The 115,343-nt window shown below is 36.4% G+C and carries 95 protein-coding genes and 2 tRNA genes (1 of these 97 running past the window's edge); 60 read left to right on the top strand and 37 right to left on the bottom strand.

Going from position 1 to position 115,343, the window contains the following annotated elements; genetic code table 11:
* The 6 genes from EDF66_RS09915 to EDF66_RS09890 form a co-directional block, all read left to right on the top strand.
* A protein-coding gene (locus EDF66_RS09915; RefSeq protein WP_132842332.1) for a DUF2809 domain-containing protein crosses the window boundary here: on the top strand, window positions 1–72 show its final stretch. The gene continues 333 nt to the left of window position 1, outside the view; the window shows 72 of its 405 coding nt (coding positions 334–405); its start codon lies off the left edge, out of view; the stop codon is at window positions 70–72.
* 52 nt (window positions 73–124) lie between these two features.
* Window positions 125–580, top strand: a complete 456-nt coding sequence (locus tag EDF66_RS09910) for a VOC family protein (RefSeq protein WP_132842330.1) — start codon at window positions 125–127, stop codon at window positions 578–580.
* Window positions 581–635: 55 nt separating this feature from the next.
* Window positions 636–1,127, top strand: coding sequence for a GNAT family N-acetyltransferase (locus EDF66_RS09905; protein ID WP_132842328.1), 492 nt, complete (start codon window positions 636–638; stop codon window positions 1,125–1,127).
* A 192-nt stretch (window positions 1,128–1,319) separates the two neighbouring features.
* Window positions 1,320–1,682 carry a hypothetical protein gene (locus tag EDF66_RS09900; protein ID WP_132842326.1) on the top strand — a complete coding sequence of 121 codons (363 nt, stop codon included), beginning with the start codon at window positions 1,320–1,322 and terminating at the stop codon, window positions 1,680–1,682.
* A 79-nt stretch (window positions 1,683–1,761) separates the two neighbouring features.
* On the top strand, window positions 1,762–6,075 hold the full coding sequence (locus EDF66_RS09895) for a CusA/CzcA family heavy metal efflux RND transporter (protein WP_132842324.1): 4,314 nt from the start codon (window positions 1,762–1,764) through the stop codon (window positions 6,073–6,075).
* A gap of 8 nt (window positions 6,076–6,083) precedes the next feature.
* Window positions 6,084–7,244: an efflux RND transporter periplasmic adaptor subunit gene (locus EDF66_RS09890; RefSeq protein ID WP_021189116.1), complete on the top strand. Its 1,161-nt coding sequence runs from the start codon at window positions 6,084–6,086 to the stop codon at window positions 7,242–7,244.
* Between the two features lie 169 nt (window positions 7,245–7,413).
* Here EDF66_RS09890 and EDF66_RS09885 read toward each other — a convergent pair whose 3' ends face one another.
* The 4 genes from EDF66_RS09885 to EDF66_RS09870 are packed head-to-tail and all read right to left on the bottom strand — an operon-like array spanning window position 7,414 to window position 13,993.
* Window positions 7,414–8,847: a c-type cytochrome domain-containing protein gene (locus tag EDF66_RS09885; RefSeq protein WP_243656026.1), complete on the bottom strand. Its 1,434-nt coding sequence runs from the start codon at window positions 8,845–8,847 to the stop codon at window positions 7,414–7,416.
* Window positions 8,844–9,725: a sugar phosphate isomerase/epimerase family protein gene (locus tag EDF66_RS09880; protein ID WP_132842322.1), complete on the bottom strand. Its 882-nt coding sequence runs from the start codon at window positions 9,723–9,725 to the stop codon at window positions 8,844–8,846. Before EDF66_RS09880 ends, EDF66_RS09885 begins: the two co-directional genes overlap by 4 nt.
* 12 nt (window positions 9,726–9,737) lie before the next feature.
* On the bottom strand, window positions 9,738–11,231 hold the full coding sequence (locus EDF66_RS09875) for a DUF1501 domain-containing protein (RefSeq protein WP_132773005.1): 1,494 nt from the start codon (window positions 11,229–11,231) through the stop codon (window positions 9,738–9,740).
* Between the two features lie 5 nt (window positions 11,232–11,236).
* On the bottom strand, window positions 11,237–13,993 hold the full coding sequence (locus tag EDF66_RS09870; protein WP_132842320.1) for a DUF1553 domain-containing protein: 2,757 nt from the start codon (window positions 13,991–13,993) through the stop codon (window positions 11,237–11,239).
* Window positions 13,994–14,558: 565 nt separating this feature from the next.
* Here EDF66_RS09870 and EDF66_RS09865 point away from each other — a divergent pair.
* Window positions 14,559–15,467 (top strand): AraC family transcriptional regulator, encoded by a 909-nt coding sequence (locus EDF66_RS09865; RefSeq protein ID WP_021189121.1) that lies wholly within the window; start codon window positions 14,559–14,561, stop codon window positions 15,465–15,467.
* Window positions 15,468–15,632: 165 nt separating this feature from the next.
* On the top strand, window positions 15,633–17,453 hold the full coding sequence (locus EDF66_RS09860; protein WP_132842318.1) for an alpha-L-fucosidase: 1,821 nt from the start codon (window positions 15,633–15,635) through the stop codon (window positions 17,451–17,453).
* A gap of 137 nt (window positions 17,454–17,590) precedes the next feature.
* Here the strand turns inward: EDF66_RS09860 and EDF66_RS09855 are convergent, their stop codons facing one another.
* From EDF66_RS09855 to EDF66_RS09845, 3 genes are all read right to left on the bottom strand, one after another.
* The gene (locus EDF66_RS09855) at window positions 17,591–18,511 is read right to left on the bottom strand and encodes a dihydrodipicolinate synthase family protein (RefSeq protein WP_132842317.1); all 921 of its coding nucleotides are present in this window, start codon (window positions 18,509–18,511) and stop codon (window positions 17,591–17,593) included.
* A 68-nt stretch (window positions 18,512–18,579) separates the two neighbouring features.
* Window positions 18,580–20,145: a RagB/SusD family nutrient uptake outer membrane protein gene (locus tag EDF66_RS09850; protein WP_132842315.1), complete on the bottom strand. Its 1,566-nt coding sequence runs from the start codon at window positions 20,143–20,145 to the stop codon at window positions 18,580–18,582.
* A 9-nt stretch (window positions 20,146–20,154) separates the two neighbouring features.
* Window positions 20,155–23,400 carry a SusC/RagA family TonB-linked outer membrane protein gene (locus tag EDF66_RS09845; protein ID WP_132842660.1) on the bottom strand — a complete coding sequence of 1,082 codons (3,246 nt, stop codon included), beginning with the start codon at window positions 23,398–23,400 and terminating at the stop codon, window positions 20,155–20,157.
* Window positions 23,401–23,580: 180 nt separating this feature from the next.
* Here EDF66_RS09845 and EDF66_RS09840 point away from each other — a divergent pair, with 180 nt between their 5' ends.
* Together EDF66_RS09840 and EDF66_RS09835 are read left to right on the top strand one after the other, a co-directional pair.
* Window positions 23,581–24,312: a FadR/GntR family transcriptional regulator gene (locus EDF66_RS09840; RefSeq protein ID WP_021189128.1), complete on the top strand. Its 732-nt coding sequence runs from the start codon at window positions 23,581–23,583 to the stop codon at window positions 24,310–24,312.
* A 197-nt stretch (window positions 24,313–24,509) separates the two neighbouring features.
* Entirely contained in the window at window positions 24,510–25,403 is an 894-nt protein-coding gene (locus EDF66_RS09835; protein ID WP_132842313.1) for an EamA family transporter, read from the top strand.
* A gap of 46 nt (window positions 25,404–25,449) precedes the next feature.
* Here the strand turns inward: EDF66_RS09835 and EDF66_RS09830 are convergent, their stop codons facing one another.
* The gene (locus EDF66_RS09830; RefSeq protein ID WP_132842311.1) at window positions 25,450–25,779 is read right to left on the bottom strand and encodes a DUF3276 family protein; all 330 of its coding nucleotides are present in this window, start codon (window positions 25,777–25,779) and stop codon (window positions 25,450–25,452) included.
* Window positions 25,780–26,063: 284 nt separating this feature from the next.
* Here EDF66_RS09830 and EDF66_RS09825 point away from each other — a divergent pair, with 284 nt between their 5' ends.
* From EDF66_RS09825 to EDF66_RS09805, 5 genes are all read left to right on the top strand, one after another.
* Window positions 26,064–26,966, top strand: coding sequence for a LiaF transmembrane domain-containing protein (locus tag EDF66_RS09825; RefSeq protein WP_132842309.1), 903 nt, complete (start codon window positions 26,064–26,066; stop codon window positions 26,964–26,966).
* Between the two features lie 2 nt (window positions 26,967–26,968).
* Window positions 26,969–28,012 (top strand): sensor histidine kinase, encoded by a 1,044-nt coding sequence (locus EDF66_RS09820; RefSeq protein WP_132842307.1) that lies wholly within the window; start codon window positions 26,969–26,971, stop codon window positions 28,010–28,012.
* On the top strand, window positions 28,005–28,745 hold the full coding sequence (locus tag EDF66_RS09815; RefSeq protein WP_132842306.1) for a LytR/AlgR family response regulator transcription factor: 741 nt from the start codon (window positions 28,005–28,007) through the stop codon (window positions 28,743–28,745). The genes EDF66_RS09820 and EDF66_RS09815 overlap by 8 nt, the downstream gene beginning before the upstream one ends.
* A gap of 36 nt (window positions 28,746–28,781) precedes the next feature.
* Window positions 28,782–30,212: a serine hydrolase domain-containing protein gene (locus EDF66_RS09810; RefSeq protein ID WP_132842304.1), complete on the top strand. Its 1,431-nt coding sequence runs from the start codon at window positions 28,782–28,784 to the stop codon at window positions 30,210–30,212.
* 179 nt (window positions 30,213–30,391) lie between these two features.
* Entirely contained in the window at window positions 30,392–31,375 is a 984-nt protein-coding gene (locus EDF66_RS09805) for a 2-hydroxyacid dehydrogenase (protein ID WP_132773020.1), read from the top strand.
* A 123-nt stretch (window positions 31,376–31,498) separates the two neighbouring features.
* On the opposite strand, the gene EDF66_RS09800 is transcribed toward EDF66_RS09805, so the two are convergent.
* Window positions 31,499–32,350 carry a mechanosensitive ion channel family protein gene (locus EDF66_RS09800; RefSeq protein ID WP_132773021.1) on the bottom strand — a complete coding sequence of 284 codons (852 nt, stop codon included), beginning with the start codon at window positions 32,348–32,350 and terminating at the stop codon, window positions 31,499–31,501.
* Window positions 32,351–32,486: 136 nt separating this feature from the next.
* Between EDF66_RS09800 and EDF66_RS09795 the strand changes: the two genes are divergently transcribed.
* From EDF66_RS09795 to EDF66_RS09760, 8 genes are all read left to right on the top strand, one after another.
* The gene (locus EDF66_RS09795; RefSeq protein ID WP_021189138.1) at window positions 32,487–33,356 is read left to right on the top strand and encodes an AraC family transcriptional regulator; all 870 of its coding nucleotides are present in this window, start codon (window positions 32,487–32,489) and stop codon (window positions 33,354–33,356) included.
* Window positions 33,357–33,358: 2 nt separating this feature from the next.
* Window positions 33,359–33,793 (top strand): DUF983 domain-containing protein, encoded by a 435-nt coding sequence (locus tag EDF66_RS09790; RefSeq protein WP_132842302.1) that lies wholly within the window; start codon window positions 33,359–33,361, stop codon window positions 33,791–33,793.
* Between the two features lie 25 nt (window positions 33,794–33,818).
* Complete coding sequence (locus EDF66_RS09785; RefSeq protein WP_132842300.1) at window positions 33,819–35,003, top strand: cysteine desulfurase family protein; 1,185 nt, start codon at window positions 33,819–33,821, stop codon at window positions 35,001–35,003.
* A gap of 90 nt (window positions 35,004–35,093) precedes the next feature.
* Complete coding sequence (locus EDF66_RS09780) at window positions 35,094–35,420, top strand: HesB/IscA family protein (RefSeq protein ID WP_021189141.1); 327 nt, start codon at window positions 35,094–35,096, stop codon at window positions 35,418–35,420.
* Window positions 35,421–35,704: 284 nt separating this feature from the next.
* Window positions 35,705–36,712, top strand: coding sequence for an aspartate--ammonia ligase (asnA, locus tag EDF66_RS09775; RefSeq protein ID WP_021189142.1), 1,008 nt, complete (start codon window positions 35,705–35,707; stop codon window positions 36,710–36,712).
* Window positions 36,713–36,788: 76 nt separating this feature from the next.
* A complete protein-coding gene (locus EDF66_RS09770; RefSeq protein ID WP_132842298.1) occupies window positions 36,789–38,093 on the top strand; it encodes a DEAD/DEAH box helicase in 1,305 nt (434 codons plus the stop codon).
* Between the two features lie 141 nt (window positions 38,094–38,234).
* On the top strand, window positions 38,235–40,094 hold the full coding sequence (locus tag EDF66_RS09765) for a CocE/NonD family hydrolase (protein WP_132842296.1): 1,860 nt from the start codon (window positions 38,235–38,237) through the stop codon (window positions 40,092–40,094).
* A gap of 7 nt (window positions 40,095–40,101) precedes the next feature.
* Window positions 40,102–40,569 (top strand): hypothetical protein, encoded by a 468-nt coding sequence (locus EDF66_RS09760; protein WP_132842294.1) that lies wholly within the window; start codon window positions 40,102–40,104, stop codon window positions 40,567–40,569.
* A 6-nt stretch (window positions 40,570–40,575) separates the two neighbouring features.
* On the opposite strand, the gene EDF66_RS09755 is transcribed toward EDF66_RS09760, so the two are convergent.
* From EDF66_RS09755 to EDF66_RS09745, 3 genes are read right to left on the bottom strand one after another with little or no spacing between them, the layout of a single operon-like run.
* Complete coding sequence (locus EDF66_RS09755; RefSeq protein WP_132842292.1) at window positions 40,576–41,361, bottom strand: enoyl-CoA hydratase/isomerase family protein; 786 nt, start codon at window positions 41,359–41,361, stop codon at window positions 40,576–40,578.
* 12 nt (window positions 41,362–41,373) lie between these two features.
* The gene (locus EDF66_RS09750) at window positions 41,374–42,219 is read right to left on the bottom strand and encodes a hydroxymethylglutaryl-CoA lyase (protein WP_132842291.1); all 846 of its coding nucleotides are present in this window, start codon (window positions 42,217–42,219) and stop codon (window positions 41,374–41,376) included.
* Window positions 42,212–43,357, bottom strand: coding sequence for an acyl-CoA dehydrogenase family protein (locus EDF66_RS09745; RefSeq protein WP_021189893.1), 1,146 nt, complete (start codon window positions 43,355–43,357; stop codon window positions 42,212–42,214). Before EDF66_RS09745 ends, EDF66_RS09750 begins: the two co-directional genes overlap by 8 nt.
* Before the next feature lie 151 nt (window positions 43,358–43,508).
* Between EDF66_RS09745 and EDF66_RS09740 the strand changes: the two genes are divergently transcribed.
* Entirely contained in the window at window positions 43,509–45,116 is a 1,608-nt protein-coding gene (locus tag EDF66_RS09740) for an acyl-CoA carboxylase subunit beta (RefSeq protein WP_132842289.1), read from the top strand.
* 103 nt (window positions 45,117–45,219) lie between these two features.
* Here EDF66_RS09740 and EDF66_RS09735 read toward each other — a convergent pair whose 3' ends face one another.
* From EDF66_RS09735 to EDF66_RS09705, 7 genes are all read right to left on the bottom strand, one after another.
* A complete protein-coding gene (locus EDF66_RS09735; protein WP_132842287.1) occupies window positions 45,220–47,139 on the bottom strand; it encodes an acetoacetate--CoA ligase in 1,920 nt (639 codons plus the stop codon).
* A 539-nt stretch (window positions 47,140–47,678) separates the two neighbouring features.
* Complete coding sequence (locus EDF66_RS09730) at window positions 47,679–48,725, bottom strand: ferredoxin--NADP reductase (protein WP_132842286.1); 1,047 nt, start codon at window positions 48,723–48,725, stop codon at window positions 47,679–47,681.
* Between the two features lie 153 nt (window positions 48,726–48,878).
* The gene (locus tag EDF66_RS09725) at window positions 48,879–50,396 is read right to left on the bottom strand and encodes an NAD(P)/FAD-dependent oxidoreductase (RefSeq protein WP_165902413.1); all 1,518 of its coding nucleotides are present in this window, start codon (window positions 50,394–50,396) and stop codon (window positions 48,879–48,881) included.
* 79 nt (window positions 50,397–50,475) lie between these two features.
* Window positions 50,476–51,990, bottom strand: coding sequence for a polyamine aminopropyltransferase (locus EDF66_RS09720; RefSeq protein WP_132842282.1), 1,515 nt, complete (start codon window positions 51,988–51,990; stop codon window positions 50,476–50,478).
* Complete coding sequence (locus EDF66_RS09715) at window positions 51,983–52,201, bottom strand: DUF350 domain-containing protein (RefSeq protein ID WP_108160091.1); 219 nt, start codon at window positions 52,199–52,201, stop codon at window positions 51,983–51,985. The genes EDF66_RS09720 and EDF66_RS09715 overlap by 8 nt, the downstream gene beginning before the upstream one ends.
* Window positions 52,202–52,215: 14 nt before the next feature.
* Window positions 52,216–53,622, bottom strand: a complete 1,407-nt coding sequence (locus EDF66_RS09710; RefSeq protein ID WP_132842280.1) for a hypothetical protein — start codon at window positions 53,620–53,622, stop codon at window positions 52,216–52,218.
* A gap of 3 nt (window positions 53,623–53,625) precedes the next feature.
* Window positions 53,626–53,985, bottom strand: a complete 360-nt coding sequence (locus EDF66_RS09705) for an S-adenosylmethionine decarboxylase family protein (RefSeq protein ID WP_132842278.1) — start codon at window positions 53,983–53,985, stop codon at window positions 53,626–53,628.
* Window positions 53,986–54,248: 263 nt separating this feature from the next.
* Here EDF66_RS09705 and EDF66_RS09700 point away from each other — a divergent pair, with 263 nt between their 5' ends.
* Complete coding sequence (locus EDF66_RS09700; RefSeq protein ID WP_021189896.1) at window positions 54,249–55,208, top strand: helix-turn-helix transcriptional regulator; 960 nt, start codon at window positions 54,249–54,251, stop codon at window positions 55,206–55,208.
* 7 nt (window positions 55,209–55,215) lie between these two features.
* Here the strand turns inward: EDF66_RS09700 and EDF66_RS09695 are convergent, their stop codons facing one another.
* The 3 genes from EDF66_RS09695 to EDF66_RS09685 are packed head-to-tail and all read right to left on the bottom strand — an operon-like array spanning window position 55,216 to window position 58,943.
* Window positions 55,216–57,045 carry a heme ABC transporter ATP-binding protein gene (locus tag EDF66_RS09695; protein WP_132842276.1) on the bottom strand — a complete coding sequence of 610 codons (1,830 nt, stop codon included), beginning with the start codon at window positions 57,043–57,045 and terminating at the stop codon, window positions 55,216–55,218.
* Window positions 57,046–57,048: 3 nt separating this feature from the next.
* Complete coding sequence (locus EDF66_RS09690) at window positions 57,049–58,083, bottom strand: FecCD family ABC transporter permease (RefSeq protein ID WP_132842274.1); 1,035 nt, start codon at window positions 58,081–58,083, stop codon at window positions 57,049–57,051.
* Between the two features lie 8 nt (window positions 58,084–58,091).
* Window positions 58,092–58,943, bottom strand: coding sequence for a hemin ABC transporter substrate-binding protein (locus EDF66_RS09685; RefSeq protein ID WP_132842273.1), 852 nt, complete (start codon window positions 58,941–58,943; stop codon window positions 58,092–58,094).
* Window positions 58,944–59,233: 290 nt separating this feature from the next.
* Here EDF66_RS09685 and EDF66_RS09680 point away from each other — a divergent pair, with 290 nt between their 5' ends.
* The 6 genes from EDF66_RS09680 (at window position 59,234) to EDF66_RS09655 (ending at window position 66,899) form a co-directional block, all read left to right on the top strand.
* Window positions 59,234–61,603 carry a TonB-dependent receptor gene (locus EDF66_RS09680; RefSeq protein WP_243656025.1) on the top strand — a complete coding sequence of 790 codons (2,370 nt, stop codon included), beginning with the start codon at window positions 59,234–59,236 and terminating at the stop codon, window positions 61,601–61,603.
* A 4-nt stretch (window positions 61,604–61,607) separates the two neighbouring features.
* Window positions 61,608–62,327: an HmuY family protein gene (locus EDF66_RS09675; RefSeq protein ID WP_132842271.1), complete on the top strand. Its 720-nt coding sequence runs from the start codon at window positions 61,608–61,610 to the stop codon at window positions 62,325–62,327.
* Window positions 62,328–62,345: 18 nt separating this feature from the next.
* On the top strand, window positions 62,346–62,906 hold the full coding sequence (locus EDF66_RS09670; RefSeq protein ID WP_132842269.1) for a biliverdin-producing heme oxygenase: 561 nt from the start codon (window positions 62,346–62,348) through the stop codon (window positions 62,904–62,906).
* Window positions 62,907–62,924: 18 nt separating this feature from the next.
* Complete coding sequence (locus EDF66_RS09665; protein WP_132842267.1) at window positions 62,925–64,016, top strand: hypothetical protein; 1,092 nt, start codon at window positions 62,925–62,927, stop codon at window positions 64,014–64,016.
* Window positions 64,017–64,439: 423 nt separating this feature from the next.
* Window positions 64,440–65,732: a branched-chain amino acid transport system II carrier protein gene (brnQ, locus tag EDF66_RS09660; RefSeq protein ID WP_132842265.1), complete on the top strand. Its 1,293-nt coding sequence runs from the start codon at window positions 64,440–64,442 to the stop codon at window positions 65,730–65,732.
* Between the two features lie 450 nt (window positions 65,733–66,182).
* The gene (locus tag EDF66_RS09655) at window positions 66,183–66,899 is read left to right on the top strand and encodes a superoxide dismutase (RefSeq protein WP_132842264.1); all 717 of its coding nucleotides are present in this window, start codon (window positions 66,183–66,185) and stop codon (window positions 66,897–66,899) included.
* A 79-nt stretch (window positions 66,900–66,978) separates the two neighbouring features.
* On the opposite strand, the gene EDF66_RS09650 is transcribed toward EDF66_RS09655, so the two are convergent.
* Both EDF66_RS09650 and pyrE read right to left on the bottom strand, forming a co-directional pair.
* Window positions 66,979–67,377 (bottom strand): SRPBCC family protein, encoded by a 399-nt coding sequence (locus EDF66_RS09650; protein ID WP_132773065.1) that lies wholly within the window; start codon window positions 67,375–67,377, stop codon window positions 66,979–66,981.
* Window positions 67,378–67,396: 19 nt separating this feature from the next.
* The gene (gene pyrE / locus EDF66_RS09645; RefSeq protein ID WP_021190349.1) at window positions 67,397–68,044 is read right to left on the bottom strand and encodes an orotate phosphoribosyltransferase; all 648 of its coding nucleotides are present in this window, start codon (window positions 68,042–68,044) and stop codon (window positions 67,397–67,399) included.
* A gap of 22 nt (window positions 68,045–68,066) precedes the next feature.
* Here pyrE and EDF66_RS09640 point away from each other — a divergent pair, with 22 nt between their 5' ends.
* From EDF66_RS09640 to gap, 7 genes are all read left to right on the top strand, one after another.
* Complete coding sequence (locus EDF66_RS09640) at window positions 68,067–68,654, top strand: NUDIX domain-containing protein (RefSeq protein ID WP_231577778.1); 588 nt, start codon at window positions 68,067–68,069, stop codon at window positions 68,652–68,654.
* A 51-nt stretch (window positions 68,655–68,705) separates the two neighbouring features.
* Window positions 68,706–69,422 (top strand): 3-ketoacyl-ACP reductase, encoded by a 717-nt coding sequence (locus EDF66_RS09635; protein ID WP_021190351.1) that lies wholly within the window; start codon window positions 68,706–68,708, stop codon window positions 69,420–69,422.
* 53 nt (window positions 69,423–69,475) lie between these two features.
* On the top strand, window positions 69,476–70,540 hold the full coding sequence (locus EDF66_RS09630) for an NADH:flavin oxidoreductase/NADH oxidase (protein WP_132842262.1): 1,065 nt from the start codon (window positions 69,476–69,478) through the stop codon (window positions 70,538–70,540).
* 6 nt (window positions 70,541–70,546) lie between these two features.
* A complete protein-coding gene (locus EDF66_RS09625; RefSeq protein ID WP_132842260.1) occupies window positions 70,547–70,939 on the top strand; it encodes a VOC family protein in 393 nt (130 codons plus the stop codon).
* A gap of 215 nt (window positions 70,940–71,154) precedes the next feature.
* A complete protein-coding gene (locus tag EDF66_RS09620; protein WP_132773075.1) occupies window positions 71,155–72,240 on the top strand; it encodes an AI-2E family transporter in 1,086 nt (361 codons plus the stop codon).
* 98 nt (window positions 72,241–72,338) lie between these two features.
* Window positions 72,339–72,947 (top strand): TlpA family protein disulfide reductase, encoded by a 609-nt coding sequence (locus EDF66_RS09615; RefSeq protein ID WP_132842258.1) that lies wholly within the window; start codon window positions 72,339–72,341, stop codon window positions 72,945–72,947.
* Window positions 72,948–72,956: 9 nt separating this feature from the next.
* Window positions 72,957–73,955, top strand: coding sequence for a type I glyceraldehyde-3-phosphate dehydrogenase (gene gap / locus EDF66_RS09610; protein WP_132842256.1), 999 nt, complete (start codon window positions 72,957–72,959; stop codon window positions 73,953–73,955).
* Window positions 73,956–74,037: 82 nt separating this feature from the next.
* Here the strand turns inward: gap and EDF66_RS09605 are convergent, their stop codons facing one another.
* Window positions 74,038–76,566 (bottom strand): TonB-dependent receptor, encoded by a 2,529-nt coding sequence (locus EDF66_RS09605; RefSeq protein WP_132842255.1) that lies wholly within the window; start codon window positions 76,564–76,566, stop codon window positions 74,038–74,040.
* A 328-nt stretch (window positions 76,567–76,894) separates the two neighbouring features.
* On the opposite strand from EDF66_RS09605, the gene EDF66_RS09600 reads away from it, so the two are divergent.
* Both EDF66_RS09600 and EDF66_RS09595 read left to right on the top strand, forming a co-directional pair.
* A complete protein-coding gene (locus tag EDF66_RS09600) occupies window positions 76,895–78,037 on the top strand; it encodes a serine hydrolase domain-containing protein (RefSeq protein WP_132842253.1) in 1,143 nt (380 codons plus the stop codon).
* A gap of 82 nt (window positions 78,038–78,119) precedes the next feature.
* Window positions 78,120–78,956, top strand: a complete 837-nt coding sequence (locus EDF66_RS09595; protein ID WP_132842251.1) for an MBL fold metallo-hydrolase — start codon at window positions 78,120–78,122, stop codon at window positions 78,954–78,956.
* 42 nt (window positions 78,957–78,998) lie between these two features.
* Here the strand turns inward: EDF66_RS09595 and EDF66_RS09590 are convergent, their stop codons facing one another.
* The 4 genes from EDF66_RS09590 to rpe all read right to left on the bottom strand — a co-directional run bounded on the left by EDF66_RS09590 (window position 78,999) and on the right by rpe (window position 86,175).
* Window positions 78,999–79,889 (bottom strand): hypothetical protein, encoded by an 891-nt coding sequence (locus EDF66_RS09590; protein ID WP_132773085.1) that lies wholly within the window; start codon window positions 79,887–79,889, stop codon window positions 78,999–79,001.
* A 61-nt stretch (window positions 79,890–79,950) separates the two neighbouring features.
* On the bottom strand, window positions 79,951–82,218 hold the full coding sequence (locus EDF66_RS09585) for an aconitate hydratase (RefSeq protein ID WP_132842250.1): 2,268 nt from the start codon (window positions 82,216–82,218) through the stop codon (window positions 79,951–79,953).
* A 59-nt stretch (window positions 82,219–82,277) separates the two neighbouring features.
* Complete coding sequence (locus tag EDF66_RS09580; protein WP_132842248.1) at window positions 82,278–85,040, bottom strand: bifunctional aconitate hydratase 2/2-methylisocitrate dehydratase; 2,763 nt, start codon at window positions 85,038–85,040, stop codon at window positions 82,278–82,280.
* A 454-nt stretch (window positions 85,041–85,494) separates the two neighbouring features.
* Window positions 85,495–86,175: a ribulose-phosphate 3-epimerase gene (gene rpe, locus EDF66_RS09575; RefSeq protein ID WP_021188287.1), complete on the bottom strand. Its 681-nt coding sequence runs from the start codon at window positions 86,173–86,175 to the stop codon at window positions 85,495–85,497.
* A 170-nt stretch (window positions 86,176–86,345) separates the two neighbouring features.
* Here rpe and EDF66_RS09570 point away from each other — a divergent pair, with 170 nt between their 5' ends.
* From EDF66_RS09570 to EDF66_RS09515, 12 genes are all read left to right on the top strand, one after another.
* Entirely contained in the window at window positions 86,346–88,460 is a 2,115-nt protein-coding gene (locus EDF66_RS09570) for an HD family phosphohydrolase (RefSeq protein WP_132773093.1), read from the top strand.
* A gap of 132 nt (window positions 88,461–88,592) precedes the next feature.
* Window positions 88,593–88,679: transfer RNA gene (locus EDF66_RS09565), tRNA-Ser, on the top strand.
* A 484-nt stretch (window positions 88,680–89,163) separates the two neighbouring features.
* Window positions 89,164–89,253, top strand: a tRNA-Ser gene (locus EDF66_RS09560).
* 433 nt (window positions 89,254–89,686) lie between these two features.
* A complete protein-coding gene (locus EDF66_RS09555; RefSeq protein WP_132842246.1) occupies window positions 89,687–89,818 on the top strand; it encodes an Arm DNA-binding domain-containing protein in 132 nt (43 codons plus the stop codon).
* A 152-nt stretch (window positions 89,819–89,970) separates the two neighbouring features.
* A complete protein-coding gene (locus EDF66_RS09550) occupies window positions 89,971–90,654 on the top strand; it encodes an ankyrin repeat domain-containing protein (protein ID WP_132842245.1) in 684 nt (227 codons plus the stop codon).
* 221 nt (window positions 90,655–90,875) lie between these two features.
* Window positions 90,876–91,448, top strand: coding sequence for an RNA 2'-phosphotransferase (locus tag EDF66_RS09545; RefSeq protein WP_132842243.1), 573 nt, complete (start codon window positions 90,876–90,878; stop codon window positions 91,446–91,448).
* 428 nt (window positions 91,449–91,876) lie between these two features.
* Window positions 91,877–92,401, top strand: coding sequence for a hypothetical protein (locus EDF66_RS09540; protein ID WP_132842242.1), 525 nt, complete (start codon window positions 91,877–91,879; stop codon window positions 92,399–92,401).
* Window positions 92,402–92,572: 171 nt separating this feature from the next.
* On the top strand, window positions 92,573–93,682 hold the full coding sequence (locus tag EDF66_RS09535) for a hypothetical protein (RefSeq protein ID WP_132842240.1): 1,110 nt from the start codon (window positions 92,573–92,575) through the stop codon (window positions 93,680–93,682).
* 474 nt (window positions 93,683–94,156) lie between these two features.
* Window positions 94,157–94,801, top strand: coding sequence for a DNA alkylation repair protein (locus EDF66_RS09530; protein WP_132842239.1), 645 nt, complete (start codon window positions 94,157–94,159; stop codon window positions 94,799–94,801).
* A gap of 267 nt (window positions 94,802–95,068) precedes the next feature.
* Window positions 95,069–95,401 carry a PadR family transcriptional regulator gene (locus tag EDF66_RS09525; protein ID WP_021187958.1) on the top strand — a complete coding sequence of 111 codons (333 nt, stop codon included), beginning with the start codon at window positions 95,069–95,071 and terminating at the stop codon, window positions 95,399–95,401.
* A 1-nt stretch (window position 95,402) separates the two neighbouring features.
* Complete coding sequence (locus EDF66_RS09520; protein WP_132842237.1) at window positions 95,403–96,014, top strand: HAAS signaling domain-containing protein; 612 nt, start codon at window positions 95,403–95,405, stop codon at window positions 96,012–96,014.
* Window positions 96,011–97,333, top strand: a complete 1,323-nt coding sequence (locus tag EDF66_RS09515) for a serine hydrolase domain-containing protein (protein WP_132842235.1) — start codon at window positions 96,011–96,013, stop codon at window positions 97,331–97,333. The genes EDF66_RS09520 and EDF66_RS09515 overlap by 4 nt, the downstream gene beginning before the upstream one ends.
* 62 nt (window positions 97,334–97,395) lie before the next feature.
* Here the strand turns inward: EDF66_RS09515 and EDF66_RS09510 are convergent, their stop codons facing one another.
* Window positions 97,396–97,617: a hypothetical protein gene (locus EDF66_RS09510; RefSeq protein WP_132773120.1), complete on the bottom strand. Its 222-nt coding sequence runs from the start codon at window positions 97,615–97,617 to the stop codon at window positions 97,396–97,398.
* Between the two features lie 274 nt (window positions 97,618–97,891).
* On the opposite strand from EDF66_RS09510, the gene EDF66_RS09505 reads away from it, so the two are divergent.
* Window positions 97,892–99,073, top strand: a complete 1,182-nt coding sequence (locus tag EDF66_RS09505; protein WP_132842233.1) for an NAD(P)/FAD-dependent oxidoreductase — start codon at window positions 97,892–97,894, stop codon at window positions 99,071–99,073.
* A 189-nt stretch (window positions 99,074–99,262) separates the two neighbouring features.
* Here the strand turns inward: EDF66_RS09505 and EDF66_RS09500 are convergent, their stop codons facing one another.
* The 3 genes from EDF66_RS09500 to recQ all read right to left on the bottom strand — a co-directional run bounded on the left by EDF66_RS09500 (window position 99,263) and on the right by recQ (window position 103,550).
* A complete protein-coding gene (locus EDF66_RS09500; protein WP_132842232.1) occupies window positions 99,263–100,354 on the bottom strand; it encodes an SGNH/GDSL hydrolase family protein in 1,092 nt (363 codons plus the stop codon).
* Window positions 100,355–100,529: 175 nt separating this feature from the next.
* Entirely contained in the window at window positions 100,530–101,345 is an 816-nt protein-coding gene (gene kdsA / locus EDF66_RS09495; RefSeq protein ID WP_132773126.1) for a 3-deoxy-8-phosphooctulonate synthase, read from the bottom strand.
* Between the two features lie 15 nt (window positions 101,346–101,360).
* Complete coding sequence (gene recQ / locus EDF66_RS09490) at window positions 101,361–103,550, bottom strand: DNA helicase RecQ (protein WP_132773128.1); 2,190 nt, start codon at window positions 103,548–103,550, stop codon at window positions 101,361–101,363.
* Window positions 103,551–103,649: 99 nt separating this feature from the next.
* Here recQ and EDF66_RS09485 point away from each other — a divergent pair, with 99 nt between their 5' ends.
* From EDF66_RS09485 to EDF66_RS09470, 4 genes are all read left to right on the top strand, one after another.
* The gene (locus EDF66_RS09485) at window positions 103,650–104,615 is read left to right on the top strand and encodes an SIS domain-containing protein (protein WP_132842230.1); all 966 of its coding nucleotides are present in this window, start codon (window positions 103,650–103,652) and stop codon (window positions 104,613–104,615) included.
* 126 nt (window positions 104,616–104,741) lie between these two features.
* The gene (locus EDF66_RS09480) at window positions 104,742–105,116 is read left to right on the top strand and encodes a DUF1573 domain-containing protein (protein ID WP_021191797.1); all 375 of its coding nucleotides are present in this window, start codon (window positions 104,742–104,744) and stop codon (window positions 105,114–105,116) included.
* 96 nt (window positions 105,117–105,212) lie between these two features.
* Window positions 105,213–106,412, top strand: coding sequence for a pyridoxal phosphate-dependent aminotransferase (locus tag EDF66_RS09475; protein ID WP_021191796.1), 1,200 nt, complete (start codon window positions 105,213–105,215; stop codon window positions 106,410–106,412).
* Between the two features lie 116 nt (window positions 106,413–106,528).
* Complete coding sequence (locus tag EDF66_RS09470; protein ID WP_021191795.1) at window positions 106,529–106,822, top strand: hypothetical protein; 294 nt, start codon at window positions 106,529–106,531, stop codon at window positions 106,820–106,822.
* 14 nt (window positions 106,823–106,836) lie between these two features.
* On the opposite strand, the gene cmk is transcribed toward EDF66_RS09470, so the two are convergent.
* From cmk to topA, 3 genes are read right to left on the bottom strand one after another with little or no spacing between them, the layout of a single operon-like run.
* Window positions 106,837–107,523 carry a (d)CMP kinase gene (gene cmk, locus EDF66_RS09465; RefSeq protein ID WP_132842228.1) on the bottom strand — a complete coding sequence of 229 codons (687 nt, stop codon included), beginning with the start codon at window positions 107,521–107,523 and terminating at the stop codon, window positions 106,837–106,839.
* Between the two features lie 4 nt (window positions 107,524–107,527).
* Window positions 107,528–107,941, bottom strand: coding sequence for a hypothetical protein (locus EDF66_RS09460; RefSeq protein WP_021191794.1), 414 nt, complete (start codon window positions 107,939–107,941; stop codon window positions 107,528–107,530).
* Window positions 107,942–107,946: 5 nt separating this feature from the next.
* Complete coding sequence (gene topA / locus EDF66_RS09455; RefSeq protein ID WP_132842226.1) at window positions 107,947–110,385, bottom strand: type I DNA topoisomerase; 2,439 nt, start codon at window positions 110,383–110,385, stop codon at window positions 107,947–107,949.
* 525 nt (window positions 110,386–110,910) lie between these two features.
* On the opposite strand from topA, the gene EDF66_RS09450 reads away from it, so the two are divergent.
* Genes EDF66_RS09450 through EDF66_RS09440 form a run of 3 tightly spaced genes read left to right on the top strand, consistent with a single transcriptional unit; the run spans window position 110,911 to window position 114,749 of the window.
* Window positions 110,911–112,485: a glycerol-3-phosphate dehydrogenase/oxidase gene (locus EDF66_RS09450; RefSeq protein WP_132842225.1), complete on the top strand. Its 1,575-nt coding sequence runs from the start codon at window positions 110,911–110,913 to the stop codon at window positions 112,483–112,485.
* Window positions 112,486–112,503: 18 nt separating this feature from the next.
* Complete coding sequence (gene glpK / locus EDF66_RS09445; protein ID WP_132773138.1) at window positions 112,504–114,012, top strand: glycerol kinase GlpK; 1,509 nt, start codon at window positions 112,504–112,506, stop codon at window positions 114,010–114,012.
* An 11-nt stretch (window positions 114,013–114,023) separates the two neighbouring features.
* Complete coding sequence (locus tag EDF66_RS09440) at window positions 114,024–114,749, top strand: MIP/aquaporin family protein (RefSeq protein ID WP_132842223.1); 726 nt, start codon at window positions 114,024–114,026, stop codon at window positions 114,747–114,749.
* Window positions 114,750–115,062: 313 nt separating this feature from the next.
* Here EDF66_RS09440 and EDF66_RS26255 read toward each other — a convergent pair.
* Window positions 115,063–115,343 (bottom strand): hypothetical protein (locus tag EDF66_RS26255; RefSeq protein WP_207898576.1); only part of this gene is annotated, 281 nt, incomplete at its 5' end.

Genomic DNA, 115,343 nt, shown 5'->3' with positions numbered 1-115,343 from the left:
GCGGGTATTGCCTATCTATTGGACAGAACTCTTAGAAACACTACTTATAAAGAAAAGCCAACATTAGAATAGTACGATAATAGCTGTCATAGATAGATATTTATTTATAATAAAAAAGAAAATTATGATTAAAGGATTATTTGAAACTCATATTGAAGTGAGTAATTTGGAAAATGCAATCACATTTTATTCTAAAAAAATGAATTTGGAATTAGCCTACATTGACCAACCTCGTCGAATTGCATTCTTATGGCTGACTGCCGAAAAAAAAGCGATGTTAGGTCTATGGGAAAAAGGTGCACCGATACAAAAAAGACACTTCGCATTTCAATGCGATGTCGAGTTTGTCCGTGACAATGCAGTATCTTGGTTAAAAAAAAATGATCTAAAACCTTACAATTTCTTGAAAGACGATTCGAAAAAACCTATGGTTTTTGCATGGATGCCAGCTCTTGCAATCTATTTTGATGATCCTGATGGCAATAGTTTGGAATTTATCAGTATGCTGGATGGAAAAGGGCAACCTGAGCAAGGTGTACTAAGCTATGCTGATTGGTTAAAAGTAGTGGAAAAGCATTAAAAACAAATAACTTCATATTTAATAGCATTCCTATTTATTGATATTTTCACATCATATGATCACCCAATTAACTTTTAAAAAATATACTGCAGCAGACTTTCCGGATTATTATAATCTTGTTAAAGAAGATGACCTGATGCAATACATTACCGGAAAGGGTCTCTCTGAAACAGATGCACGGAAAAGATTTGCATTTATATTAGATTTAGGCCAACAGCATCATTCTCTTGGCTATTTTCAAGTAATAGACTCATCTAGTGGTCAAATAATTGGAGATTGTAAATTGGTCTTTTACAAAAAAGATTCGCATATTTTTGAAATCGGTTATTTAGTACGAAAAGAGCATTGGCAAAAAGGTCTAGGAACTAAAATTTGTAAATATTTGTTATCATTAGCGCCGACAATCGATAAAAAAAACGATATAATTGCTATCATTCACCCACAAAATATTGCTTCAAGGAAATTGCTCGAAAAGTTTGGCTTTAAAACCTACTTTGAAGGAAAAGAAGATGGTGCTACAATTGAAAAGCTGATGCTAAACAAATAAAGCAAGATTAAACTGCAATTTTTATTTTTTAATCGAATTAAATAGTCTCATTAACCATATGGAATTATTAATACTTTAATAAGTAAAAACATATAAATCAATACGAACTTTAAAACGAAGGGCATGTATAAGCTGATTTATATAATAATCTTCTTTTAATAATAAAGTATTCTAGTTACTTTTGAAGCATAAATGAAAAAAAGCATAGGTATAATTTTTCTGATGATCTACATGTTTACAACTACGCAACTCGTGGAGGTCATTAAATTGCCTATTCTCGTCGAACATTTTGCTTCTTATAAAGGTAATTTTGTTGATTTCATTGTGCATCATTATGGTGGTCATGAAAAAGATGAAGACTGGGAAACAGATATGAAATTGCCTTTTATGCAATCTTCAGATATTATGTTTGCAGCTTCTGTCATTCCTGACTTGATTGCCTCTGAAAATGTTCTTTTTTCATCGGAGTATACCATCACTCCTATTCGCAGATTTGCACCGCATCTCTGCTCCAACTACCTATCAGAAATATTCCAGCCTCCCCGTTTTTGTTAATTGATTAATATATTATGTTTTGCTGTTCACAACTGTTGAACGGTAATTTTCTATATACCAAATCTTTTAACAATTTATCATGCTAAATAAAATCATTGAGTTTTCCGTACGGAATAAACTCATCATTGCCCTGTTTACATTAGGGCTACTGGTTTTGGGTATCTTTGAACTGCGTAAGCTACCTATCGATGCTCAACCAGATATAACAAACAATCAAGTACAAGTCATTACTGTTGCCCCTTCGTATGGTGCTGCTGATATCGAACGACTGGTAACTTTCCCAATCGAACAATCAACCAGTAATATCAGCGGAATAACAGAAATAAGAAGTTTCTCTAGGTTTGGGCTTTCACTGGTAACGATCGTTTTTAACGATGATACCGATGTATACTGGGCTAGACAACAGGTTTCTGAACGACTGAGCTCTGTCAAGGAAATGATTCCGGATGGTATTGGAACACCTGAATTAGGTCCTATCTCAACTGGATTAGGAGAAATATTTCAATATGTAGTCAAACCAAAACCAGGTTACGAGAACAAATATACCGCTACTGAATTGCGTACTATACAAGACTGGACTATTCGCAGACAATTATTGGGAACCAAAGGTGTTGCCGAAGTCAGTAGTTTTGGAGGTAAACTGAAACAATATGAAATTGCTTTAGATCCTAGTCGCTTAAAATCCTTAAAACTTTCTATTCAGGATGTTTTTGATGCCTTGGATAAGAATAATCAAAATACGGGTGGAGCATACATTGAGAAAAAAGAAACCGTTCTATTTATACGTAGCGAAGGTCTCATTGAAGACGAAAAGGATATTGAAAGAATTGCGGTTTCAAAAACAAAAGACAATACTCCCATCTTATTAAAAGATGTTGCTACAATTCGTATCGGTCATGCGATACGTTATGGTGCAATGACCTTCAACGATCAAGGAGAAGTGTCTGGAGCAATTATCTTAATGCTTAAAGGTGAAAATGCTAATGAAGTCGTTAAAAATATTAAAACAAGACTATCTGAAATTGAAAAATCACTGCCTGAAGGAATTGAAATAGAGCCTTTCTTGGATCGAGCCAAAATGGTTACCAATACCATCAGTACAGTTAAAACTAATCTGGTTGAAGGGGCATTAATAGTCGTCTTTATCTTAGTGATATTTCTGGGCAATATACGAGCTGGATTATTAGTGGCATCTGTAATTCCCCTTTCCATGCTATTTGCCATCATCATGATGAATCTATTTGGTGTTGGCGGAAACTTGATGAGCTTGGGAGCGCTAGATTTTGGCCTTATTGTAGATGGTGCTGTTATTATTGTGGAAGCAGTGCTGCATCAATTAATACACAATAAACGTTTGCCAGGTTCTATGTTACGCCAAAATGAAATGGACCTTCAAGTTACAAGCTCTTCGTCTAAAATGGTAAATAGCGCTGTTTTTGGTCAGATAATCATTTTAATAGTTTATCTCCCCATATTTTCACTGGAAGGTATAGAAGGTAAAATGTTTAAACCAATGGCACAAACAGTAGCATTTGCTTTGGTTGGAGCTTTTATTCTATCGTTAACTTATATCCCTATGATGACTTCACTGGTGATCAGCAAGAAGAAGCCGACATCGAAAAACTTCTCGGATAGAGTAATGGAAAAACTAGAGTTAGGCCATCAAAAATTGCTCATTAAAGCGTTAAAATGGAATAAGCTTATCATTGCGGTTGTATTATTATTATTCACCTCGGCGGTCTTTATGCTAACACGCATGGGAGGAGAATTTGTCCCTTCTTTGGAAGAAGGAGATTTTGCAGTAGAAATGCGTATTCTTCAAGGAAGCAGTATCGATAAAACCGTAGAAGTAACAACAAAAGCAGCCCATATTCTTAAAACTAAATTTCCTGAAATAGAAAAAATAGTAACAAAAATTGGTAGTGCTGAGATCCCTACAGAACCTATGCCGATGGATGCTGGCGATATGATCATTGTTTTAAAGCCCAAAAAGTTGTGGACATCTGCTACATCATTTCCCGAATTGTCCGCGAAAATGAGTGCCGAATTAAAACAAATACCTGGCTTAACAACTGGATTTCAATTTCCTGTACAGATGCGCTTTAACGAATTGATGACTGGAGCAAGACAGGATGTCGTTTGTAAAATATTTGGAGAAGACTTAGATTCACTGGCTCGTTACGCGAATGCACTTGGAGCTATTATAAATAAAGTCGAAGGTGCGCAAGATCTATATATTGAACCTGTAGTTGGTGCTCCTCAGGTTGTTGTCGCGTATGACCGCGATGCACTTGCTCGATATGGAATTCAAATCGAAACTGCCAACCGTATTTTAAATGCCTCATTTGCAGGTCAGCAAGCTGGTTTGATCTACGAAGGAGAGAAACGTTTTGATATGGTGGTAAAACTTAGGGATGATAAACGACAAAATTTAGAAGATATTCGAAATTTATTGATTCCAACAGGAACGGATCAACAAATCCCGTTACATCAATTAGCAAATGTCGAACTCAAAAGTAGCCCAAATCAGATACAAAGAGAAGACACGAAGCGACGAATTATCGTGGGATTCAATATCAGAGGTAGAGATGTACAGACAATAGTGGAAGAACTGCAGACAAAGGTCGGGCAGGAAATGAAAATGGAGACTGGTTATACCATTGCATATGGTGGAACATTTGAAAATCTCAATAAAGCTAAAGCCAAACTAGGGGTAGCAGTTCCGGTTTCTTTACTCTTGATCTTCCTTTTATTATACTTTGCATTTCGATCATTTAAACAAAGTTTATTGATCTACACAGCGATACCACTATCTGCCATTGGCGGTATTTATTTCTTAGTACTACGTGGAATGCCGTTTAGTATCAGTGCGGGAGTAGGATTTATTGCTCTCTTTGGTGTGGCTGTTTTGAACGGAATCGTATTGATTGCCGAGTTTAACCGTCTGAAACAAAATGGAATACAAAACAACACCCGTATCGTGATGATGGGTTCACGTGTTAGACTAAGACCAGTACTCATGACGGCTTTTGTAGCATCGCTGGGTTTTCTGCCAATGGCACTTAGCAGCGGAGCTGGAGCTGAAGTTCAGCGACCATTAGCAACAGTAGTGATTGGAGGTTTATTATTAGCAACAGCCTTAACACTCTTTGTTTTACCAATTTTATATGTACTTATCGACCGCGTAAAAATTCCAAAAATGAAACGGAAATATACCATCATCCTATTCCTGCTATTGCCATACGGATACGCTAATTCACAAAATAGCATCAACCTGGAGGATGCTATTAAAATGGCAACGAGCAATAATTTGGAAATAAGACAACAGGAATTAGAGCTTGATTATCGCTCTAAAATGAAAAATACTGCTTTAGATATCCCGCAAATAGAGATTTCGACCGAGTGGGGACAGCTTCAAAGTTCAAAAATGGACAATAAAGTTGGACTTATACAGCGATTTGACTTCCCTACTGTCTATAGCCGTAAAAAACACGTGTTAGATGCATCCTATAAACAACAAGAAAGTTATCAACTTTGGACCAAAGCCTTGGTGAATAAATCTGTTAAAGAACTTTACTATGCCATATTACTCTTACAAGAAAAAGATGCCATCTTGGTCTATTCAGATAGTTTATATGAGAGCTTTGTAGATAAAGCAAATTTAAAATTTCAATTAGGTGATGCCAATATTATGGAGACCACTGTTGCAGATCTGCAACGAGAGCAGATCACTTTGCAACGTAAAGAATTAAAGATGGAATTAGAACGAGTAATTTTACAATTTCAGTTTATTTTACAAACAAAAGACCCTGTTCTCCCTCAGAAAGAATCTATTAAATTTCAACTGCAACAAGATCAACAATCGACGCTGGAGCAGCATCCTGAATTACAAGTTTTAGCACAACAAATAGAAACGAAGCAGGCTGAAACAAAATTAGAGTCTAGTAAATTACTCCCAACCCTCAATGCAGGCTGGTACAACCAGTCCATGAAAGAAATAAGTGGCAACCGATTTAACGTCGTTCAGTTAGGCATTGGGCTACCTATATTCACAAAAGGTCAGAGAAACTTAGTAAAAGCTGCTAAAGTACAAGAGATCGTAGCTCAAGGAAATTTTGAGCTAAAACTAAAAGAGAATAGCAATAAGAAAAAACAATGGCAACAACAATTTGCCAGCAGACAAGAAGTAGTGCAACGTTTTGAACAAAATCAATTGAATAAAGCGACAGCATTATTGAATACAGCGATGCAACAATATAATGCTGGAGAAATCAACTATTTAGATTGGGTAATCCTCATAAATCAATCTTTAGGAATTAAAAGTCAATACTTAAATGCGATAGAAAAGTTGAACGAAAGCACTATTGAATTGGATTATCTATCTATTAATTAAGCAAAATAATGAAAATTAAAAATTATATTACAACGAGCCTTATACTTGTATCAATTGGGTTAATTTCATTCTCCTGTTCAAATGGAGAAGCGAAAGAAGAAAATAAAATCCCAAAACCAGTAGAAAATATTAGTACAGAAATAGTAAAGCTAACACCAGATCAAGAACAGAACTTATCCATTTCCCTCTCTTCAATATCAGAGCAGATAATGGATAAGACTATAAAACTAAATGGAAAAATGATCGTATCACCCAATTTTCTCCATAGCATCTCCAGCTTATATGGTGGTCATATAAAAAACATCCAAGCTATGCCTGGTATGTCATTTAAAAAAGGTCAAATATTAGCAACATTAGAAGATCCTCAATTTATACAGTTGCAAGAGGATTATTTAAGTAATGTAGCCTTGTTACAGACTGCCAAACTTAACTATCAAAGACAATTGGAATTAAATAAGACCAAAGTTGCCAGTGATAAAATTTTTGAAGCAGCAGCTTTAGAATATAAAAAACTAAATATATCCAATAAGTCCTTAGCAGAAAAAATAAAACTAATCGGTATCAATCCCAATATCTTACAAGTCGAGCAAATAAAAAGTCAAATTAATATCGTGGCTCCTTTCAATGGACGAGTTCGTGAAGTCCTAGTAAATAAAGGTCAATATGTTTCTTCAACAGATAAATTATTTGAATTGCTAGATCCAAATGGTTTATTAGCAAATTTTAAAGTATTTGAAAGTGATCTTACTCATATTCAGATAGGACAACAAATAAGAATAAGCACCAATGCTTCACCGAATAAACAATATGAAGCAAAAGTAATTACGATAAATCCACAAGTATCTGAGGACGGATCTACTGATATTTTAGCAAGCATAAAAGGTTTGGATTCGGAGCTTATTTCTGGCCTATTCATCAACGGAATGATTAGCATTCAAAAACAGCCAACTCAAGTTCTACCTAGTTCCTGTGTCGTTTCTTTTGAAAATGAAGAATACCTTTGGGAAAAATTAGAAAAAGGGCAATTTAAACTGATCCCCGTAAAAATAGGAACACAATATAACAATTTCACAGAAGTTAGTTCTTCTGTAGATCTTCAAGGAAAATCGTTTGTCGAAAAAGGAGCGTACGATCTATTGATGGCACTAAAGAATAAGGCAGAAGAATAGTTAAAGAAAAACAATCTTCGAAAGTGTAAAAACAATTAAAAAAGGAGTAGAAAACAAAAATTTTCTACTCCTTTTTTACGATGATTTTTCGTTAAACATTTCTAATACAAAACATTTACCATTATAAACAGCTGATTATTTTTTTAGATGCATAAATGATCTATCGTTGTTAGTAACGAACGGTATCAGAAGCTAGAAATGGTAACTGATAAGATCCTGTGTCGATCAGAACTTGTTTTGATATCTTCCTCAAATTTTCAACACTTACTAATGTCGCTTTTGTCTGATAGGCATAGATCTGTTTCAATTTGGGCATTTTGTTGAGCTTTTCTAATCCTTTGTCTGTAACAGGTACTGCAAATAAATTAATGTAGGATAAAGTTGGATGTCCATTAAGATGTGCAAGTCCTAAATCTGTAATTTTTGTGTTTTCTAAATGCAACTTCATCAAATTAGGGAATTCCGACATCATTTTAAGCCCTTGATCAGTTATAGCGGTATTTCCTAATTTCAACTGTACAATGTTATCTTTAATCTTTAAAAGATCTTTTAAATCTTGATCCTTAAATTCAGGATAGTTAATTGCGTTGATGGTTACATATTCATTAGTACTTGCAATAGGCAAAACCTTAATTCCTTTTGCTTGTAACTGCTGTACAAAATCAGCTGGTAGCTTTTTTGCCTCCGGTAATTCTTCAAATGGAGAAGTAGGTTCACTACCTTTTTCCAATTTCCCTAGAATCTCTTTAATTTCCGCTGTCTGCGCCAAGTCACTCGATTTTTTACCAAAATCAGCACCTTCTTTTACCCACCATCCGATCAACTTAATTTGTTCTGCAGTAATTGGCTTACGTCCTTTTGGAGGCATTCTTTTCTTATGCCCCTCTGGCAATATCAATCGCGCATATAATTCACTTTTTTCTAAATTATTTCCAACAAGTACTGTACCGCCATCACCACCTTTCAATAAATGTGCTTGATCGTGAAGAGCAAAACCACCTTCTTGCTTTTTCTCGCCGTGACAACTTTGACACCGCTGTTTAAGAATGGGCTGAATAATTCCTGAATATACCTGCGCTTGCTGCACATTAGTCAGTAAAACAGGTTCTTCCGATGCTTCCTCTATCCCTACAGCTGTTTTAATCGCTGTAGGAAGTGCGTCCTTAAAATATCCCTTCCCATGTGTCAAAGTACCTCCAAAGTGACCGGTAACACCGATCAGAATAAACATCAAAAACAATATTGCAACACGCTTAGATTTAAACTTTTCTATGAATGAATTTCGAACACCGTCCTTATATAAAAAATATAAAAAAAAACTAATAGCAGCAACTGCAAGTCCTAACCATTGATGAAAATTTAAAGTATCTTGCTCGTAACCACCTTGTAAAGACAACAGATACCCTGTAAAACAAGCGAGTATAGCAGCCACACTACCAAACAATAAGGATAATGATATCGCTGGACCTATATTCTTATAACTTTCCTTTCTTGAAAAAAGTGCCAATACACAGGCAACAACTAACATTCCAATAGGAAAATGTACCAAAACGGGGTGCCATCTTCCTGTAAAATTCATTAACTCTTCAAAAAACAACATCATGATTTATAGCGTGCCTTTAAAAGATTTAACATAAAGACATTGATACTCCATTGATCAGCTACAGGCTGTTGTGTATAAGGTAAAGTCGGCAAATATCCAGCGGGGCCAAATTCAGTTGTTATGGTTAGAACTTTTGCGTTACTTTCTTTGTGAATACGTACAATTTCATCCCACCAGGCCAAATGCTGATCCAAAATAGATTTCCATTCTGGGGCTGCAGGATCGTTAACCTGTGGTCCTTGCGGATGGCCAACACGAGCGTGTATATGTCCTGTTTTTAAAAGCGCCAATTGAACGGCTTCTTTCTGATCTGATAACATAGACTCATGAACATTACACCAATGTGATATATCTAATGTTAAACGCAAATGCGGAATCTCTTCTAAATATTTTTTTGTAATATGTGCGGCAAAGCTAAATCGGCCGCGGTGTGTTTCATGTCTAACTGGGATACCCGTTTTTTTAGAAATGGCTTCTGCTGCATCAATCAAAGCTTTATTTTGTTCAAACGTATAATACTCTTTTCCAGTATGACAATTAATATAATCTGGTTTTTGTTGCGCGGCATCCTCAACATTTTTTATAAAAGAAGCAAGATACTGATCAAAATTGGCACCGCCACCTCCACTTAATAAACCCAAAGAAAGGTTATGTTTTTTTAAAGCATTAAACATAGCTGTACGCTCTTCCCCTGCCGCTGGAAGCCAGGTCTCTAAACCATCAAATCCAGCCTGACTTACTCGAGCACAGTAGCTGTCCCATGACTCTGACATACCCCAATTGGTACAATAGAACTTTATTTTTAAATTATTATTCACTTGAGCTTGATTTGGTAGAGCCCATAAAATAAAAAGCATAATGCTGTATATATATTTCATTCCAATTATTTATTAAACAACTGCACTAATCAGGTTACCTTCAACATCCGTTAAACGGAATGGTCGGCCCTGAAATTCATAAGTAAATTTTTCATGATCGAAACCGAGCAAATGAAGCATTGTCGCATGTACATCATGAACGGACGATCTTCCGCTTACACCCGTAAACCCGATTTCATCAGTCTCTCCATAGGTCACCCCTTTCTTGACACCGCCTCCTGCCATCCAGATCGTATAGGCATCAGTATGATGATCACGTCCTAAAAAGGGCATATCGCTGTTATCTCTATTTTCCTGCATTGGAGTTCGTCCAAATTCTCCTCCCCACACTACAAGCGTTTCGTCCAGCAATCCACGTTGCTTAAGATCCATAATCAATGCGGTCATAGGTCTGTCAATTTCCCTACATTTATTACGGAAACCATAATCGATAGAATCGGAGGCATTAGTTCCATGGCTATCCCATCCCCAATCAAACAACTGTACATAACGGACTCCTTGTTCAACCAGTTTTCGTGCTAATAAACAATTATTCGCAAAAGACTCTTTACCCGGTTCTGTACCATATAATTCATGAATATGCGCCGGTTCTTGACTGATGTCCATAACCTCTGGAACCGCGACCTGCATTTTGTAAGCCATCTCATATTGGGCTATTCGAGATAATGTTTCAGGATCCTTATAGGTATTATATTCGTCCTTGTTGACTTCATTAATCGCATCGATAGCATGTCTCTTTAAGTCTCTGCTCATTCCCTCTGGATCGGCAAGATATAGAACAGGATCTCCTTTCGAACGGCATTGCACACCCTGATATACTGAAGGTAAGAATCCAGATCCCCAAACACTTTTTCCAGCATCAGGAGTCTTTCCACCGGAAGTCAATACCACAAAACCTGGTAAATTACTATTTTCAGATCCTAAACCATAAGTTACCCAAGATCCAATACTAGGCCTACCCAATCTTGCACTACCCGTTTGCATAAACATTTGTGCAGGACCATGATTAAACTGATCTGTATGTACAGCCTTTAAAAAGCTGACATCGTCCACAACTTTACTGAAATGTGGTAAATGATCAGATACCCAAGCTCCACTTTGTCCATACTGTTTGAAAGTCGCTTGAGGCCCTAACATTTTAGGAGTACCTCTAATAAATGCAAAAGTTTTACCTGCTAATAGTGACTCAGGACAGGGTTGATTATGTAATGTCTGCAACACTGGCTTATAGTCAAAAAGTTCCAATTGTGAAGGAGCTCCTGCCATATGCAAGTAAATAACACTTTTTGCTTTTCCAGGAAAATGAGGTGATTTTGGTACAAGTGGATTCAATGCATTTAAATCTATAGCTCCAGATCCACTGGAGTTCCCTCCACAACTTGCCAAAAAACTTGCTAATGCTATGCTTCCAACACCTGCTACGCAATCCTTCAAAAAATGTCTACGCGTTACCGCCTGCAATTTCTGCTGTTGCAATTCACGAAATAATTTATCGAGATCTTTCATGTTGTTTACGATTTTGTTAGAAATTCATCCAGGTTTAATAAAGCATTGGCTACAACCATGTAAGCAGCCTTTGATGTTAAAGATGGATCTTTTAAATCACTCGCATTGACAGCCATGAATTTAGCTGCCTCTGCTGGTTTCTTATTAAAATTTTGTAATGCTTCTTTATATAATTTTTCCAGTGCTACCACTTTTTCTTCACTCGGATTTTTCAACATCAATTTCTTATAACCATAAGAAATTATTTTCTTAGAATCCCCTGCTCCTTCTTTCTGCATAAGTGTCGAAAGATGTTTAGCGGCCTCCAGATAAACGGGATCATTCAACGTAGTTAGTGCTTGCAATGGTGTATTTGTTCTGATCCGATCAACCAAACAAACTTCTCTACTAGATGCATCAAAAGAGATAAATGAAGGATAAGGACTTGTCCGTTTCAAAAATGTATAAAGCCCCCTTCTAAATTGGTCTTCACCTGTACTTGTCGCCCACGATTCACCACTATAAACCGTCATCCATACACCATCCGGCTGATAGGGCATAACCGACGGTCCATACATTTTCGAACTTAGGAGACCACTTACGGCTAATGTCTGATCCCGAATCTGCTCTGCAGAAAGTCTAAATCGCGGACCTCTAGCTAAAAATATATTGGCCGGATCTTTATCCGCATCTCCTTGATTTAAACTCGATGATTGCTTATAGGTAGAAGACATGACAATATCCTTAATAAGTGCTTTCATGCTCCAATTTTTATTTTGCATGAGATCTAGCGCTAAGTAATCCAATAAATCAATATGCATAGATGGCGTGCTCTGCGTCCCCATATCTCCTAGTGGTTCCACCAACCCGCGTCCAAATAATTGCGCCCAAATTCTATTCACCAAAGTACGTGCTGTCAAAGGATTATCTTTACTTACAATCCATTTAGCAAATCCCAATCTATTGTTAGGAGCTCCCTTTGGGAAAGGATTTAATGTTTCAGGAACCGCAGGTTGAACCTCTTTACCTAACGCTAATCTATTTCCTCGCTCAAAAACATGTGTTTTCCGATGCATTTCTGCAGGATTTTCAATCATCACAGGCACACTTTCCGGATTTGTATTAATCAGTTGCATAAAGTTATTTTGCATACGCTGGGACTCCGGGTCTGCAGATACTGGAAACCCTTCGCGCAATGCGAACCACTCAATCATACAAATCGGCTGATCTTTTGCTGCTGTTGCATTCTTAAATATTAAATAAAGGTCATGAACTCCGGTATCTTCCTTCAGATCTGCTTGAATAACTTGTCTTCCTGAAGTACTAGGCAATTGGACTGTCGTCAGTAACGGGCCTGTTTTACTACCCTTTCTGACTTCTATGGCACCTCCATTTAATGATGTCCAATAATTAATATAAAATTGCTTTTTACCCTGCAAGGTGATGTGTTTCAATCGAGCACTTCCACCTGAACGTATGCCTAACCATTTGGTATCGTATAAGGCCCCATTTTCTACCTGATCACTATAATGTGCATGAATTTTTGGTTCTAATGTATGCAAGAATAAGTCTGTTGAACGGATCAACTTTTGATTTCCTTTCTGGGTAAGCCAGTACTTTATACTATCAACTCTGCTTTCATCTTCGGCCTTATAGAATCGTAACCTTGGATGATCACCCTGAGTATCTTCATCACGTGTATTATTAAAAAAAGCAACAGATTTATAATATTCTTCAAATTTAAATGGGTCGTAAGTATGGCTGTGACACTGTACACACTCAAAAGTTGTACTTAACCAAACCTGATAAGTCGTATTAACACGATCTAAAACAGAGGCAACACGAAACTCTTCACTATCTGTTCCTCCTTCATCATTATTCATTGTATTTCTATGAAAAGCAGTTGCAATTAGCTGATCTTTAGTTGGATCAGGCAATAAATCACCTGCTAACTGCTGTACCGTAAACTCATCAAAAGGCATATCTTTATTAAAAGCTTTAATGAGCCAGTCACGATAAGGCCATATTTGTCTTGATCCATCCTTTTCATAACCTTTAGTATCGGCATATCGGGCTAAATCCAACCACCAGCTTGCCCATTTCTCACCATATTGTTGTGAAGCTAATAAACTATCAACTCTTAGTTCGTAAGCATTTTCCCTAGTATCGGATGCAAATGATTGCAATTCGGATAAACTAGGCGGAATACCGACCACATCCAAATACAACCGTCTCAATAAGGTCTCCTTATCTGCCTCTTTTGAAAAAGACAGGTCTTTCTCTTTCATTTTATCCTGAACGAAATAATCGATATTATTGGATATACCAGATGGATTCATCCCGAATAAACTGGCAAAAGAAAATGGTTCAGGTACTTCAACTTTTTCAGGCAAAGTATATGCCCAGTGCTTGCCCCATTTCGCCCCCTCGTTGATCCATCTTTTCAAGATGTCGATTTCATCATCACTCAAACGTGGTGCATTGTAAGGCATTCTTAATTCTGGATCATCAATGGTCAACCGTTTAATAAATTCACTATGATCTGCATCACCTGCGATTATAGCTGGCTTACCAGACTCTGCTTTAGCAAATGCTTCGTTTTCAAAAAGTAAACTAAAACCTCCATTTTTCTTTACGCCACCATGGCACGTAATGCAATGCTTATTAAGGATGGGCTTCACTTCAGCACTAAAATCAACAGGATCTTCCTTCTTAAAGGTAAACAATCCGACGACCACAATGGCACTCAATAAGAGGGATACGACGACGACTTTCTTTTTCATGTTTAATACGATTTATAACTGCTAAGCTTTTATTTTAAATCGCAGTACAACGATTTTAAACAAAGCCAATTAGTTTTATTCGCTTATTAGGTTTATAAAATAATACAAAGGTTTTATAATGTATCTTGCTAACAGCAGTTCTTCTTCATTTATAAAAAATAAAATTAAAGATCTTTAACCTCATAAAATACAACCTCATTAACAAATAATGACAGTATATTGACGTTAATGCCTTTTTTGTGTAATTTATTTGTTTCTTTCAGCATCATAGTCTCCTATCATTAATTAATGATGCCCTTTATAAATAAAAATCACACGGCCATCACGAACAATTTTTTCTATAAAATCTAGCCACCATATTCACCGAGCATATCTAAAAACTTGGTTATTAAAATTTGATAACTTAGCTTACACGAATTCGCACATCAGTATAAATCAACATCATCAGTTCATCTTTTACAACTATATATCCCTAAAAAGCGATCATCGATCACAAAAAATCAAAAATTGTTTTATTATGCCGAAATTTATATATTCGTAGGTTATAAGCCAATTATCTAGACGAATGAAAGCTAAATTAATAGAAATCAGTCCACTTCCGAAGAAAACAATACATATCAAACATGTGGACGAAGCTTTTTTTAGTAATCCTTTGCACTTTCATGAACTATGCGAACTAGTCCTTATCGAAGAAAGTTACGGCAAACGTATTGTTGGTAATCATATTGACTCATTTAGTGCAGGAGATATGGTATTAATCGGGCCTAACATTCCACATATTTGGCATAATGATGATGCTTTTTTAAAGCCAGACTACCATGAGCGTGCTAAAGCTCTTGTTATTTACTTTCCAGCTGACTTTCTTATTCAATTGACCGATGATCAATCGACTATTCAAGCCATGCAAAAATTTATTGATAAGACTAAAGATGGTTTACGATTTTATGGGAATACACTAAAAAATGCAATGACTCTCATGCGGGATTTAGTCCATAAAGATTCTTTTTCCAAAATAACCGGTTTTCTAAATCTTATAGCATTGCTGCATCAAAGCACCGAATACGATCATTTATCCTCAGGAACATATAAACCTGTTTACAGCGAAAAGGATAATAAACGGATAAACATCATTTATGTATACGTAATGCAAAACTTTAGAGATACCGTTTCGCTGCAGGAGGCGGCCACCCTCTTAAATATGAACTCAAATGCTTTCTGCAGGTTCTTCAAAAAACATACCCAAAAATCGTTTTCTAAATTCGTGAATGAAACACGCATAGGACATGCCTGCAAATTGCTGGAAGATAAGAATCTGAATATTTCAGAGGTATGTTATGCTAGTGGTTATCAAAATTTAACAAACTTCAATAAGTTTTTTAAAGAAATTATGAACAAAAATCCGAGAGCCTATAGAAAAGAAATGGAAGTTGGTAGATTTAGCGCACCAATTAAATCTATTTCTTCCAATGTTTAAGTAATATGCATTACGAATAATGTGTCCCCAAATAATTAGGGTAACATTCATATTCCAAAGTTTACAAATAAAAAATAATTCGCTTTCTTTGGAACTGAAAAAGAATAATCGTTAAAGGGTATTATAGAGTATATATATGATATCAACATAAACCATAAAAATTAAATGAAAATAATTAAGAAAATTGCGCTTTTGGGATTATTATCGACAGCAGTATTATCGAGTAATGCGCAATCTCTTCCATACGAAGGAGTGACCGGATGGGAGGAAACAAAAGACAGTCGGATGGAGTGGTTCAGAGAAGCTCGATTTGGACTTTTCATCCATTGGGGACTTTATAGTGCCGCTGGAGGTAGCTGGGAAGGAAAACAATATCCACAACATTACGCCGAATGGATTCAAGCATGGGCAAAATTACCGAGCAAGCCGTATGCCGAAGTTTTAAAACCAAAATTCACAGCTGCAAAATTTGATGCCTCTGCCTGGGCATCGCTTGCAGAAGAAGCAGGTATGAAGTATGTCATTATAACCTCACGACACCACGAAGGATTCTCAATTTTTAATAGTCAGCAACCTTATTCATTAAAAAATGACATCACAGGAGGTACTAATATTTCACCTAAAGGACGTGATCTTTATGGAGAAGTCGTTAAAGCATTTCGTGCTAATGGCTTAAAAGCGGGTGCTTACTATTCGTTATTAGATTGGCAACATCCGGACTCTTATGAAGGTCTTTCCTATTTGAACCCCAACCCTACTGGTTATAAGCCCAATCATGAAGTCTATAAAGATTACTTATATGGCCAAGTGAAAGAGCTTGCGAATAATTACGGAGGTCTGGATGTCCTATGGCTTGACTTTAGTAGTAAAAATCATCAGGGAGAGAGCTGGGGAACAAAACGTATTCTTACAGACTTAATTAAATGGCAACCTCAAATTATAGTCAATAACCGTTTCTGGGATGGTCTCGAAAATAAAAATGGTGATATTGGAACTCCCGAAAAATATATACCACCTACAGGTCTTCCGGGTATGGACTGGGAAGTGAGCCACACGATGAATGAAAGCTATGGTTATAGTGCACATGACCAGAATTGGAAATCATTTGATAAAACAATGCGTTTATTTATCGAAACAGTGAGCAAAGGCGGAAATTTCTTACTCAATGTAGGTCCCGATGGAGAAGGTGCTATTCCAGAGAAAGCAGTGAAGTTACTGAAGGACATCGGTCAATGGATGAAAGTTAATAATGAATCCATATATGGAACTACAGCTAGTCCGTTTCAAGGATTAGATTGGGGCTACTGTACTCAAAAAGATGGTAAACTATATTTCCATGTATTCGATATTCCTTCAAATGGGACTATAGAAGTACCATTGGCAAGTGCTATTAGTAAAGCATATCTGTTAGGAAGTGCTAAAAAATCATTAAAAATATCAAAATCTACTTCGGGAAAAACAATCCAATTACCTGCGGACTTTAAAGGACAGATGCCAATGGTTATCGTTGCAGAAATTAAAGGAACTCCTGAAGTAATACAACAACAGATATTAACTCAAAAAGATGGTAGAATAGTCTTAACGGCTAATAATGCTAAATTAATCGGTACTGGAGGAATTAAACTTATTGGCGCAACGACTCATGATCCGAATCGTCCAAATGCAATTGGCGACTGGTCTAAAAAATCCGATCAAGTGGCGTGGGATGTAAAAATACAGCGTCCTGGTACCTATAAAATAGTCGTTAATTATCTTCCAAACGAGCAAAAATCAGGGACTATTTCACTTAGTCTTGGAACGAACAACCTATCGTATAAACTTAAGGCAACGAAAGGTAACCAATTTGTTGATGTTGAAACAGGAACATTTGAAATTTCACAGCAGGCCCTAGGTGACACAGCTTTAAAAGTAGAACTTAAAGCGCTTGAAATTACGGGAAATTCACTACCGGAGATTAGTTCAATCAGTCTCGTTCCTGTCAAATAAACTGAAATAAATAGACAGCTAAGAGCCCTTTTCCATCTGTAAAAAGCAAATGGGAAAGGGCTCTTTTCTTTTAAATTTGATGTCGAGTTTCACAAAAAATGAAAAATATTTTTTGTTTTCAATTAATTGCCGTTAAACTACTTTGAACAGAAAGAATTAAAATTCAATTTTTTAACATCAGATTCGAATGATTTATATTGCTCTGCAGTCATATTTTTGACTGGTAGTCGAAATTCTCCACAGTCTAATCCAACCTGTTTCATATATGCCTTACCTACTGAAATACCGCCATATTTTCCAAGAAGGGTAATCATATCAATAGATTGTTGCTGAAGATCATTTGCCCTGTCGAAATCACCATCATCAAATGCTTTGATCAGGTCATAATATAATGGTGCGGCATAATTGTAAGTACTCCCAACCGCTCCCCTTGCTCCTAATACTAGAGCAGATAGCATATTCTCATCTCTGCCCCACAGCATATCATACTTTCGATCCGCATAGTTCATACAAGATAGAAAATCCATAAAGTCTTCATGTGTATACTTAATTCCTGCAAAATTCGGAATTTTGCCATCTACTGCTTTCAGTAAATCAATCATTGGAAAATTACCACCTGTCAACACCGGAATATGATAATAATAGAATGCCGTATTGGGAGCTGCTTCAGCAACAGCGGCACAACATTTAGCAAGCTGATCCACATTTGAAGGCTTGAAATAAAATGGTGATGTAAATGAAATAGCGTCTACGCCTTCTGCTTCAGCAATTGTGGCCAACTCTCGGCATTCTTTAATGTTTGTACCTCCTAAGAGAATCATTAAACTAAAATCAGGATCGCTTTTTGTTAACTTGGTCCATGCTTTTAAGACATCGACTTTTTCTTGAAAAGTTAATGAGACTCCTTCACCTGTTGATCCACAGATAAAGCCTCCCGTAACCTTATTATTTTTTAAAGACTGGTAGTAATTTGGTATTTGTGCTAAATTTAATGCTCCATTCTCGTCAAATGGCGTAAAAGGTGCGGCAATTAAGCCTTCGATGTTTTTAGTGATCATATATAATGATTAGATTTGGGTTAAGATTAAGTGAAATTCTACTCCGTTATGGAGTAGAATTTTTGTGGTTAGGTTCCGGAATAACCAGGATTTTGTTGTCCAGTTAATTTCGGATCTGCTGATAACGTCCCTAAATCTATAGGCCATAAAAGTTTATGTTTCTGACTTTCAGTATTATCCAAAACACCAACTAAAGGCAAATCACGGCGAAACACAAGAGGCTTGCCACTAGCATCTTGCATGCGACGCAAATCAAACCATTGATGTCCTTCCGAAACAAATTCTTTAGTACGCTCGTAATAAATGGCAAGTTCATTACTTTCAAAAGTTCCATTTACAAATAATGGCGCTTTTCCATTATATGCACGATTTCTTACTTTCATAATTTCATCAGTGGGATCTTGACCTAATTTATTTTTTATTTCAGCTAAAAGTAAATAAGCGTCCGCAAGTCTATAAATAGGATAATCATCTGAATAATTACGTACCCCGTCAATTAAGGTCCCTAAAAATTTTCGCAAGAATGTTGCAGAGGTATTACCTTTATTAAAATTTATAAACGTAGCATTTGCCCTAGTATCATTTTTCTCAAATAATTTATACAAATCAATTTTATATTGATAACGGATGATACCAGTAGAGCCTGCCTGTAGTGGATCTTTCGGTATAGCCATGCCATTTTCGTCAACATATCCCGAAATGTCATCAGAAGCTGCATATATAAAATTATTAAAGAAATTGGTAGCTTCCTGATTCATGTAACGTAGCGTAAAAATAATTTCAGAATTACCTTTCATAGCCGGAATACTAGCAGATTGAAATACGTTTGAAAAATTATTCTGTAAAGAATATCGCGGTATTACATCTTCAACTGCACTTTTAGCAATATCGAGATCGGCTTTAACATTCTGAGGAGCCTTACCATCTAAATCAACTTTAGCTGTCCATAAGTACACCTCTGTTTTCAACATTTTAGTGGCAGCTAAAGACCACTGTGCTTTTTGATTTTTTGTATCATAAACAATTCCAAATGATTTTTCAGATTTATCAATTTCTGATTTAATAAAAGCCATTGTTTCTAGCTCTGTTTCTGTTCGAGCTTTGTACGCTTCTTCCGCTGAACTAGGTGTATTAACTGCTGCTTGAGGTTCAGTAACCAGTGGCACACGTCCGTAAGTTCTGAATAAGTAAAAATAATAGAAAGCTCTAAGTCCATATGCCTGTCCCAAATAGTAGCCTTTTTGTGCTTCAGTAAGATAATCGGCTTTTTCTACCTGGTAAATGAAATTATTAACTTGAAATAAAGGTCCATAAAGACCAGCCCAAGCACTAAATCCAGGTGAACTTTCACGAATGTCCTGAATTATTATATTAGCAGAATTTAATGAAGAGGTACCAATATCTGCAGTACCATTTCTCAAAGTTCCACCACGAAGTTCACCTAAACTCCATAGCGTTTGTTGTTGTCCCCTCAACTGTCCATGAAGGCCCAGCATTGCCCCAGCAACTTGATCGTTATTTTTCCAAAATGATCCACTAGCAAAATAATCTTCTGGGGCCAGATCTAATTCCATTTCTTTACAAGAGGAAAGAAATGAGGAGGCTATTAGTAAGTAAATAAATATATTTTTCATCGCTTTGCATTAAAATGTTAATTGTAAACCTAATATAAATGTTCGGGGTAATGGATATCCTCCGCCTCCCTGTCCGACACTACCGCTTTCTGCTGAAAATAAAGTGTTTTTTGTCCAGTAATGAAGGTTTTGTCCTGTTAAAGAAACATTTAAATCTTCCATTTTTATCTTATTTGCTAAGGTTTTAGGTAATCTATATCCAAGGGTTAATTCGCGAAATGCCAGATAGTTTCCCTTATTGTAAAACATGCTACTTTCCCGACTTGTATTATTTTTAAATAATTGATCTGCCCAGTAATAAGAAGGGTACTGAGCATTGGGATTTTCCGGAGTCCAAGTATTAAATACGTCTGTTGTCGTATTAAATGTTCCTTGCATCATTCCTAGAAACCAAGCCCTTGGTCCATCATAGGCAACATAACCTAAGGCATAATCAAAACGGCTATTTAAACTAAGATCTTTCCAGCGTACAGAAAGCCCGAAACCTCCAGTCCATTTAGGAACTGTATTTCCCATATAAACACGATCATAAGAATTAATAATACCATCACCATTTACATCTTTCCACATAACATCACCTAGAGCTAATGGGTAATATAGTCCTTTCTGATCGGCTGGTAGCGCATTAAATACATCTGGATGAACAAGTGTTCTTGCTCCGATCAAATCCTTTAGTTGTAAAGCATAATTATCTAGATCCTGCTGGGTACGAATAATACCTGTAGCTTCATAAGCATATGCGACATTTGGATCTTGTCCTTCTTGAAAACCACCAACCCAGATCAATTCCTTAGTTTTTGAATCATACACCTGCAAACCGCCCTGTCTATTATTTTCAACACCATTATATGGTAATTTTAATATTTTGTTTTTATTATAAGCGGTGTTCCAACTAACATTTACATCCCAATTAGACTTTCGGAGTAATTGATAATTTAAATCAACTTCCACTCCTTGGTTTTGCATATCACCATTGTTGGTTGTAATAGTTGTGAATCCAGCAGAAGCAGGTAATGTTAGGTTAGCTATTTTATCTTTTGTCGTACGATGATAATAAGCGACCGTAAGATCTAATTTATTGAATAGTCTAGTTTCTAAACCAACTTCTTTAGTCATTAAACTTTCCCATTTCAAGTTAGGGATAGATAAAGTTGACATCGTGTATCCTACCTGACCATCATATTTAGTAGTTCCATAAGAACCTTGTAAGGTATATGAACCTATTCCACTAACATTTCCGTTTGCACCATAACTTGCACGCAGTTTTAATGAATTCACAGTATGATCAGCACCTAAATAATCCTTTAAAAAATCTTCTTTATGTAAAGCCCAGCCTAGTGATATTCCAGGAAAAGTTCCCCATCGATTATTAAGGAGAGTAGAATAACCATCGCGTCTTGCTGTCAAAGTCATCAGATATTTTTCCTTATAATCATAATTGACACGTCCAAAATAGGAAGTTATACGTTGGCGATCATGATACGAGTCAATCGCTCTCTTATTTGCTTCTGGGCTTGTTAAACCCAAATCCATAAAATCATCTGTTGGCGCTCCTGTTCCTGAAGCGGAAAAACCATTATTATATGCATCAAAAAATTCCCAACCGATCATCGCATCAATATGATGATCTTCACGAATGTTCGTATTGTAGTTTAATACGGCATTATAAGTTTGGTTATAGATCTTATCATAGGAAGCAGATGAATTACGTGTGCGTACATAATTTCCCGGACTTGCTAAATAATCCTTATTAAATGATTCTGCTGTTGACTGATTAAAAAACCAATTACCACTAACTCTTAAGCTTAAATTTTCTAAAAAATTGACGGTAAAAGCCTGTGATAATGTAAGCTTTTGATTAATATTTTTCCGAATAAACTTATCATCATTTACAACTGGATTACCATCTTGCCAATCTTTTCCAACAAGCAATTCTCCATTGGCATTAACACCGCGCATAGTTGGAGGCGCTCCTAATGCACGGGTCATGTAATTACCTTCACCATTAATAGCATCACGCCATTTTGTATAAGCAAAATTGACTCCTGAAAAGGACTGTAACCAAGGCTTAATTTTATAATCACCATTTAATACAAAGGTTGTCCGATCATAAAAACTACTGATTGGCATTCCCTTTTCATTATATTTGCCAACACTTCCATAATACTTCCCCTTATCATTCCCACCTTGAACGGCAATATTATAGTCTTGAGTTAAGCTGAAATCACGTAATGCATAATCCGCATAATCGAAATCTTTAAAAATTAATTCTTTACCCGTAACTGGATCAAGCATTGTCTGCCAGCCTTGCTGCAATAGCTCTCTATTTGTATCATCTAAGAACATTGTGCTCCAAACTGCATTACTTGTTACATTTCCATCTAAAATGTTTCCATTTGCATCTTTATACAAATTACCAGTACCAAATGGGAGAACTTTCGTTAATTGATCTAATTGGCTAGGTTGATACTGCCCTGACAATTGAACTCCCTTTCGACTCCAATTTATATAATCTCGTGCATTTAAAAACTTAAATGGAGAGTTTAAAGTATTAATACCAACTTTAGATTGAAGTGTAACATTAGATACGCCTTCTTTTCCTTTTTTAGTAGTGATTAATACCACCCCATTTGCCGCTCTTGCTCCGTAAATAGCTGTAGCCGATGCATCTTTTAGAACATCAATAGATTCAATATCATTTTGATTAATATCATTAAATCCGCTTCGAATTAAACCATCAACAATTACTAATGGATTCCCACCGCCAGCATATGTAGTCCCCCCTCTTAGCGTTACTGATGGCACCGCACCAGGCCTACCTGAAGTTTGCTGTACTCTAATACCTGGAATTGTTCCCGCCAATGCAGAAGCTGGATTGGATCGAACACCCGTTTCTAAAACTTTCTTATCCAATCGACTTACGGAGCCCGTCAAATTGGATTTTTTCATCTTTCCATAGCCCACAACAACAACCTCATCAATTTGCTGATTGGAAGATTCTAATTTAATTTCCAAGGATTCTGCCTGTCCAACTTTTACTTCCTGAGGTTTGTATCCTGTAGAAGTAATGACCAGGATCGCATTCGGATTTGTCGGTAAAATAAAGGAACCATCAGCTTTTGTTTGTAAAGATTGCTTACTTCCCTTCACGTTAATAGTTACATTTCCCAAAACTTCTCCTGTAACGGCATCTCTGACTTTACCTTGAATGTTTCGATCCTGCGCATGGATTACAGCTAGATTTCCTGCTAGCATAGACCAGAGTAATAAATGTTTTAATTTTCGGTTTGAATACATATTGGTTATTATTAAGTATTACATAAAGCAAATTTATATAATTTAATTTGTAAAAAACAACATTAAATTAAGATTATGTACAACATACTTGTAAAAATTTATATGTATATTTGTTTTTAGGCGTATAAATGCACTTTTATGAGTACAAATCCAACATTGATCAATTTTGTTAACACCATTGATACCTCTTCACTCGTTGATAAAGTGGAGAAAGAAATCATCAATTTATTCATTAGTCAGGGATTAAAAATAGGCGATGCACTTCCCAAGGAATTAGAATTAGCGGAAACTTTAGGAGTAAGCCGCACTGTGATCCGAGAAGCAATGTTACGTTTAAGACTAGTAGGCTTAGTAGAATCTAAAAAACATAGAGGTGCTGTATTAACAAGTCCGGATCTGATCAGTCCGATGAAAAAATCGCTTTACCCAACGATCATGGACGATAAGACACTCCGTGATTTATTTGAAATGAGATTGATATTGGAACTTGGAATGGCAGATTTACTTTATCAAAGAATTACACCTGCAGATATTCAAGAATTAGAAGTAATTGTTGCTAAAGAATCAAATGATAATGACAACAGCATATTCGATATCGAAACAGAAGTTGCATTCCATGGTAAATTATATGAGATCAGTGGGAATATCATGCTTAAAGATTTTCAAAATCTTCTTTTACCCGTATTTAAATTTGTTCACTCAAGTGGCATGCTGATTGAGAAATCAAATTCAAAGAATTTCATATCTCACCGCGGTTTGGTGGACATATTAAAGGTAGGAACTCCTGAAGTTTTCAGAAATGCTATGCGCCAGCATCTGGATAATCACTTTCAGCGTATACAACAATACGATAACAAACCTATTGATTAAAAATTCAATATTTCATCATAACTTATTACTATACAGCAACTGCTTTCATACCAGAAGTATGAAAGCAGTGTATCTCATACCTATCAACTTGCTACTTAAATGTTAAGTATAATGAATATGTAGCGCTCCCGTAGCCGACTTCATTCGAACAACATCTATATTTATTCTAATTTTAAAGCTCACTTCTATTTACCTTTATGTCCACAAAAAAAAGTACGATTTATAAAGGCTTTTCTTTAGCAATTGCAGCGGCTATCCTATGGGGAGTATCTGGGACATTAGCACAATTTCTATTTCAAAAAAGGGAAATAAATGTTGAATGGTTGATTACAGTTCGTATGTTACTATCTGGCATCTGCTTACTAAGCTTTGCAAAAACTAGCGAAAGAGCGCCTATATTTAAAATTTGGAAAACTAAAAATGACCGTTTACAACTACTTGCCTTTAGCATTTTTGGTATGCTGGCTGTACAATATACTTATTTTGCGGCCATTAAGCATTCGAATGCCGCTACCGCTACTGTGCTACAATATGCTGGTCCAATCATAATGGCCATCTATTTAGCGTGCAAGTATAAAAGATTACCCAGCCTTTTGGAATTATTTGCTATTATTCTGGCAATAGTTGGAACTTTTCTATTAGTTACGAATGGCAACATCAATACCCTTGCCATATCTAATACCGCGCTGTTTTTTGGTTTAGCCTCTGCGGTGGCACTGGCCATATATACTCTAATGCCAGCTGAACTGCTATCAAAACATAAATCCTCGGTTGTAATTGGTTGGTCTCTCCTTTGTGGTGGTATTGCATTCAGCTTTATGAAAGCCCCTTGGGATATTCAGGGAGTTTGGGATACTAAAACTTATTTATTTACGGCACTCATTATTCTTTTAGGTACTGTATTTCCATTTTACTTCTATCTCACAGCAGTAACACTGATCGGTGGACAGAAAGCAAGTTTGTTAGCATCAGCCGAACCTCTTTCTGCAACACTCTTGGCGGTATCTTGGCTCCATATTCCCTTTTCCTTGTGGGATTGGATAGGAACTTTCTGCATTATTTCTACGGTCTTCTTATTAAGCAAAAAATAAAAAAAGGCTGTAAGATTACTACAGCCTTTAGGTAATTTATAAAATCTTAGAAAGAAAAATCATCTTTAGATGATTCACTAGCATATGCTGGGTCATCAAAATTAGGCTCGTAGCGTTTTTCAAGAACTTCCTGATTCGATTTAATGTATTCAACAACATCAGTCAAACCCTCTGCAAATTTCTCAAAGTCTTCTTTATACAAGAATATTTTGTGTTTAATAAACTGGCCGTCTTCAAAACGTTTCTTGCTTTCAGTGATGGTAATGTAATAATCGTTAGACCGTGTAGCCTTTACATCAAAAAAATAGGTACGTTTACCCGCTCTCACTTTTTTTGAAAAAACCTCTTCTCGCTCTTTGTTTTCAAAATCTCCCATTGGTTATTATTTAAGTTTAAGTTATCTTAATCTTTGATAAATATATAATATTTAGCATGTAACTTCCAAATATTATTCAAAAAAAATAAATTTTGAACCTATATTAAGCTCTTTTAACGAACTTGATTTTTAGATTTGATCGATAAATGTCACCTATCGCTCATCAACGATATTTTTTCACCGAGGATTTTATTACATTTACCGAATATTATTGATCGATTACCTATTTCAATTACTCAAGAAGATATAACAGCTATACCTTTGAAGTATAAATTTTAAAAGTCATGGAAAAAGAGCCATTCGTACCAAAAAGCAACAACAGTAAAAATATCATAGGTGGTATCATCATACTCATTGGTATTCTTTTACTATTAAAAAATTTAGATTTAGACTTCTTCTTCCCTTCATGGATATTTGGCTGGTATATGATTTTGATTATTATCGGTCTTGTAATAGGTGTCAATTCTAATTTTCAAAAAAAATCTTCTATCATCTTAATTGCGGTTGGTCTGGCATTTCTAGCTAGAAGAATCATGCACACCGATTTTGGAGGAATTATATTCCCGATCTTGATTATTGGATTAGGAGCATATTTTATCATGGGAAGAAAAAAAGGTTTACCTCCTATGCCTCCCATGCCTATCAACCCGAGTGTTCCTCCAAAGCCTCCCGCAGACTTTGACTGGGATAAGCGTGTTATCGATCCGGCAACTGAAAATGATCAACAAAAAGTAGCTGAAAATGACGAGACAAACGGAAACGCCAACAGCAATACAAATAGCAATCAAGGTCTGCCTAATGAGCAGGCCTTTGCCACTCCATATTATGCACAGACAGAAAATAGCTTTGAAGATGTTTTAAATGTCAATTCCATCTTTGCAAGCCTCAAAAAATTTATTCTATCTAAAAATTTCAGAGGTGGTAACATAGCATGTATGTTCGGTAGCGTATCCATTGATCTGACACAGGCGGATATAACCGACATAGCCGTTATTGATGCTTTCCAAATGTTTGGAAGTGCTAAAATTATTGTTCCAGCTAATTGGACTGTTTATTCTAACGTATCATCCGTATTCGGTGATGTTGATGACCGACGTTTCAATGTAGGTCTAACAAGAGATCCAACTAAAAAATTATATATCACAGGTACTTGTCTTTTTGGAAATTTAACCATTAGAAATGCCTAGACATGAAGGATAAACTTTTATTGCAGAATAAAAATAAACTGATTTTAATCATTTGTTTAAGCATATTGCTTGGCTACTTTGTCATGCAATATGCTTTGATGTATAGATCTGGATTTCCCAGCGAAATAACAATCAAGGACTCCATTATCAACAGTTTAATGATGATGCTCTGTTGCTATGCAATTTCCACCACGCTCAATTACTATATACCTAAACCTAACCAGATCTGGAAAGTGCTTATTATAGGATTCATTATGAGTGGCATAAGCATTCTTGGAAGCCGACTGGTCGTTCAATATTATCTTCCGAAGGAGCATTTAAAAATCTATGACCTTATTATTCCTTATCGCTATATTGTTAATTTTTTAATCTTAACATCTGTAGCAATTTTCATTATTGTATGGAATATACAGGAAGAATATATTTCTAACATCAAAAGAAAGCAAGATTCGGAAAATCAACTGCGCGAAGCAGAATTGTACAACCTTAGACAGCAATTACAGCCTCATTTCCTTTTTAACAGTCTCAATTCCATCATTGCTTTAATAGGTAGTAAGCCAGATGAGGCCCGCAATATGACCTTTCAATTGTCCGATTTTTTAAGGGGTACACTCCGAAAGGAAAATAACCAGTTGATCGTACTTCAAGAGGAATTAAACCATCTCGAACTATACTTAGATATTGAAAAAGTAAGATTCGGTCACCGGCTTAATATCCACATTGATCATGACCAAGATGTTTTATCGACCAAAATACCGGCGATGATTTTGCAACCGCTAGTTGAAAACGCTATTAAACATGGCCTATACAATGTAACAGAAAATGTAACCATCAGCATTAAATGTTTCTTAGATAATAAAACATTACATGTTTCGATAGAAAATCCCTTTGAGCCAGGTGAATCCGTGCAATCTAAAGGAACAGGCTTTGGGCTTACCAGTATTCAACGGCGCTTATTTCTTCTTTTTGGAAGAAATGACCTACTGACGACACAAACCGAACAAAATATATTTACAAGCAGTATCAAAATCCCGCAATATGATTAAAGTTATCCTTATAGATGATGAACCTCTAGCGCGTTCTATCTTAGTAGAGTACCTGAGCAAAGATCCGTTAGTTTCTATTGTTGCAGAGTGTGGAGATGGATTTGAAGGAGTAAAAGCAATACAGCAACACCAACCAGACTTACTCTTTCTAGATGTTCAAATGCCTAAATTAACAGGCTTCGAAATGTTGGAATTAGTCGAAAACCCACCCGCAGTAATCTTTACAACAGCATTTGATGACTATGCACTCAAAGCTTTTGAAAAAAATGCGATTGACTATCTGATGAAACCAATTTCACCGAACAGATTTAAGCAAGCATTCGAGAAGTTCAAATTAAGTTTTTCAAAACCAAATGCAGAACCGGCACCTAATTATGAAGCAGTCATTCATCAAGAGGAGTCAAAACTAGACCGCATCGTTGTAAAAACAGGAACACAGATTAAAATAATACCCGTTCCACAGATTAAATATCTGGAAGCTTATGATGACTATGTGAAAATTCATACAGCAGATGGTCTCTATCTGAAAAATAAAACAATGGCTTTCTTTGAAAAGCATCTCGATGAACAGACATTCGTTAGAATACACCGTTCTTATATCATCAAGATCGATCAGCTGGCACGCATTGAACCTTGGGAAAAAGATAGCTTTGTCGCTATTTTAATAACCGGTGAAAAGCTTAACATCAGTAAATCTGGATATGCCAGATTAAAACAAATGATTGGCATATAAATAAAGTTTATGTAAATTTGTAGCAGTATAATCATTATGAAAAATTTTATTGCTGCACTTTTACTCAGTAGCTCATTGACTGCTGTTGCTCAAAATTCTAATCAAGAACAAATTAATCACACGTTCTATAATAAAATAGAATTTTTTATCAATTCACAACAGACAGATTCCATTTATAAACTGGCGAATGAAAATTTTAAGAGAGCAGTACCTTATTCTTCTTTAAAAAACTTACTGGAAAATGAGATTTATCCGTTAGGTAGGATCAAACATGCTGAAAAAATAAACTTTAGTAATGGAGTAAGTCAATATCGTGTAGATTTCACAGATAAATCCTTTCAGGTTCCTTTCGGTGTGGATAGCACGTTGCATTACCACACTTTAGGTTTTCAACCCGTTACAAAACCTGTTGCAGAGAAACAGGCACCCGTATTAACAAATACCGTTGTCGAAAATAAAGTTGATTTTTTCATTGATTCTGCTGCCAATATTTATACCAAAAAGGGGAATACACAATCTTTAGCAATTGGTGTCATAAAAAATGGTCAGTTAAACACCTACTTTTATGGTGAGACTGAAAAAGGAAATAAAATTCTACCCACAAGCAGTACCCTTTATGAAATAGGTTCACTGTCAAAAATCTTCACGGCTACATTATTAGCGGATTTCGTTCAAAGTGGAACATTAAGTTTAGAACAGCATATCGTTGATTTTTTACCTGATTCATTAAAAATAAATCCTAGCTTACAAAAGATAACGTTTAAAACCTTAGCAAATCATACTTCCGGTTTGCCCCGATTACCAGATAATCTTGAGAAAACAAAAGGTTTTGACCCCAACAACCCGTACAAAAATTATGATAGGAAATATTTACACCAATATTTGGCAACTTTCAAAGCCGAAAATGAAAGCGGAGAAAAATATGAATATAGTAATCTTGGGTATGCATTATTAGGAGATATATTAACATCACTCCATAAAAAAAGTTACAACACGGAAATTCAGGAAATTATCGCAAAACCTTTAGGCTTAACATCGACTACGGATGTTCTAAATCCTAAAACACAATATCTGCCAAAAGTCTATAACATAAAAGGAGAAGAAACGAAAGCATGGGATTTTCAAATTTTTAGTGCGGCTGGAGGTTTAAAATCGACTGTTACCGATTTAATGACCTTTGCGCAGACACAGTTCAAAATGCCGGAAACACAATTGGAGAACGCTATGGCACTGACACGTCAGTTCACATATTTCCTTCCTCCTAGCACAGACATTGGCCTGGCTTGGCACATGGATTTATTGGATGATATTACTTACTGTTATCACACAGGTGGTACAGGTGGCAGCAGTTCATTCATAGCTATTGCACCAGATAAAAAAACAGCGGTAGTTTTACTTTCCAATGCTGCCGAATCTATCGAGACAACTGGATTATCGATCTTCCATTTTCTTCTTTCTCAAAAATAAGATAAAGCAAACATTCAAATACTTAGGGGACATATTGAATAATATGTCCCCTATTTTTTTAATCGCCTCCATAAAATAATGATGAACCAATGAGATATCGATTTGTTTTACATATATAATTACATCATAAATAAAACAAATTTAGCTAAGTTTGGTAATAGAAAATTGATTTTAAGCGTATGAAAGTTTTTATCTGCAGAACAATTCCTCAAAAAGCGATTGATAGTTTACAGCAAGCTGGTTTTGACATCACCTACCGCACAGAACCCGGAAATATTATACAATCAGATTTAATTAAAGCCTGTCAACAGGTAGATTATTTATTTGCCGCCGGACATAATCTGCTAGATGAAAAATTTTTCGAAACATGTCGTCATCTTAAGGGAATAGCATTGATGAGTGCCGGATATGACAGTGTTGACCTTGAAGCCGCAACCAAATACGGTATTCCTGTAAGCAATACACCTGATGTGTTATCCAACGCAACTGCTGATATCGCTTTTCTATTAATGCTGGCAGTGTCGAGAAAAGCTTTTTTCATGAATCGCAAAATCATAAATAACGAATGGAAAGATTTTGAATTAACGGAACATCTCGGTGTGGAGCTTGATGGGAAGACTTTAGGAATTTTTGGATTAGGCCGTATTGGTTTTGAACTCGCAAGGAAAGCCAAAGCTGCTTATAATATGGATATCATTTATTACAATAGACATCCAAACAGTAATGCAAAACGACTTTTGGATGCTACTTACGTAAATTATGATGAATTATTAACCCGAAGTGATGTGCTGTCGGTTCATGCAAATCTGACAGCAGAAACGAAAGGAAAATTTAATAAAGAAGCTTTCACAAGAATGAAAAACACAGCTATTTTTATCAATACAGCACGTGGGGGATTACATCAAGAAGAAGATTTATACACGGCATTAACAAGCGGAGAACTGTGGGGGGCTGGTCTAGATGTCACTAACCCTGAGCCTATGGCATTTGACAATCCACTACTTAGCTTGCCTAACGTAGCAGTATTGCCCCATATCGGATCTGCTACAACAGAAGCTAGGGATAATATGGCGCTAATGGCAGCTCAAAACTTGATCGCCGCTAATAAGCACATCAAAATGCCTCAAATTTTAAATAAAGAGATCTATGAAAATAATATATAAATTGATCAATAAAATCAATAAACTGATTTTACCTCGATATGCAAAGAAAGATCCAACAAAACTAAAAAAGTACCAACAAGCTATATTAGCTTATCGGTACTTTATTTTGGTCCGATCACTCGATTAAGATTTCATAATACGGTCCTGCCCTCCATTTAGATCCGAAATAATACGCATCTCGGTCTGTGGATAAGGAATACTGATGTTATGTTTATCCAAAGCATTTTTAATAGCTTCTTGATTTTCATTGTTCGCTGGCCAAAAATCTTCCTTTTTTGTCCATGCACGAATGGTGAGATTAACGGAACTATCTCCCAACCCTTTCACAAAAACCTCAACTGGAGGAGTTTTCAGAATACGTGAATCATTATGAAGTACGTCCATAATAATCTCACGCGCTTCCTTAATATTGGCATCATATGAAATACCGACCGTATACTCAAAACGGCGATTGGTAATTTTGGTGAAATTTTGAATAACAGAATTTGCTAAAGGACCATTTGGACTAAATACACGAACACCATCTCCAGCAATTAACGTTGTATATAAAATATCGATTCTATCCACAGTGCCCGATGTACCGTTACTGCTACTCACATAGTCTCCAACTTCGAAAGGTCTAAATAAAAGAATCAGTACCCCGCCGGCAAAATTACTTAAACTGCCCTGCAATGCTAAACCTGCTGCCAGACCAAAAGCTGATAAAGCGGCAATAAAGGAAGTTGTTTCAATTCCCATGGTACTCGCTACTGTTAGGAATAATAGGGCGTAAAATACAACACGCAAGATACTCATCGCAAATCCCCGTATTGATAAGTCTACATTACGCTTTTCAAATCTCCTACTGATCAGGCCAAGTAAAAATTTGACAATGTAGCTTCCAACGATTAATATAATAATCCCTGTAATAATACTTGGTGTCTTTAAAAGTACAACTTCTAGTAACGTATCCAGACTGCTTTCTAATCTATTCATTTGTTATCTGTTTTTGTTTCTCATAAATATAACAATTGAGTCACGAATTGGCAATAAAATTATCAATCGTTGAAAAACACCATAAAATCGATAATTAAATCAGTTGCAAATGTGATTTTTGAAGTAAATTTGTACTGTGATAAAGAAAAGTACCATACCCGTATTAGATAACTGCTCCATCAATAACGATTCGAGCAGCCTCTTATTTGTCGATCATCTTGCTGATTACATCGCTATGCATCACAATATGGTATTTCCGCATAAACACAATTTCTACCATTTTGTGCTCTTTACAAATGGTTCCGGCAATCACCTGATCGATTTTGAGAAACACGAAATAGAAGCATATCAAATCTACTTTATGGCCCCGGGGCAAGTTCACACTTGGAATTTCAACGGTGATGAAGAAGGTTTTGTTGTAAACTTTGATCCGGAATACTTTCAATCTTTCTTATTACGAACGGATTATTTAAACCGTTTCTCGTTTTTAAGCGGTCAGAATGATCAGATTGTATTTACAATTCCCGAGTCGAATAGACAAGACGCTGTAAAAATATTTGAGGCATTTTACCAGACAAGTAAAAATCCGACTGCTAGCGATTTAATACGGGTGAGCTTACTTCAGCTATTGCTCTGGATTGAATCTTGGCATGGTACAAAAACAGAAAAGGCGAGTAATCCCTATAATTATACCATATTCCACAATTACCAGCGTTTAGTGGAAAAGAATTTTAAAGAGATTAGATTACCTAAAGCATATGCGGAACAGTTATTTATTACTCCCAATCATTTAAATGCCATCTGTAAATCCTATATCGGAAGTGCAGCAGGAGAAATAATACGAGAACGCGTATTACTTGAAGCAAAGCGATTATTAGTCAATAAAAATCTTAATATTAATGAGATCGCTATCGAGTTGAATTTTAATGACAACTCTTATTTTACTAAATTTTTTAAAAAAGCTACTGGATTAACACCCGATGAATTCAGAAAAAACAACAGTTAGATATGAAAGAGAAGGAAACTACTTACGAATTATCAGAATTTAAAGCCGCCAGCAAGGCACTATGTCCACGCTGTCGTAAAGGAAAAATATTCACAGGGAATACTTATGGCTTTAAAACACAAAAAATGAACACACATTGTGATTATTGTGGTTTACGCTACGAACGTGAACCCGGTTATTTCTACGTGTCAATGTTTGTGAGTTATGCATTCACCGTTGCTGAGATGATAACAGCCTGTGTAGCAACTTATATACTAACGGGAAATGACAGTTCTTTTTGGCTTTACTCCATTGTGGCACTTGCAACCGTTTTTGTATTGAGCCCTTTCAATTACCGTTATTCCAGAGTGGTACTGATGTACTGGTTGAGTCCAGGATTGAATTACAATCCGAATATCAAACAAAAAGAAATCAACCCCACATCAAGGACTTTATAAACAAGATAATATTTACCTTTATACAATGAAGGAGTTAATTTATCTCGACAATAATGCAACAACTAAAATCATGGATGAAGTATGGGATACCATGGTACCCTATTTCATCCATAATTATGCAAATGCATCCAGTGTGTATCATAGCATGGGGCGTGAAGCCAACGGAGCAATAGAAAAAGCCCGTCTACAGGTTGCCCGATCTCTTAACTGTCAACCTAAAGAGATCTTTTTCAATTCAGGTGCAACCGAATCCATTAACACAGTACTAAAAGGAATTTATAAAAATTATAAATCCAAAGGCAATCACATCATTACAGTCAAAACAGAGCACAAAGCTGTTTTAGAAACCCTGCTACAATTAGAAAAAGAGGGGGCTTTAGTTACCTATCTTGATGTTGATCACAGTGGAAAAATAGATTTAAGTATTCTAGAAGAGCATATTACGGCACAGACCATATTAGTCTGTATTATGGCCGCAAATAATGAAACCGGATATATCCACCCTATTCAGGAAATTGCGACGTTATGCAAAGATAAAGACTGTTTATATTTTTGTGATGCTACACAATACATTGGCAAAATCCCACTTAACCTTGCTCACATCCCCATTGACATACTATGTTTAAGTGCTCACAAACTCCATGGACCAAAAGGCATCGGCGCATTATTCATCCGTCGCAAGTCCAAACCCATCCAAATCAGTGCATTGATTACAGGAGGAGGGCAAGAAAATGGTTTTCGGGCAGGTACATACAATGTCCCCAATATTGTTGGTCTCGGATCAGCAATAACCCACATACAGCATCATGAAAGAGATTTTGAGCATACGATTCAATTGAGGGAATATTTAGAAAATGCATTAAGTAAAATCCCTGCAACTTATATTCATGCAAAGACTGCTTCACGTTTACCTAACACCACGTCGATCTGTTTCAAGCATTTACTTGCGAGCGAGCTCATGACCAATTGTCCACAATTAGCATTATCATCCGGTTCTGCATGTGTTAGTGGTACCAGAGACCCGTCTCACGTACTACTTGCAATGGGGGTTTCAAAAGAAGATGCGTTAGCAACAGTACGATTCAGTATAAGCAGATTGACAACAAAAGACGAAGTAGACACCACCACTAGGCTCATTACAGAAGCCGTGACAAAAATTAGACAAAACTCTCCTATCTGGCAACTCTTCCAAGCCGGTCTTATTACTTAATTATTACATTTAGGGTCAGATTTGTATTGGAAATAAAAAAGAAGTTAGCGTAATTTGTACTATTCAATATTAATATAATTATTCAGCGATATGGTAACCGTTACAGACAAAGCAAAATCTCGAATTGAAGAGATAATGAGTACTGAAAAATATGACAGCAGTTATTTTGTGCGTGTTGCTGTTGAAAGCGGAGGTTGTTCAGGCCTAAGCTATAAACTGCATTTCGATAACGAAGAAAAAAAAGGTGATCAGTTTTGTGAAGATAAAGGTGTTAAAGTATGTTTAGATATCAAGTCATTCTTATATCTAGCTGGAACAGAGCTTGACTATTCTGATGGATTAGATGGTAAAGGATTTGAATTCCATAATCCAAATGCCACAAGAACTTGTGCTTGCGGTGAAAGTTTCTCCGTTTAAAAAAACAAACATATAAAAAATATTGGAGGTCGCCATATCAAAATGGCGACCTCCTTATTTTTTAAGATCTCATCAATTCAGGCAATTTCTTGCCATCACATCAAAAATATATCATTCTGGAAATAAATTTACCAACAATACCTTGTTATGTCTGAAATATTGCTATTTTTGAGGAAAATTGAGGGAATCAGAATTTGTTTTGAGTATAACTCTATACAGATTCTTAACAGATACAAATAAAAAATAGATAACTAAGAGGCTATTTTTTGATATATATACATTTCATGGATAAAAGAAAGTTATTAAAAACTGAAGTTGCTATTAGTTTTGTAAAGGATACTTTTGCACAACAACTTAGAAATAATTTAGGATTGATTCCTATCTCATCACCTTTGGTTGTACTTGATGGTACAGGTATAAATGATGATTTAAATGGCATCGAAAGACCAGTAGCCTTCCCTATCAAAGCGCTACAGGAACGTAAGGCTGTTGTTGTTCACTCACTAGCAAAATGGAAGCGCTTAAGATTAAAAGAGCTTGAACTTGAGGTTGGAGAGGGCATATTGACAGATATGCGTGCATTACGTCCTGATGAGGACTATACGCCGATTCACTCTATCTATGTAGATCAATGGGATTGGGAAAAAACAATCTCCGCAGAACAGCGGACATTTTCTTTTCTACAAGATACCGTTCTAAAAATATATGATGCTTTACGTTTCACTGAAAAGCAAGTAGAACGTCAATACCCAGATATTAAATCTGTTTTACCTGAAGAGATTACCTTTATTTCTTCAGAAGAATTGTTGCAAAAATATCCAACATTCACACCTAAAGAGCGTGAAAATGCCATTGCAAAAGAGCATGGCGCCGTATTTATCTATGGTATAGGTGGAATTTTATCTAATGGCGAAGCTCATGATGGACGTGCAGCAGATTACGATGACTGGAGTACTGAAAATGGAAGTGGAACAAATGGATTAAATGGTGATATCTTAGTTTGGAATCCTATTTTAAACACTGCATTTGAACTATCTTCTATGGGCGTACGTGTAGACAAAACTGCGTTAGAGCGACAGCTTAAAATTAGAAATAATGCTGAACGCGCAGCATTATCATTCCACAAAATGTTGTTAAATGATGAGTTGCCAGAAGCCATCGGTGGTGGAATCGGACAATCACGTGTATGCATGTTTATGCTTAAAAAAGCACATATTGGTGAAGTTCAGGTCAGTATATGGGATGAACAGGAAAAACAATCCCTACAAGATAAAGGAATTCATTTATTATAATTGAATCCATAAACATAAAAAAAGGTCTGCTTACGGCAGACCTTTTTTTATGTAATACTTTGTGTACTTTTGCAACATGCAAATAGACGCCATATTACAAAAACTCCATATCTCTTCGCTGAATGACATGCAGAATGAGGTCATGGATAAATTCAAAGAAAAAGAAAATCTCATCTTACTTTCACCAACCGGTTCAGGTAAAACATTAGCTTTTGCACTTGCTTTGATGAAAACATTAAACAAAGATGTAGCTGACGTCCAATCTTTGATCCTTGTACCCACCCGCGAACTGGCTTTGCAGATTGAATCCGTATTAAAAAGAGTTGCTACCGGTTTTAAAATCACCTGTTGCTATGGCGGTCATGATACCAAGACTGAAAGAAACAATTTAAAGAATCCTCCTGCTATCCTCATTGGTACACCAGGTCGTATTGTTTATCATCTTGAAGGAAACCACTTTGATCCGACACAAATCAAGACGCTGGTTTTGGATGAATTTGATAAATCATTGGAATTAGGTTTTCAGGATCAGATGTCTTTTATAATTGACTACTTAACTAACTTAGAAACACGCATCTTAACATCGGCTACCGCAATGAAAGAAATACCTGATTTTACAGGCATTTCTGCTGCAACAGAGGTTAATTTTCTAAGTCACATACAAAGTGCACCAGCGTTAACGATAAAAAAGATTGTTGCTCCAATCCATAAAAAATTAGAAGCGCTATTTCAATTGCTATGCAAAATAGGTAATCAAAAAGTACTTATCTTTTGTAATCACCGCGATGCTGTTGACCACATCAGCGAATTGCTACAAAACCGTGATATCATACATGATGTATTCCACGGCGGACTGGAACAAAGTGATCGCGAACTTGCACTATTGAAATTTAGAAACAATAGCAATCATATCTTGATTACGACCGACCTTGCTGCCCGAGGACTTGATATCCCCGAAATCGATGCCATTATCCATTATCAGTTACCTTACCGTGAAGATGATTTCACACATAGAAATGGTAGAACAGCACGTATGCAAGCAAAAGGAAAAGTCTTTATCATCTTAAAACCTGACGAAGATTATCCATATGTGGCGGATAATATCGAAATCGAAGAAATCGAAGGTGAATATAAGCTACCTGAAAATTCTGATTTCGCTACCCTATACTTTTCTGCAGGTAAAAAAGATAAAGTCAACAAAATTGATCTCGTTGGCTTCTTACTTAACCTCGAGGGAATAGAAAAAAGCGATGTCGGTATTATTGAAGTTAAAGACAGGGAATCTTTCGTTGCTGTCAAACGCTCTTTAGTTAGCACCATACTTAAACATTCTAACCTCGGTAAAATTAAAGGCAAAAAGATTAGAATATTAAGAAGCTAGGCTATTCCTATCCTCTCCCAAAAACAGATAACTGTTATTAAAAAAGGCCAAATTAAATCATGATATTTAATCTGGCCTTTTTTTAATCCAGTCTTTATTCATTTTTCTTATCTTGCCCTATCGTAAAATTAATCTAATACCATGAACAAAGTATTTTTAGCTTTTTCAGTGCTTGCAACAACCTTTTCATTTCAAGTAAAGGCTCAGTCAATCCTCGAAACAGACTATGTTAAAAAGAATTATGATAAAAAGGAAATTTCAGTTCCGATGCGTGATGGGGTCAAATTATTTACCACGATCTACACACCAAAAGACAAAAACCAGCAATATCCTGTTTTATTAAACCGCACCCCTTATACCGTAAGCCCTTATGGTGAAGATAAATACAAAGAGACGTTAGGGAATTTCCCGGCAATGACTTTAGAAGGTTATATCTTTGTTTACCAAGATGTACGGGGCAAATGGATGAGCGAAGGAACCTTTGAAGACATAAGACCGATAAACTTAAAAAAAGGAAAAAAAGATATTGATGAAAGTACGGATACCTATGACTTACTAGAATGGCTTAGCAAAAACCTAAAGAACTACAATGGTAAAGCAGGTATGTACGGCATTTCTTATCCAGGATTTTATTCCACAGTAAGTCTTACGAAAACACATCCATCATTAAAAGCAGTATCACCGCAAGCTCCGGTAACAAACTGGTACCTGGGCGATGACTTTCATCATAATGGCGTACTTTTCACAGGAGATGCATTTAAATTCATGTCCAGCTTCGGTATTCCTAGACCTAACCCCATTACTCCAGATCAAGCGCCTAAGACCTTTCAGTATCCTTCGAAAGATGTTTATCAGTTTTACATGAACGCAGGAACAGCCAAAGATTTGAAGGATACCTACTTTGCCGATTCCGTCAAGTTTTGGAATGATGTTTTCGCACACCCTCATTATGATCAATTTTGGAAAGATAGAGAGATATTACCGCACTTAACCGATGTTAAACCAGCCGTTATGGTAGTTGGAGGCTTTTTTGATGCCGAAGATGCCTACGGAACATTTGAAACTTACAAAGCGATCGAAAAACAAAACCCAAAGAATAATTCGATCCTCGTGGCTGGCCCCTGGTTTCACGGAGGCTGGGTGCGTGGTGACGGTAGCTCTTTTGGTGATATTCAATTTGACCAGAAAACAAGTGTGACGTATCAGGAAAAATTTGAACTACCCTTTTTCAATTATTATCTGAAAGGGAAAGGTGATTTTAAAGGTGCAGAAGCTAATATCTTTGTAACAGGAAGCAACCAATGGAAATCATTTGATAAATGGCCTCCAAAAGATGTAGAGGACAAAAAACTCTACCTACAACCTCAAGGCAAACTTGGGTTTGAAAAAGTAGGACGTACAGATTCTTGGGATGAATATGTTAGTGATCCTAACAAACCTGTGCCTTATCAAGGTGGTGTTATGGAGAGCAGGACACGTGAGTACATGATCGACGACCAGCGTTTCGCCTCATCTAGACCCGATGTTATGGTTTATCAAACAGAACCTTTAAACGAAGATATCACAATAGTTGGCCCCGTTAAAAACTTCCTAAAAGTATCAACCTCTGGAACAGACGCAGATTATGTCGTAAAACTTATTGATGTCTACCCTGCAAACAGCCCATCCTCCAACAATAAAGTAATGGATGGCTACCAAATGCTGGTTCGCGGTGAAATTATGGCTGGAAAATATCGGAATGGATTTGAGAAGGCAGAACCTATGCAACCGGATTTTGTTACTGCGGTTAACTACAGCATGCCTGATGTAGCGCATACGTTCAAAAAAGGACACCGCATCATGATTCAGGTACAAAATACGTGGTTTCCAATTGCAGAACGTAATCCACAGCAGTTTTTTGAAGGTTATGAAGCCAAATCGAGTGACTACAGGAAAGCAACACATCGTATTTTTCATGATCACAACAATTCGTCATATATTGAATTTTCGATCTTAAAATAGAAAAAGCATGCTTTACCATTTCTTTCTTGCCCTACATTCGGCTAGCAGATGGATGATCGTCGTTTGTCTTATCGCATTATTAGTACGTGCCTATATGGGCTGGAAAAAAAAGTATCACATGAAACCGTATGATTATATACTACAGATAGTAACGTTAATCTTACTTTACATACAGTTTATAGTAGGATTAACACTCTATTTTGAAAGTCCGATCGTACATTATTTTATCAAAAATTTTAATGAAGCCATCAAACTGCGTCAGGTACGTTTTTTTGGAATGGAACACATCACCATGATGACTATTGGCATTTTAGTGTTTACCATTGGATATATAAAGGCCCGTAAACAACAAAGCAGTGTAGCTAAATTCAAAATGATATTTATCTACACTGCTTGGGCTATATGCATTATCTTCACCTCTATCCCGTGGGAATTTTCACCTTTAACGAGTAGACCTAACTTCAGAATGTTTTAATAACAATTACTCGCCTTTCCAATTTGGAGGTCTTTTTTCCATACGTGCAGCCATTCCTTCTTTAAAATCATGGCTTGTCCTCAGCCTTTGCAACTGCTTAAGAAGAAAAGCATACTGATCAGCCTTTCTAAGCCCTTCTAATTGCCTCGCCGACTCAAAGCCCATCTTAACTGCTAATGGCGCGACAGAAGTCAGCTTATTAATCAAATCGGACAACATATCGGGCTTCTGATCCATCAGTTCAAAAACTAAACCTATATTTTTCATTTCTTGAGCCGAAATCACCTCTGGACGAATGCATAGATCCATTGCTTTGTTATGGGGCAAATGCTTCAGCAGACCCGCCAAAACCTGAAAAGGAAACAATCCTAACTGCACCTCTGGTAAAGAGAACTGAACGGTCGACTTCGCAATAACATAGGTGCATTCCAGAATCATTAAAAAACCTCCCGCAATCACATTTCCTTCGAGCACTGCGATCGAAGGTTTATTCAATTGTGACATGACTTCTCCCAAAGACAAATCAACATGTGGAACCGTCTTTGCCAGCTCCGAAACATCTGGATTTTCAAAAGCTTTCAAATCCATGCCCGCACAAAATACAGGACCTTCCGCGTCGAGAATAAGCACCCTAACATCCGGATCTGAATCTGCCATTTGTATGGCATGATAGATCTCATCGATCATCAACGGTGTAAAAGCATTTCGTTTTTCAGGACGGGCCAAGGTCAAATAAAAAACATGATCGGCCTGTTTCACCTTAATAAACTTATAATTCAAATGACCACTCATAAACTTCTGACTTTATGCTATTAAATTAATAAATTCACCACCAAAGGTCAATATTTTATCCTGCCCTTTTCGCTCAAAATAATATATCAAATCTTCCGTTGGAATATTCCCTACCAACTCATCTTCGGCAAACGGACAGCCTCCGTATCCTAAAATAGCACCATCAAATTTTCGACATCCAGCAAGGTAAGCGGCATTGATTTTATCTAGACTACTTGCCTTAGGAGAATGAAAATGTGCCCCGATATTTAAGGTTGGAAACCGTTGTAATGCCTGTTCAAAAAGTTGTGTTATCTGTGGCAATGTTGCCTCAGAAGTTGTGTCGGCCAAAGAGAATTCCACCACCCCTAGGGCAGCAATCTTGTCCATCCAATCAAGCACGAGCTCATTACTCCAAAAATCACCAAATGGATTTCCAAAAGCCATGGATATATACACCACCATTTCTTTTTTGTGTTGATGTGCAATTTCCACAATACCTTTCAGTCGTTCAAATGAATCAACGATAGAAGCATTTGTATTTCGTTGCTGAAAAACCTCAGAGATGGAAAAAGGATATCCCAAATAAGTGAGATTATCCGATTTCACAGCTCGTAGAGCACCTTGTTCATTAGCAATGATCCCCAGCAGCTTCGTTTTACCGGACGTATTCAGCTGACGAAGCACTTCTTCAGTATCCGCCAATTGCGGAACAGCTTTTGGAGAAACAAACGATCCACAGTCAAGCCAGTCAAACAGTTCGCTTTCAAGCAACATGTTCAAATACTTAACTTTTTTTTCCGTTGGAATCACATGCGACATCCCTTGAATGGCATCCCTGGGACATTCTACCAAAATTATATCTTCTTTTTTAGGCATCTTTTTGAATTTCCCGAGAAATAACCATCTTCTGGATACTTGACGTACCTTCCCCGATTGTACATAATTTTGCGTCTCTAAAAAACTTTTCAGCAGGATAATCTTTTGTAAAGCCATATCCTCCAAAAATCTGAACAGATTCATTAGAAACCGAAACTGCCGTTTCTGAAGCGTATAGCTTTGCCATTGCTCCTATTTTAGAAATGCGTTCACCACGATCTTTCATATATCCAGCTTGACGGGTCAGCAGCTCTGCTGCCTGAATTTCTGTAGCCATCTCTGCAAGCTTAAATCCAACCGCCTGAAATTCAAAAATCTTCTGATTGAACTGTTCTCTTTCGTTTGCATACTTTAACGCACATTCATAAGCACCACGAGCAATACCCAATGATAAAGCAGCGATAGAAATACGGCCACCATCCAATAGTTTCAATGCCTGAACAAAACCCTGCCCCTCTTCACCGACCATCTGATCCTGATGAATACGACAATTATCGAAAAACAAACATGCGGTCTCTGAAGCACGCATCCCTAATTTATTTTCCTTTTTACCTGCAGAAAAACCTTCCGTCCCCTTCTCGACAATAAAAGCAGTAACACCCTTTTTGTCACCTTTCTCACCGGTACGGGCAAGTACAACAGCTACGTCCGAGCTTATGGCATGTGTGATGAAGTTTTTAGAACCATTCAGCACAAAATAATCACCGTCGCGAACTGCAACAGTCGCTAATCCTCCAGCATCAGACCCCGAACCCGTTTCTGTTAAACCCCAAGCTCCCAGCCATTCTCCTGTTGCCAATTTTGGTAGATATTTCTGCTTCTGACTTTCATTTGCGAAACTCAATATATGATTTGTACACAATGAATTATGTGCCGCTACCGAAAGTCCTATGGAACCACAAACTTTGGAAATCTCGTCCAAAACGGTTATATACTCCTGGTATCCAAAGCCAGATCCACCATAAGCTTCCGGGACAATAATGCCCATAAAGCCATGCTCGCCGAGCTTCTTAAATAAAGGTGCAGGAAATGTTTGTGCTTCATCCCACTCCATGATGTAGGGACGAATATGAGTTTCAGCAAAGTCTCTAGCACTTTGGCGAATCATCATCATTTGTTGTTCATTTTCAATAAACATAAATGTAATCTTTAATTTATAATTGGAATTCTGTTATTTACAATAATAACAAAATTATAACATCTTTTTTTAGAGAAACTCAAAATATAATGTTAAATTTATCTCATATTATCAAATTCTGAATTTGACATGCTTAAAATCCAATTATAACATGAATGAACTAATTGTAGAGTTAGAACTAAAAAGAGCAGCACTTCGCTTGGGAGGTGGCGAAGATAAAATCAAAAAATTAAAAGCCAAAGGAAAGCTCACCGCATGGGAGCGTGTCGAATACCTCCTAGATGATCACAAAGCTTATGTTGAAATTGCCCAGTTTGCCGGAGACAATATGTACCCTGAAGAAGGCGGTTGTCCAAATGCAGGTGTTGTCTGTGTTTTAGGGTATGTTAAAGACGAATTATGCGTCATTGTCTCTAATGATGCAACTGTAAAGGCTGGTGCCTGGTTCCCCATTAGCTGCAAAAAAAATCTACGTGCGCAAGAAATTGCTATGGAGAACAAAATTCCCATCATATACCTTGTCGATTCTGCAGGTGTCTTTTTACCGATGCAGGATCAAATATTCCCTGATAAAGAGCATTTTGGACGCATTTTTAGAAATAATGCTAAAATGTCATCTATGGGTATACCTCAAATAGCCGCTATAATGGGCAGTTGTGTTGCGGGAGGTGCCTATTTACCGATCATGTCCGACTACGCATTTATCGTTGAAGGAACCGGCTCTGTATTTTTAGCTGGCCCCTATCTGGTCAAATCTGCTATCGGTGAAACTGTTGATGCCGAAACATTAGGAGGCGCAAGCACACATTCTGTTATTTCTGGCGTTACAGACAATAAATTTCCAGATGAAGCAAGCTGCCTTGATGCTATAAAAGGTGTTATGGATAAACTTGGTGCGCATCCAAAAGCAGGATTTAATCGTAAAGAAGCCAAGGCGCCTTTACGTCAAAGCTCCGAAATCGCAGAAATATTGCCTTTAGATCGCACAAAACCGTATTCCATGCACAAGCTTTTAGAAACTTTAGTGGACGAAGGTACTTTTGAAGAATATAAACAGGATTATGGCAAAACGATTGTCTGTGGTCTTGCCCGTATTGACGGATGGGCAGTAGGAATAGTTGCAAACCAACGTGAAATTGTTAAAGCAAAGAAACCAGCTGGTGCTGTTGAAATGCAGATGGGTGGCGTAATATACAGTGATTCTGCAGATAAGGCTGCACGCTTTATCATGAACTGTAATCAACAATTAATTCCACTGGTATTTCTGCAAGATGTAACAGGTTTCATGGTCGGTAGTCGCTCCGAACAGGGCGGAATCATCAAAGATGGAGCTAAGATGGTCAATGCGATGGCAAATTCCGTTGTGCCCAAGTTTACCTTTATCATCGGTAACAGTTACGGAGCTGGAAATTATGCGATGTGCGGTAAGGCATACGATCCTAGACTCATATATGCTTGGCCTACGGCGCAGATGGCTGTTATGAGCGGTGCTGCGGCCGGAAACACCCTATTGCAGATTCAAGAGTCTGCCTTAAAAGCGAAAGGAATCGAGATCTCAGAAGAAGAGAAAAACACCCTACTCGATGATATCAAGAAACGTTATTTGGAACAGCTCTGCCCCTATTACGCGGCTGCCCGCATTTGGGTCGATGGCGTAATCAGACCCGATGAAACGAGAAGTGTTATTAGTCTCGGTATAGAAGCTGCAAATCATAATCCAATTACTGAACGCTACAATGTTGGTGTGATCCAAACCTGATCTCCCAGCATAACACTTATAAAAGTAATATTTGATAATAATGCCCCATTTTTTAATTCGGGGCATTATTTTTTATATATAGCAACTATTTACATAAAGACCATTACTTACTATCCAATAATGATTTGACCCAAAAATCAAGAGACTTAGGATCTCTTAATACAGCGACGCTGACCGCTTTCTCCAGTGGAGTTCCCATCATAATTTTTTTCACAGGAATCTCCAGTTTCTTACCACTAAGCGTGTAAGGAATGATTGGTACTGCTACAATAGTATCGGGTACATGACGTGGACTATAGCTTTTTCTTAGCTTTAATTTGACAGCCGTTTTCAGCTCATCGGTCAAAGAGACTCCATCCTCCATCTGCACATACAGGGGCATGGTAGACGTCCCGTCCGCATGATCAAGACAAATAATTAAACTATCGGCAACTTCCGGAAAAGTATTTAATATATTATAGATTTCAGCAGTCCCAATTCGTACGCCACCCCGATTCAAAGTAGCATCAGAACGGCCATAAACGATAACACCCTGATGTTCCGTAAATTTGATCCAGTCGCCATGACACCACACTCCTGGGTATTTTTCAAAATAGCTCTCCTGATACTTTTCATTATGAAGATCATTCCAAAAATATATGGGCATTGATGGCATAGGGAGCGTTATAACCAGTTCACCTACTTCATTTTTCACAGATTCTCCATTTTCATTATAGGCTTCAATCTTTGACCCTAAGGTTAAACACTGTATTTCACCGGCATAAACAGGTAATAAAGGATTTCCGGATAAAAATGCGCTACAGACATCTGTACCGCCACTCAGTGAAACAATCTGCGCTTGGGGAAATTGCTTTTGTAACCAGGAAAAGGTCTGCGGAGGCAATGGAGAGCCTGTTGAACCAATCGTTTTGGGTTGAAAACGAGGTTGCGTCAATTCAATATGCTGATTGGCGATATAATAGGCGGCGCCAGCCCCCACATGGTCAATCTCGTGCTGTCCAATAAAATTCCAAAAAGATAACTTTTCAGGATAGGCCAATGAACCCTCATAAATACAAAGGGTAGCCCCCAATAATAAGGAAGAAAGCGCATAGTTCCACATCATCCACCCGGTGGTTGCATACCAGATAAATCGCTCCCCCTCTTGCACATTCTGATGTAAAGCCAATGCTTTAAAATGCTCCAACAAAATACCACCACAGCTGTGCGTAATTGCCTTAGGTTTACCTGTCGTACCAGAAGAGTATAAAATCCAAATTGGATGGTCAAAAGGTACAGCTGTAAAACGCAACGGCACTCCTGTCTCTTGTGATACCACATCTTTCCAGACCTGCTCATCCACAAAAACGACATCGTGTACCAGACTTTCTAGATTTGAAGATAGATCAATCATTGAAGCTTTAAGATCAAATAATTTGCCGTTATAGCTGTATGCAGCATCTGCGAACAAAAGCTTAGGTGTCACCTGAGAAAATCGTTCCAATATACTTGAAGATCCAAAATCTGGAGAACAGCATGACCAGATAGCGCCAATACTGTTAGTTGCTAAAAAAAGAGCGATAGAAGCCGGACTGTTTCTCAACACACCCACAACACGATCTCCCTGCTCTATACCCTGCCCTATCAAGAACTGCTGCAATGAACTAACCATTCCTTCCAGTTCGTCCCAAGAAATGCTCTGAAGGGGCTTATTCTCTTCCTGGAACAAAAGAGCCGGCCGTTCTGCAGTAGATTTTCGGAAAATATGATCCGCATAATTTAAAGTGGCACCTTCAAACCATTTAGAACCAATAAATCCTTGTGGAGAAGCTTGAAAAATTTCTTGGTAAGGAGTATGAAAAATTACGTCAAAAAACGCGGCGATATCTTCCCAGAATTCCTCCAGATTTGAAACTGACCAGTCCCAAAGTATAGGATAAGAATCCATCTTAAATTGTCGTTTCTGTTCTACAAATTGCTTAAACTGGTATAAAGAAGATTCCTGTTGATAAGCAACAGAAGGCTTCCAAAGTAAATTACTCATTATTCTGATTCATTTGGTTTGAATCAAATCTAACGAAAATAATGTAAAATAAATCAGCTCAAGAAATTGATTTGTAAACAATAAATGTATTGCTATAATCAGGTCTTAAATCTAATAAAAATGATAATCAGGGTTGTAGCCATTATGAGAAACATCAATAAATTTAAAAGATTCAAACATAGACATCAGCTTTTATACCCCCCGTTAAATTCGTGAAGAGAACTCCTTGAAAGTCCGTACAAGTCCATGAAAGTCCGTGAAAGTCCATACTCTACTCGACAACGGCTCTGCATTGATAGGTATTTACTAGGATACACCTCCGCCTTTCGTTCGACTCCTGTTCGACTGTACTTCGACTCCTTTTCGATAAAAAGGCAAACAAATGCCAAATAATCATCGAACGAATTCCGAACCAGCTCCCTAGCATCCCCGAACCAACACGAATCAATATCCGAACCATTATCAACGGATCTCAAAAGAAAATGGCCTAAGCGTATTTAATTTTAACATGAACCCCTAAATAATGGCTAATGTTTGTACTAAAACACATCGATAATCGTATCTGTTTCAATTGGATGCCCCGTACAAAGTAAAATACGTCCATTTTCAACTTCACGATCTGTCAGTACCTCATTATACGACATACGCACTTTTCCTTGGGAGCAATTTGATATACATGTACTGCACATACCCGACTTGCAGGAATATGGAAGCTTAATCTTGTTTTCCAAACCCACATCTAGAATAGATTTATTATAAGGAATATCTAAATGATAGCTTTGGCCTTGAAAGTTTAATTTGATGGAGTAAGTCGTCTTATCCACCTCTTTTTCTGTTTCATCATCATCGTCTTCTTCATTTTCAGGAAGCAAAAAGGTCTCCCGTTTGATTTGAGATTCATCAAACCCCATCCCCAACAACGTGAAACGACACAAGTCCATATAGATCACTGGACCACAGGTGTAAAACAGAACATCCTGATGTGCAGTTGGCAAATGATTTTTCAAAATGTAAAGGATATAATCTCTATTCAATCGTGCTGTCATCAGATTTTTACTATTTGAATAAATCCAAATGATCTGAAGACGATCCGGATATTTTTTTGCCCATTCCTGTAGTTCTTCTTTAAAAGGAGTTACCTCTGGAGAGCTATTGCTATAAGCCAGCACAATCTTTGATTTACTTTCCCGAACCAACGCAGTCTTCAAGATGGAGAATAAAGGAGTGATACCAATACCTGCGGCGAATAAAAATACGGTACGTTCGCTATCTTCAATAGGTTCATAAATAAACAGACCTTGTGGATCTAATGCATCCACAATATCTCCCTCCTGAATTTTATGGTGTAAAAAACGGGAAATCTCACCATTCTCAACCCGCTTAACCGTAATACTTAAGGGTTCATCGACATCTGGTGAACTACTAAAAGAATACGATCTCCTCAACTCCCGATTAGCAAATTCAAAAGATAAAGTCAAAAATTGACCAGCTTTATAATTTGGAAACTCCCCTGATACTGGTTCGAAATTTAGGGTTACATTGTGATTTTCACGCGGAATGATGTTCGTAATTCTGAGCTTGTGCATAACCAAAGATAGTATTCACATCGAGTTTTATCAAATCATTAATTGCAATAGGCTATAGATAGCTATAATAAACAATTCATCTATTTCTTAACCAAATCTATACGAAAAATTTAGTGCTTAATGGATCTGCTTTATCTTCAAAAAAGTTGAACATTATGCTTCCCAATTATCAAGCATATCATCTACAGCACCCATTCCCTGATAAAAAGCTTCTTCAAAAATAGAAACTCCACTTAAATCAGAATGAGCAAAGAAAATCTTGTTAGCAATTGGTAGAGTCAGCTGTTTTCTATATTTAGAAGACAAATAACCCGGAATTGGGGAAACCATGCCATGGCCATGCCTAAAAATCTCTATCGAAATGATTTCATCTTCAATACCAAAATGCGCTATTGAAAGATCCTTAATAATAAACTCCTTCCATTGCTCATCAGTTTGATTATACAGTTTACGCCTTTGTTCATTTAAATCCGTACCATCCAAACTATGATAATAAGAAATCACAAATGGACTTGTGAATTGGCCTAAACTCTGGTGCTGTGCATATACATACCCTAATCCCTTTGCTCCAAAAATAATGTTTTCCCAGGCAAGATTGGCGCCATCAGCAAAAGGAAATTTATGCAACACCACTGTTGCAACAATCCAGGGAGCATACTGTAGCAGTTGAAAATTTTTACCTCTTTGCGGCAATAGGTACTTGTTGACATATTGCGGACAGCAATTAATCACTTTTTCAGCTATTATTTTTTTTGACACCTTTCTCTGCGCATCGAACAGCAACACTTCAACATTACTTTCATTTACCGTTATTTTGTAAACCATATGTTGTTTCAGAATTTGATTTTCGAAGCTTTCAGCCAATAACTTGGCTAATCGATTATTTCCTTCTTGCCACGTAAGTACAGCATCTTCATATTTTTTAAAATCGTGTTTTCGAGCTGCAAAATAGTGGATAACAGCAAATGCAGCAGTATATTTTATTCCAGTACCATAGTCATCCCTACAGCAATAATTAATATATTCATGAAGATAGCGCGATGTATAACCTTCTTTCTGCAGCCACTCTTCCATCGTTATTTGATCAAAGCCTAAATCAAATTTTTCAGGTGAAGAATAACACATTGGAATATTAAAAATAAAATGACCATTGGGATCTTTGAGATTCTTAAATACCTCCATTTGATCCAAAAATCTTTTAATTTCCTCTTGATCCAAATCACTACTCCCATATTGTGGCACGATACCTTCTTGCCATTTATTTTTGATAAATAAACGTTCCTGTGGCGCAAAGGACAACTGCTCTTCGTCAAAAATTGGATTTCCATCGTCTTCTCGGCCAATTACCACTCCTACTTCAAATAAAAAATCAATCAACTCAACATTAGAAGCATTTGGAAGCGGCAAATAATGAGCTCCAAGTGGATACTTGGAATACTCGTTTTCTCCACTCTTTGCATTTCCTCCCGTCTCAGTCTCTAATTCTACAAGAAGAAAATCTTTCCCACCACGCTTATTTAATGTATATCCGGCTGTAAGCCCTGCAATCCCACCTCCTATTATCAAAACTGGAATCTCCATTGTCTCACTAATATTTGGAAAATCAGGAAACCGTAGTTTATGTCCTAAAATATGGTTTGTCCCCGTTAATTTTAGAAATATGGTATTCATTCTCCTTTTACAAGAAGATAAAAGATAGCTTCCTAACGTCAGTAAAATACTATTTTTAACAAATGATCGCCTGGATTCTTTATATTTTACTCCACTCCTCATCAAAATACCGTACTAAAATCTGATTATCTAAACGATTTATTTCCACATCTACAGCTTTCATATCAGCTGGAAAATCGGTCATTTTCTGAAGATTATAATTATAATACTTCAAATTTGGAACACGCTGGTTTACGCGATTAAAATTGACTCTCATATCGGGTGAGAAGAGGTTAAATCCCCATTCGCCAAAAGAAGGAACATAAGTATGATAGGCCAAATTATTCGGAAAAACAGATGCGATAGTCTCATAAATGCACCAATAAGATTTTGGTGCAAAATATGGAGATGTTGTTTGAACAGAAACGATACATTGCGGCTCCATGAGTGGATATAGGCTTTTGTAAAAATTGTTTGTATAGAGTTTTCCCAAACTATAATTAGATGGATCAGGAAAATCGATAATCATCACATCAAATTTATCTTTTGCTTCCTTCACCCAAAGAAACGCATCCCTATTTATAACCTCAACACGAGAATTGTTCAATGCATTAGCATTATGCTTTCTCAACAGTTCATTTGTCTGGAACAATTTTGTCATCCCCTCATCCAGATCGACAAGCACTACTTTTTCTACAGAAGAATATTTTAAAATTTCTCTTACTGCAAGCCCGTCACCCCCTCCTAAAACAAGTACTTTCTTTGGACTTTTAGCAATAGACATCGCTGGGTGGACCAACGTTTCATGATATCGATATTCGTCCTTTGTATTGAATTGTAGATTATTATTTAAGAACAGCTGATATTCTCCTTTTGCCTCAGTCAGTACAATACGTTGATATGGCGTAGAGTGTTTATAAATAACATTGGTACTGTATAGCTGATTCTCGGAATATTTTAACAGTTCATTAGAGTAAAAAAACAAACCAATCAAAATAATAAAGCATACAAGTGACTTTATTTTAAGAATAATTGGATTTTTAAGTTGTTTACTCAAATAAAAAGAGAGAAATATGCCAACAGTAACATTGATAATTCCAAAAAATAATGATGTCCCCATTACCCCAAGTTTCGGAATGAGTAATATTGGAAATAATACAGAGGCAATAAGAGCACCGATATAATCAAAAGTGAAGACATTAGAAACCAAGTCTCTAAAGTTGACACGATCTTTTAAAATATTCATTAACAGCGGTATTTCCATTCCGCTAAGACATCCTGTTAAAAAAACAAAAAGATATAAGATCAACTGGAAATGTTCAACTTGTTGAAATAACAGAAATAAAATAACAGAACTAGTTCCACCAATTATTCCAATCAACAACTCGATATCTATAAATCGGTCTAAAAGATTTTTAACAATATACTTAGCAAAAAACGAACCCACGCCCATCGCAAAAAGATAGGTCCCAATAATAAATGAAAATTGTTTTACAGAATCTCCTAACAAATAACTAGCTAATGCACCTGCAACCAGTTCATAAATAAGACCACATGTAGCAATTATGAAAACAGATATCAGCAGAAATATGGGCAGATTCTTTTTTTTATCCATGAATAGCTGCCGCAATAATAATCGATATGCCTAGAATGAATGCAGCAAAAACAATCGCTAATGCAATATTTTTGTTTTTAACGATTTCTTGCCATGATTTTTCAGGTGTTAACCTCTCTATAACCCAATAAGCAAATATAAAAACGACAATTCCGATTATAGAATAGACAATAGATGCCGCTATTCCTTTGTAAAAGATTTCATAATTCATATGACTATATATTTTTATTTGTGACTAGAACCATAATCCGAATATGTTGGTCGATAATAATGATACCGAGATCCGGTATATGTATTATCTTCCACTGTATTTACTTGATAAGATGTTGTACAAGTTTTGATATATTTATTATAGTACTGTAAGCCTAAAGATAATCCAAACAAGATCACGAACCAGGATCCAAAGCCTTTATAATTCAATACCGTTAAATAATTAATTTCTTTATTGACAAACATAAGGCTATCTTTTCCAAGTCCTAACAATGAATTTCTTATCCACAAGACCAACAATACGAGCAAAACATAAGTAATAATTAAGCCCCAGTAATCTACACCTCCAAAAGTAATCTTGTAGTCTTCATTTAGATATACTGAAGCAACATTCTTATTAGTTGAGTAGGTTTCAAATACCATGTGATATGTGCCGGGCTCTACTTTGCAAAAACTCACCGAAATACCGCAAGCATGATTAACTTCATTATAATGATGTTGCAAAAGTGCTGTTTCCTGTATTTGGTTGGTAAGTTCATTAACCAACTTGATCCGAAGATGCACATTTGGAACATTAACATCTGAAATTCCTTGAAAAGTTAATTTTTGTGGTTCACTGCCATTTACACTAAAAGACTCCCCAATGTACTCATTATTCAATTTTGAGGAAGTAAATTTTTGATCAAATTGATAGTAATACTCCTGAATATTAGACCTGTTAATTAAAAAGAATCCTAATCCGATTAAGATAACAAAACCAATGGTCAATATATTGAGGATCGTACTCGTCTTTTTCTTCCGGCTTAGGTATTCATTATAATATTCAAAGGTTTGAAAATAATCTTCTTGATTTTGATATGTTCCACTATAGTACTCGTTCACGTTATCAATTATTTCATGCGATACGAAACGATCTTCATTGATACTATTGATATAAGTATTAGCTTGAGATCTTGCATCAAGATCTTCAAAGACAAACCCTTCCGCGTACACTACCTTTAAAGTATCCTGATATTTTAAAATATAGGTCCTTGTCTGTAATTTAAGCCGATCTTCCTTTACTGATTTTATTTCTGGCAGTCCAACTGAATGTAGAATAGCTGCATAATCAGATCCATCACTCCAATAAATTTCGTTGTTTTTGGAATTGAGACCTACATATTCATTACTATACTCGCCATCTAGATTAACCCTTTGTATTTTGGTAATAACCACATAATCGTTTTTCTTTTCTCCAATCCGTTCCCCTAAGCTAGTCCATAAAATATATTCAGGCTTCGGAAAGACTTTAACAAAAGTCCAAGTTGTATGATCTTCACCTTTATAATAACTTCCGCAATTAGAACATACGAAACCCTTATAATCAACCACTTCAACATCAAAACCATGTTTAAAATTACATTTCGAGCAAATGATAAGCATAAACTATCGATTAACAATGGTTTCATTCAATACTGACGCATCAAAATAATGCTTAAAAACCTCCCCTAGCTCAAGTACTTTCTTCGTATTATCCTTGAGATAATTACATAGATAAATATCTAGTGTAAGTTGTGAAAACTCAGGCCATGTATGGATACAGATATGTGATTCCATCAAACATATAGCTACTGTGAAACCTTTACTGTCAAATTCATGAGATGAGATTCCGACAATTTTCAGACCATGATCATTTATTTGATGTATTGTAAAATCTAAAAAATTCGACATATCGGTTAATAGATTAACATCATTCACCTGAAGTGTTAACAATTGATGGGTTCCTGGCTTATACTGTTCGTTCATTTCTAAAAATGGTTCTCGGCTATGGCGGCAAATATATACATTTTTTTAATTTAAAAGATATTAAAATAGAGTAGATTAACCAACTTATTGCCCGATATGACACTTAGATTCATCGGCTATACGCTAATTATCTTATTCATAAACATCTGTTTGCATTTCAATCAACCTGTTTTTTAAAATGGAATAATTGCTCGTCATTTAAAGGTCTCATTTCAATAAATTAATTTAGATCTATTACAAATAATGTATATTTGTAATAAGGTATGATTATAAAAGCAAAGATAAAACAACATAATGAATGGCTATTTTGGGAAGAGCTTCCTGAGATCAGCTCGATCAATACCATTTTATCCGAAAAGCATATTGCAATCAATAAAAGCCCGATAAATATCAGTACCTATCAGATCCTGAGCAGAGGCTTGTTTGTGCTCTGCGCGGATATGCGTGTTTCAGCTCCCGTAGATATTATCTCGGAGATAGAAGGCGAAGCTGTCGTGAGCCAATTTATCCTCAGTAAATCAGAATCTGCGCATGGATTTACGTTCAGTAAACATAACATACGTTACATTCCTTCTCTTTACGAAGAGCATCCGATTCAGAGCAATCAGGACTTCCTGTATTTTATGGTCATCATGACACCTGAACTCTATCAGAATATGATCAGCATACATACGCCACTTCATTTGGAATTCAAAGAGAAGATGAAGGAAAAGAAAGTGATCTCCATTGTCGAAGAAGATCTTTTTGTTACCACAGAAATGAAGGGGATCATTGATAGTATTCGTACCACGACAAATAAAAATGAATTGAAGCAGATATTTGTCAATGCGCGCATTCTCGAACTCATCATGCTTCAGTTTGAACAGTTCAGTTTCATCAGCGATAAACTTACGGATCTTTTAAAGATCGAAGATGTTCAAAAACTGGAAGAGGCACAGCGGATTCTTCGCAATAATTTTGTCAATCCGCCAACACACAAGCAATTATCGAAATTAGTACTATTAAATGAGTTTAAACTTCGCAATGGCTTTAAACAACATTTTGGTACTACCATTTACAACTACATCACACGTATCCGAATGGAGGAGGCAAAACGTCTGATTTTAAATGAAAACAAGAACATGTATGAGGTGAGTACGATCGTGGGTTTTAAACATCAGGCTAGCTTTACACATGCATTTAAAAAATATTACGGCTTACTCCCTTCAGAAATAAGCCGTTAATTTACTTTTATACCTTTTGACCTTGCAATAGCGAACGCCATGATTCTAATTCAGGAATACCCGGTTTTCGTTTCCCAAAAAGTTGAACAATTAGATTTCCCTGCTTGTCGTAAACTTCCAATGCGTTTACATCACCATCCGTAGAAGGTTTTCTAACCTGCCATATTTGGTCAATCGCATCCATATTAAGATGCAGATTAAACTGTGGATCTAGTACATTAAACCAATTCTCCATAGTTACAAGTTTCGTGATCAATCCCGAATGTATCTGTATACAGCCTTTATTGCTAACAAAAACCATGACAGGAACTTCCTGTTCTGAAGCCTGGTTTAAGATTTCTGTAAATCGCTCTAATGGCAATTGCTCTGCGAAACCAGAAGGTGCCAGGCGTAATGCCTGTGTCCGCTGTAAGCTATATTTACGTAAAATACCAAAGAATTCATGGCTATCCTTCATATTCAGCCAATCTGACTGAAAACTATCGACAGCAATTTCCGTATCTGGAATGGAGATATCGCTTAAAACTGCGGGAATATTGATTGTAAAATACGTCTGGTCTGCAGCACGATAAGAATTTACAACTTCTTCATAAACAGCAATCGGATTAGAGTCTTTGGTCAAATAAACTTTATGAACAGCTAATCCCGCTGTATCAAAGAACTGGATACTCAAAAGATCTTTAACTTTTACAGCAAATGCATAGGCCCAATTCTGAATAAAAACGCGTAGGTCAATATCATCATTATGAAATAGTACGACATGCCCCTCATTGGAAGGTGTGGGATACGTTCCTTTTCTTTCATGAACACATGCATCATTACGTGTCAAAGCCATAACATGCCCTAAGCGTGGTAATTCCTGCAAAATAGCCCAAATATCATCCTTAAGTAACACCACATCATCTGACAATTGTGTCAATAGAAGCTGTGCTTCACTTACCTTAAGTGCTTTTGCACAGTCGTAAATCCTTGCCTTAGGATTATCTTTTTTATAATTTTCGTACTTTTCTTTTAATTCCATCGCCAGTTCATGTTTATAATTTGAATTAAATTTTGCTGCTGAATAATGTACTGTACAGGTTTGTACAGACGGTGTCAGCGTAGCCATATCAGTACTCACTTTTGTTTGTACACCAAATATAGCATATATATTTTCAGGCTTGAGCACTTCAATAGGAGCTCCCTCCCACCATTTCCTACCCGATTTGAGCATCAATACACGATCGGCATACTGTGCAACAAGATTCAGTTCATGTAATATGGCGACAACACTAAACCCAACAGCAGTCAAAGCTTTCGCAATGGCTAGTGTTTGATGTTGAAATTGGATATCCATACTCGCTACAGGCTCATCTAATAATAACAAAACGTCTTTCTGGTCCCACACCTGTGCCAATACCCTTGCAAAATGAACACGTTGCTGCTCTCCACCCGACAGTTGCTGTATTTTTCTATCGCCCAGATGTTCGACTTCACAGATGCGCATACACTCTGCTATAGCCACGTTGTGTTGCTCCTGAGATGCTTTCAAATGATAGCGTCCCATACGGACGACCTCCTCGACAGTAAACGCCATAGCCATACTATTGGACTGGTGTAGGAAAGCTCTCGCATAAGCAAGTTCTTTCAATGAGTAAGAACGAAGTGGTTTGCCTTTAAACAATATTTCTCCCTTTGCAGGTTTCAGATCGGAAGCCAACATACGTAACAAAGATGTTTTTCCGGCTCCATTTGCTCCTACAATTGCGTAAAATTCGCCTTTTTGAATAGAGATATCAATATCCCTTAAAATGGGACGCCCTTTGATTTCGTATGATAGTGATTGTACTTGTAGCATAAACTAGATTTTATTCTTGTCTCTGATCAGGATAAATAAGAAAACTGGAGTACCCAATAATGCTGTAATAACCCCAATAGGAAGTTCCAATGGCTGAATAATTAAGCGGGAAAGCAGATCAGCAAGTGTGAGGACCAATGCTCCGGCAATACTTGATGCCACGAGCACGTACCGATTATCAACACCACCAATCAACCGGATTGCATGCGGCACTAATAAACCCACGAAGCTGATAACTCCGGAAAATGCAACAGCTGCTCCTACTGCCAATGTTGAAAACAAAATAACAACAATTTTCAACCGGCTTGTATTGACGCCCATCATTTCAGCTTGAGATTCTCCTAAAGCAAAAACATTCAATTGTTTCGCAAAAAGAGGTAGAATAACTAAAGAAATCAAGACACAGGGATACAATACTTTAATATTTTCCCATGATGCTCCCGCTAAACTGCCCAATGACCAAAAGGTGATGGAACGTAATTGTTGTTCAGTTGCTAAATAACTCAATAATCCCGTTAAGGCTCCTGCAAATGCATTCATAGCAACACCTGCTAAAAGCATGGTTGCAATATGAGATTTCCCATTGTTCATGGATATACGATAAACAATAAGCACTGTCAATGTTGCTCCTAAAAACGCGGCAAATGCCAGAACGTAATAACCCAGGCTTGCAGAAATCATGGGAAGTAACAAGCCTTCGAAAGAGATAACGAGTGCGGCAAAGAAAGAAGCGCCTGAAGAAATTCCCATTAAGCCAGGTTCCGCTAATGGATTTCGAAATATACCTTGGATAGCTGCTCCACTGATTCCTAAAGCTGCACCAACTGCAATTCCCATTAGAATTCTAGGTAATCGTATTTGCTCCAAGACATTCACGGTCAGCTCATCAATACCTGATGAAGCTTTAAGACCTATCTTATGTAACAGTATAGAGCAAACATCCCAAAAGGAAACCGAAATCGATCCCATCCCTAATGAAAATATGACTACGATAATAAGTAATATGCTGAGTAGCGTGTAAATTAAGGTATTTTTCATTACAGCAACTATTTTCCAAATAATTTTTCGTGCAACTGCTGTATCGCCTGTGGTAAACGCATACTGAAACCATTTAACAAGGATGCATCCATAGCAATTACTCTTTTATTTTTACCTGCTGTAGTTAAGTTAACACCTGGTAACTTCAAAATAGCTTCTTTTCCTCCTAAACTGGACATCCCAAAATCAAATAACAAAATAACTTCCGGATTGGCCTGAACTAAAGCTTCTGTATTATATGTTTTGTATCCTGTAAAACCTTTCATCACATTTTGAGCACCGGCTAACTTGATTACCGCATCAACGGCAGTTCCTGAACCAGATACACTCATTGCTCCTGCCCCACGTGCATATACAAACATCATTTTAGTTGCTTTACTCGATTTCCCCTTCGCAATTGCCGACTTTAGATCTTTCGATAATTGATCTGCAACCTGATTTCCCTTTGTAGTAACATTTAAAGATTGTCCTACTTTGCGAACCAATCCTGTTAATCCTGCCTCAGAAAATTCCTGTTTAAACAAAACACATGAAATATTCAAGGTCTTAAATTGCGCCAATACAGCCGCACTGACCTCTCCTTCAAAACCTAGTACGATATCTGGACGAAATGAAGCAATTCCTTCAGCCGTAATTGATCTGTTTTTGCTCACTTTAGGAATCTCTTTCACATAACTTGGATAATCGCTTGTCACATCAACAGCCACTAGATTAGCACCTAGCCCTAATGCATCAACAATTTCCGTCAAACTTCCACTTAAGGAAACAATTCTTTTTGGCGTGTTGCCCTGTGCTATAGCTACTGTATAGCTAGACCATAAAATGATGACAAGCGCAAAATTATTTAATATTTTCTTCATATAATTTGTTCATTTATGAAGAACAAAAATGGGCTTATTTAAACTAATTACAAATAAAGAGTTCTGTTTGCAATACGCTTACACTAATACACAAGAATAGATATAAACAACTTAAATACTCTGGTTAACAATAAATTAACTAAATAGCAGGGATCATTATGTCATTTAAATAATATCATATTGCACAAAAATTAATACGCTTTGCACAAATCAAAATACACAATGCATAAATAAACTTTGGCATTTTATGGAGATACTTGCATTATTATTTAGAATTATTACAAATAACTTTGAAGACAACACACTATCTATGCCTGCTATTTAGTTTTCTTTTTCTAATCGGGAAAAGCAATTCAGTGCTTGCACAACAGAATGCGCAATTTCAGGGGCTTATTGTGGATGAATTACAAAGACCGTTGGCAGATGTTAGTATTTTAATCGAACCAGACCGATCTACGACAAAAACAGATAATCGGGGAAATTTCATAGTCAAAAAATTATATGCCGGAACATATACTTATACTTTAAGTGCAATTGGATATGAAACCTTAACTGGCTCTATTGAGTTGATCGCAAAAGATAAGCAGCTACATCGCTTCCAGCTTCATAAATCGAATCAAGTTTTAGATGAAGCATTGGTTACGCAAGAGATTCAAAACCGTCCAACATTAATTGATCCTAAGAACTCTGCTATGCCGGTTACTATTATCGACAGGAAGGCAATTGAACTTATGGGGAGTAGACGTTTGGACGAGGTCTTAAAAGAACAGACAGGTATTGCTATTGTTAACAATACTGCTGGGGGTAACCGTTCTGTAGGTGTGCAGCTGCAAGGATTCTCTAGTGAATACGTCATGATCCTTATTGACGGACAGCCGATGCTCGGCAGAAGTTCCGGTAACTTTGACTTATCACGTATTTCGGTAACAAATATAGAACGTATAGAGATTATCAAAGGGGCTTCTTCTTGTCTTTATGGGAGTGATGCACTGGGAGGAGCGATCAATATCATCACCCGTTTAGGTAAAGTAACTCCTCAAATGCATGCAAATATTAACTATGGAAGTTTCAACGTATTGGATGCAACCTTAGAAGGTGAGACTTCCTTTAATAAAAATAGAGGAACAGCTTTACTCTCTACGAATTACTACCGTACGGATGGTTTTAATACAAACAAAAAATTTCAGTCAAGCGGAACCACGGTCCCACCCTACCAAACTTTTTCCATCCAGGGAAAAGTAAGACATCAATTGAAAGATAATCAGCATTTCATTGGCGCTTCAGGGCGTTATAACTATCGCCAATCCGATATGCACCGTGGTTACGGACAAGATTTCAGCACGCTAGATCAACAAAAAGAGACTGACATCAATGCTTCATTGTTCTACGATAGCCGTTGGAATGAACGCTGGAAATCACTTTCTACCTATTACGTATCGCATTATCAATCCGATAATAAAGTAACAGCACAGCAAAACAATGCCAATTTAGCTTCAGACAATTTTACACAGATGGTCCATCGTCTGGAACAACAATTTGCTTATCAGTCAGAAGGCTTAAATGTGACTATGGGACTAGGTGGCGCTATAGAAGCTATGGATCTTGCTGAAAATTTTGACAGCAAAAATCAGAAGAACTTCTTTTTATATACCCAAGCGAATAAAACAATCGGAGAAAAAACCACTGTTGTTGCAGGATTGCGCTATGACCAGACAGACAATTACGGAGGGCGATTAAACCCAAGTTTAGGTGTGACCTATCAATTGCTGCCTCAGCTTGCTTTGAAAACAGGTATAGGAACTGGATTTAAAGCTCCTGACTTCAAGACCCGTTATCAGGTGTTTTACAACCCTGCTGCCAATTACTACGTTATCGGCAATGAAGTTTTAAACAGTACTCTGGATGAAATGGATGCCGCAGGACAAATTTCTGAACGTCGCAATTACATCATCAATCAACTTGATGGTAACTTAAAAGCCGAGCACAACACCTCAATCAATGCAGGTTTGACCTGGAAGCCGTTAACGAATACAACAGTAGAAGTCAATGTATTTCGTCATCAGCTTAAAAATCAAATCAATAGTATACAGGTTGCTACAGGTATGCAAAACATGGCGATTTATTCGTATCAAAATTTACCAAAGTCAGTCAATAAAGGATTTGACATATCTTTTTCTACTCGGGTGTTAGAAAAAATCACAATCAATGCAGGCTATCAATACCTGATTGCGAAAGATATGAGTGTTGTTGACAGCATAAAACAAGGGAATTGGCCATTTAATACCTTAAGAGATCCAAAGACCGGAGAGACATTTACGCCAACATCAAAAGACTACTGGGGCTTAGAAAACAGATCAAGACATCAATTCAACATAGGTGCAATTTATCAAGCTCCTTGGAATCTGACAATAAATGCACGTGCTAACTACCGAGGGAAGTATGCATTTTCAGATGCAAATGGCAATCATTTTATTGATCGTTTTGACACATTTGTCAATCAGCATATTCTCTATAATGCAACTATTGAAAAAAAGTTTGACAAACTTCCTTTAACTGTCCGGGTGACTGGAGAAAACCTCGGAAACTATATTAATTATTTAATTCCAGGCCAAATTGGTCGAAGTTTATCCTTTGGCCTATCCTACAGATTAATAAAGTAAAAAGATGAAATTATCCATAAAAATATTCTTTTATAGTTGCATAGCAACAGTGTTTACTTCATGTTTTAAACCTAACATTGAGCCAGACATCTTAGCCGACGGAAAAAGTACGATCATAAAAGATCTTGCTGGTGATGTAAATGCTTATGTCGGAGCTGGTGTCGGTGGCGGAAACCCCAAAGAAACAAGAGACTTTTATACTTTCCTATTTCGGTTTTCAGATCAAAACCAGACTTGGTTAAAAAATCATACCGATTCGGTAACGAACTTTGCAAAAACAGATTGGGATCTTGCCTTTACAGGACAATACAATGGAACACTTTTTATAAATGATGGAACGATGGAAAATAATCCCGCTTACGGAAATCCATCAAGACACCGCGTCGTACTGATTAAAAAGCCATATGACCAGGTCGATTCAGCTCCTGAGGATATTGAATTTGAAAACTCAAAAATAAATGCATTCGGTATTATTATGGATGCCGAGTCGTCAGGCTGGTATGATTATAATATACAGCGCCATTTGGTACAGGCCATGCCTGACCGCACCTATGTCATCCGTTTAAGTAATGGAAAATATGTCAAGCTACAAATGATCAGTGTATATCAGGGTATTCACAATTTTACGCCTATTACTGACCTTTACTGGCCTGCCCCCTACTTTACTTTCCGATATTTCATACAAGAAGATGGAACAAAAAATTTAAAAACGAGTAATTTATAAAATTAATAAGCAAATATCATGTTAAACTTAAAAATCAAAGAAGCCACAAAAAATGGCCATCAAGAGTTAGAAAAAAATGTTATTTTTAAATTGAAGGCTATTGAAAATAACTTAGATTATGCAGACGTATTGAAATATTTCTATGCTTATTTCAATGCTGCAGAAGGAAACATTGAAGCGGCATTACCAGCAAGCTTAGCGTCTTACTATGCCACACGCAGAAATGCATCACATGTTGCCAAAGATATCATTGAACTAGGTGGTAGTTTAGAAAACTTACCTGAAGTTGTGTTACCGACGATCAGCACAAAAAACCAAGCTATCGGTGCTCTTTATGTACTAGAGGGATCTATCATGGGCGGGCCACATATTGTCAAAATGCTTCAACATAGAGGTATCAATTCGGGATTTAACTTTTTTAATGGTTATGGTGACCAATCAATGGAAAAATGGGCGGAGTTTACTGCAATAATCAATGCAGAAGTTGCCGAAAATGACGAGCAAGAAGCTATCGATGCTGCATTAGCGACATTTGAAGCATTTACCAATACATTTAATTCAAAAGCAGTTATCTCGTAATTTTAAATCCGTGTAATCATGAAATCATCACACAAATTAAAAAGTATCCTGTGTGTTAGTGCTATTGCACTGACCTCTTTTCAATTTACAGCTTGTAAAAAAGATAAAGTTGAAGATCCAAAAGAAGAAGAAGTTTTCAAAACTGAAGGACTTAATGTTGCTGTACCAAGTGGTAAAACCATATTTTACGACTTAAAGAAACAAGAAGATGCGACAGAAAGCTCTTATACTTTTAAACTTTCAGGCATGTACGGGTCTCGTTTAGATTTGGGAAACCAAGGCTATCAAATGGGATATTTTGACTTGAAAAATACGAGTATCAAAGATATTAAATTGACCAATACAGCAGACTTTAACCAATTGGATGTTAAAGAAACTAATTTTTTAACTATAGATGCATCCACTGCAGGAGAACCGGCAAACGGTCCAACTTGGATTATTTATGACTATAAAAATAATCATGCTGTATACCCGACTGCAGATCGTTATATTGTATTCTACAAAAAAGCAGACATCACAAGTGGTGCACAAACTGAAGTCATCATTATGCAAGCAGATAAAGTAACAGCTAAAGATGGAAATGCACGATACCAATTAAAATCGGAATCGCATGATATCAATATCCTCAAAGAAAAAGAGGTAAAAACAGGTACTGTTGCTGTTGCTTCTGGGAAAACAGTATTTTATGATTTATTAAATGATAAAATTACTGAAACTGTCGAAACAAGTCTAGTAAATTTCTCAGGAACTTCCGGTACAACTCTTAAACCAAGTACAGCAGCTTATAAATTTGGATATTTTGATTTAAAAGGAAAGGCTATTGAAGATATCAAAATCGCGAACTTAAAAGAACTTGATTTTAAAGAAGCAACATCATTAGGATTAGATGCCACAAGCATGAACGTACCAGTAACAGGTCCAACATGGATGGTGTACGCAGGTGCTCCAACACATGCTGTATACCCTACTGCTGATCGGTATGTAGTATTGTATAAAGGAACATCCTTATCTGAAAATCCAAATGAAGTCATCATCTTCAAAGCAAATGAACTCGTTACTGCAGGTAGAGATGTGACCTTTAAATTGAAAATAAAACAGTTCATAAAATAGACCTAAAAGTCAATTTTTATAATAGCATGAAGCATCTTGATTTGTATCAAGATGCTTTCTTATTTTTAGTACGATGTATGATATCTCCGTGATATTCGGTCTCTTTTTTGAAATCAACTGATTTCAGCATAACTTAGGGAAGGTAAAAAAATCTTAGATCTGATCATTTTACGCAGCAATACAGACATTCAAACTACTGCAACCATATTGCTTATACTGCATTTTATTTCCGAACCCTAGTCAACAATATAAATAAGCTATTTAAAAACAGCGTTACTTATTTCTTGTTTAATTGGAAAGTCCTATTATATTTGCCGTTCGATAATACTATTTACATCTCAAAGATCTACAACGTGCAGCCTATGAACACTCTTGTGTTGATAAGAAGCTCAGACCTGTTTGAAAGAACATAATTAACTATTGATGAAAAAAATCAAAGATATTACGACACTAGGATTCGCCTTATTTGCTATGTTTTTTGGAGCTGGGAACTTACTGCTTCCTCCTTTTATTGGATTAAATGCGGCAGATCAATGGGACTGGGCAATAATAGGTTTTGGGCTTACAGGTATTTTACTTCCTCTGTTAGGCGTTTTATCGATCATCAATTCAGGTGAATCATTCAAAGATTTAGGTAATCGAACTCATCCTTATATAGCCACCATCCTGGGTATCATCATCATGCTGGGTATAGGGCCTCTAATTGCCATTCCGAGAACAGCCGCGACTACTTTTGAAGTAGGTTTATTGCCTGCATTTCCGAACTTATCTCCCATCTGGGGTTCAATACTATTTTTTGCGGTTACTTTTATCCTTTCTATCCGCCCTTCCAAAGTCGTGAATGTAATTGGAAATTTTCTAACACCGTTACTTTTGATTTTATTGATCGGTATGATCATCATGGGAATTTTGTTTCCTTTATCACCGAATACCGCACATCAGATGGAATCCATGCAAGCCTTTAAGCTTGGTTTCATAGAAGGGTACCAAACATTGGATGTGTTGGCTTCAGTCATTTTTAGCAGTATTATTATCGCTGCAGCAAAAGCCAAAGGATATGAAAAACTTAAAGATAAAAATAGAATCGTCACGAGTGCAGGTTGCCTAGCAACATTTTGTTTATTATTGATCTACGGTGGTTTAGTTTTTTTAGGGGCAAAATCTGGATATCCTTTATCTCCAGATGTAAAACGGGCAGAGTTACTCCTGTTTATTTCGCATAAAATCTTTGGAAGCTATGGCGTGCTTGCCATTTCAGTCAGTATTGCTTTAGCGTGCCTAACTACTGCAATCGCCTTAACTTGTGCTGTAGGTACATTTTTTAGTCAGCTGTTTAATAATCGAATTACCTACGAGTGGATTGTCATTATTTGCTGTCTCTTTTCGGCAGTACTTGCCATAACCGGCGTGGAGTATATTATTCAAATTGCTTATCCATTTTTAGCATTCATTTATCCAATTGTAATTACCCTCGTACTCTATGTACTTATCTTTGGTCGTTTGATTAAATCTAGACTACCCTACATTGGAGCTTTAGCAGGAACAACACTTGTTTCTACAATTTATCTCTTAGCAGGATTTGAAATACATATTAAAGGAGCTGAAAATATATTAGCATCAATTCCTTTGGCGACATATGAACTGTGGTGGGTTATCCCTTCAATTGTTGGATTTTTATTGTTTTTGCTCTTGGATAAGTTAAAAGTTAGCCGCTAGATATAATATCCTAAAATGGGTTGTTGTCAAAGAGTATGATAACAACCTTTTTTCATAACCGCTATATACAAAACCAAATTTCCCGTCAGAACTATTGCTGGTGCAAGATAAATGTGGCTATCCTCATGCATTTACAGCATCAGCAAACAATTATAATTTCAAAAGAAGAGCTTGTGTCATACCGCGGTATTTCGACTAGAAGTTTAAATCGTGTCTTAAAAAGGTTGAGCCACGAAGTCAACATTAAGAGTTAATACTTCGCCACTTTTTATACTTAATTTTAACTTTATTAATTTTAAAAGAAAATTACAGCTACAATAGCATCTTAAAAAAATAGCAAAAGTCATGGTTTAGTAACATTCTCGTTCTATTCTAAAATTTCCCGTGTTAAAGAATAATAAAACAAAAAAAACGCGTTATATTACTACCATTAACTTAATAAATAAAAGAATGCAAACACGTAGAAACTTCCTTCACAACACCGCTAAAGCAACCTTGGCTGTCGCAGTATCGGGCAGTGTTTTAACTAATTTAGCCCAAGCTGAACCTGCACGTAATCAAGCCGCTCCTCTTTCTTTTAGTCAAATCAAACTTCCTTATACTTATTCCGACCTCGAACCCAATATTGATGCCTTAACAATGGAAATCCATTACACGAAGCATCATACTGCATATATTAAAGCTATCAATGAGGCAATAGTGGCAGAAAATATTACTGAAACTTCTGAAGAGCAGTTGTTGGCAAATATTTCTAAATATTCTGCTAAAGCACGCAATAACGCTGGTGGGGCTTGGAATCATAATTTTTTCTGGGAAAACCTATCTGGAAAACAAACGGGTCCTTCTGAAAAAGTGATGCAATTGATCATCTCATCTTTTGGATCAATGGACAAATTTAAAGAACAGTTTGCGGCTGCGGCGACTTCAAGATTTGGTTCAGGCTGGGCCTGGTTAATCTTGGACGATTCAGGTAAGCTAAAAATAACATCAACCGCTAATCAAGACAATCCATTAATGGATGTGGTCGATCAAAGAGGTATTCCAGTTTTAGCATTAGATGTATGGGAACATGCCTACTATTTACATTATCAAAATAAGAGAGCAGATTACATCAAAAACTGGTGGAATGTAGTGAATTGGAATAAAGTACACGAAAGACTTGCATAATATATAAAATGAAAATGTCTTCCAAATTGGAAGACATTTCTTTATAGACTGAAAATTTATAGGATAAAATAGGGATAGATTATCCTAAAATCTCTTTCAATTTATTCACTTGAAAATCAGCTAATTTTTGAAGAGGTCCTGAAGCGATCATTTTCATCATCATATTCAAGTCAGCTTCAATCGTAAATGTTGCCACTGTTACGTTAGCCGAAACTGTTGACAAAGTCCATTTTAATGTAACATCAAAAGGAGCCTTTTCAGATGGAACTAGTTTTATTTCTTGATCTTCTATCCTTTCGTCTACTTTCAGGGCCAACTTAGCCATATTCTGAATTGTAAAACGTGCCTCATCGGCAGTTGACGACCAATTATAAATATTCTCAGGCATCAATTGCTCATGATTATTTAAGTCTTTCAAAAAAGCATAAACCTCCTGAACCGACTTTTCAATTGTTACATTGTTCTGAATAGTTGTCATAAAAATTCCTTTTTATAAATTAGACAATTGGTGACCAGGTTGAAGGATTTTTTCTCCAATCTTTTAATAACTCAACATCTTCTTCAAAAATAAAACCATTTTCTGCAGCCACTTGAATGAGTGAATTGTAATCACAAAGACTATGTAAAGTACATTTTGCATCAGCAAAATTCTTTGTTGCTTCATCCAGACCATATGTGAAAATAGACACTAGACCTACCACATTACATCCTGCCTCACGTAAAGCTTTTACCGCAATTAAACTACTTTTACCCGTTGAAACTAAATCTTCAACAACAACAACACGTTGACCGCTAACAATCTCACCTTCAATCATATTTTGACGACCGTGATCTTTAGCACTGCTTCTCACATAAGAAAATGGTAAGCCCAAATCTTGAGCAACTAGTACACCTTGTGGAATACCTGCAGTAGCTACACCAGAAATCATATCCACTGATCCAAATTCTTCTTGAATCAACTTTGAAAGCTTCTGACGAATATACGTACGGATTGCTGGATACGATAAAGTAATACGATTATCACAATAAATTGGAGACTTCCAACCCGATGCCCAAGTAAAAGGGTTTTTAGGTTGCAATTTTATTGCTTTAATTTGCAATAAGGATTCGGCAACTTTTTGTTCAACCTCATTTAAATTATTCATGTCGCAAATTTATAAAATTTATATGAACCAATCTGTGCTAATTTTGGCAGATTTTGTTCCCACGGGTATTAAAAACCCTCAAACTATTGATGTTCAAGATATTGAACTTGAAAAACTTTTTAAATTATCTGAACAAAATGACATTCCTAAATCATTTTTATATATTCATAAAGACTGTGAATTGATTTTCCATAAATTAAAGGAAAAGAATAAAATCATAAAAGCGGCCGGAGGCTTAGTGAAAAATGGCGATGGCGACTATTTATTCATCTTTAGATTAGGCAAATGGGACCTTCCGAAAGGGAAAGTAGAAAGTCATGAAAAGATGAAAGAAGCTGCTGTAAGGGAAGTGGAAGAGGAATGTGGCATAAAAATAGATTACCTCGGAAAGAAAATACAGACATCATACCATACCTATTATTTGAGAAATGGTGATTTTATCCTGAAACAAACCAATTGGTATGAAATGGGTGTTAATAAAATCCCTAAACTCATACCTCAAACTGAAGAGGATATCACCAAAGCAGAATGGTTAGATAAACATAGTCTGAAGCAGGTAAAACAAAATACCTATCCGATCATCGCAAATATTTTAGAGGAAAACTTGTAATTATTAAATTTGATTGACATTAAACTGGACTTGAATCAGTAATTTTAAAACATGGAAAATATAGCTGGGAAAAAAGCACTCGTCACTGGTGGTGCTCGTGGATTAGGAAAAGCAACTGCTATCGCACTAGCGAAAGAAGGTGTTCATGTGGCTATCACAGGTCGTAACGAAGAACTTCTGAAAACTACGGTAAAGGAATTACAGGATATAGGCGTACAAGCTACTTATGAAGTTTTTGATGTTTCAGATTTAGCAGCTGTGCAGGAAGCAATAGCAAAATTGAATGCTTCATTTGGTCAGTTTGACATTATCATCAACAATGCCGGAATTGCAGCCTTTGGATCTTTAGTGGATATGGATGCCGAAACTTGGACAAATATTATTAACACAAACGTATTGGGTAGTTACCACGTAACAAAAGTAGTACTTCCACAGTTGATTGAAAAAAATGAAGGTGACATTATTTTTGTTTCTTCTACCGCAGGGCTGAATGGAGCCGCAACGACTTCTGCTTATAGTGCATCAAAATTTGCTGTAATCGGTATGGCGGATTCGTTAATGCGGGAGGTCCGTAAACATAATATTCGCGTTTGTACGCTAATGCCAAGCACAATTGCTTCGGATATGTCCAAAGATCTCGGATTAACAGATGGAAATCCAGAATCAGTATTGCAACCTGAGGATTTTGCAGAATTGATTATTGCAAACTTAAAATTACCAAGAAGAGCGATGTTAAAATCTGCTTCGCTTTGGTCAACAAATCCATAATATAATTTAAAGGAGCATGATGCTCCTTTTTTATTTCATTTAAATCATTTTATATGAGCATTCTATTTTCAAGCCTTAGCCTAAAAAACATAAGTTTAAAAAACAGACTAGTCGTTTCTCCGATGTGCCAATATTCGGCTGTAGATGGTTTTGCCAATAACTGGCACCTTGTTCATTTGGGACAGTTTGCAATGGGAGGCGCCGCCGCCATTATTCAGGAAGCAACAGCTGTTTCGCCCGAAGGAAGAATCAGTGCCGGAGATCTAGGGATTTGGAAAGATGAACAAATCGAAAAATTAAAAGAAATAACGACATTCATAAAAGAACAAAATTCAATACCTGGCATACAGTTAGCACATGCTGGACGCAAAGCAAGTTCAGGCAAACCTTGGGAAAATCATTATCAAATTGCACCGGATGCTGAAAATGGATGGCAAACAGTTGCACCTTCTGCTCTGGCATTCAGACCCGAGAAGGACATAGCCCCTAGTGCCATGACCTTAGATGATATCAAAAAAACAATTATTGATTTTCAGCTAGCTACGAAAAGAGCTGTCACCGCTGGCTATGATATTATCGAAATTCATGCCGCTCACGGATATCTAATCCATCAGTTTCTATCTCCCCTATCGAATGACAGAACTGATCAATATGGTGGTTCTCTAGACAACAGAATGCGATTTTTAAAAGAAATCATTGAGGCCGTTCAGCATGAACTTACAACACAATCGTTATGGGTTCGTATTTCTGCGACAGACTGGGCTAATGATGGCTGGGATATGGAACAGTCTATTACTCTTGCCCAAGAATTGAAACAATTAGGTGTTGAAGTAATTGATGTTTCTACTGGTGGAGCAGTTGCACATCAAAAAATTAGTCCTGCAAAAGATTACCAACTACCTTTTGCTGCGGCAATAAAGAAAGAAACAGATCTTATCACAGCAACTGTTGGGCTTATCAAAGAAGCGTCGCACGCTGAACAAATCTTACAAGATAAAAAAGCAGACATCATCATGATAGCGCGTGCTTTTCTAAAAAATCCACATCTTCCACTCTATTTTGCAGAAACTTTAGGTGATCACATCGAATGGACCAATCAATACGTCCGTGCTAAATAATCTGGTATGAAATTAAATTTACAACAAGTACATCATATTGCTATTATTTGTAGCGATTATGAAAAATCCAAAAAGTTTTACACCGAGTTACTCGGATTTACCATTATACAGGAAGTGTATCGTGAAAACAGAAACTCGTACAAATTAGACTTAGCCTTAAATGGCAATTATATCATTGAGCTATTTTCATTTCCAAATCCTCCCAAACGACCTTCAAGACCTGAGGCCGTAGGGCTGAGACATCTTGCTTTTGCGGTACAGGACATCTCCAAAGAAGTCCAACTATTACAGCAGTCTGATATTTCAGTAGAGCCCATCCGGGTTGATAAACTTACAAATAAAAAATTTACATTTTTTGAAGATCCCGATGGATTACCCATTGAGCTTTATGAAATTTGATTTCAATAGCGCTAGCTGTACTTTAGTCCAACATTTTTTTATTTCATTCCGGAACTTGCTTAGTCCTATTTAATCAATTTCAAGTATAAAATAATTCTTGAAGGTAGCGCAGATATCGATAAATTTGTTTTATATTATGATACAATTAAATAAAACAAATTTATCTTAGTTTAGCTAAAAAATGCTTAGTATTTATTTATTCTGAGGATCCAGCCATGAAGTACAAACAAATAAACAATAACTCCATTAACCAAATCATGTTGATTACGATCATACTTTTGATCTGTATATTAATATTTACAAATTTATCATACTATCTACCGGGCTTTTTAGGAGCAATAACACTTTATATATTATTTAGAAATATTTACCATACCCTCACTGAAAAGAAAAAGTGGGGTAAATCTATTTCAAGTATATTCCTGATCAGTCTTTCTGTGATCTTTATTGTGTTTCCATTATGGGGATTGATTAACTATCTAATTCCCCAGTTAGAACAGCTTATTGTTAATCAAAAAGACCTATTGTCTAAATTTGATTCTGTAAAAGACTATATGCACAATAAGCCTGTATTAAAAAACATAGATTTATCCGATGCCGCAATTCTTAATTCTCTTCAAAAATTAGCAAAATACATACCCAATGTTTTAAATTCTGTCGCGGAAACTGTCGTCAATATCATCGTCGCTTTATTTGTACTTTATTTTATGCAATATTATAGCAAAGAGATGGAATCTACGATTCAGCATGCTATTCCTTTTTCGCAACAAAGTAAAAAGGAACTCTGGAACGAAATAAGCATGATGGTACGTTCAAATGCTATCGGTATTCCAATTCTTGGCATATGTCAGGGCGTTGTTGCCGGTATTGGCTATTGGATTTTTGGAGTTGACAGCCCTATTCTACTGGGAATAATAACGGCCGTTTCCACTATTATCCCGGTCTTGGGCACGATGACTGTTTACGTACCTACCGCAATTTATCTGTTAGCTATTGGCTCGACAGGAAATGCCATTGGTCTGGCTTTATATGGATTTATATTAATTGGTGGTATTGACAATGTACTTCGTTTTACGATATTGCGTAAACTTGGCGATGTACCGCCACTGATTACGGTATTTGGCGTATTACTGGGGTTAAATCTTTTTGGTATGCTGGGGCTTATTTTTGGACCATTGATCATCTCATCAGTTCGTGTATTATTAAAAGTATACAACAATGAATATGGAAAGGGAAAACCTGAAATCATAGAATCAACCTCCTTCACAAATTATGACAATGATAATAATATCATTACTTAACATCGTATGATTATACAGTACAGTGTCATTAATCAGCTTTTTTAAGGTTTAAATTCAATATTTTTTATAGTTTTGATAGATAATTGATACCCATTACCATGAATAAAAAATTAATATTAGGCATAACAGGAGTTGTCACAGCGTCCCTGTTATTCTCTTGCAATTCAAATACTAAAACGCAAGAAGCGGCAAAAACAGAAGCACATGATGAGCATGATGGTCACGATCATAGTGGGCATGATCATAGTGCACATACGGAAGCTCCTGCAGCTATGCAAAAAGAAGCTGCAAAAACACTTCCTGACTTCACTTTTTACCAATTAAGATCGGGTATTAAAGTTTCAAAATCAGATGTTTCCAAAGATAAAAACACAGTTTTTATACTTTTTGATCCAGGATGCAGCCACTGTCAACAAGAAGCAACTGCTTTAGAAAAAAACAGAGAGCGCTTGAAAGATGTTAACATCTACTATGTTTCAATGAATGATCCTGCTTTAATATTAGGCTTCTTTGACAATTTCGCTCCAAAATTATCAAAAATGGAGAATGTTGAAGTTTTAGTAGACAAAGGCCAAGAGTTTATTCAAAAAATACATGTTCCTGAGCAATTCCCTGCAAATTATGTTTACGGTGCCGACGGTCAATTAAAAGCACAATGGGAAGGTGATAAAAATATAAATGAAGCTATAGCTGAATTTCATAAATAAAAATCAGTTATGCATATTGCAATCAATGGGTTTGGACGTATTGGCCGTAATACACTGCGCAATATTTTCATTAGGGATGCTGAACATCTAGAAGTCATTGCGATCAATGATCTAACAGATACAAAGACATTAGCACATCTATTCAAGTATGACTCTGTGCACGGTCCATTTTCTGGATCGGTTGACTTTGATGACAATCATCTCATCATCAATAACAAGCGTATTTTAGTCACGAATGAAAAGAATCCCGAAAATCTGCCCTGGAATACGCTTGACATTGATGTCGTTATCGAGTCAACGGGTCATTTTACCAGTAAAGAGAAAGCAAATTTACATTTGATAGCGGGAGCAAAAAAAGTAATCATTTCTGCCCCCTCTTCAGATAAAGATATACCAACAATCGTATTGGGCATTAATGACAAGGATTTTGACTTAAATGTCCCTATTCTTTCTAATGCTTCTTGTACAACGAATAATGTTGCTCCTTTGGTCAAAATTTTAGATGAAAACTGGGGAATCAAAGACGGTTATATCACGACGGTACATTCCATGACAGGTGATCAGAATCTGCATGATGCCCCCCACCGTGATCTTCGCCGGGCACGTGCTGCGTCATCTTCCATTATTCCAACTACAACTGGTGCTGCCAAGGCAATTACCAATGTTTTTACTCATTTAGAGGGTAAACTAGGTGGTGCCGGTATTCGTGTTCCTGTTTTAAACGGTTCGTTAACAGATTTTACCTGTACATTGACACATCAACCAACAGTAGCAGAGATTAATGCAAAATTTAAAGAAGCAGCAGAAGGTGAATTGAAAAATGTACTTTACTATACAGAAGATCCAATTGTATCTGTTGACATCATCAACAATCCATATTCTTGTGTCTTTGATTCAGAACTTACCTCAATTGTAGGAGGTCTGGTAAAAGTTGTTGGCTGGTATGATAATGAGTTTGGATACTCAAATCGACTTGTTGATCTTCTTGATAAAATCAGTAAGCTATAAAAGACGAAATCACATGCTATTCAAGATAAAAAGGGCCTCCATGGAGGCCCTTTTAACATAAACTATAAGCAAACTAAACATTTTAAAATTTATACGTCAATGTTGTCATGAAACTTCTTGGAGGAATTGGATTCACACTGTAGTTTTCATGGATATAATAATTGAAAGCATTATTAACATTAGACATTTTAGCTAAAATGCTCCATTTTTTATATGTATAACCAGCAGAGATATCTACTGTTGTGAATGGGCTAACAGTAATTAAACGGTCAACACCATCTCTCACATTGATTTTTGTGTTATTCCAACCGGCATTTCTTCTTCCAGTGTAAAATGCAGAAACCCCAAATTTCAGACCTTTAGCACCACCATTTTGCAAAGTATAGAAAATAGTTCCATTGGCTGTATGTGCTGTTGTTCCCACCAGACGTACATCTTCCTCATTACCAGAAACCTCCGTAACTTTAGAACTACCGTTGACAACAGTCGTGATCATTGTGATCGGACTTGTCTCCGTATAGCGCATGTAGTTGTACGAGTATCCGGCTAAGATATCTAGTCCTGGTAAGATAGAACCAGTTACATCTACTTCAACACCATCTGAAGATGTTTTTCCAGAAAACTCTTTCATGTTTGTATCACCATTATCAGTGCCATCAGGTTTCACCAATAATTGCTGAGCAAAGCGATTGTTATTGATTCTGTAAACCGATGCATTCAGGGTTAAACGACCATTGAAGAAATCATTTTTAACACCTGCTTCGTACTGATCAATCGTTGAAGGTCCCATTGGCTTATATTCAACATCATAACCTGCGTTTGATGTGAAGTTATTCGCATAAGTTACATAAACACTAGAGCTCTTAATCGGTTGATAAATCAAACCAAATTTTGGCGACCATGCCTGATCAACTTTAGCACCCAGTTCATTTTTGTTTGCATCTAGGTTCTTTACCTCCTCTGTTTCACCAGTTGCATAGGTGTATTTATCTGCATATGGAGTTCTTTGGTAAGTATAACGTAAGCCCGCTAATACTTTGAATTTTTCCGAAACTTCAATTAAATCTTGAAAAAATACACCATAACGGTAAATATTAGTCGTTGTTCTGGTCAAATACTCTGCACCAGGCATATCTGTGCGCAAACCTTTGCCAGAAGGTAAATGAGCCGCCGTTTCACTCGGATTAAAGACATAAATAGAATCATAAACATTGACTTTTAATGCCCCTTGCTTATCATAATAATTAATACCGTCTATAAAGTATGCATATGCTTTTGTATTAGACTGATCAGCATCAGCTCCGATTAAGATCTTATGCTTGATAGCACCTGTTTTAACAGTTCCGGTTAAATTCAACTGCTGATTGAAAGTAAGTTCATCCGATTTTGAACGCGTCAAATTACGTGGCGCGATACCTTGTGCATTTGCTTGAACCCTATCCGATCCGTAGTAATCACGTCCATAACTTTGATAACTCGCAATTGCATTCAACTTCCAGTTATCATTAAACTGATGATTTAAGTTGATCTGCCCATTTGTGGTATTGGTTTTATTATATGCCCACAAGGTATTCATAAAAGTATTGCGACCAACATCCTGATTCAATTTACCGTCTACCGATCCAATACCAAAATCTGGTGTGTAATCGCTTTTTAGGTAATCAAACATAAAGTTGATATCCGTACGGTCATTGATCTTATATAAAATAGAAGGATTGACATACAATCTTTTTGAGTCGACATGATCTCTAAAACTTCCAGATTTTTCATAGGTACTGATTATACGGAAAGCAACCTTATCTGAAATAGGCCCGTACACATCAACCGTTGGTTTGTAAAAATCATAACTTCCAACACGGAATGAAGCTTCACCCCCATATTCAAATTTAGGTTTCTTAGTTACTAAATTCACGACAGCACCCCCAGTTACACCACCATATAATAATGCGGCACTACCTTTCAATATTTCTACCGACTCTAAAGTACTCGCTTCAATAGATCCACCGTTATTGGTACGTGCACCATTTTTGAAAATATTATTCGCACCAAGGCTGTATCCACGTGCATAAAAATTTTCATTTACACCACCTCTATTTGCGCCCATAGCAATACCATTGGCGTTTTTCAAGGCGTCACTCAATCGATTAACCTGTTGATCCCGGATCACCTGCTCATTAATGATCTGAACGCTTTGCGGTAAGTCTTTATCTATAATTCCAGCTTTTCCAACATTGACAGTCTGATTATTATGCGAGTTATATCCTCGGACATCTACCACATCCAATTTCGAATCACGGCTTTCTCCAACCAAATTAATAGGCTGAGAAGAACCGTTCACTACTTTTATCCTCTCTTCGTCTATAACATTACCTAAACTTTTAACAATTATGGTATAAGTTCCATCTGGTAAAGTTGAAAATGAAAACGATCCATTCCGATCTGTTGCAGTAGAAGTCCCCAATTCTTTAACTGTAACTGTAGCTGCTTCGATTGGAGCACCAGATTTGCTTTTTAGTTTCCCATGAATTCCATGATGTTGTGCAACCCCCTCAAGTTGTACCCCTCCAACTAATCCTAAGCTTAAAACTAAGCCGAGAAATGACTTTTTCATATGTATATGAATAATTAGATTAATTTTATTTTGGATGCAAACTTACAATCTTTTTTTGATTCTATTTAGATTTATTTTAAATAAAAAGAGTTAATTTACAAATAATTATAACAAGCTAAAAAACAGCATTTTAAATTACAAAAAAAGTAGTTTAAACTATATTTTATAGCTATTATTACTAAAATCAGTTTTACTTTATATCGGTATCCTTTTATTATTCTAAACCATTGAAAACCGAATGAATCAGCATAAAAATTGCATAAAAATGCAAGACAATATCATGATCCTTATTAATTATTTATACCTTTCCAATACTAATCCTTAAATCATGAAAAAGTACGTTCCTCTTCTTTTAATTTATTTGTTTCTGATAAGTCCAATAACGTGGGCACAAACGAACAGTTTAGACAAAAAAATTACTGATATCATGGCTCAATATGAAGCTATTGGACTGTCGGTAGCTGTTATTAAAAATAACGAGTTGTTTTTCAATAAATCTTACGGTTTGAAAAACAGAGAACAAGCACAACCTTTGGATCAGGATGACCTATTCAGAATTGCCTCTATATCAAAGTCCTTTTCAGCAACAGCTATTATGCAGTTAATAGAGCAAAAGAAATGTCATCTCGATGATGACTTTGGTGATCTAATAGGTTTTAAAGTTCAAAATCCAAAGTTTCCGAATAAGAAGATTACACTCAGAATGGTTCTCTCCCATACTTCCAGTATTAATGATAAAAATGGATATTTTGATCTTGATGTCATCAATCCATCAAAGTCAGATCAATATGCCTCTTCTTACAGCCCAAACGAACCTGGCACGACCTACGATTATTGCAACCTCAACTTTAATATGGTTGGCGCTGTGATTGAGCGCCTTTCAGGACAACGTTTTGACCAATATATTAAAGAACATATTTTAGATCCGCTGCAGTTGTATGCAGGATATTGCGTGGACTCTCTCGATAAAAACAAATTTGTAACTTTATATGAATACGATACAGCCAAGCATGAGTTTTTTCCACAGCCCAGCGCTTATAATCCAAGATCGCTGGAAATAAAAAATTATACACTAGGGCATTCCACTCCTATTTTCTCACCTACGGGCGGGATGAAGATCTCAGCAGTCGATCTCGCTAAATACATGGGTATGCATATGAACTATGGTACAGGATTAAATGGAAAACAGATCATTAAGAAACGGAATTCTAAAATTATGCAGACGCCCATTACTGCTGAAGAAGGATATGGGCTAGCTTTAAGATCCATCAACACATTGATCCCTAATAAAGTATTAATTGGACATACAGGCTCCGCATATGGTCTCTACAGTGCTATGTTTTTCGTTCCTAAAGAAAAATTCGGAATTGTTGTGATAACAAATGGTTGCCGTATACCTGAAAACGTAGACTTTAACCCACTATTAAAAGATTGCATACAGCTCATTTATAAAGAAATGATACAGCAATAACCACTATATTATCATATTATTAAGGTTTATTTTTTCCAAAACAAAACTAGTATATTCGTGTAAATAGTAAAAAGAGAATATCATGCAACTTTATACAATTGAAACGCAGAACTTCAAATTAGATGGAGGTGCCATGTTCGGTGTGGTTCCAAAATCCATATGGCACAAAACAAATCCTGCCGATGCAAATAATATGTGCACCTGGACCAATCGCCTATTACTTATAGAAGATGGCGCAAAATTAATTCTTATCGATACTGGACTCGGAGACAAACAGTCTGAGAAATTTTTTGGACATTATTATATACACGGAGACAACTCCATTGATAAGTCTTTAGCAAAATATGGATTTAATAGAGAAGACATCACCGATGTTATTTTAACACACTTGCATTTTGACCACTGTGGGGGTGCTATAGTCCGCGAAGGTGAAAAACTGAGGCCTTCTTTTACAAAGGCGAATTACTGGAGTAATGCCGAACATTGGAACTGGGCCACAAATCCAAATCCAAGAGAAAAAGCTTCTTTTCTAGATGAAAATATAAAACCGATACAAGAAAGCGGACAACTCAAGTTTGTCGAAAAAGAAAAAAATCCGTTTGGACCAGATATCCAAATCAGATATGCCCATGGACATACAGAGTCAATGATGTTGCCCCAGATCAAATATAAAGACAAAACAATTCTTTATATGGCAGACTTACTTCCTTCTGTGGGACATATCCCCCTTCCGTATGTGATGGGTTACGATGTAAGACCATTGACAACCATGGAAGAAAGGAAAAATTATTGGGAAGAGATTGTCGATCAAGAATATATACTTTTCTTAGAGCATGACGCCGTGAATGCTTGCTGTACCTTACAGCATACAGAAAAAGGAATACGGCTCAAAGACAGTTTTCAACTTTCTGACATTTAAACAAAAATGGGATGATTTTTAGATCATCCCATTTTTACTTTATTAGAATTTAAATCCAAGGACCCAATAGTTCTCGAAAAACCATATGGATTGACTTGCTTTATCTATATTATTTCTACCCGTTGTACGAATATTATTCAGGTCTGTCCAACCTGTTTTAAAACTCGTTTGAAGATATAATCCTCTAAAAAAATGATATTGCAAACCTACTTTTGCAGCAGCACCGTAGCCGGCAATGTTCCAATAGTTATTCTCTCCAACTCCAAACAGACGAACATCAGTTCTAGGAACCAATAAACCTACTTCGGCACCTGTTTCCATCGACAAGTAAGACTTTCCGGTTCTGGAAACCCAGATATCATCATGTCTTTCTAAAGCGACAGAGGCAAAATTATAACCATCGGTATGCTCAAATTGCAATACCGAATCAACCAAAGTAACCTGTTCCCCATTATAGGTTCCAGCCATGCCATATGTTGGGATACCTGGTTCAGAGATCTCAGGACTAATATGTCCTTTAATTCTTACCGTCTGCGGAATATCAACAACATATTTCATGTGATCCCAACCTAGCGAAATCGAATAATTATCTTTTATAAAATAACCGAAGTGGAAATTAAACTGCGGAATCGAGATCGTTGCCGGGTTAATATAGGTCATGGACAGTTTAGTCGGTCTATCTGCCGCTTTTACATCCATTAATGTAAAATCATATCCGGTTCCTTTAAAACGGATATCACTCTTACCATAAGATGAAAAATTATAGCCCCAGTGAAAATAAAATTTTCCCTTATTACTTTCTGTACGGGAATATTTCGGATTGAAAATACTCTTAGCAATTGGTTTTGCAGGAGATTCATTACTATTATCTTGCGCAAATAAAGAAGAAGCAGATAAAGTTAGCGCACTTAAGGCTAATAAAAATTTATTCATATTGTTGTCAAAAAAAACCCGGCACAAAAGTACCGGGTTATGCGTTGATAAGCAAATAAAATTATTTTGCTTGGTTTTTACGTATAATGTTCAAAGCACCACCTTCTTTAAACCACTCAATTTGTTGAGCGTTGTAAGTATGGTTAGCTAAGATCTGATCTTCCGTTCCATCTGCATGGTGAAGTACTAACGTTAGCGGTTGCCCTGGAGTAAAGGTTGTCAATCCTAAGATGTCGATTGTATCGTCTTCTTGGATTTTATCATAATCTTCTTTATTAGCAAAAGTTAAACCTAACATACCTTGTTTTTTCAAGTTTGTCTCGTGGATACGAGCAAAAGATTTAACCAACACTGCACGAACACCTAAATGACGAGGCTCCATGGCAGCATGCTCACGTGAAGAACCTTCACCATAGTTTTCATCACCAACAACGATAGATCCGATACCGGCAGCCTTATAAGCACGTTGCGTTGCAGGAACTGGTCCGTACTCACCTGTCAATTGATTTTTAACGGAATCTGTTTTCTCATTAAAGTAATTAACAGCACCAATCAACATATTGTTCGAGATGTTATCCAAGTGACCTCTGTATTTCAACCAAGGACCAGCCATAGAAATATGGTCAGTTGTACATTTACCTTTAGCTTTGATCAATAATTTCAAACCTTTCAAGTCTGTACCTTCCCAAGCCGCAAAAGGCTCTAATAATTGCAGACGATCAGAATTTGGATCCACATCAATCTTAACCGATGAACCATCCGCCGCAGGTGCTTGATAACCTGCATCCTCTACAGCAAAACCTTTTGAAGGTAATTCATCACCAGTAGGCGGGTCTAATTTAACCTGCTCACCCTTAGTATTTGTCAAGGTGTCTGTCAATGGATTGAAACCTAAATCACCCGAAATGGCAATTGCAGCAACGATTTCCGGTGAAGCTACAAAAGCAAATGTATTTGGGTTACCATCGGCACGTTTAGCAAAGTTACGGTTGAACGAGTGAACAATCGTATTTTTCTCTTGTTTTTCAGCACCAACACGGTCCCACATACCAATACATGGACCACAAGCATTTGTAAAGATCGTCGCATTCAGATCTTCGAAAGTTTTCAATAAACCATCACGAGCGGCAGTATAACGAACTTGCTCAGAACCCGGATTGATACCAAATTCTGCCTTCGTTACTAAACCTTTATCAACCGCTTGTTTAGCGATAGAAGCAGCACGTGACAAATCCTCGTAAGAAGAGTTTGTACATGAACCGATCAATCCCCATTCTACTGTTGTAGGCCAGCCATTTTTAGCCGCTTCTTCACGCATGCGTGAAACTGGAGTATATAAATCTGGTGTAAAAGGACCGTTTAAAGAAGGTTCTAATTCAGATAAATTAATTTCAATAACTTGATCAAAATATAGCTCAGGATTTGCGTAAACCTCAGGATCCGCAGTTAAATGTTCTTTAACAGCATTCGCTGCATCCGCAACATCCGCACGGTCAGTTGCACGTAAATAACGTTCCATTGACTCATCATAACCGAAAGTAGATGTCGTAGCACCAATTTCAGCCCCCATGTTACAGATGGTACCTTTACCCGTACAAGACATAGATTGAGCCCCTTCACCGAAGTATTCTACAACAGCACCAGTACCGCCTTTAACGGTTAAGATACCTGCAACCTTCAAGATAACATCTTTAGGAGACGTCCATCCGCTTAGCTTACCTGTTAATTTAACACCGATCAATTTCGGGAATTTCAGTTCCCAAGGTAAACCAGCCATCACGTCACATGCATCAGCACCACCGACACCGATAGCCAACATACCCAAACCACCAGCATTAACAGTATGTGAATCTGTACCGATCATCATACCACCAGGGAAAGCATAGTTCTCCAAGACAACTTGGTGAATAATACCTGCTCCAGGTTTCCAGAATCCGATACCATACTTATTAGCAACAGAACCCAAGAAATTAAAAACCTCTTTTGATTCTGTATTTGCTCTTTGTAAATCCACTTGAGCTCCTTCTTTTGCCTGAATCAAGTGATCACAGTGCACAGTCGAAGGAACAGCCGCTTGAGGACGACCTGCTTGCATAAATTGCAATAAAGCCATCTGTGCAGTCGCATCTTGCATCGCTACACGGTCTGGAGCGAAGTCTACATAAGATACACCTCTATCGTATGTTTCAGTTGCATTACCATCCCATAAGTGAGTATATAAAATTTTCTCAGATAGGGTTAAAGGTTTATTAACCAGATTACGAGCAGCGTTTACACGCTCCTCATAACGGCTATAGACCTTTTTAATCATTTCTATATCAAAAGCCATATATTTCTAATTTATGATATTAATTTAGTTAATTACCAAAACTTCAATATTAGTTTTTTCTACTTTGTCGAGATAGGCGCAAACTTAGTTAAGTTGATACCTTCGACAGCAGCTTTGTACTCTTCAACGTTTGGAATTCTACCTAAGATAGCAGAAAGCACAACCACTGGAGTAGATGCTAATAAAGATTCTCCTTTTTTACCGTCTCTATCTTCAACAACACGACCTTGGAAAAGACGGGTTGAAGTAGCCATTACCGTATCACCTTTTGCCGCTTTTTCTTGGTTACCCATACAAAGGTTACAACCTGGACGCTCTAAATACATGATATTTTCGTACTCTGTACGTGCAGTACTTTTTGGCAAAGCATCACTGAATTCAAAACCCGAATATTTCTGTAAGTATTCCCAATCTCCTTCTGCTTTCAATTCATCAATGATGTTGTAAGTAGGCGCAGCGACAACTAAAGGTGCATTAAATTTAACAACACCAAGTTGTTTCTCCACATTCTTAAGCATTTGAGAAACGATTTTTAAATCGTCTTTATGTACCATACAAGAACCTACGAAACCTAAGTCTACTTTTTTGTCACCGCCGTAATAAGAAAGTTCTCTAATTGCGTCATGTGTATAACGTTTTGAAACGTCAACATTGTTAACATCAGGATCGGCAATCATCGGCTCATCAATAATATCAAGATCGATCACGACTTCAGCATAATATTTAGCATTTGCATCTGGAGATAAAGCTGGTTTTTCACCTGTTCTAATTTCCTCGATACGTTTATTAGCTTTATCGATCAATCCCTGTAATACTTGATTTTTATTCTCCATACCCTTATTGATCATGATCTGGATACGGCTCTTAGCGATTTCTAAAGACTGAATTAACGTTTCATCTTGGGAGATACAGATCGAAGCTTTTGCTTTCATCTCTGCAGTCCAGTCTGTAAAAGTAAAGGCCTGATCGGCAAGAAGTGTACCGATATGTACCTCGATAATTCTACCTTGGAACACATTCTCTCCACCAAATTGCTGTAACATTTGAGATTGTGTCGCATGAACCACATCACGGAAATCCATGTGCTGTTTCATACTGCCTTTGAAAGTTACTTTAACGGATTCAGGAATCGGCATAGACGCCTCACCCGTAGCTAATGCTAAGGCAACAGTTCCAGAGTCAGCTCCAAAAGCAACACCTTTAGACATACGTGTATGAGAATCGCCACCAATAATAATCGCCCACTCATCAATCGTAATATCGTTTAATACCTTGTGAATAACGTCAGTCATGGCATGGTATTCTCCTTTAGGATCACGTGCAGTGATTAAACCGAAGTCGTTCATAAACTTCATCAACTTAGGAATGTTAGCTTGCGCTTTCTTATCCCATACAGATGCTGTGTGACATCCTGATTGATACGCACCGTCAACTGTAGGAGAAATAACTTTAGCAGCCATGGCCTCTAACTCTTGAGCGGTCATTAAACCTGTTGTATCTTGAGATCCTACGATATTCACTTTAACACGAACATCAGAACCAGCATGTAACACTTTTCCTGGAGTTGAACCAACAGCATTTTTATTGAAGATTTTTTCAACAGCCGTTAAGCCCTGATTTTCAATAGAAATTTCTTTTGCAGGAGCAAAAACAGTCGGAATTGAAATCCCTAAAACTCCAGCTGCAAACGTTTGGATCTTTTTACCAAATACAATTGCATATGAGCCACCTGCTCTTATAAACTCTCTTTTTTGAGGAGTAAGCGCTTTAGAGATGTCGATCAATTCCTGATCTCCATTATATAATTTTTCAGTCTTCGTGTTGATTGTAAGAACTGTTCCTGTAGCAACAGAATAAACTTCTTCTAAAACAGGTTCATTATTTTCATTACGGACAACTTGACCATTTTCGTCTACTTTTTTCTTCCAGTTCTGAAGATCAATTCCAATACCACCGGTAACATCTACCGTTGTCAAAAAGATTGGAGAAATACCATTCGTACCACCAACAATTGGAGCAATATTTACAAATGGGATATAAGGACTTGCTTGTTTACCTGTCCATAACGCCACATTGTTTACACCTGACATCCTTGAAGATCCCACTCCCATTGTACCTTTTTCAGCAATCAGCATAACGCTTGCGTCTGGATATTGTACCTGTAAAGCTTTGATTTCTTGCTGCGCTTCTGGAGTGATCATACATTTTCCATGTAGCTCACGATCAGAACGCGAGTGCGCCTGGTTACCTGGAGACAGTAAATCCGTAGAGATATCACCTTCACCTGCAATATAAGTTACAACTTTTATTTCTTCTGGTAACTCTGGAAGTTTAGTGAAAAATTCAGCTTGGGCATAGCTTTCAAGAATCTCTTTCGCAATTGCATTACCGCTGTTAAATGCTTCTCTTAGACGCTCTGTATCGGCATCATAAAGGAAAACCTGTGTTTTAAGAACTTCAGCAGCTTGCTTAGCAATAGCTGCATCATTACCTAACGCCAAATCCAGAAGTACTTCAATAGAAGGACCGCCTTTCATATGAGATAACAACTCAAATGCGTAAGTAGGTGTAATTTCTGCAACAGTCTCTTGACCAAGAATAATTTCTTTTAAGAACTTTGCTTTTACACCAGCCGCACTAGTCGTACCAGATAAAGTGTTGTAAATAAATAACTTCAGAGACTCGACTCTATTTTCGTTATTCAAATCTTTAATTTGAGCAATAACTTCACTTAGTAATTCTGCTCCGTCAATTGGTTTAGGATTTAAACCTTCACCTTTTCGTTCTACAACCTCTTGTACGTAATCGTTGTAAATACTCATAGTATATAAATCTTTTATATGTTTAAAGGCAATACAAAAAATATCAAATATTATCTCCTGATACTACCACACGTTTAATAATTAAGCTAAAAAAACATCAGTAATGCACTGCAAGCCGGTGCTTAAATTTAACTCTACAATTCTTTCATTTTGACGATCTGTTTTCATTTAAAAAAACTTCTCATCTCGTACTACAAAAATACTAAAAATCAACGGTTAATACGTACCAATAAGACTTATTGCTTTAATTTGGAAATATTCTAAACAACATTTATTTTAAAATAAAATATCGAAACAACATACTAAAATACAGACACTTGACTATTTAAATTTAAAATATTTAGGGTAAGAAATTAGTAAATTTTGACGCTAAGATTAAATATAATGTGGAAATAACCCACAAAAAAAGGGAAATCATATCAGATCTCCCTTTATAGCCAATATATTAGTTTAACTAAATATTTTTCAATTGAATATCAACAGCTTTCAAATCAGCTATGGACTGAGTAGGATTTGCTGCTGCAAACACAGAACTTCCCGCTACCAACACATCTGCGCCAGCTTGTAAAAGAGCGCCTGCATTACCTACTCCGACACCTCCATCGATTTCAATCAATAATCCATCATTCACACCTGCTGCCATAGCGCGCAATTGTTTTACTTTATTGTAGGTGTTTTGAATAAATTTCTGCCCGCCAAAACCTGGATTTACAGACATTAAACACACTAAATCTAAATCTGCAATCACATCTTCCAATAAAGAAACTGGTGTATGCGGATTCAAAGCGACGCCAGCTTTACAACCTAATTCCTTAATCGCTGCTAACGTGCGATGTAAATGTGTACAAGCCTCATAATGCACGGTAATAACAGCAGCTCCAGAATCTTTACATAACTGTAAATAACGATCAGGATCTACAATCATTAAATGTACATCTAAAGGTTTTGTAGCATGTTTAGCGATTGCCTGCATTACTGGAAAACCAAAAGAAATATTTGGCACAAACACGCCATCCATAATATCAATATGAAACCAATCGGCTTCACTATTGTTTACCATTATAATATCATCGTACAATTTAGCGAAATCCGCTGCCAAAACTGAAGGTGCAATAAGATGCTTTTTACTTGACATGAGTCTTTGATTTGTTTTTGCAAAGATAATTAAGTCTTGCGGATAGCCCGAATTTAAATCAAAAAAATTAAATATAACCTGACCTCCTAATGACAATGAACTTTATAATAGCGCATTTTTAAGTACATTTGTTTGAGTAATTTTTTATTATCCAACTACAATTCAACCCCGTGAGTAGATTAAAAATTAAATATAATCGTGAGTCCGACACTAATCTTAACCTTATCCGTAAGATAAGCTTAATATTGGCAACCATCATTCTTATTTGTATCTTCCTTCCAAAACAGGCTCGCTTTCGCTATGAATTTCAGAAAGGAAAAGTCTGGGATCACGAAAACTTAATTTCTCCTTATAATTTTGCGATACTCAAAACACAGGAGGAACTAAATGAAGACAAGAAAAATATTCTTAAAACCATTCAACCTATCTATGACGTTAATTCGACCATCAGTAGGGAACAGATCGATCAATTTGAAACTGATCTAGCTGAAAAATGGCAAACCAATAAATTAGACACTACTCCTCAAAAAATACAGGATTACCGTGCCGTCGGAAATGCCATATTAACGCATCTCTACGATCGAGGCATCCTGTCTTTAAATAATCGTTTTCAAAACCGAAATGACGACAAGAGTCCTGCTGCAAAGCAGTATAATTTTACTTTGATACAAGATAAAGTCGCCACTCAAAAAAATACGGCAGATTGTTATACAATCGAATCTTCTTATGAATACGCCAATTCAGTCTTAAGCAATTCATCAAAGATCGTGTACAAGAAATGGCTCTTAGAGACATTAAAAAACTACATTACCCTAAATTATGTTTACAATGATCAACAGACAGAGCGACTGGAACAAAATGCTTTAGCAAATATCTCCTCTACTCGGGGAGTTGTACAAAAGGGAGAATTAATTGCTGAAAAGGATAAGATTATCAGTAATGAAACCTATCAGAAACTAGAATCATTACGCAAGATTTATGAGGACGAAGGAAAAATCTCTGGCAATCAGATTTACGTTACACTGGGGCAATTTTTGATTATCTCTCTTGCTTTATGTATTCTGATGGTATTTCTATATCTTTTCAGAAAAGACATCTATTACAACAATCGCCTGCTATCAATCATTATGATTGTGATCATCGGCATGCTTGCCGTCTTGTCATGGGCCATCAAGATTAAAATTCCTAATTTATACTACATTCCATTCTGTTCAGTTCCGATCATTATCCGCATCCTATTTGATTCCCGGGTAGCTTTGAATATTCACCTACTCATGGTCCTACTGGCAGCGTTATTTGTTCCGAACTCATATGAATTTGTATTTCTGCAATTCATGGCTGGAATCGTGGCGATTTACAGTATCAAAACATTAGTAAAGAGAGAACAATTCTTCATCTCGTCAGCCATTATACTCGCGACTTACTTGATTGCTTATTTTGGACTTTTACTCACACGTAACGGATCCTTAAGTACCATTAACGTCATGGACGTCATCCCTTTTGTGGTCAGTGTCATGATCACATTAATGGCGTACCCATTAGTATACGCATTTGAAAAACTATTTGGAATCGTATCTGATCTGACATTAATGGAATTGACCAACAGTAATTCAAAGCTTCTGCGTGAACTTTCATTTAAAGCCCCTGGTACTTTCCAGCACTCGTTACAAGTAGCCAATTTAGCTGAAGCGGCTATCTACCGAATTGGCGGAAATCCTCTCTTAGTACGGGCAGGTGCACTTTACCACGATATTGGTAAAATGACAAACCCGCAATTCTTTATTGAAAATCAAAAAACAGAAAAGAATCCGCACGATGAATTATCGCCTGAACAGAGTGCACAAATTATTATTTCACACGTTATAAAGGGCGTTGAGATTGCAAAAAGAAATCAGCTTCCAGATGTTATAATCGATTTCATCAAAACGCATCACGGTACGACAAAAGTCGATTACTTCTATAATTTATTTATAAAGAATAATCCCGACAAACTTGTTGACGAATCTTTGTACCAATATCCTGGGCCTATTCCCTATTCGAAAGAAACAGCTGTACTAATGATGGCAGATTCCGTAGAAGCAGCATCTAGAGCTCTTAAAGAACATACGGAAGATTCTATTAATACGCTTGTCGATAAAATTATTGAGCATAAGCTGAAGCTGAATCAATTTGCAAATAGTAATATTACATTAAAGGAAATCACAGAATCTGCAACCATTTTCAAGGCAATGTTGAAGAGCATTTACCATGTTCGGGTCGATTACGATCTCAGCAAGAAAAAATAAGTGAAAATTATTCTGTAAGCAATAAATTGACATACAATCGCTTACTATAACCTTACGTATTTTTTGTATTTTTTTTATAAAATTGACTTTGCAGAATAGAATAATTGCCTTATGTTTGCAATGTCAAAACGAGGAAGGGTGCCTGAGTGGCCGAAAGGAACAGTTTGCTAAACTGTCGTACTGGAAACGGTACCGAGGGTTCGAATCCCTCCCCTTCCGCAAAGACAAAACAAAGCCCGACAATAGTCGGGTTTTGTTGTTTATAGACTTTTGTAAACGTTAGTTTTAACAAAAAGGATATAAACAACAAAAGTAATGAACAAAGTGAATGGCTTTGTTTTGTATTGAAGCCCCCCCTTTTTTGGGATCATGAAAATAATCCCTCCCCTTCCGCAAAGACAAAATAAAAGCCGACTTATAGTCGGCTTTTGTTGTTTACATACGTTTGTAAAAATCGATTTTAAGAAAGTCGATGTACAGTAAAATAATGGGCGAAGAGGATCATTAAATTTTATAAGAATAACGATCTCCATTCATGATGAAGTAAATAATCCCTTCATCAAGACAAAATAAAGCCTGCTGATAAGTGCAGTTTTTGCTATTTATCGACTTTCATAAAAAAAAATCAATAAAAGGATAAAAAAGGCGTTTCTAGACTTTGCAAAAATAAAATAATTGCCTTATGTTTGCATTGTCAAAACGAGGAAGAGTGCCTGAGTGGCCGAAAGGAACAGTTTGCTAAACTGTCGTACTGGAAACGGTACCGAGGGTTCGAATCCCTCCTCTTCCGCCAAGACAAAACAAAGCCCGACTATTGGTCGGGTTTTGTTGTTTATGGACTTTTGTAAACGTAAGTTTTTAAAAAAAGTATATAAACAATAAAACTAATGAACGGAGTGAATGGCTTTGTTTTGTATTGAAGCCCCCCCCTTTTGGGATCATGAAAATAATCCCTCCTCTTCCGCATCCTGATAAAGAAAATATATCAAAACCCTATAAATTCAAGGATTTATAGGGTTTTTCTTTTTATACACCTATCGTTTTTTTCAATACTTCTCATTTCTAGCGAGACCCTAGCGAGACCCTAAAATTTGGCTAGCTAGGGTCTCGCTAAAATGAACCGCTAGATGAATACCGCACAAAGGCATGACATGACCAGATGCTGAACATCTTGACAGTTTATATCCAATAGAATAAATTGAATATTGAAATAAAACACCACCACAATGAGCAATCAAGTTACTATCTACATGTATACTCGTGCTGTAAAAGCTAACAAAGCAGGACTACATCCCATTTATGTCCGCATAACCATACAAGGTAAACGAACCGAATTCTCGACCAAAGAAAGCAAGTAAAAGAGCGTCTCTATATTGATGTTAGATTTTAGATATTTCATAAATTTAAAGTATATTAACAACTTAAAATAGGTTTAACAAAACAACATATGCATTGCGTCATTTTTTGAGTTATCTGCTAACATTTCCAAGCATAATCGATAGACTGGACGATGAAAAAATTATTTAGTGCAATAAGGAAAAAAGAAATTAACGAAATTTCTAAGATTCTCGACAAAAATCCGGAATTAGTAAATTGTATTGCAAAAGGAATATCTAAACGCGATGATGGAGAAATTCCTTTACAGACTGCAATTAAAACTGAAAACTTTGACATAGCTAAACTACTAATTGAACGTGGAGCTGATGTAAAATTTATGGAAACAGAAATTGAAGATGAAGATTGGAGAAAACCGGTTTTACATTTCGCAATTGAAGCAGTTATTGCCAATTCAAGAGATGAAATTTACATTCCTAAATATAGTCCTCAAAATAATTCTGGCTTTTTAGGATTATTCAAAAAAGACCAATGGACGGTTAAAAGTGAACCTACAAAAAAATATCGAGAGGCATTTGAAATTATGAAATTACTAATAGAAAAAGGTGCTGACATTCATTCATCTACTTCAACTAGTAATTATCAAATAAGTGCTAGCGAATTTATATGTAATCGCATTGCAAATTATCATTTTGACAATAAAAGACCACTGGTTAAAGAAACAATAGATGATTTATATCCGATATTTGAACTATTCAAGATAACGAAAATTACTGACTTTGATTTACCAAGTGTTAGCGAAAGAGGAAATACGGTTTATGAAGGTTACAAAAATTTAATTGACCAAATTTTCGAATAAAATTATGCCTTCACATACAAGGGTTTTGCCGAATCGATAGTCGCAAGCGTATCGCGAATCTGCAAAATAACAAATGACCATTTTATTAAAATTTTAGATGCAATTTACGAATTAGGCGAAAGTTGTAAATTGGTGTTAATTGATTGGAAAAGTCTGGAGCTAATAGACCTAACTGACAGAAATAAAATTGAAAGAATATTTCCTCATCTATACGAAATAATATGACAAGCAATAAACAACTGACACATATAAGCAAGTTTTTAAGTTTGGTCCTAAGACACCAACCTAAAACAATTGGTATTCAACTTGACCAAAATGGTTGGACCGACGTTAAAGAATTAATTGAAAAGGCAAACGAAAATGGTATAAGTTTCGACCGAGATACACTTAACTATATTGTTGCGACAAATCCAAAAAAGAGATTTGCTTTTAATGAAACGCTTGACAAAATAAGAGCAAGTCAAGGACATTCAATAGAAATTGAATTAGGCTACGAGAGCCAAAAACCACCTGAAATTCTATATCATGGAACAAGCGAAAAATCAGTACAATCAATAATTGACAAAGGACTTGAAAAGCGGAGCAGACAGCACGTTCATTTGAGTAGCGACATTGAAACAGCAATTAAGGTTGGACGAAGACACGGAAAGCCTGTTGTACTTAAAGTTCTTGCTGAAAAAATGTACACCGACAATTTTCAGTTTTTCATTTCGGCCAATGGTGTTTGGCTGACTGACCATGTACCTGCGAGATATTTAAAGTCGAATAAAATAATAAAAGTTGGTAACAAGTAATGGGGTATTACATCTTGTCTTTTTTTTGTTTTAATGATTACATCGCAGATGACAATAGTGGGCAGAATGTACATACTTCAAGTTTTGTGCTTTGGTAGAAATTTGTATTTGAGTTGAAAGTTTCGGCTCCGAAATCCGCCATTGCGTAAAGCACCGGAACGTTTTGCGTCAGCTTAAAAACAATCCCGTGCAAATAACAACAGTCCTCCTACTCGTTTTAATTATAAAGCTAGGGTTTGTAAGCGTTGTAAATTTCATCAACACTTTTGATACACTAACGTCGTTATATTGATGTTGGATTTTAGATATTTCATGAATTTACGGTATATTGATAACTAAAATAAGTCTAATAAAACAAAATATGCATTGCATCAATTTTTGAGTTAGAGGTAATTTTAAGAAACACCATAGAAGGGAAAAGATAATAAATGGAAGTGAAAAGTTATTATTTATCTAATTTTAGGTCCATAACTATAGGAGTAATTTTTATAATTATGGGCATTGCCACAACATTTATTGGGTTTGATATAAAAAGGTCATTTTGGAATAACTTTCAAAGCATGATTATTGATTTCAGAGGTATAATGCATTTTATTGTCTCGATATTGTTATTGCTTTTCAGAGCTGGCTTCATCTTTTTTGGATATATTACTATAAAATATAGAAGTAAAATCATTAGAGCAAAAACTGATGACAAGGGATTATATTTTAAGGAAATTACAGTAGGTAATAAACTTGAAAGATTATCTTTTGACCTAAATCCATTGACACTTTTACATTATTCAAAAATTACTAATATATATTATGTAGAAGATTTCTGGAAAGGAAACTATTTGGAAATAGAAACAAGTTCAGGACGAAAAATATTGACCGCGCTAAATGTCTTGTCTAAGTCAGACAAAAATGAAATTTATAATACTGTTAAGAAGCAAATAAATAAAAAAAATTGCTAACATCGCTTTAACTATAGTGGAGCTCAACTGCTAAATTTCAGCATGAGTAATTCTAGTAATCTTCAGTAATAATTTGAGCGGAATTGCGTACAATTCTCCACAATCGACAAGCTGTAAGACATTGGGCGACATTTCAATAAATAAAATAATAAAAGCTAAAAATAAGGTAAAATGAATTCGTCTTTTATAAAATTATCATTCACTATTTCAATTGTAAGTTTATTAATATCTTGTAAAACAAGCAAAATATCAACTGATACAAGTAAAACTTTAAATGAGGTTGATATATATGTTGTAGGGTACGAATACAATGATAGCAAGTTTGAATCTTCAATAGAAGAAATTGCAGACGAGGTAGGCATGAAACACGTAGCAAAACTATGGAAAAATGGTAAAGACATTCACTTAGAAAACAGTGAACTATATTCAGATGCTAAATCCGTATTTGTAAACAACAATAATGTTTATATTGTAGGATCAATTATACTTGATAATGAATACGTTGCAACTATTTGGAAAAATGGAAAAATACAAAAATTAACAAACGGTAAAACTGCTGCTCATACCAGTTCTTTGTTTATAGATAAGAACAATATTTATATTCTTGGTGCTCAGTATAATACAAAAAATTATATGATTAAAGTATGGAAGAATGGTGTTTATACTGATATAACAAATGGAGAAAACCCAACAGATGATGCTTCGATTTTTGTATATAAAGGAGATGAATATATATGTGGACACGAACAAACCGGAAATAAAAGTAAACATTACAGAAATAATAGTGTAGCTAAAATCTGGAAAAACGGAAAACCACAAAATCTTAGTAATGGATTAAATGATGCTTATGCGCTCTCGTTATTTGTTGAAAATGGTACCATTTATGTTGTGGGATATGAAATAGAAAATGATAAATATATAGCCAAATTATGGAAAAATGGAAAATCTCAAAATTTGTCTGATGGCCTAAATGATTCATATGCAAGATCCATATATATTTGGAACAATGATACATATATAGTTGGTAGTGAAAATATTAATGGAGTTGAAGTGGCGAGATTATGGATAAATGGAAAAGTACAATCCATTACAGATGGAAAACATCACGCTGTTGCTAATTCAGTTTTTGTAAACAACAATAATATTTACATCGGAGGATATGAAAAAAATGATAACGACAGAGATGTGGCGAAATTATGGATAAACGGGGTTGCTAAAAACCTAACTGATGGTACAAAAAACGGATATGCACAATCTATTTTTGTTGAAATAAAAAAATAAAAAACGATCGACCAACAAGATTTGCCTTTTATACACCTATCGTTTTTTTTCAATACTTCTCATCTTTAAAGAGACCTAACGAGCCCCTTAAATTTGGTCATCTAGGGTCTCGATAAAATGAAATACTTTGTGAATTGTTCTACTATTCCCCTTTGGGTTCATTTAAATAGTTTTTTCGTATTTCCACTACCCCACCTTTAGCTCCAAAAAAGCCACCATCATGAGCAATCAACCGATGTCCTTGATTATAAAAAGGATTGATCAGGAATCCGTAGCCAAAGTTTTATTGTTTATGGACTTTTGCAAACCTAAGTTTTAAAAAAGCCCATAAACAATGAAATAACTTGATACCCTATTGCACTGCAAAGAGGTAAGAATCCATAATTATTGTCAAGGAATTCGTTAAAAAAGAGTAAATTGTTTTTGATAACTTAACGTTGAATTTCTAGGTATTCAATATTAAAAAGAATTGTCATGAAACTTTCGTCAAAAACAGCGCATATTCTAAGTCAGATCACCACAACAACTAAGCTTGGAGACTTAAGAAAAATTGCGAAGGAGATCAAAAAAGATCACGAATTAGCACTGGAGTTATGGTCTACACCTGATTTTTTAGCAAGGCTATTGGCCATTCTGATTATGGATAATAAGCGCATTTCACAAGACACCGTCAATCAGCTCGATCAGGATATGCTTATGATGCATCCACCCGAAGAACGGAATCAGCTTATGGATTGGCTTATGGCAAACCAACTGACTAAAGACAAAAAAACGATTGCACTTATTGAATCCTGGCAAAATAGTGTATCACCGCTACAAAGGCGGATATTCTGGTACTACCAAGCCCGTTTAAGATGGACAGGACAAATACCTCCTCCTAATTCACTAGAATTATTAAATGAAATAGAAGCCAAAATTGCCAGAGAAGAGCCAGAAGTACAATGGGCAATGAATTTCCTAGCAGGATGGATTGGCGTTTATGAAAAACAATACCGAGACCGGTGTATTGCAATCGGAGAAAAAACAGGCCTCTATAAAGGTGATATGGTATCAAAAGGCTGTACACCAAATTATTTACCAGAATTCATTGCTATAGAAAGCAACAAACGAAATTTATAATCCAGTTAACAATTTCTAATCAACATTAGATCAATTCAATGCGTTATGATAGGATCACTAATAATCTCCTATCGTAACGCTATTGCTATTTTTAGTGCTTACGACTAAAATCAACTATTGAATCCCTCCATATCGCTGCAGATATCGTATACTGGTTACCTCAAAAATAGTTTACCTATAAATCCTACATCAAATATCAATTCAAAAAAATAAACAATTTTAAACCAAGTACTTTGTTATACTATGTATTTTCTTTAGCTTAGCTCCATGGATAATGACTTTGTAAATAAATGGACTTCACAGCTCAAAAAGGGAACCTTATCTTTTGTTGTTTTAAGGATCTTAATGGATAAGCGTGAATATTATGGCTATGATCTAATTAACGAAATAAAAAAAAGGACGGCCATTGAAATCGCGGAGGGCACATTATATCCGTTGATGAACAGACTTAAAGATGAAAAACTTGTTGACTATAAATGGGTAGAACAGAATTCAGGAATTCCCAGAAAATATTACAACATCACAAGTTTAGGTCAGGAAACAGCCGAAGAGATGAAAAAATACTGGATCACATTAAACGACACCATCAATTCAATCTAATATGAAGTTTAAAGAAATAGAATTTGAAAACAGGAATTGTACACGGATATACCGAGATTACCTTAAACGTGTCCGAAATACTGTTAAGGTATTAAATGAACAAAATCAACAGGAAATTTTACTGGAGATAAACAGTCATCTTTTCGAAGGCTTTTCAGATAATCCCAATGGTCGGGACGAAGTGGAACATTTATTAGATATTTTAGAAAAACTCGGACAACCGGAAGAATTTCTAAAACCTCTGGTAGCAAATAAGAAACTGGAGGAAGCAACACGCACTTTCAATCCTCTCGAAATAGTGAAAGCTTTAACATTAAATATTAGCAACGGAATTTCCTATATAATATTTGCAATACTATATCTATTTTTATTTGGATTTCTTTTTTTAATCATTGCTAAACTGATCGACCCGGATCACGTGGGACTCTTTTATCGTGCAAAGGACATCTTTATACTCGGGCAATATAATAATTCAGATGGTGTCAGTTATCTTCAATATGAGCGCTTAGGAAATTGGTTTATCCCTTTAATGGTTGTAGCCTCGATCACATTATATATACTATTAACCTTACTGTTAAAATTGAAAAAAAATATAAACCACAAACCGTTATGATTAAAAAATATCTCTTCTTGTTATCCTGTTTTTTTGTTTCGACATTGACAAATGCCCAACAATTTGACACGAACAAACTCGATTTGTATTTCAGCTCCCTGGAGAAAGCTAATAAATTTATGGGAACTGTTGCAGTGTCGAAAAATGAAAAAATTATCTACAGTAGATCCATAGGTTATTCCAATTATGAAAATAATACCAGATCTAATGCTAATACCAAATATAGAATCGGTTCAATCTCTAAAACGTTTACTGCAGTACTGATCATGAAAGCAGTTGAGGAAAAAAAACTGGACCTCGCTCAACATATTGATAAATTCTTTCCTTCCTTAACAAACGCATCTGCCATAACAATTGGTCATTTGCTTAGCCATAGAAGTGGTGTCCATGACTTTACGGATGATGAAAATTACATCAACTGGTGCTATACTCCCAAAAGCGAAAAGGAAATGATGGCATTTATTGAAAAGGGAGGTTCGGACTTTCAACCTGATACAAAATCGGAATATAGCAATTCAAACTATGTACTATTAACCTATATTCTTGAGAAAACTTACAAAACGCCCTATGCAACACTTTTGAAAAAATGTATTACTGATCCATTCTCGCTTAAAAATACTTATTTTGGAGGTTCAATTAATACTTCAAATAATGAGGCAAAATCATATACCTTTGAAGATAACTGGAAAGTTGCCAAAGAAACCGACACATCAATTCCTTTAGGAGCTGGAGGAATCGTTTCTAATCCGCTTGATCTGATAAAATTTAGCGACGCACTTTTTTCAGGAAAGATATTAAAAGCCGAAAGTCTGGCATTAATGGAAAACATCCAAGATGGACATGGTCTGGGACTTTTTAAACAACCTTTTTACGACAAGCAAGGATTTGGTCATCGTGGCGGAATAGATAAGTTCACCGCAGTATTTTCTTACTTTCCGAGCGATCACATATCTTTTGCACTGACTTCAAACGGTTCCAATTATAACAATAATGAAGTAGCTGTGACTGTTTTGAATGCCATATTCGGTAAACCTTTTGAAATTCCCGAATTTTCAACATATCAAATAAATGCTGAGGAACTGGCAAAGTATAACGGAGTTTATGCATCCGCTCAAATACCCATAAAAATAACAATTACCAATGATGGCAAAAATTTAACTGCGCAAGCTGACGGACAAGCATCCATGCAACTTGAATGTACTGCGGAAAATATATTCAAATTTGATAAGGCTGGAATTGTACTCGAATTTAAACCTGCAGAGAACGTAATGATTCTTAAACAAGGTGGTGGACAATACATCTTTAATAAAGAAAAATAAGTTTCTATCCAGAGGACATCCTGAATAATAAAAACCCGACAATAGGTCGGGTTTTTAAGTTATTACAAATTGATCAATCTATCAACCTCTTCTGCCGTTTCAATAACATCAAAAGACGTCGTTCCGTGCGTTGACGAAACAATACAAAATATAGTAGTCAAGGTCCTTCCCTGATATTCATTTTGAACAAAATGAACAATGTTTTCGGCTATAAAAAAGATGGGTCTTTCTACTACTTCATCACCTTTTTTAACCCTTTGAGTTAGTTTAATTGATTTAGCCATATGAAGATATATTTTTTAACTAAATATACAAAAATCAAATTCTTATTCCAATTCATAATTTCCCCCTATTCTCTTGAGAAAAATTGACACGAAAGCTTTCTTACTAGCTATGGTAATGTCGCATTAAACAACAGCTAAATTTCAAAATAGAAAATCCTACTATCATAACAGATGATCATAGATTTGCGGTAAACATCCACACTATATAGGCCCGTATTTATATTTCCGGTCAATTTAGTTTATTCCTAGTCGTAAATGCCTATTTTTGCAGATCATGAACGAAGATCCTATTATCATCATTGGTGCTGGTCCAGCTGGACTGATGGCTGCGCAACAACTGGCAACAAGAGGTTATCAGGTACACATCTATGAAAAAAATAAAGCTGCGGCAAGAAAATTCTTAGTCGCTGGTCATGGCGGATTTAACCTAACGCATAGTGAGCAAATAGAAAACTTCGTTACTCAATATGATGCCGCGGAAATCCAAAAGATCGTACGCCATTTTGATAATAATGCTACTGTGGAATGGCTTTCATCAATCGGAATTCCGACATATATTGGCAGTTCTGGAAAAATATTTCCCGAAAAACATATAAAACCCATCCAAGTTTTACAAGCATGGCTAGATCATCTCAACCAACTGGGAGTCATCATTAACTATGAGTACAGTTTCGTGGATTTTGATGCAAATTCTGTCATATTGCTGCACAACAAAGAAGTTGTCCGCAAAAGTTATCGTCAGCTCATCTTGGCACTAGGTGGTGGCTCATGGAAAAAAACAGGATCAGATGCTTCATGGATTCCGATTCTGACAAATAAAAAGATAAACATTACCCCTTTACAAGCGGCCAATTCGGGATATAATACGACCAATGACCTGAGCGATCTAGAGGGACAGGTATTAAAAAACATTCAGGTTGCATTTAACGGCACGAGTAAATTAGGAGAAATTGTTTTTACAACCTATGGAATAGAAGGGAGTCCGCTCTATTATATGAACCGCTATAGCAGACCATACGAATTCCCGATCACACTTCATATTGATCTCAAGCCCAATGTGTCATTAGATGCAATTTTAAAGCAGATGCAATCTGGCGGAAATATAAGCTCACTATTAAAAAACAAACTTAAACTTTCATCCACTGCAGTTGCGCTATTAAAGAAATTGGATAAACAAACATTCACAGATGCAATAGCACTAGGACAGCACATTAAAAACTACCCTATCCAAGTATCAGGATTAAGACCCTTAGATGAGGTGATCTCTACAGCTGGAGGTGTACCCTTTAATGAACTGAATAAAGACCTTTCATTACATAAATTTCCTTTGGTATACTGTGCCGGCGAAATGCTAGACTGGGAAGCACCAACAGGCGGATATCTGCTACAAGCTTGTTTTAGTACAGGTGTTTGGGTTGCTACATCGATCAGTAAAAATCACCCTTTAACAATTTAAGGGTTTTGATTATCGCAAGGAGGACGAACTTATGCTCCAAGTCCCTTCTATGAATAGGATTCTAACTTGACGTACATAAAAAATGCTTAACTACAGCTATAACACAAACTGTAATTAAGCATCTAATGCTAGCAATTGGACGCTTAATGAATCATGATAATGGCCCATTTGGTCGCAATAAAACTACGTTTACTTTTTAACAACCTTATTGATCAATTTTTGATAAGCATCGGCTATTTTTTTCATTCCGATATCATTTGGATGAGCAGAATCTACGGTTGAATTAATATCTAAACCAATTTCCCTATTTGTTAGTAGATAGAGATTTTTATCTCCAGATTGCTTAATACGATTTACAAATTGGTTAGCGACAGCACTGCTCTTTTTATATTCTTCGTTAATATCTAAATTGAAGATGGCGTTATTAAATCCTGAGCTATGCTCGGTAACAATAATCGGTGTCTTCGGATGTTTTTTTCGAATTTCGGTAACTGCATTAGACAGTAAAGAATCCAGTTGCTGTGCTGTTCTATCTTTCGTTAAAGCTAGATTTGGAATACAGTCCAATATAAAAACAGCGGCATCCACTTGATTGATATGATCGATAATAGGTTGTTCTAAACGACCATTACCCGAAAAGGCAACATTGATGACTGGGTTTTTAATAGCTCTACCTAGCATATTACTCCAGGCTAATCCAGGTCTAGTAGCACATGCGCCTTGAGCGATTGAAGTTCCGTAAACAACAACTGGCTTACCTTCTTGAACAACAAATTTAAAACTCTTATCAGACCCTACTCCTATTTCCAACCATTCCACTGTATTGTATAAAGGCAGGTATAAGCGATAAGTAAAATTTGAATTTTTGCCTAATGCTTTGTAATTATAGGTTACCGTATCAGCAAAATTATAGTTACCAAATGCCCAGTTCCAATTACCCCTATCATCTTGCGCATATAAATCGACACCACTAACACCAATCGTAGGCATATGTGGCATATTTAAAGATCCGCTTACTTTATAGCGTACTTTAATGGCTTCCGCATCGGTCTGAAAGTCAACATACAAACCGGCACTATTGGTACCTAAGCTCCATACAGGAGATCGCACCTGACTTTTCAGGCTCTCGGGCAAACGGTAATAATTCGATAATTCTTCCGTATGAATACGTCCTTGAATCACCTTATTTTTAAGCGGATCATTCCAGTTGATCGATTGTTGAGCAAATGAACTAAAAGCAACAAATAGACTGGCAAAAGATAAAACTAAGTTTAATTTCATAATTTAGATTGAAAACCAAATCTACCAATTATCAGGATAAATAGAAATAATTCTTTTGTATCATTCGAATTACTTTAGTTGCCATAAAGAATTCATCGAGGCAACAAGAAATAAGTGCATAAAAAAAAGTCATCGTTTAGAACGATGACTTTTCTTTATGATAAAAGCTCTTTAATTAAAGAATAGCTTGTCTTACACGAACTAACTTTTCCATTAAGTCTTCTAAGTAATCTAAATGTAGCATATTAGCGCCATCAGATTTTGCTTGTGCTGGATTTGGATGAGTCTCAATAAATAAACCATCAGCTCCAACTGCTATTGCAGCTTTTGCGATCGTTTCTATCAATTCAGGTTTACCACCCGTTACGCCAGAAGTTTGATTTGGCTGTTGCAAAGAGTGTGTACAGTCCATAATAGTCGGTACACCAAAACCTCTCATCTCTGGAATTCCTCTGAAATCAACAATTAAATCCTGGTAACCAAATGTATTACCGCGATCTGTTAATAACACGTTCTTATTGCCCGAGTCAATAACTTTATCAACAGCAAACTTCATCGAAGCTGCATTTAAAAATTGTCCTTTTTTAATGTTTACTACCTTTCCAGTCTGCGCTGCTGCAACAAGCAATTCTGTTTGGCGGCATAAAAAAGCTGGAATCTGTAGAACATCAACATATGCTGCAGCTAAAGCTGCTTCATGACTTTCATGAATATCTGTTACAGTGGGTACACCAAATGTTTTACCAACCTTCTCTAAAATACGCAAAGCTTTCTCATCACCTATTCCTGTAAAAGAATCAACACGCGAACGATTTGCTTTACGGTAAGATCCTTTAAATATATAAGGAATATTTAAGCGGTCTGTAATGGTTACGATTTTCTCTGCGATTCTTAAAGCGATTTCTTCTCCCTCTATCGCACATGGTCCTGCCATTAAAAAGAAATTCGTCGAATCTCCATTTTTAATTTGAGGTAGTACTGTATTTATCATTTAATATATGCGTTTCTAATTCCCTAATTCAGACATGAACTTTATTCGCATCAGTTGAATATCTTCATACGAATAATCATCTCCACCTAAATCTTTTAAAGCTTCATCAATAGAATCCGAATCTGCTTGCTTAAAATAATCGTAGACTTCATCTTGACGATCTTGATCGATCATCTCATCAACGAAATATCCGATATTAAGTTTGGTACCAGCATTTACAATTGTTTCTACTTCTTTCAACAATTCTTCATAGCTAATTCCTTTTGCGGCTGCGATATCATCTAAACCAATTTTACGGTCTATATTTTGAATAATCGCGACCTTAAGCGCTGATTTATTTGCTGTACCTTTTATAACTAAATCTACCGGACGATCAATATCATTTTCTTCGACATACGCCTTGATCAATTCTACAAACTGAGCGCCAAATTTAACCGCTTTGCCGTTACCGACACCCTGTATCTGTTTCAGTTCGTCCAATGAGACGGGATAATGCGTACACATTTCATCCAATGATGGATCTTGAAAAATAACAAACGGAGGAAGTGACTTTGATTTCGCAATCTTTTTACGAAGATCTTTCAGCATTTTCAATAGCTCCGTATCTAAAGCGCCTGTTGAATGTCCAGCATCTTCAGATGATGAATCATCTGAAAAATCCAAAGGACGGTTCATCACAAATTTCAGTGCATACGGATTTTCCAGGTAATGACGACCAATGTCCGTCATCTTTAATAAGCCATAATGATCAATATCCTTTGCTAGAAAGTTATTGAGCACCGCTTGACGAACCAATGATTCCCAATACACTACTCCTTTATCTTTACCTTTTCCGAACAAAGGATGCTCATCATGTTTATAAGCAGAAACAGGTTGATTATTCTGACCCACCATGACATTGATCACGTGTAGATCGTCAAAGTTTTCACCTTGTTCTTTAATAAAAGAAAGAACTTCAAATAACGATTGTTCTGCTTCAAAATAAGTTTTTTGAGCACGACAATTATCACACATATTACTACATCCGGTTTCGTCAAAATTCTCACCAAAATAATGTAGAATTTGTTTACGACGACAGACTGCAGATTCTGAATAATCAATAACTTCTTTTAAAATTTGTGTTCCGATTTCCCTTTCAGCAACGGGCTTATCCTTCATGAATTTCGTTAATTTCTCAACGTCTTTCTCCGAATAAAAAGCTAAACATAGACCTTCTCCACCATCACGTCCAGCACGACCAGTTTCTTGGTAATAACCTTCCATAGATTTTGGAATGTCATGGTGAATCACAAAACGTACATCGGGCTTATCAATACCCATACCGAATGCTATCGTTGCTACGATAACTTCGACATCTTCCATCAAAAACTTATCCTGTGTATCGGCGCGTGTTTTCGCATCCAATCCAGCATGATAAGGAAGTGCTTTGATTCCATTGATATTAAGAACTTCACTAATTTCTTCAACCTTCTTACGGCTCAAGCAATAGATGATACCTGTTTTACCAGACTGTCCTTTTATAAAACGAACAATTTCTTTAACGACATTTTTCTTCGGCCTTACTTCGTAGAATAAGTTACCTCTGTTAAATGAAGATTTAAAGAGCATAGCATCATTCATTTGAAGATTCTTACGAATATCTGACTGCACCTTAGGTGTAGCTGTAGCTGTCAATGCAATAATGGGTATTTTTTCACCTATACCATTGATAACCTGACGAATCTTGCGGTATTCCGGACGGAAGTCATGTCCCCATTCGGAGATACAATGGGCTTCATCGACAGCAACAAAAGATACCGTAATCTGCTTCAGAAACTCGACATTCTCCAATTTCGAAAGCGATTCTGGTGCTACATAAAGTAATTTTGTTTTCCCTGCTGTAACATCCTGTTTGACACGCATGATATCACCTTTGTTCAATGAAGAATTTAAAAAGTGAGCAATACTATCCTCTCCGCCAAATGCGCGAAGCTGATCAACTTGGTTTTTCATCAAGGCAATTAACGGTGAAATGACAATCGCTGTCCCCTCACTCATCAATGCCGGTAACTGGTAACAGATGGATTTACCACCCCCAGTAGGCATTATGACAAATGTGTCCTTTCTCTGTAGTACATTTGTTATGATTGCTTCTTGATCCCCCTTAAAAGTATCAAAACCAAAAAAATCTTGTAAATTGTCGAAAAGTGATTTTTCTATTTCCATCGAGCCTCGGGCAAAAATAAGATAGATAAATGACCAAAAAATCTGTAAAATAACCTATTTTTGTATTCATTCTTTAATATAAAAGTAGATATTTTTTTTGTGAAAAGCAACATCGATATAAAAAATATAGCTATCCAAGCTATACAAGAAGAAGCTAAAGCGGTAGCTGATTTATCACAACGGATTGACGACGACTTTGTTAACGTGGTTAAACATATAATTAACTTACAAGGCCGTGTTATTGTCACTGGGATAGGAAAAAGTGCTATTATCGCACAAAAGATTGTTGCGACAATGAATTCGACTGGAACACCCTCCATTTTCATGCACGCAGCCGATGCCATTCATGGTGATTTAGGGATCATTCAAAACCAAGATTTAATCATCGCAATTTCAAAAAGTGGTACAACTCCTGAAATCAAAGTCCTGGTGCCTTTCTTGAAGCAGACCGGAAATAGATTGGTCGCTCTGGTAGGAAATATCAATTCTTATCTGGCTGAACAAGCTGATTACGTACTGGACACCACTGTTGAAAAAGAAGCATGCCCTAACAATCTTGCTCCTACCTCAAGTACCACTGCTCAGCTAGCAATGGGCGATGCACTGGCGGTATGTCTACAGGAATGTCGCGATTTTTCAGATCAGGATTTTGCAAAATACCATCCAGGAGGTGCGCTAGGTAAAAAATTATACCTAAAAGTAGCGGATCTCTCCGATCAAAATGAAAAACCAAAAATCCCAAGTAATGCCACTATCAGAGAAATCATACTGACCATCACACAAAACAGATTAGGTGCTGTTGCAGTATTGCAAGATGAAAAGATTGTCGGCATCATTACCGATGGGGATATTCGCCGTATGCTTGAAAATCATGAAGATCTTACAGGATTAACTGCGAGCGATATTATGGGGACACATCCTAAAACGATCGACAAAACAGAGCTTGCTGTAAATGCGCTGCATATGATGCGTCAGAATAACGTGTCTCAATTAATTGTTTTACAAGGAAATATGTATGATGGCATCATACATATTCAAGATTTATTAAAAGAAGGAATAATCTAGTCATACATAATGTAATATTATTGTTATCGCGTTCTTTTCTAAGGCAATTACGTATTAAAATTTCTATTTTGGTACGTTGTTTGACATTATCAAAGAGCATAGTTAACAAATTAAGAAGAAGAAGATATGAAAAAGTTTTTAGCCGTATTAACTGTTATTATTGCATTTGTAGGATTTACTGCAATGCAAACAAGTCAGAGCGAATTTAAATTTGAAAAAGAAACACATGATTTTGGAAAGATCGCACAAGGAACTCCAGTATCATACAGTTTCAAATTTTCGAATGCAGGAAGTGAGCCTATCATTATTTCTGATGTTAAGCCTTCATGTGGATGTTCAGTAGCAGAATTTACAAAAACACCAATCAAACCAGGTGACACAGGAACAATTAAAGTTACTTTCAACGCTGCTTCAAAAGCACCTTTTACAAAAAGCTTTACAGTAACATCGAACACAAAAACACCTGTAAAAACTTTATACATCAAAGGAATTGTAGAATAATTACTTTGCGTACATAATTAAAGAAAAGCCACTTCAAGTAAAGTGGCTTTTTTAGTTTTAATTCAGTAGATTTGTTTCGCTAATTTATATAAAATAATGCCATCAATATCAGAAAAAGGGTATAACATGCCCGCATCCCCAATTAGAAAACTAACACCTTTCGCTGATCAAGCAAAAAAAGAAGGGAAAAAAATCTATCACTTAAATATCGGACAGCCGGACATTGAAACGCCAGAAGTAATGCTCAATGCATTAAAAAACATTGATTTCAAAGTTTGGGCCTATACGGCATCTGAAGGAACAGCATCTTACCGCAATAAACTGACGACATACTACAATAAATTAAACTACAATATCCAACCTACTGATATTTTAGTGACAAACGGTGGCTCTGAAGCGATTATGATTGCGATGCAGGCCTGTCTTAACCCGGGTGAAGAAGTAATCATTCCTGAGCCTTTCTATGCCAATTACAACGGCTTCGCATGCTCGTCAGACATTGTGGTAAAACCGATCATGTCTTATATCGACAATGGATTCGCTTTACCTTCTATTGCGGAGTTTGAAAAAGTAATCACTGAAAAAACAAAAGCGATTGCGATCTGTAATCCGAACAACCCTACAGGTTATTTGTATTCTAGAGAAGAACTAGAAGCATTGCGTGAGCTTTGTTTAAAATATGATTTATACTTATTCTCTGATGAAGCCTACCGCGAATTCTGTTATGATGGGCGTGAATTCATTTCACCTATGCATCTGGAGGGATTGGAACAACATGTTGTTGTTTTTGATACCGTTTCAAAACGTTACTCAGCATGTGGTGCTAGAATAGGTTGCTTAATCACAAAGAATAAAGAACTGTACCAAATCGCTCTAAAGTTTGCACAAGCGCGTTTAAGCCCTTCTTTGGAAGGACAAATTGCAGGTGAAGCAGCTGTAGATACACCAGATAGTTATTTTGAGGCAGTGTCTGAAGAGTATACTGCACGTCGTGATACTTTAGTCAACGGCTTAAATAAAATTGAAGGTGCATTTTCACCTAACCCAGGTGGCGCATTTTACGTTGTAGCAAAACTACCGATCGATAACGCAGATAAATTCTGTCAATGGATGCTAGAAGAGTTTGCATACGAAAATGAAACGGTTATGATGGCTCCTGCAACAGGCTTCTACAGCACTCCAGGTGCCGGAATCAACGAAGTTCGACTAGCATACGTTCTTAATCAGAACGATCTAAAAAAAGCATTGATCTGCTTAGAAAAAGGACTGGAAGTTTACCCAGGACGTACACACTAATCAGTGAGTATAGACGATAAAAAAGGGTTGCTCAAATGAGCAACCCTTTTTTATTTAAAACATTTTGACCACTTTATACGTTATATATAGTAATTGATCACTAAATTTTATATAATATGGATAAATTGAAGAAATTTGAATTGATGGAAAAAATTGCGAGAGAATTAGAAGATGTTAGGAAAAGTCAGCAAGCCGTATTAGAAAAAATTGGGAAAATCGAGGTGGATAATATCGAACTTGGAGACCAAAATCTAGAAAAGATTCTACCGGATATTTTTCAACGTACAGCAGACAATTCAGATGCAATCCGTCAACTATTAGATTCTTTCCAAGAAAAAACAGAAGAATTTGGAGAGAAAAACAATGTTGCGAAACTAAAAGAACAACAACAAATCAATAGCATTAAATAAAAAAGAAGAGCTTCCTATTTGGAAGCTCTTCTTTTTGTATATTCATCAATGACAAATGTCAATTGATCTTCTTGACTCATATAAGAATTATCCAGTACAATCGCATCTTCCGCTTTACGCAAAGGACTTTCTTCCCTCGTACTATCAATATGATCACGATGTGCCAGATTCTTAACAATTTCATCGATCGTCACCTGCTCTCCCTTATTGGTCAATTCTAAATAACGTCGGTTAGCACGTACTTGCGGATCCGCTGTCATAAAAATTTTCATATCTGCATCCGGAAATACAGTTGTGCCTATATCGCGACCATCCATCACGATATTGCGTCTCCGCCCTAATTTCTGCTGTTGCTTTACCATGGCTTGACGCACAGCTTTTATTGTACTCACTTCACTCACCATATCCGAAATATACATCTGACGGATCTCATCCGATATATCTTCATCATTAAGATGAATCTCAGTTTTATCATCATTAGGAATGAAATCGATATGAATATTTTCCAACGCCTCAGCTATTGCTTTATCATCTTTCATATCTATTCCCTCTCTGAGAAAATAAAGTGTCACAGCGCGGTACATTGCACCACTGTCAATGAAAACAAATTTTAATTTTTTGGCCAGTGCTTTTGCCACTGTACTTTTACCACATGATGAAAAACCATCAATAGCGATAATAAAGTTATGTCTTGTTGTCATAAAACTAATTCATCCCCCCAATAATCACCCCAAGCTTATTCACTAAAGGAACCAGTATTAAATTCCCTTCTATAATGCTTTCAGGTAGGAAGATGTATTTTTTATCGTAAATAATATTATCAATATAAAAGCTTAACCAATATTCATTGGTTAAACCGAATACCTGTTCATCAATAGCTTCGATTTTTTCGAAAGAATGTGGAGCAACATTACCGATAAAATGACGTAATGTGCTTGTGATCACATTTGCACCATCCTTTTCGCCATAACCTTTTGAAGTAACCAAGACATTTTGAATTTCTTGATTCTTTTCATTAATTAAATAAACATTCCAAACTTTTGACTCCGGGCTTTCACTCTCCAATACAACAGCAATCGTAATATTTTGAACAATGTTTTCAGGTAAATCCTTTTTCATTTCAATTATTTATCTTTAGTCGCTTTCACAGCAGCCTTTGTAGTTGTCTTTTTAACCGCAGTCGCTTTCTTCGCTGCAGGAGCTTTTTTAGCAGGAGCTTTCTTTGCAGTAGTCGCTTTTTTAGCAGTTACTTTTCCTTTGCTTTTAGGAGCATCAGCTTCCGCCCATTTCAAGACATCTTCATACGTGATCTGCTCTACTTCTGTTCCTTTTGGAATTTTCAAATTCTGTTTTCCAAAACGGATAAACGGTCCCCAACGGCCTTGTTCAATTTGAGCTTCAGGATTTTCGTCAAAAACACGAATTACCTTTTCAATATCTTTTTGTCTCTTGTCTTTGATAATCTGGATACACTCTTCCTCTGTCACATCAAGTGGATCAACATTCTTTGGTAAAGAATAAAAAGAAGAATCATGACGGATATAAGGTCCAAAACGGCCAATGGCAACAGTCATTTCCTTTTCTTCAAAGATACCAACCTTCTTTGGAAGCTTAAACAATTCCATAGCATCCTCAAAAGTAATCGTTTCGATCATCTGTCCTTTTCTCAAAGATGCAAAACGAGGTTTCTCTTCATCATCTTGTGCACCAATCTGCACCAAAGGACCAAACTTACCAATACGTACAGAGACAGGTTTACCCGATACAGGATCGACACCCAACTCACGTTCGTTGTTAGCACGTTCAGCATTTTCTAACGTATTCTGTACTTCTGAATGAAAAGGTCCGTAGAATTCACGCAACATATCTGTCCATTCGGTCAAACCATGTGCAATTTCATCAAATTCCTTTTCTACTTTTGCCGTGAAATTAAAATCTACAATGCCTTTAAAGTGTTCAACTAAGAAATCATTAACAACAATACCGATATCTGTTGGAAACATTTTTCCTTTTTCAGCGCCAGTAATTTCAGTCTTAGTAACGGCAGAGATTTCCGTATTTTCTAAAGTCAATACACGATAGTCACGTGAACGTCCTTCTCTTTCTTCTTTCACTACATAACCGCGATTTTGAATCGTAGAAATTGTCGGTGCATAAGTAGATGGTCTACCAATACCCAATTCTTCCAACTTCTTCACCAAAGCAGCCTCTGTATAACGAGCAGGAGGTCTTGTAAAACGCTCTGTCGCGTTCATGCTTTTCAATACGACCGATTGTCCTGTTACCAAAGGTGGCAACAAGGAGTTATCACTATCATCATCATTCGTTACCTCTTGATCATCATCTGTAGATTCAAAATAAACTTTCAAGAATCCATCAAACTTCATTACCTCACCTGAAGCAGATAAATCCTCCTTACGTGTAGAAATAGAAATTTTAGCTAATGTTTTCTCGAACTCTGCCTCACTCATTTGAGAAGCAATAGCACGTTTCCAAATTAAATCGTATAAACGTTTTTCTGCTGCATCACCTTCAATGCTATGTTCAGAAAAATAAGTTGGACGAATGGCTTCGTGAGCCTCTTGAGCTCCAGAAGTTTTTGTTTTATATTTTCTTAACTTATGATAACGATCACCATAAGCAGAACGAATTTCTTTCTCAGCAGCTTCTGTTGCTGTATCACTTAAGTTAACAGAATCGGTACGCATATAGGTAATGCGACCAGCTTCATATAAGCGTTGAGCAACCTGCATAGTACGCGCAACAGAAAATCCTAGCTTACGACTAGCCTCCTGCTGTAGCGTTGAGGTAGTGAACGGAGCCGCTGGAGCTCTTTTCGCAGGTTTTGTTTCCAAACTCTTAACAGCAAATTCCGCTGTCTTACAATCCTCTAAAAACTGCTTTGCTTCAGCCTCTGTTGCAAAACGCTGTGGCAACTCAGCTTTAAAACTATCTTTAACTTTTCCAGTATGGAAAAATGCCACAATACGAAATGATGCTTCCGCATTAAATTTTATAACCTCGCGCTCGCGGTCTACAATTAAACGCACTGCTACCGATTGAACACGTCCTGCGGACAACGATGGTTTTACTTTCTTCCATAACACAGGTGAAAGCTCAAATCCTACCAAACGATCCAGTACACGACGGGCCTGCTGTGCATTTACTAAATTATAATCTATTTTACGTGGATTCTCAATGGCCTTTAAAATCGCAGGTTTGGTGATCTCATGAAATACAATACGCTTAGTACTCTCATCTTTTAAACCTAAAGTCTCAAATAAATGCCACGATATAGCCTCCCCCTCGCGGTCCTCATCGGATGCTAGCCAAACTGTTTCTGCAGCTTTTGCTAATTTCTTTAACTCACTGACAACAGCCTTCTTATCACTCGGCACTTCATATTTTTGTTGAAAATCTTTATCTGTATCAATAGCATCATCGGTCTTCACCAAATCACGAATATGTCCGTAACTGGACTTTACCAAAAAGTCCTTCCCTAAATACCCTTCTATTGTTTTCGCTTTCGCCGGAGACTCTACTATGAGTAAATTTTTAGCCATTTAAATTTGAGATTTGTGCAAATAAAGGCATTTCTTTAACGAATGACAATATTTTTAGTCTTTTTTTACATTATTTAAGGAAAAAAAAATAAATAACCATTTGTTTTATTCCAAAACAAGGGTTCATATTTTTTTATAAAATTCTGTTTTTTACCCGTAGAAATTTAACAAACAAGCTTTAATAATACCAAAGACGTACCTCTTTAAATTACATCTATATTGGATGAAATCGTACATCAAATGTATGACCTACCAATTATTGACAACAACCATATAGCTAATAAATGGTTAAGGTATCGTTATAGCTGACGAAAAGATTACCTTGGTTTACCTAACGACAAGAAAACAAACTCCAATCGGTTGGTGACTTTGTAAAAAACAATTTGGAGAACAAAATACTAATTAAAAAATAAATAAAACAAACTTTCAAGCTATTTCGTTTATAATGTAAGGCCCTTCTTTATAAAAGATATACCTGAAAAAGTGAACATTTGATAAACAAAATATCCAAAATCATATCATTGTATGAGCAATTTCAAAAGAAAGACGAATCTAGAAAACGTAAATAAAACTTCAAAATGGGACATTGTTATCATTGGAGGCGGGGCAACTGGGCTTGGTATCGCTGTCGATGCGGCTTCTCGAGGATTTAAAACATTATTACTCGAAAAATATGATTTTGCAAAAGCAACCTCAAGTAGGAGTACGAAATTAGTCCATGGTGGTGTGCGGTATCTCGCAAATGGAGATATTAAACTTGTCTATTCCGCATTGCATGAAAGAGGATTAATTTTCCAAAATGCACCACACTTAGCTAAAATTCAAAGCTTTATTATTCCATGCTATACATTTTTCAGTAAGTGGAAATATCTGATTGGATTAAAAATCTATGATTGGATGGCCGGTGCATACCGGATCGGAACTTCCAGATTTTTATCCAGCAGTCAGGTTGTTGCAAAACTGCATGCTGTCAAACAGGATAATCTAAAAGGGGGTATAATCTACTATGACGGCCAGTTTGATGACTCCCGATTTGCGATCAATCTAGCACAGACAGCAAATTCTCTTGATGCAACAATCTTAAACTATTGTGATGTAAATGCCATTCATAAAGATACAAATGGTCAAGTTTGTGGTGTTTCTTTTACAGATTTAGAGTCAAACCAGAATTTTGAAGTTAAAGCAAAAACCGTCATTAATGCGACCGGAATCTTTGTTGATGATATATTAAAACTGGAATCACCTGTCCATAAGAATTTAGTAAGACCATCTCAGGGAACACATATTGTCATTGACAAGAAATTTTTAGGGGAAGAAGATGCCCTTATGATTCCGGAAACTAATGACGGACGTGTGCTATTTGGTGTGCCATGGCACGACCACATCCTATTAGGAACGACAGATACGCCCTTAGATATTCACACTATTGAACCAAGACCTTTAGAAGAAGAAGTAGATTTTATTTTAGAAACAGCTAAAAACTACCTCAATCCTGCTCCTACCCGAGCAGATATACTCAGTGTATTTGCAGGTTTGCGACCACTGGCTGCACCAGATGAAAGTAATCCAGCTTCAACAAAAGAAATCTCCCGGGACCATAAACTGATCAGCAGTAAATCAGGATTGATTACCATTACAGGAGGGAAATGGACGACATATCGTAAAATGGCAGAAGATACCGTTAACAAAGCCATTCAAATCGGAAAGTTAAATACAGCTCCTTGTATTACAAAAACCTTAAAAATACATGGTTATCTTCAAGAAAAACAGCAGGGACACTGGCAGATATACGGTTCAGATGCAAAGTTAATACAAGAGTTAGCACAAAAGGATCCAAATTTGTCCCAAAAGATTCACCCCAAATTTGATTATATCGCAGCAGAAGTAGTATGGGCAGTAAGAAATGAAATGGCAAGATGCCTGGAAGATGTTTTAGCAAGAAGGATACGCATGCTGTTTTTAGATGCAAAAGCAGCCATGGAGGCAGCTCCCCTAGTTGTTCAGATTATGTCCAAAGAACTTGAGCAATCGAAAACATGGGAAGAAGAACAGCTTGCACAATTCCTTATACTTTGTAAAAACTATACTTACAATTCCTAATCCATTAACAACGCATTTATGAGTACTAAAGAATACATTTTGGCATTAGACCAGGGCACAACGAGCTCAAGAGCAATTATCTTTTCGAAGTCAGGAAAAATAGAAGCGATAGCACAAAAAGAATTCAAGCAGATTTATCCAAAATCTGGTTGGGTTGAGCACGATCCTAAAGAGATTTGGTCCAGTCAACTTTCAGTTTTTACAGAAGTTATGGCCAAGATGAAGATTACCCCAAAACATATCAAAGCCATCGGAATTACAAATCAGCGTGAAACCACTATTATTTGGGATAGAAAAACCGGGGAACCCATCTATAATGCTATTGTATGGCAAGATCGAAGAACAGCAGACTATTGTAAGCAGATCGAAAATCAAGGTCATGGCAATACCATTCAGAAAAAAACAGGTCTTCGTATCGATGCCTACTTCTCCGCATCTAAGATCAACTGGATATTAGATCATGTAAAAGGTGCTAGAGAAAGAGCAAATGTGGGCGATCTCGCTTTTGGAACCATAGATAGTTGGATTATTTGGAACCTAACTGATGGAGCTGTCCATGTAACCGATGTGTCCAATGCATCAAGAACGATGTTGTACAATATCGAAACGTTAACATGGGATAATGAATTGCTGACCATATTTAACGTACCTGCAAGTATCCTTCCTAAAGTTGCCTCCTCGTCAGAGGTATATGGACATACTTCGGGTCAGATCCTTTCCAGTAGTGTACCTATTGCAGGGATTGCGGGCGATCAGCAAGCGGCACTATTTGGACAAATGTGCACCCAAAAAGGAATGGCAAAAAATACCTATGGAACAGGTTGCTTCTTATTAATGAACATTGGCTCAAAACCAATTTTTTCGAATAACAATTTAGTCACTACGATTGCTTGGAGAATTGGAGGAAAGGTAACATACGCTCTGGAAGGAAGTGTATTCATTGGAGGAGCTGTTGTGCAGTGGTTACGAGATGAATTAGGTATCATCAAAACTTCTGCAGAAATAGAAAAATTGGCTGAAAGTGTAGCGGATAGCGATGGTGTCTATATGGTTCCGGCTTTTTCAGGTTTAGGAGCACCACATTGGAATCCTTATGCACGTGGTACGATATTAGGGCTTTCTCGAGGCACCAATGTCGCTCATATTGCCAGAGCTGCGCTAGAGGGAATCGCATTTCAAATAACAGATATTCTGACAGCCATGCAGTCTGATTCAAATATTGAAATCAAAGAACTTCGTGTTGATGGTGGCGCAAGTGCGAATAATTTCCTGATGCAAACCCAAGCCAACTTTCTCAATACAATCACTATACGTCCTGAGGTAACAGAAACGACAGCACTTGGAGCAGCATATTTAGCCGGTCTAGCGGTTGGATTTTGGCCCAGTGTGGAAGAAATAGCAAAACAATGGCAAATTAACAGAACATTTACACCAATACCAGATCCATCAATTGAACAATCATTGCGAGAATGGAAGCGCGCTGTAGAGACAACCAAGTTTTGGGCTAACTACGATCTCAACGCTTAACAACAGTTATTATGAATGTACTAATCGCAGAATTTATTGGGACAGCCGTGCTCATTTTATTAGGAGGAGGAGTTGTCGCAAATGTTGTATTAAAAGATACTAAAGGGAACAATTCAGGTTGGATGGTAATCAGTACAGCTTGGGCTTTAGCGGTATTTGCCGGAGTAACGATTGCAGGACCCTATAGCGGGGCGCATCTTAATCCTGCTGTTACGCTTGCTAATTTAATATTGAACAAAATGACCTTAAGTTTAGGACTTCAATACATCACAATGCAAATTTTAGGGGCTATGTTTGGTTCATTTATCGTTTGGTTGATGTACAAAGATCATTTCAACCAAACCGAAGATGCAGGAGCCAAAGAGGCCGTGTTTTGTACAAGACCTGCTATCTTTAATCCTAAAATTAATATCATCAGTGAAATTGTAGGTACTTTTGTCTTAATTTTTTGCATCCTACATTTCACTGAACCAACTATCCAACAAGGACAAACTTTGGGCCTAGGTACTATAGGAGCAATACCTGTAAGTTTTATTGTTTGGGTAATCGGATTATCTTTAGGCGGTACAACCGGGTACGCCATCAACCCTGCCCGAGATTTAGGCCCTCGAATTACACACGCTTTATTACCGATAAAGAATAAAAAAACATTTAATCTAGCATATGCCTGGGTGCCTATAGTCGGTCCACTTATAGGCAGCACTCTTGCCACATTGATCTATTTATGTATAAATTAAGACGATTAAAATTTGTCCAATTGGAAGAATAAAAATCCAATATTCTATAATAAATATCATAATAAGCATTAAGAATAACCTAATCAAGCTAAATAAACTGGATTAGGTTATTTTTTATCAAGTATAATGAAAGGGAATCCTATTGCCCGTAAATCATGTGATCTCAAATAGACTATCATATGCTACATACAAAACTGAATAGCTAAGTGATAACGAAGAAATAAAAAGGCAGTGCACAAACCCAGCGTTCACGAGAACATAATAGTCCCTAGTATATAAGAAGTATCAAATAGCATTATATGAGTATTAAAAATTAGAGATCGGAAGATATAGTCACATTATGCTTGTCCGATAGGAAGAGGATATGAAAGCTGAATAGGTTAAATGATGAGCATGACGGGCCTGCAGAAGCTACCGAAAGAACAGGAATAGCCCTGTTCACAGCATAAAAAGGTACAAACACAAAAAAGCCTCTGCTGTATAGCAAAGGCTTTTGTATAAAAAAAGGCACCGACCTACTCTCCCACCTGTTACGGCAATACCATCGGCTCTGGCGGGCTTGACTTCTCTGTTCGGAATGGGAAGAGGTAGACA

Source organism: Sphingobacterium sp. JUb20 (assembly GCF_004342035.1).
Lineage (GTDB): Bacteria > Bacteroidota > Bacteroidia > Sphingobacteriales > Sphingobacteriaceae > Sphingobacterium > Sphingobacterium anhuiense.
Note: the sequence above shows the minus strand (reverse complement) of the source record. Positions and strands in the feature narration are given on the sequence as shown.

Bases quoted from the DNA above. Each gene is read 5' to 3' on its own strand.
- EDF66_RS09845 (WP_132842660.1), bottom strand. From the start codon at position 23,400: ATGCTAGCAGGAAATCTAGCTGTAATCCATGCGCAGGATCGAAACATT.
- EDF66_RS09545 (WP_132842243.1), top strand. From the start codon at position 90,876: ATGACAAGCAATAAACAACTGACACATATAAGCAAGTTTTTAAGTTTG.
- gap (WP_132842256.1), top strand. From the start codon at position 72,957: ATGCATATTGCAATCAATGGGTTTGGACGTATTGGCCGTAATACACTG.
- EDF66_RS09870 (WP_132842320.1), bottom strand. From the start codon at position 13,993: ATGAAAAAGAAAGTCGTCGTCGTATCCCTCTTATTGAGTGCCATTGTG.
- EDF66_RS09860 (WP_132842318.1), top strand. From the start codon at position 15,633: ATGAAAATAATTAAGAAAATTGCGCTTTTGGGATTATTATCGACAGCA.
- glpK (WP_132773138.1), top strand. From the start codon at position 112,504: ATGAGTACTAAAGAATACATTTTGGCATTAGACCAGGGCACAACGAGC.
- EDF66_RS09525 (WP_021187958.1), top strand. From the start codon at position 95,069: ATGGATAATGACTTTGTAAATAAATGGACTTCACAGCTCAAAAAGGGA.
- EDF66_RS09750 (WP_132842291.1), bottom strand. From the start codon at position 42,219: ATGCCTAAAAAAGAAGATATAATTTTGGTAGAATGTCCCAGGGATGCC.
- EDF66_RS09550 (WP_132842245.1), top strand. From the start codon at position 89,971: ATGAAAAAATTATTTAGTGCAATAAGGAAAAAAGAAATTAACGAAATT.
- EDF66_RS09875 (WP_132773005.1), bottom strand. From the start codon at position 11,231: ATGAAAGATCTCGATAAATTATTTCGTGAATTGCAACAGCAGAAATTG.
- EDF66_RS09790 (WP_132842302.1), top strand. From the start codon at position 33,359: ATGAAAGAGAAGGAAACTACTTACGAATTATCAGAATTTAAAGCCGCC.
- EDF66_RS09555 (WP_132842246.1), top strand. From the start codon at position 89,687: ATGAGCAATCAAGTTACTATCTACATGTATACTCGTGCTGTAAAAGCT.
- EDF66_RS09760 (WP_132842294.1), top strand. From the start codon at position 40,102: ATGCTTTACCATTTCTTTCTTGCCCTACATTCGGCTAGCAGATGGATG.
- EDF66_RS09815 (WP_132842306.1), top strand. From the start codon at position 28,005: ATGATTAAAGTTATCCTTATAGATGATGAACCTCTAGCGCGTTCTATC.
- EDF66_RS09655 (WP_132842264.1), top strand. From the start codon at position 66,183: ATGCAAACACGTAGAAACTTCCTTCACAACACCGCTAAAGCAACCTTG.
- EDF66_RS09740 (WP_132842289.1), top strand. From the start codon at position 43,509: ATGAATGAACTAATTGTAGAGTTAGAACTAAAAAGAGCAGCACTTCGC.
- EDF66_RS09510 (WP_132773120.1), bottom strand. From the start codon at position 97,617: ATGGCTAAATCAATTAAACTAACTCAAAGGGTTAAAAAAGGTGATGAA.
- EDF66_RS09835 (WP_132842313.1), top strand. From the start codon at position 24,510: ATGTCCACAAAAAAAAGTACGATTTATAAAGGCTTTTCTTTAGCAATT.
- EDF66_RS09620 (WP_132773075.1), top strand. From the start codon at position 71,155: ATGAAGTACAAACAAATAAACAATAACTCCATTAACCAAATCATGTTG.
- EDF66_RS09635 (WP_021190351.1), top strand. From the start codon at position 68,706: ATGGAAAATATAGCTGGGAAAAAAGCACTCGTCACTGGTGGTGCTCGT.
- EDF66_RS09650 (WP_132773065.1), bottom strand. From the start codon at position 67,377: ATGACAACTATTCAGAACAATGTAACAATTGAAAAGTCGGTTCAGGAG.
- EDF66_RS09800 (WP_132773021.1), bottom strand. From the start codon at position 32,350: ATGAATAGATTAGAAAGCAGTCTGGATACGTTACTAGAAGTTGTACTT.
- EDF66_RS09535 (WP_132842240.1), top strand. From the start codon at position 92,573: ATGAATTCGTCTTTTATAAAATTATCATTCACTATTTCAATTGTAAGT.
- EDF66_RS09520 (WP_132842237.1), top strand. From the start codon at position 95,403: ATGAAGTTTAAAGAAATAGAATTTGAAAACAGGAATTGTACACGGATA.
- EDF66_RS09590 (WP_132773085.1), bottom strand. From the start codon at position 79,889: ATGAATAAATTTTTATTAGCCTTAAGTGCGCTAACTTTATCTGCTTCT.
- EDF66_RS09895 (WP_132842324.1), top strand. From the start codon at position 1,762: ATGCTAAATAAAATCATTGAGTTTTCCGTACGGAATAAACTCATCATT.
- EDF66_RS09880 (WP_132842322.1), bottom strand. From the start codon at position 9,725: ATGAAATATATATACAGCATTATGCTTTTTATTTTATGGGCTCTACCA.
- EDF66_RS09630 (WP_132842262.1), top strand. From the start codon at position 69,476: ATGAGCATTCTATTTTCAAGCCTTAGCCTAAAAAACATAAGTTTAAAA.
- EDF66_RS09910 (WP_132842330.1), top strand. From the start codon at position 125: ATGATTAAAGGATTATTTGAAACTCATATTGAAGTGAGTAATTTGGAA.
- EDF66_RS09885 (WP_243656026.1), bottom strand. From the start codon at position 8,847: ATGATGTTGTTTTTTGAAGAGTTAATGAATTTTACAGGAAGATGGCAC.
- EDF66_RS09745 (WP_021189893.1), bottom strand. From the start codon at position 43,357: ATGTTTATTGAAAATGAACAACAAATGATGATGATTCGCCAAAGTGCT.
- EDF66_RS09735 (WP_132842287.1), bottom strand. From the start codon at position 47,139: ATGAGTAATTTACTTTGGAAGCCTTCTGTTGCTTATCAACAGGAATCT.
- EDF66_RS09725 (WP_165902413.1), bottom strand. From the start codon at position 50,396: ATGAATACCATATTTCTAAAATTAACGGGGACAAACCATATTTTAGGA.
- EDF66_RS09470 (WP_021191795.1), top strand. From the start codon at position 106,529: ATGGATAAATTGAAGAAATTTGAATTGATGGAAAAAATTGCGAGAGAA.
- EDF66_RS09700 (WP_021189896.1), top strand. From the start codon at position 54,249: ATGATTATAAAAGCAAAGATAAAACAACATAATGAATGGCTATTTTGG.
- EDF66_RS09820 (WP_132842307.1), top strand. From the start codon at position 26,969: ATGAAGGATAAACTTTTATTGCAGAATAAAAATAAACTGATTTTAATC.
- topA (WP_132842226.1), bottom strand. From the start codon at position 110,385: ATGGCTAAAAATTTACTCATAGTAGAGTCTCCGGCGAAAGCGAAAACA.
- EDF66_RS09625 (WP_132842260.1), top strand. From the start codon at position 70,547: ATGAAATTAAATTTACAACAAGTACATCATATTGCTATTATTTGTAGC.
- EDF66_RS09705 (WP_132842278.1), bottom strand. From the start codon at position 53,985: ATGAACGAACAGTATAAGCCAGGAACCCATCAATTGTTAACACTTCAG.
- EDF66_RS09670 (WP_132842269.1), top strand. From the start codon at position 62,346: ATGTTAAACTTAAAAATCAAAGAAGCCACAAAAAATGGCCATCAAGAG.
- EDF66_RS09780 (WP_021189141.1), top strand. From the start codon at position 35,094: ATGGTAACCGTTACAGACAAAGCAAAATCTCGAATTGAAGAGATAATG.
- EDF66_RS09600 (WP_132842253.1), top strand. From the start codon at position 76,895: ATGAAAAAGTACGTTCCTCTTCTTTTAATTTATTTGTTTCTGATAAGT.
- EDF66_RS09720 (WP_132842282.1), bottom strand. From the start codon at position 51,990: ATGGATAAAAAAAAGAATCTGCCCATATTTCTGCTGATATCTGTTTTC.
- EDF66_RS09690 (WP_132842274.1), bottom strand. From the start codon at position 58,083: ATGAAAAATACCTTAATTTACACGCTACTCAGCATATTACTTATTATC.
- pyrE (WP_021190349.1), bottom strand. From the start codon at position 68,044: ATGAATAATTTAAATGAGGTTGAACAAAAAGTTGCCGAATCCTTATTG.
- EDF66_RS09765 (WP_132842296.1), top strand. From the start codon at position 38,235: ATGAACAAAGTATTTTTAGCTTTTTCAGTGCTTGCAACAACCTTTTCA.
- brnQ (WP_132842265.1), top strand. From the start codon at position 64,440: ATGAAAAAAATCAAAGATATTACGACACTAGGATTCGCCTTATTTGCT.
- EDF66_RS09855 (WP_132842317.1), bottom strand. From the start codon at position 18,511: ATGATCACTAAAAACATCGAAGGCTTAATTGCCGCACCTTTTACGCCA.
- EDF66_RS09480 (WP_021191797.1), top strand. From the start codon at position 104,742: ATGAAAAAGTTTTTAGCCGTATTAACTGTTATTATTGCATTTGTAGGA.
- EDF66_RS09675 (WP_132842271.1), top strand. From the start codon at position 61,608: ATGAAATTATCCATAAAAATATTCTTTTATAGTTGCATAGCAACAGTG.
- asnA (WP_021189142.1), top strand. From the start codon at position 35,705: ATGGATAAAAGAAAGTTATTAAAAACTGAAGTTGCTATTAGTTTTGTA.
- rpe (WP_021188287.1), bottom strand. From the start codon at position 86,175: ATGTCAAGTAAAAAGCATCTTATTGCACCTTCAGTTTTGGCAGCGGAT.
- EDF66_RS09730 (WP_132842286.1), bottom strand. From the start codon at position 48,725: ATGCACAAGCTCAGAATTACGAACATCATTCCGCGTGAAAATCACAAT.
- recQ (WP_132773128.1), bottom strand. From the start codon at position 103,550: ATGGAAATAGAAAAATCACTTTTCGACAATTTACAAGATTTTTTTGGT.
- kdsA (WP_132773126.1), bottom strand. From the start codon at position 101,345: ATGATAAATACAGTACTACCTCAAATTAAAAATGGAGATTCGACGAAT.
- EDF66_RS09500 (WP_132842232.1), bottom strand. From the start codon at position 100,354: ATGAAATTAAACTTAGTTTTATCTTTTGCCAGTCTATTTGTTGCTTTT.
- EDF66_RS09695 (WP_132842276.1), bottom strand. From the start codon at position 57,045: ATGCTACAAGTACAATCACTATCATACGAAATCAAAGGGCGTCCCATT.
- EDF66_RS09595 (WP_132842251.1), top strand. From the start codon at position 78,120: ATGCAACTTTATACAATTGAAACGCAGAACTTCAAATTAGATGGAGGT.
- EDF66_RS09785 (WP_132842300.1), top strand. From the start codon at position 33,819: ATGAAGGAGTTAATTTATCTCGACAATAATGCAACAACTAAAATCATG.
- EDF66_RS09805 (WP_132773020.1), top strand. From the start codon at position 30,392: ATGAAAGTTTTTATCTGCAGAACAATTCCTCAAAAAGCGATTGATAGT.
- cmk (WP_132842228.1), bottom strand. From the start codon at position 107,523: ATGACAACAAGACATAACTTTATTATCGCTATTGATGGTTTTTCATCA.
- EDF66_RS09715 (WP_108160091.1), bottom strand. From the start codon at position 52,201: ATGAATTATGAAATCTTTTACAAAGGAATAGCGGCATCTATTGTCTAT.
- EDF66_RS09890 (WP_021189116.1), top strand. From the start codon at position 6,084: ATGAAAATTAAAAATTATATTACAACGAGCCTTATACTTGTATCAATT.
- EDF66_RS09505 (WP_132842233.1), top strand. From the start codon at position 97,892: ATGAACGAAGATCCTATTATCATCATTGGTGCTGGTCCAGCTGGACTG.
- EDF66_RS09515 (WP_132842235.1), top strand. From the start codon at position 96,011: ATGATTAAAAAATATCTCTTCTTGTTATCCTGTTTTTTTGTTTCGACA.
- EDF66_RS09810 (WP_132842304.1), top strand. From the start codon at position 28,782: ATGAAAAATTTTATTGCTGCACTTTTACTCAGTAGCTCATTGACTGCT.
- EDF66_RS09850 (WP_132842315.1), bottom strand. From the start codon at position 20,145: ATGAAAAATATATTTATTTACTTACTAATAGCCTCCTCATTTCTTTCC.
- EDF66_RS09905 (WP_132842328.1), top strand. From the start codon at position 636: ATGATCACCCAATTAACTTTTAAAAAATATACTGCAGCAGACTTTCCG.
- EDF66_RS09530 (WP_132842239.1), top strand. From the start codon at position 94,157: ATGAAACTTTCGTCAAAAACAGCGCATATTCTAAGTCAGATCACCACA.
- EDF66_RS09450 (WP_132842225.1), top strand. From the start codon at position 110,911: ATGAGCAATTTCAAAAGAAAGACGAATCTAGAAAACGTAAATAAAACT.
- EDF66_RS09540 (WP_132842242.1), top strand. From the start codon at position 91,877: ATGGAAGTGAAAAGTTATTATTTATCTAATTTTAGGTCCATAACTATA.
- EDF66_RS09900 (WP_132842326.1), top strand. From the start codon at position 1,320: ATGAAAAAAAGCATAGGTATAATTTTTCTGATGATCTACATGTTTACA.
- EDF66_RS09685 (WP_132842273.1), bottom strand. From the start codon at position 58,943: ATGAAGAAAATATTAAATAATTTTGCGCTTGTCATCATTTTATGGTCT.
- EDF66_RS09475 (WP_021191796.1), top strand. From the start codon at position 105,213: ATGCCATCAATATCAGAAAAAGGGTATAACATGCCCGCATCCCCAATT.
- EDF66_RS09460 (WP_021191794.1), bottom strand. From the start codon at position 107,941: ATGAAAAAGGATTTACCTGAAAACATTGTTCAAAATATTACGATTGCT.
- EDF66_RS09755 (WP_132842292.1), bottom strand. From the start codon at position 41,361: ATGAGTGGTCATTTGAATTATAAGTTTATTAAGGTGAAACAGGCCGAT.
- EDF66_RS09640 (WP_231577778.1), top strand. From the start codon at position 68,067: ATGAACCAATCTGTGCTAATTTTGGCAGATTTTGTTCCCACGGGTATT.
- EDF66_RS09440 (WP_132842223.1), top strand. From the start codon at position 114,024: ATGAATGTACTAATCGCAGAATTTATTGGGACAGCCGTGCTCATTTTA.
- EDF66_RS09825 (WP_132842309.1), top strand. From the start codon at position 26,064: ATGGAAAAAGAGCCATTCGTACCAAAAAGCAACAACAGTAAAAATATC.
- EDF66_RS09710 (WP_132842280.1), bottom strand. From the start codon at position 53,622: ATGCTTATCATTTGCTCGAAATGTAATTTTAAACATGGTTTTGATGTT.
- EDF66_RS09840 (WP_021189128.1), top strand. From the start codon at position 23,581: ATGAGTACAAATCCAACATTGATCAATTTTGTTAACACCATTGATACC.
- EDF66_RS09585 (WP_132842250.1), bottom strand. From the start codon at position 82,218: ATGGCTTTTGATATAGAAATGATTAAAAAGGTCTATAGCCGTTATGAG.
- EDF66_RS09605 (WP_132842255.1), bottom strand. From the start codon at position 76,566: ATGAAAAAGTCATTTCTCGGCTTAGTTTTAAGCTTAGGATTAGTTGGA.
- EDF66_RS09580 (WP_132842248.1), bottom strand. From the start codon at position 85,040: ATGAGTATTTACAACGATTACGTACAAGAGGTTGTAGAACGAAAAGGT.
- EDF66_RS09830 (WP_132842311.1), bottom strand. From the start codon at position 25,779: ATGGGAGATTTTGAAAACAAAGAGCGAGAAGAGGTTTTTTCAAAAAAA.
- EDF66_RS09665 (WP_132842267.1), top strand. From the start codon at position 62,925: ATGAAATCATCACACAAATTAAAAAGTATCCTGTGTGTTAGTGCTATT.
- EDF66_RS09770 (WP_132842298.1), top strand. From the start codon at position 36,789: ATGCAAATAGACGCCATATTACAAAAACTCCATATCTCTTCGCTGAAT.
- EDF66_RS09615 (WP_132842258.1), top strand. From the start codon at position 72,339: ATGAATAAAAAATTAATATTAGGCATAACAGGAGTTGTCACAGCGTCC.
- EDF66_RS09865 (WP_021189121.1), top strand. From the start codon at position 14,559: ATGAAAGCTAAATTAATAGAAATCAGTCCACTTCCGAAGAAAACAATA.